Annotated in this window: 123 protein-coding genes, 1 CRISPR repeat array and 1 riboswitch (1 of these 125 running past the window's edge); of the genes, 81 read left to right on the top strand and 42 right to left on the bottom strand. The window is 28.6% G+C overall.

All coding sequences use genetic code 11. The features are described from left to right. From V2W16_RS08795 to V2W16_RS08670, 26 genes are all read left to right on the top strand, one after another. Positions 1-210, top strand: partial view of a thioredoxin family protein gene (locus tag V2W16_RS08795; protein WP_329384544.1) — the 3' portion only. It extends 48 nt beyond the left edge of the window; the window shows 210 of its 258 coding nt (coding positions 49-258); its start codon lies off the left edge, out of view; its stop codon occupies positions 208-210. After that, positions 191-409: a ribosomal-processing cysteine protease Prp gene (locus tag V2W16_RS08790; protein ID WP_329384541.1), complete on the top strand. Its 219-nt coding sequence runs from the start codon at positions 191-193 to the stop codon at positions 407-409. The genes V2W16_RS08795 and V2W16_RS08790 overlap by 20 nt, the downstream gene beginning before the upstream one ends. A 121-nt stretch (positions 410-530) precedes the next feature. Further along, a complete protein-coding gene (locus V2W16_RS08785) occupies positions 531-1,127 on the top strand; it encodes a DUF4355 domain-containing protein (protein ID WP_329384576.1) in 597 nt (198 codons plus the stop codon). Positions 1,128-1,131: 4 nt separating this feature from the next. Then, on the top strand, positions 1,132-2,031 hold the full coding sequence (locus V2W16_RS08780) for a hypothetical protein (protein WP_329384538.1): 900 nt from the start codon (positions 1,132-1,134) through the stop codon (positions 2,029-2,031). Positions 2,032-2,040: 9 nt separating this feature from the next. Continuing rightward, positions 2,041-2,379, top strand: a complete 339-nt coding sequence (locus V2W16_RS08775; protein ID WP_329384534.1) for a phage head-tail connector protein — start codon at positions 2,041-2,043, stop codon at positions 2,377-2,379. Continuing rightward, positions 2,376-2,690 (top strand): hypothetical protein, encoded by a 315-nt coding sequence (locus tag V2W16_RS08770; protein WP_329384531.1) that lies wholly within the window; start codon positions 2,376-2,378, stop codon positions 2,688-2,690. The genes V2W16_RS08775 and V2W16_RS08770 overlap by 4 nt, the downstream gene beginning before the upstream one ends. Then, complete coding sequence (locus tag V2W16_RS08765; RefSeq protein WP_329384528.1) at positions 2,677-2,889, top strand: hypothetical protein; 213 nt, start codon at positions 2,677-2,679, stop codon at positions 2,887-2,889. The genes V2W16_RS08770 and V2W16_RS08765 overlap by 14 nt, the downstream gene beginning before the upstream one ends. A gap of 287 nt (positions 2,890-3,176) precedes the next feature. Further along, complete coding sequence (locus tag V2W16_RS08760) at positions 3,177-3,329, top strand: hypothetical protein (RefSeq protein ID WP_253230127.1); 153 nt, start codon at positions 3,177-3,179, stop codon at positions 3,327-3,329. Between the two features lies 1 nt (position 3,330). After that, positions 3,331-3,738 (top strand): DUF5072 family protein, encoded by a 408-nt coding sequence (locus tag V2W16_RS08755; protein WP_329384524.1) that lies wholly within the window; start codon positions 3,331-3,333, stop codon positions 3,736-3,738. A gap of 11 nt (positions 3,739-3,749) precedes the next feature. Beyond that, positions 3,750-4,550, top strand: a complete 801-nt coding sequence (locus tag V2W16_RS08750; RefSeq protein WP_329384520.1) for a phage major tail protein, TP901-1 family — start codon at positions 3,750-3,752, stop codon at positions 4,548-4,550. 4 nt (positions 4,551-4,554) lie between these two features. Next, positions 4,555-4,863: a hypothetical protein gene (locus tag V2W16_RS08745; RefSeq protein WP_329384516.1), complete on the top strand. Its 309-nt coding sequence runs from the start codon at positions 4,555-4,557 to the stop codon at positions 4,861-4,863. Positions 4,864-5,075: 212 nt separating this feature from the next. Then, positions 5,076-5,276 (top strand): hypothetical protein, encoded by a 201-nt coding sequence (locus V2W16_RS08740; protein ID WP_329384512.1) that lies wholly within the window; start codon positions 5,076-5,078, stop codon positions 5,274-5,276. Between the two features lies 1 nt (position 5,277). Then, the gene (locus tag V2W16_RS08735) at positions 5,278-7,242 is read left to right on the top strand and encodes a tape measure protein (protein WP_329384509.1); all 1,965 of its coding nucleotides are present in this window, start codon (positions 5,278-5,280) and stop codon (positions 7,240-7,242) included. Between the two features lie 145 nt (positions 7,243-7,387). Beyond that, a complete protein-coding gene (locus V2W16_RS08730) occupies positions 7,388-7,915 on the top strand; it encodes a hypothetical protein (RefSeq protein WP_329384506.1) in 528 nt (175 codons plus the stop codon). 1 nt (position 7,916) lies between these two features. Further along, complete coding sequence (locus V2W16_RS08725; protein ID WP_329384503.1) at positions 7,917-8,774, top strand: hypothetical protein; 858 nt, start codon at positions 7,917-7,919, stop codon at positions 8,772-8,774. Next, a complete protein-coding gene (locus tag V2W16_RS08720; RefSeq protein ID WP_329384500.1) occupies positions 8,768-9,757 on the top strand; it encodes a Gp37-like protein in 990 nt (329 codons plus the stop codon). The genes V2W16_RS08725 and V2W16_RS08720 overlap by 7 nt, the downstream gene beginning before the upstream one ends. Next, on the top strand, positions 9,758-10,591 hold the full coding sequence (locus V2W16_RS08715) for a hypothetical protein (protein ID WP_329384498.1): 834 nt from the start codon (positions 9,758-9,760) through the stop codon (positions 10,589-10,591). A 9-nt stretch (positions 10,592-10,600) separates the two neighbouring features. Further along, positions 10,601-10,882 (top strand): DUF2977 domain-containing protein, encoded by a 282-nt coding sequence (locus V2W16_RS08710; RefSeq protein WP_329384495.1) that lies wholly within the window; start codon positions 10,601-10,603, stop codon positions 10,880-10,882. Continuing rightward, positions 10,872-11,324 (top strand): hypothetical protein, encoded by a 453-nt coding sequence (locus tag V2W16_RS08705; RefSeq protein WP_329384492.1) that lies wholly within the window; start codon positions 10,872-10,874, stop codon positions 11,322-11,324. The genes V2W16_RS08710 and V2W16_RS08705 overlap by 11 nt, the downstream gene beginning before the upstream one ends. 457 nt (positions 11,325-11,781) lie before the next feature. Then, complete coding sequence (locus tag V2W16_RS08700; RefSeq protein ID WP_329384489.1) at positions 11,782-12,081, top strand: hypothetical protein; 300 nt, start codon at positions 11,782-11,784, stop codon at positions 12,079-12,081. Next, the gene (locus V2W16_RS08695; RefSeq protein WP_329384486.1) at positions 12,068-12,793 is read left to right on the top strand and encodes a peptidoglycan-binding protein; all 726 of its coding nucleotides are present in this window, start codon (positions 12,068-12,070) and stop codon (positions 12,791-12,793) included. Before V2W16_RS08700 ends, V2W16_RS08695 begins: the two co-directional genes overlap by 14 nt. A gap of 38 nt (positions 12,794-12,831) precedes the next feature. Next, positions 12,832-13,101, top strand: a complete 270-nt coding sequence (locus tag V2W16_RS08690) for a phage holin (protein ID WP_329384483.1) — start codon at positions 12,832-12,834, stop codon at positions 13,099-13,101. A gap of 172 nt (positions 13,102-13,273) precedes the next feature. Then, positions 13,274-14,689 carry an AAA family ATPase gene (locus tag V2W16_RS08685; protein WP_329384480.1) on the top strand — a complete coding sequence of 472 codons (1,416 nt, stop codon included), beginning with the start codon at positions 13,274-13,276 and terminating at the stop codon, positions 14,687-14,689. Positions 14,690-14,693: 4 nt separating this feature from the next. Beyond that, positions 14,694-15,629 (top strand): RloB family protein, encoded by a 936-nt coding sequence (locus V2W16_RS08680; protein WP_329384477.1) that lies wholly within the window; start codon positions 14,694-14,696, stop codon positions 15,627-15,629. Between the two features lie 810 nt (positions 15,630-16,439). Beyond that, on the top strand, positions 16,440-17,183 hold the full coding sequence (locus V2W16_RS08675; RefSeq protein WP_329384474.1) for an SDR family NAD(P)-dependent oxidoreductase: 744 nt from the start codon (positions 16,440-16,442) through the stop codon (positions 17,181-17,183). A gap of 42 nt (positions 17,184-17,225) precedes the next feature. Next, entirely contained in the window at positions 17,226-17,867 is a 642-nt protein-coding gene (locus tag V2W16_RS08670) for a flavin reductase (protein ID WP_329384471.1), read from the top strand. A gap of 27 nt (positions 17,868-17,894) precedes the next feature. Here the strand turns inward: V2W16_RS08670 and V2W16_RS08665 are convergent, their stop codons facing one another. Beyond that, positions 17,895-18,479 carry a hypothetical protein gene (locus V2W16_RS08665; RefSeq protein ID WP_329384468.1) on the bottom strand — a complete coding sequence of 195 codons (585 nt, stop codon included), beginning with the start codon at positions 18,477-18,479 and terminating at the stop codon, positions 17,895-17,897. Between the two features lie 136 nt (positions 18,480-18,615). On the opposite strand from V2W16_RS08665, the gene V2W16_RS08660 reads away from it, so the two are divergent. Beyond that, on the top strand, positions 18,616-19,662 hold the full coding sequence (locus V2W16_RS08660; protein ID WP_329384465.1) for a glucosaminidase domain-containing protein: 1,047 nt from the start codon (positions 18,616-18,618) through the stop codon (positions 19,660-19,662). Between the two features lie 27 nt (positions 19,663-19,689). Here V2W16_RS08660 and prfA read toward each other — a convergent pair whose 3' ends face one another. Next, entirely contained in the window at positions 19,690-20,757 is a 1,068-nt protein-coding gene (prfA, locus tag V2W16_RS08655) for a peptide chain release factor 1 (RefSeq protein WP_329384462.1), read from the bottom strand. A 220-nt stretch (positions 20,758-20,977) separates the two neighbouring features. On the opposite strand from prfA, the gene V2W16_RS08650 reads away from it, so the two are divergent. The 7 genes from V2W16_RS08650 (at position 20,978) to V2W16_RS08620 (ending at position 26,311) form a co-directional block, all read left to right on the top strand. Next, positions 20,978-21,727, top strand: a complete 750-nt coding sequence (locus V2W16_RS08650) for a M23 family metallopeptidase (RefSeq protein WP_329384459.1) — start codon at positions 20,978-20,980, stop codon at positions 21,725-21,727. Positions 21,728-21,787: 60 nt separating this feature from the next. Continuing rightward, complete coding sequence (locus V2W16_RS08645; RefSeq protein ID WP_329384455.1) at positions 21,788-22,240, top strand: COG2426 family protein; 453 nt, start codon at positions 21,788-21,790, stop codon at positions 22,238-22,240. A gap of 263 nt (positions 22,241-22,503) precedes the next feature. Next, a complete protein-coding gene (locus V2W16_RS08640; RefSeq protein ID WP_329384452.1) occupies positions 22,504-22,902 on the top strand; it encodes a Fur family transcriptional regulator in 399 nt (132 codons plus the stop codon). A 73-nt stretch (positions 22,903-22,975) separates the two neighbouring features. Then, the gene (locus V2W16_RS08635; protein WP_329384449.1) at positions 22,976-23,518 is read left to right on the top strand and encodes an NADH peroxidase; all 543 of its coding nucleotides are present in this window, start codon (positions 22,976-22,978) and stop codon (positions 23,516-23,518) included. 138 nt (positions 23,519-23,656) lie between these two features. Beyond that, positions 23,657-24,484 (top strand): ABC transporter permease, encoded by an 828-nt coding sequence (locus V2W16_RS08630; RefSeq protein WP_329384446.1) that lies wholly within the window; start codon positions 23,657-23,659, stop codon positions 24,482-24,484. A 9-nt stretch (positions 24,485-24,493) separates the two neighbouring features. Continuing rightward, positions 24,494-25,876 (top strand): ABC transporter ATP-binding protein, encoded by a 1,383-nt coding sequence (locus V2W16_RS08625; RefSeq protein WP_329384441.1) that lies wholly within the window; start codon positions 24,494-24,496, stop codon positions 25,874-25,876. A 96-nt stretch (positions 25,877-25,972) separates the two neighbouring features. Beyond that, the gene (locus V2W16_RS08620; protein WP_329384438.1) at positions 25,973-26,311 is read left to right on the top strand and encodes a histidine triad nucleotide-binding protein; all 339 of its coding nucleotides are present in this window, start codon (positions 25,973-25,975) and stop codon (positions 26,309-26,311) included. Between the two features lie 22 nt (positions 26,312-26,333). On the opposite strand, the gene V2W16_RS08615 is transcribed toward V2W16_RS08620, so the two are convergent. The 6 genes from V2W16_RS08615 to V2W16_RS08590 form a co-directional block, all read right to left on the bottom strand. Next, positions 26,334-26,669, bottom strand: a complete 336-nt coding sequence (locus V2W16_RS08615; RefSeq protein WP_329384436.1) for a DUF134 domain-containing protein — start codon at positions 26,667-26,669, stop codon at positions 26,334-26,336. 109 nt (positions 26,670-26,778) lie between these two features. Further along, positions 26,779-26,985 carry a DUF378 domain-containing protein gene (locus tag V2W16_RS08610; protein WP_329384434.1) on the bottom strand — a complete coding sequence of 69 codons (207 nt, stop codon included), beginning with the start codon at positions 26,983-26,985 and terminating at the stop codon, positions 26,779-26,781. Positions 26,986-27,073: 88 nt separating this feature from the next. Next, entirely contained in the window at positions 27,074-27,994 is a 921-nt protein-coding gene (epsC, locus tag V2W16_RS08605; protein WP_329384431.1) for a serine O-acetyltransferase EpsC, read from the bottom strand. 14 nt (positions 27,995-28,008) lie between these two features. After that, on the bottom strand, positions 28,009-29,424 hold the full coding sequence (locus V2W16_RS08600; RefSeq protein WP_329384428.1) for a sensor histidine kinase: 1,416 nt from the start codon (positions 29,422-29,424) through the stop codon (positions 28,009-28,011). Continuing rightward, positions 29,414-30,112 carry a response regulator transcription factor gene (locus V2W16_RS08595; RefSeq protein ID WP_329384425.1) on the bottom strand — a complete coding sequence of 233 codons (699 nt, stop codon included), beginning with the start codon at positions 30,110-30,112 and terminating at the stop codon, positions 29,414-29,416. The genes V2W16_RS08600 and V2W16_RS08595 overlap by 11 nt, the downstream gene beginning before the upstream one ends. 13 nt (positions 30,113-30,125) lie before the next feature. After that, positions 30,126-30,620 (bottom strand): UBA domain-containing protein, encoded by a 495-nt coding sequence (locus tag V2W16_RS08590; RefSeq protein WP_329384422.1) that lies wholly within the window; start codon positions 30,618-30,620, stop codon positions 30,126-30,128. 182 nt (positions 30,621-30,802) lie between these two features. On the opposite strand from V2W16_RS08590, the gene V2W16_RS08585 reads away from it, so the two are divergent. Next, the gene (locus V2W16_RS08585; protein ID WP_329384419.1) at positions 30,803-31,585 is read left to right on the top strand and encodes an MBL fold metallo-hydrolase; all 783 of its coding nucleotides are present in this window, start codon (positions 30,803-30,805) and stop codon (positions 31,583-31,585) included. Positions 31,586-31,612: 27 nt separating this feature from the next. Here the strand turns inward: V2W16_RS08585 and lepB are convergent, their stop codons facing one another. The 8 genes from lepB to recD2 form a co-directional block, all read right to left on the bottom strand. Beyond that, a complete protein-coding gene (gene lepB / locus V2W16_RS08580; RefSeq protein WP_138269211.1) occupies positions 31,613-32,131 on the bottom strand; it encodes a signal peptidase I in 519 nt (172 codons plus the stop codon). Positions 32,132-32,200: 69 nt separating this feature from the next. Further along, positions 32,201-32,872, bottom strand: a complete 672-nt coding sequence (locus V2W16_RS08575; protein WP_329384415.1) for a uracil-DNA glycosylase — start codon at positions 32,870-32,872, stop codon at positions 32,201-32,203. 2 nt (positions 32,873-32,874) lie between these two features. Continuing rightward, on the bottom strand, positions 32,875-33,564 hold the full coding sequence (locus V2W16_RS08570; RefSeq protein WP_329384412.1) for a tRNA threonylcarbamoyladenosine dehydratase: 690 nt from the start codon (positions 33,562-33,564) through the stop codon (positions 32,875-32,877). A 46-nt stretch (positions 33,565-33,610) separates the two neighbouring features. Beyond that, positions 33,611-35,926, bottom strand: a complete 2,316-nt coding sequence (locus V2W16_RS08565; RefSeq protein ID WP_329384409.1) for a DUF5317 domain-containing protein — start codon at positions 35,924-35,926, stop codon at positions 33,611-33,613. Between the two features lie 166 nt (positions 35,927-36,092). Next, positions 36,093-36,614, bottom strand: a complete 522-nt coding sequence (locus V2W16_RS08560; RefSeq protein ID WP_329384406.1) for a ribosome hibernation promotion factor — start codon at positions 36,612-36,614, stop codon at positions 36,093-36,095. Between the two features lie 18 nt (positions 36,615-36,632). Beyond that, the gene (locus V2W16_RS08555; RefSeq protein WP_329384405.1) at positions 36,633-37,379 is read right to left on the bottom strand and encodes a ComFC family protein; all 747 of its coding nucleotides are present in this window, start codon (positions 37,377-37,379) and stop codon (positions 36,633-36,635) included. A 23-nt stretch (positions 37,380-37,402) separates the two neighbouring features. Then, a complete protein-coding gene (locus V2W16_RS08550) occupies positions 37,403-38,143 on the bottom strand; it encodes a ComF family protein (protein WP_329384402.1) in 741 nt (246 codons plus the stop codon). Between the two features lie 12 nt (positions 38,144-38,155). Then, the gene (gene recD2 / locus V2W16_RS08545; RefSeq protein WP_329384399.1) at positions 38,156-40,369 is read right to left on the bottom strand and encodes an SF1B family DNA helicase RecD2; all 2,214 of its coding nucleotides are present in this window, start codon (positions 40,367-40,369) and stop codon (positions 38,156-38,158) included. Between the two features lie 112 nt (positions 40,370-40,481). On the opposite strand from recD2, the gene V2W16_RS08540 reads away from it, so the two are divergent. After that, positions 40,482-40,913, top strand: a complete 432-nt coding sequence (locus V2W16_RS08540) for a hypothetical protein (protein ID WP_329384395.1) — start codon at positions 40,482-40,484, stop codon at positions 40,911-40,913. A 24-nt stretch (positions 40,914-40,937) separates the two neighbouring features. On the opposite strand, the gene V2W16_RS08535 is transcribed toward V2W16_RS08540, so the two are convergent. From V2W16_RS08535 to pyrR, 5 genes are all read right to left on the bottom strand, one after another. Further along, positions 40,938-42,638 carry a B12-binding domain-containing radical SAM protein gene (locus V2W16_RS08535; protein WP_329384392.1) on the bottom strand — a complete coding sequence of 567 codons (1,701 nt, stop codon included), beginning with the start codon at positions 42,636-42,638 and terminating at the stop codon, positions 40,938-40,940. 104 nt (positions 42,639-42,742) lie between these two features. Then, positions 42,743-43,837 carry a redox-regulated ATPase YchF gene (gene ychF / locus V2W16_RS08530; RefSeq protein ID WP_329384389.1) on the bottom strand — a complete coding sequence of 365 codons (1,095 nt, stop codon included), beginning with the start codon at positions 43,835-43,837 and terminating at the stop codon, positions 42,743-42,745. Between the two features lie 168 nt (positions 43,838-44,005). Continuing rightward, positions 44,006-45,178, bottom strand: coding sequence for an HD domain-containing protein (locus V2W16_RS08525; RefSeq protein ID WP_329384386.1), 1,173 nt, complete (start codon positions 45,176-45,178; stop codon positions 44,006-44,008). Positions 45,179-45,193: 15 nt separating this feature from the next. Next, on the bottom strand, positions 45,194-46,132 hold the full coding sequence (gene whiA / locus V2W16_RS08520) for a DNA-binding protein WhiA (RefSeq protein WP_329384382.1): 939 nt from the start codon (positions 46,130-46,132) through the stop codon (positions 45,194-45,196). A gap of 9 nt (positions 46,133-46,141) precedes the next feature. Further along, a complete protein-coding gene (gene pyrR / locus V2W16_RS08515) occupies positions 46,142-46,645 on the bottom strand; it encodes a bifunctional pyr operon transcriptional regulator/uracil phosphoribosyltransferase PyrR (protein ID WP_329384379.1) in 504 nt (167 codons plus the stop codon). A 93-nt stretch (positions 46,646-46,738) separates the two neighbouring features. On the opposite strand from pyrR, the gene V2W16_RS08510 reads away from it, so the two are divergent. Continuing rightward, on the top strand, positions 46,739-47,572 hold the full coding sequence (locus V2W16_RS08510) for a peptidoglycan-binding domain-containing protein (protein ID WP_329384377.1): 834 nt from the start codon (positions 46,739-46,741) through the stop codon (positions 47,570-47,572). Positions 47,573-47,607: 35 nt separating this feature from the next. Here V2W16_RS08510 and V2W16_RS08505 read toward each other — a convergent pair whose 3' ends face one another. Both V2W16_RS08505 and V2W16_RS08500 read right to left on the bottom strand, forming a co-directional pair. Further along, a complete protein-coding gene (locus V2W16_RS08505) occupies positions 47,608-48,459 on the bottom strand; it encodes an aldo/keto reductase (protein ID WP_329384374.1) in 852 nt (283 codons plus the stop codon). A 34-nt stretch (positions 48,460-48,493) separates the two neighbouring features. Further along, positions 48,494-49,261: a DeoR/GlpR family DNA-binding transcription regulator gene (locus tag V2W16_RS08500; RefSeq protein WP_329384371.1), complete on the bottom strand. Its 768-nt coding sequence runs from the start codon at positions 49,259-49,261 to the stop codon at positions 48,494-48,496. A 270-nt stretch (positions 49,262-49,531) separates the two neighbouring features. Here V2W16_RS08500 and V2W16_RS08495 point away from each other — a divergent pair, with 270 nt between their 5' ends. From V2W16_RS08495 to V2W16_RS08485, 3 genes are all read left to right on the top strand, one after another. Continuing rightward, positions 49,532-50,836 (top strand): PTS galactitol transporter subunit IIC, encoded by a 1,305-nt coding sequence (locus tag V2W16_RS08495; protein WP_329384367.1) that lies wholly within the window; start codon positions 49,532-49,534, stop codon positions 50,834-50,836. Between the two features lie 24 nt (positions 50,837-50,860). After that, complete coding sequence (locus V2W16_RS08490) at positions 50,861-51,832, top strand: acetylxylan esterase (RefSeq protein ID WP_329384364.1); 972 nt, start codon at positions 50,861-50,863, stop codon at positions 51,830-51,832. Positions 51,833-51,978: 146 nt separating this feature from the next. Continuing rightward, on the top strand, positions 51,979-52,980 hold the full coding sequence (locus V2W16_RS08485; RefSeq protein ID WP_329384361.1) for a C45 family peptidase: 1,002 nt from the start codon (positions 51,979-51,981) through the stop codon (positions 52,978-52,980). Positions 52,981-52,986: 6 nt separating this feature from the next. Here the strand turns inward: V2W16_RS08485 and V2W16_RS08480 are convergent, their stop codons facing one another. Beyond that, a complete protein-coding gene (locus V2W16_RS08480; RefSeq protein WP_329384358.1) occupies positions 52,987-53,271 on the bottom strand; it encodes a hypothetical protein in 285 nt (94 codons plus the stop codon). Positions 53,272-53,482: 211 nt separating this feature from the next. On the opposite strand from V2W16_RS08480, the gene ylqF reads away from it, so the two are divergent. The 3 genes from ylqF (at position 53,483) to codY (ending at position 56,337) form a co-directional block, all read left to right on the top strand. Continuing rightward, a complete protein-coding gene (ylqF, locus tag V2W16_RS08475; RefSeq protein ID WP_329384355.1) occupies positions 53,483-54,310 on the top strand; it encodes a ribosome biogenesis GTPase YlqF in 828 nt (275 codons plus the stop codon). 9 nt (positions 54,311-54,319) lie between these two features. Next, positions 54,320-55,456, top strand: coding sequence for a ribonuclease HII (locus V2W16_RS08470; protein WP_329384352.1), 1,137 nt, complete (start codon positions 54,320-54,322; stop codon positions 55,454-55,456). A 110-nt stretch (positions 55,457-55,566) separates the two neighbouring features. Then, positions 55,567-56,337 carry a GTP-sensing pleiotropic transcriptional regulator CodY gene (gene codY, locus V2W16_RS08465; RefSeq protein ID WP_329384349.1) on the top strand — a complete coding sequence of 257 codons (771 nt, stop codon included), beginning with the start codon at positions 55,567-55,569 and terminating at the stop codon, positions 56,335-56,337. 22 nt (positions 56,338-56,359) lie between these two features. On the opposite strand, the gene V2W16_RS08460 is transcribed toward codY, so the two are convergent. Continuing rightward, the gene (locus V2W16_RS08460) at positions 56,360-56,815 is read right to left on the bottom strand and encodes a PTS sugar transporter subunit IIA (RefSeq protein WP_329384345.1); all 456 of its coding nucleotides are present in this window, start codon (positions 56,813-56,815) and stop codon (positions 56,360-56,362) included. Between the two features lie 291 nt (positions 56,816-57,106). Here V2W16_RS08460 and V2W16_RS08455 point away from each other — a divergent pair, with 291 nt between their 5' ends. The 14 genes from V2W16_RS08455 to rpmB all read left to right on the top strand — a co-directional run bounded on the left by V2W16_RS08455 (position 57,107) and on the right by rpmB (position 71,479). After that, entirely contained in the window at positions 57,107-58,141 is a 1,035-nt protein-coding gene (locus V2W16_RS08455; RefSeq protein ID WP_329384342.1) for a zinc-binding dehydrogenase, read from the top strand. Between the two features lie 259 nt (positions 58,142-58,400). After that, entirely contained in the window at positions 58,401-59,546 is a 1,146-nt protein-coding gene (locus V2W16_RS08450) for an AI-2E family transporter (RefSeq protein WP_329384338.1), read from the top strand. 69 nt (positions 59,547-59,615) lie between these two features. Next, complete coding sequence (rpoZ, locus tag V2W16_RS08445; protein ID WP_243112222.1) at positions 59,616-59,885, top strand: DNA-directed RNA polymerase subunit omega; 270 nt, start codon at positions 59,616-59,618, stop codon at positions 59,883-59,885. Between the two features lie 18 nt (positions 59,886-59,903). Then, positions 59,904-62,333 carry a replication restart helicase PriA gene (priA, locus tag V2W16_RS08440; protein WP_329384332.1) on the top strand — a complete coding sequence of 810 codons (2,430 nt, stop codon included), beginning with the start codon at positions 59,904-59,906 and terminating at the stop codon, positions 62,331-62,333. A gap of 9 nt (positions 62,334-62,342) precedes the next feature. After that, the gene (gene def, locus V2W16_RS08435; RefSeq protein ID WP_329384329.1) at positions 62,343-62,852 is read left to right on the top strand and encodes a peptide deformylase; all 510 of its coding nucleotides are present in this window, start codon (positions 62,343-62,345) and stop codon (positions 62,850-62,852) included. Next, positions 62,852-63,790 carry a methionyl-tRNA formyltransferase gene (fmt, locus tag V2W16_RS08430; RefSeq protein WP_329384326.1) on the top strand — a complete coding sequence of 313 codons (939 nt, stop codon included), beginning with the start codon at positions 62,852-62,854 and terminating at the stop codon, positions 63,788-63,790. The genes def and fmt overlap by 1 nt, the downstream gene beginning before the upstream one ends. Positions 63,791-63,810: 20 nt before the next feature. Next, complete coding sequence (locus V2W16_RS08425; protein ID WP_329384324.1) at positions 63,811-64,503, top strand: zinc metallopeptidase; 693 nt, start codon at positions 63,811-63,813, stop codon at positions 64,501-64,503. Between the two features lie 26 nt (positions 64,504-64,529). Then, positions 64,530-65,882 carry a 16S rRNA (cytosine(967)-C(5))-methyltransferase RsmB gene (rsmB, locus tag V2W16_RS08420; RefSeq protein WP_329384321.1) on the top strand — a complete coding sequence of 451 codons (1,353 nt, stop codon included), beginning with the start codon at positions 64,530-64,532 and terminating at the stop codon, positions 65,880-65,882. Positions 65,883-65,897: 15 nt separating this feature from the next. After that, positions 65,898-66,926, top strand: coding sequence for a dual-specificity RNA methyltransferase RlmN (gene rlmN, locus V2W16_RS08415; protein WP_329384319.1), 1,029 nt, complete (start codon positions 65,898-65,900; stop codon positions 66,924-66,926). A gap of 2 nt (positions 66,927-66,928) precedes the next feature. Beyond that, on the top strand, positions 66,929-67,660 hold the full coding sequence (locus tag V2W16_RS08410; protein WP_329384316.1) for a Stp1/IreP family PP2C-type Ser/Thr phosphatase: 732 nt from the start codon (positions 66,929-66,931) through the stop codon (positions 67,658-67,660). Next, positions 67,660-69,636 (top strand): Stk1 family PASTA domain-containing Ser/Thr kinase, encoded by a 1,977-nt coding sequence (pknB, locus tag V2W16_RS08405; RefSeq protein ID WP_329384313.1) that lies wholly within the window; start codon positions 67,660-67,662, stop codon positions 69,634-69,636. Before V2W16_RS08410 ends, pknB begins: the two co-directional genes overlap by 1 nt. Before the next feature lies 1 nt (position 69,637). Beyond that, positions 69,638-70,516: a ribosome small subunit-dependent GTPase A gene (rsgA, locus tag V2W16_RS08400; protein ID WP_329384311.1), complete on the top strand. Its 879-nt coding sequence runs from the start codon at positions 69,638-69,640 to the stop codon at positions 70,514-70,516. Then, entirely contained in the window at positions 70,516-71,148 is a 633-nt protein-coding gene (locus tag V2W16_RS08395) for a thiamine diphosphokinase (RefSeq protein ID WP_329384309.1), read from the top strand. Before rsgA ends, V2W16_RS08395 begins: the two co-directional genes overlap by 1 nt. Positions 71,149-71,290: 142 nt before the next feature. Next, on the top strand, positions 71,291-71,479 hold the full coding sequence (rpmB, locus tag V2W16_RS08390; RefSeq protein ID WP_138268876.1) for a 50S ribosomal protein L28: 189 nt from the start codon (positions 71,291-71,293) through the stop codon (positions 71,477-71,479). Positions 71,480-71,532: 53 nt separating this feature from the next. Here rpmB and V2W16_RS08385 read toward each other — a convergent pair whose 3' ends face one another. Together V2W16_RS08385 and V2W16_RS08380 are read right to left on the bottom strand one after the other, a co-directional pair. Beyond that, positions 71,533-71,703, bottom strand: coding sequence for a hypothetical protein (locus V2W16_RS08385; RefSeq protein WP_171020603.1), 171 nt, complete (start codon positions 71,701-71,703; stop codon positions 71,533-71,535). 95 nt (positions 71,704-71,798) lie between these two features. Then, positions 71,799-72,710: a ketopantoate reductase family protein gene (locus V2W16_RS08380; RefSeq protein ID WP_329384303.1), complete on the bottom strand. Its 912-nt coding sequence runs from the start codon at positions 72,708-72,710 to the stop codon at positions 71,799-71,801. Between the two features lie 122 nt (positions 72,711-72,832). Here V2W16_RS08380 and V2W16_RS08375 point away from each other — a divergent pair, with 122 nt between their 5' ends. From V2W16_RS08375 to mgtE (V2W16_RS08340), 8 genes are all read left to right on the top strand, one after another. Next, positions 72,833-73,870, top strand: a complete 1,038-nt coding sequence (locus V2W16_RS08375; protein WP_329384300.1) for a DUF4430 domain-containing protein — start codon at positions 72,833-72,835, stop codon at positions 73,868-73,870. Positions 73,871-73,873: 3 nt separating this feature from the next. Continuing rightward, a complete protein-coding gene (locus V2W16_RS08370; protein WP_329384297.1) occupies positions 73,874-74,758 on the top strand; it encodes an energy-coupling factor transporter transmembrane component T in 885 nt (294 codons plus the stop codon). Beyond that, positions 74,740-76,317, top strand: coding sequence for an ABC transporter ATP-binding protein (locus V2W16_RS08365; RefSeq protein ID WP_329384294.1), 1,578 nt, complete (start codon positions 74,740-74,742; stop codon positions 76,315-76,317). Before V2W16_RS08370 ends, V2W16_RS08365 begins: the two co-directional genes overlap by 19 nt. A 127-nt stretch (positions 76,318-76,444) precedes the next feature. Next, complete coding sequence (locus tag V2W16_RS08360; RefSeq protein WP_329384290.1) at positions 76,445-77,005, top strand: ECF transporter S component; 561 nt, start codon at positions 76,445-76,447, stop codon at positions 77,003-77,005. A 12-nt stretch (positions 77,006-77,017) separates the two neighbouring features. Next, positions 77,018-77,176, top strand: a riboswitch (cobalamin riboswitch). Positions 77,177-77,278: 102 nt separating this feature from the next. Beyond that, positions 77,279-78,370, top strand: coding sequence for a prenyltransferase/squalene oxidase repeat-containing protein (locus V2W16_RS08355; RefSeq protein WP_329384287.1), 1,092 nt, complete (start codon positions 77,279-77,281; stop codon positions 78,368-78,370). Between the two features lie 256 nt (positions 78,371-78,626). Beyond that, complete coding sequence (gdhA, locus tag V2W16_RS08350; protein WP_329384284.1) at positions 78,627-79,970, top strand: NADP-specific glutamate dehydrogenase; 1,344 nt, start codon at positions 78,627-78,629, stop codon at positions 79,968-79,970. A 366-nt stretch (positions 79,971-80,336) separates the two neighbouring features. After that, positions 80,337-81,674: a magnesium transporter gene (gene mgtE, locus V2W16_RS08345; RefSeq protein WP_329384280.1), complete on the top strand. Its 1,338-nt coding sequence runs from the start codon at positions 80,337-80,339 to the stop codon at positions 81,672-81,674. 11 nt (positions 81,675-81,685) lie between these two features. Further along, on the top strand, positions 81,686-83,017 hold the full coding sequence (gene mgtE, locus V2W16_RS08340; protein WP_138268885.1) for a magnesium transporter: 1,332 nt from the start codon (positions 81,686-81,688) through the stop codon (positions 83,015-83,017). Between the two features lie 18 nt (positions 83,018-83,035). Here the strand turns inward: mgtE (V2W16_RS08340) and V2W16_RS08335 are convergent, their stop codons facing one another. Continuing rightward, the gene (locus V2W16_RS08335; protein WP_329384276.1) at positions 83,036-83,422 is read right to left on the bottom strand and encodes a hypothetical protein; all 387 of its coding nucleotides are present in this window, start codon (positions 83,420-83,422) and stop codon (positions 83,036-83,038) included. A 163-nt stretch (positions 83,423-83,585) separates the two neighbouring features. On the opposite strand from V2W16_RS08335, the gene V2W16_RS08330 reads away from it, so the two are divergent. Beyond that, entirely contained in the window at positions 83,586-84,866 is a 1,281-nt protein-coding gene (locus V2W16_RS08330; RefSeq protein ID WP_329384273.1) for a patatin-like phospholipase family protein, read from the top strand. Between the two features lie 282 nt (positions 84,867-85,148). Further along, entirely contained in the window at positions 85,149-86,807 is a 1,659-nt protein-coding gene (locus V2W16_RS08325; protein WP_138268888.1) for a glutamine--tRNA ligase/YqeY domain fusion protein, read from the top strand. A gap of 22 nt (positions 86,808-86,829) precedes the next feature. Here the strand turns inward: V2W16_RS08325 and V2W16_RS08320 are convergent, their stop codons facing one another. Beyond that, the gene (locus V2W16_RS08320) at positions 86,830-87,126 is read right to left on the bottom strand and encodes a sigma factor-like helix-turn-helix DNA-binding protein (protein WP_138268889.1); all 297 of its coding nucleotides are present in this window, start codon (positions 87,124-87,126) and stop codon (positions 86,830-86,832) included. Between the two features lie 197 nt (positions 87,127-87,323). Here V2W16_RS08320 and V2W16_RS08315 point away from each other — a divergent pair, with 197 nt between their 5' ends. The 3 genes from V2W16_RS08315 to V2W16_RS08305 all read left to right on the top strand — a co-directional run bounded on the left by V2W16_RS08315 (position 87,324) and on the right by V2W16_RS08305 (position 89,254). Next, positions 87,324-87,941 carry a LexA family protein gene (locus V2W16_RS08315; protein WP_329384266.1) on the top strand — a complete coding sequence of 206 codons (618 nt, stop codon included), beginning with the start codon at positions 87,324-87,326 and terminating at the stop codon, positions 87,939-87,941. 101 nt (positions 87,942-88,042) lie between these two features. Beyond that, complete coding sequence (locus V2W16_RS08310; protein ID WP_329384263.1) at positions 88,043-89,092, top strand: helix-turn-helix domain-containing protein; 1,050 nt, start codon at positions 88,043-88,045, stop codon at positions 89,090-89,092. Between the two features lie 15 nt (positions 89,093-89,107). Continuing rightward, positions 89,108-89,254, top strand: coding sequence for a hypothetical protein (locus V2W16_RS08305; RefSeq protein WP_171020606.1), 147 nt, complete (start codon positions 89,108-89,110; stop codon positions 89,252-89,254). Between the two features lie 15 nt (positions 89,255-89,269). Continuing rightward, positions 89,270-92,535: a CRISPR direct-repeat array (repeat unit 36 nt; unit sequence GTTTTACAATAACTCAATTTGTTCAGGTACTAAAAT). 101 nt (positions 92,536-92,636) lie between these two features. Here the strand turns inward: V2W16_RS08305 and csn2-St are convergent. From csn2-St to V2W16_RS08280, 5 genes are all read right to left on the bottom strand, one after another. After that, on the bottom strand, positions 92,637-93,614 hold the full coding sequence (csn2-St, locus tag V2W16_RS08300; protein ID WP_329384259.1) for a CRISPR-associated protein Csn2-St: 978 nt from the start codon (positions 93,612-93,614) through the stop codon (positions 92,637-92,639). Next, complete coding sequence (gene cas2, locus V2W16_RS08295) at positions 93,611-93,919, bottom strand: CRISPR-associated endonuclease Cas2 (RefSeq protein WP_243112237.1); 309 nt, start codon at positions 93,917-93,919, stop codon at positions 93,611-93,613. Before cas2 ends, csn2-St begins: the two co-directional genes overlap by 4 nt. A gap of 4 nt (positions 93,920-93,923) precedes the next feature. Then, a complete protein-coding gene (cas1, locus tag V2W16_RS08290) occupies positions 93,924-94,835 on the bottom strand; it encodes a type II CRISPR-associated endonuclease Cas1 (RefSeq protein ID WP_329384255.1) in 912 nt (303 codons plus the stop codon). 132 nt (positions 94,836-94,967) lie between these two features. Beyond that, a complete protein-coding gene (gene cas9, locus V2W16_RS08285; RefSeq protein WP_329384251.1) occupies positions 94,968-98,270 on the bottom strand; it encodes a type II CRISPR RNA-guided endonuclease Cas9 in 3,303 nt (1,100 codons plus the stop codon). A gap of 158 nt (positions 98,271-98,428) precedes the next feature. After that, on the bottom strand, positions 98,429-98,998 hold the full coding sequence (locus tag V2W16_RS08280) for a xanthine phosphoribosyltransferase (protein ID WP_329384248.1): 570 nt from the start codon (positions 98,996-98,998) through the stop codon (positions 98,429-98,431). Between the two features lie 165 nt (positions 98,999-99,163). Between V2W16_RS08280 and V2W16_RS08275 the strand changes: the two genes are divergently transcribed. The 4 genes from V2W16_RS08275 to V2W16_RS08260 all read left to right on the top strand — a co-directional run bounded on the left by V2W16_RS08275 (position 99,164) and on the right by V2W16_RS08260 (position 102,402). Continuing rightward, entirely contained in the window at positions 99,164-99,538 is a 375-nt protein-coding gene (locus V2W16_RS08275) for a GntR family transcriptional regulator (RefSeq protein ID WP_329384244.1), read from the top strand. A 3-nt stretch (positions 99,539-99,541) separates the two neighbouring features. Next, entirely contained in the window at positions 99,542-100,402 is an 861-nt protein-coding gene (locus tag V2W16_RS08270; RefSeq protein WP_329384241.1) for an ABC transporter ATP-binding protein, read from the top strand. Further along, positions 100,402-101,049 (top strand): ABC-2 transporter permease, encoded by a 648-nt coding sequence (locus tag V2W16_RS08265; protein ID WP_329384238.1) that lies wholly within the window; start codon positions 100,402-100,404, stop codon positions 101,047-101,049. Before V2W16_RS08270 ends, V2W16_RS08265 begins: the two co-directional genes overlap by 1 nt. Positions 101,050-101,244: 195 nt before the next feature. Continuing rightward, on the top strand, positions 101,245-102,402 hold the full coding sequence (locus V2W16_RS08260; RefSeq protein ID WP_329384236.1) for a DUF3048 domain-containing protein: 1,158 nt from the start codon (positions 101,245-101,247) through the stop codon (positions 102,400-102,402). A gap of 52 nt (positions 102,403-102,454) precedes the next feature. Here V2W16_RS08260 and catA read toward each other — a convergent pair whose 3' ends face one another. Both catA and mscL read right to left on the bottom strand, forming a co-directional pair. Beyond that, positions 102,455-103,078: a type A chloramphenicol O-acetyltransferase gene (gene catA / locus V2W16_RS08255; RefSeq protein WP_329384233.1), complete on the bottom strand. Its 624-nt coding sequence runs from the start codon at positions 103,076-103,078 to the stop codon at positions 102,455-102,457. Between the two features lie 54 nt (positions 103,079-103,132). Next, entirely contained in the window at positions 103,133-103,543 is a 411-nt protein-coding gene (mscL, locus tag V2W16_RS08250) for a large conductance mechanosensitive channel protein MscL (protein ID WP_329384230.1), read from the bottom strand. A 354-nt stretch (positions 103,544-103,897) separates the two neighbouring features. On the opposite strand from mscL, the gene rny reads away from it, so the two are divergent. Together rny and V2W16_RS08240 are read left to right on the top strand one after the other, a co-directional pair. Further along, on the top strand, positions 103,898-105,445 hold the full coding sequence (gene rny / locus V2W16_RS08245; protein ID WP_138269335.1) for a ribonuclease Y: 1,548 nt from the start codon (positions 103,898-103,900) through the stop codon (positions 105,443-105,445). Positions 105,446-105,460: 15 nt separating this feature from the next. Further along, positions 105,461-106,243, top strand: coding sequence for a TIGR00282 family metallophosphoesterase (locus V2W16_RS08240; protein ID WP_329384225.1), 783 nt, complete (start codon positions 105,461-105,463; stop codon positions 106,241-106,243). Between the two features lie 75 nt (positions 106,244-106,318). Here the strand turns inward: V2W16_RS08240 and V2W16_RS08235 are convergent, their stop codons facing one another. Genes V2W16_RS08235 through V2W16_RS08220 form a run of 4 tightly spaced genes read right to left on the bottom strand, consistent with a single transcriptional unit; the run spans position 106,319 to position 109,319 of the window. Continuing rightward, positions 106,319-107,254 carry a thiamine pyrophosphate-dependent enzyme gene (locus tag V2W16_RS08235; RefSeq protein ID WP_329384222.1) on the bottom strand — a complete coding sequence of 312 codons (936 nt, stop codon included), beginning with the start codon at positions 107,252-107,254 and terminating at the stop codon, positions 106,319-106,321. Between the two features lie 10 nt (positions 107,255-107,264). Continuing rightward, complete coding sequence (porA, locus tag V2W16_RS08230; RefSeq protein ID WP_329384219.1) at positions 107,265-108,446, bottom strand: pyruvate ferredoxin oxidoreductase; 1,182 nt, start codon at positions 108,444-108,446, stop codon at positions 107,265-107,267. Beyond that, on the bottom strand, positions 108,446-108,745 hold the full coding sequence (locus tag V2W16_RS08225) for a 4Fe-4S dicluster domain-containing protein (protein WP_329384216.1): 300 nt from the start codon (positions 108,743-108,745) through the stop codon (positions 108,446-108,448). Before V2W16_RS08225 ends, porA begins: the two co-directional genes overlap by 1 nt. A gap of 1 nt (position 108,746) precedes the next feature. After that, positions 108,747-109,319 carry a 2-oxoacid:acceptor oxidoreductase subunit gamma family protein gene (locus V2W16_RS08220; RefSeq protein WP_253229498.1) on the bottom strand — a complete coding sequence of 191 codons (573 nt, stop codon included), beginning with the start codon at positions 109,317-109,319 and terminating at the stop codon, positions 108,747-108,749. 324 nt (positions 109,320-109,643) lie between these two features. On the opposite strand from V2W16_RS08220, the gene V2W16_RS08215 reads away from it, so the two are divergent. Continuing rightward, positions 109,644-109,904: a stage V sporulation protein S gene (locus V2W16_RS08215; protein WP_007049799.1), complete on the top strand. Its 261-nt coding sequence runs from the start codon at positions 109,644-109,646 to the stop codon at positions 109,902-109,904. A gap of 70 nt (positions 109,905-109,974) precedes the next feature. After that, positions 109,975-110,700 carry a TraX family protein gene (locus tag V2W16_RS08210; protein ID WP_329384204.1) on the top strand — a complete coding sequence of 242 codons (726 nt, stop codon included), beginning with the start codon at positions 109,975-109,977 and terminating at the stop codon, positions 110,698-110,700. Positions 110,701-110,723: 23 nt separating this feature from the next. On the opposite strand, the gene V2W16_RS08205 is transcribed toward V2W16_RS08210, so the two are convergent. Next, on the bottom strand, positions 110,724-111,197 hold the full coding sequence (locus tag V2W16_RS08205; protein ID WP_329384201.1) for a hypothetical protein: 474 nt from the start codon (positions 111,195-111,197) through the stop codon (positions 110,724-110,726). Positions 111,198-111,218: 21 nt separating this feature from the next. Next, positions 111,219-112,487, bottom strand: a complete 1,269-nt coding sequence (locus V2W16_RS08200) for an ArsB/NhaD family transporter (RefSeq protein WP_329384199.1) — start codon at positions 112,485-112,487, stop codon at positions 111,219-111,221. A 270-nt stretch (positions 112,488-112,757) separates the two neighbouring features. Here V2W16_RS08200 and V2W16_RS08195 point away from each other — a divergent pair, with 270 nt between their 5' ends. From V2W16_RS08195 to V2W16_RS08185, 3 genes are all read left to right on the top strand, one after another. After that, entirely contained in the window at positions 112,758-114,020 is a 1,263-nt protein-coding gene (locus V2W16_RS08195; RefSeq protein ID WP_329384197.1) for an SPFH domain-containing protein, read from the top strand. Between the two features lie 15 nt (positions 114,021-114,035). After that, positions 114,036-114,737, top strand: coding sequence for a hypothetical protein (locus tag V2W16_RS08190; RefSeq protein ID WP_329384195.1), 702 nt, complete (start codon positions 114,036-114,038; stop codon positions 114,735-114,737). A gap of 82 nt (positions 114,738-114,819) precedes the next feature. Further along, positions 114,820-115,343: TFIIB-type zinc ribbon-containing protein (locus tag V2W16_RS08185; protein ID WP_329384192.1), on the top strand; the 524-nt coding region annotated here is incomplete at its 3' end.

The raw sequence follows: 115,343 nt of genomic DNA, 5'->3' as shown, positions 1-115,343 counted from the left end.
CACTGCAGGAAAATGGAAAGGGTGCTTGATAATTTAGGATTAAAATACAAAAACTATGACATATATAAAAACAGTGAAATAACAAATAAATATCCTTTGTTAAAACTGCCGACTACCTACTTTTTAAAAGGGAAAGAGGTAGTTTTTTTAATTAAAGGAACAAAGGAAGAAGAGGAGGTGAAAAGTCTTATTGATAAGTATTTTGTTTGATGATGAAAGTTTAGAAATAAAAGCAAAGGGACACGCTGGTTATTACATTAAAGGATATGATATTGTGTGTGCAGGGGTATCGAGTTTAATAGAAAATTATAAACTTTATGAAAAGAATAAAGAAGTATATGATTTTTTAAAGTTTTCTTTATGTAACTTAGAAGAGAGTTATCCAAATAATGTAGAAATTATTAGGTAGCTCTTTTTTATTGTCCAAGCATTTAAGACATAAAAAGGTATGGAAAGTCCAAGCATTTATGACTAAAAAAGATATGGGGTCCAAGCATTTAAGACTTTAAAAAGAATATGGAAAGGAGAAAATAATATGTTTTATTAATTTACAAAGATTTTCAGGAGAGGGCGAAAATTTAGAGCAAAACCAAAATGAAAGCACAAAAGAAGAAAAAAACGAGGAGGTAAAAGAAAGTAAGGCAAAATATACCGACGAAGATTTAGACAGGATTATAAACAAGAAATTTGAAAAATGGCAGAGGGGAAAGGACAAGGAGATTGACGAAGCAAAGAAACTTGCACAGATGAACGAAAGAGAAAAAGCCGAATATGAAAGGGATGAACTAAAAAAAGAACTTGAAGAATATAAAAACAAGGAAAAGTTATCTCAAATGAAAAAGACCGCAAGAGAAATCCTTGAACAAAAGAGTATAAACATATCTGATAATCTTCTTAGCATGTTTGTTTCAACCGATGCCGAAGGAACAAAAAAAGCCGTGGAAGATTTTTCAAAAATGTTTACATCTACGGTTGAAGAAGAAGTGACAAAAAGACTAAAAGGAAATACTCCAAAAGCAGGAAGTGTTCCCGGAATAACAAAAGAGGACATTTTTAAGATTAAAGACAGAAATTTAAGACAGAAAAAAATTAGAGAAAATATAAATTTATTTGAAAAGGAGAGATAAAAATATGAATAAAATTGATTTACAAAAATATGCGGCAGAAACCAATACAACTTTAACAACTGATTTAGAGCCGGCTATTTCTATTGATTTTACATCGAGAATAGTATCTAACATTAAGGAATTACAGGAGGTTTTAGGTGTAAGCGAACTTACTCCAATGAGTGCGGGAACAGATATTAAAATCTATAAAATGACAAAAACAAATACACCTTCACAGGTTGGAGAAGGGGAAGACATCCCGCTTACTAAAATCGAAAGAAAGCTTGCAAATACAATTTCTTTAACACTTAACAAATACAGAAAAAATACTACTGCAGAAGCCATTCAAAAGGTCGGCAGAGATATGGCCATAAACAAAACAGATGAAAAAATGACATTTGAAATTCAAAAGGATATTAAAAAGTCCTTTTACGATACTTTAAAAACAGGAAGTGGAACTGCAAGCGGTACAAATTTACAAACAGCCCTTGCAGCTTTATGGGCAAAACTTCAAGAATACTATGAAGATATGGATATTGACCCTATTTATTTTGTAAACCCGACAGATGTTTCAGATTATTTGGGAACTTCTCAAATTACTATGCAAAACACATTCGGTTTTACTTATATTGAAAACTTCTTAGGACTTGGTACTGCCATGATTACACCTAAAGCGGAAAAATTAAAACCTATCGCAACGGCAAAACAAAACTTAAACGGTGCGTATGTTCCAATGTCTGGAGATCTTGGACAGACTTTCAATTTAACATCAGACGAAACAGGACTTGTTGGTATGACACATCAAAACGTATTAAAAAATGCGTCAGTTGATACTTTATTACTTTCAAGTGTTAAATTCTACCCTGAATTTGTTGACGGAGTATTTAAGGCAACTATTACTCCCGTAAGTGAAGCAAGTGAATAATAGATATTTATGGATGATATTTTAAATAGAGTAAAACTAAGGGTTAATAATGTTTCCCTTAGTGATGAAGTAATAAGTGAATATATTAAGACTGTTTACGACAGGCTTTGTTTAAGGTTAAAAGAAGATATTCTGCCTGATATTTTTTATTCTGTCTGCGTGGATGCAGTAGTTAAAATGTATAACCGTATTTACTATGAGGGAATAAGCTCTGAAAGTGGGGGAAATATTTCCACTTCCTTTGTTGAAGATATATTAAACGAATATAACGGTGAGATAGAAAGTTATATAAGTTTAAAGAAAAACAATAACGAAGACGGAACGAGAAAGGTAGTAAGATTTTTATGAAATGGGAAGAAATAGAAGTCTTGGAAAAAGTACAAACAGGAGAAGATAAACTTTTAAATCCTATTTTTAAGCTTGATATAAAAGGTAAAACAAAAGGAAGATTATCTGACTGGACATTGGAAGAGACTAATACCTATGGATATGATTACACTAAAAAGACTTTAAAAGCCTTAATAATTCCAAGCATAAGTATAAATTTAGATAATTTAATAAGATTTGATAATAAGAAACATGAAATCTTGTATATCATAAATTCTTCCCCTCGCTTTAATATTCTTCATTTAAAAAGGTTGAAAGATGATACATATTAAGTTTGAAGGAATAGAAGAGCTTGAAAGAGAGCTTAAAAGGTTAAATGAAGTTAGGTTTGAGGGAATTGTTACAAAAAATCTTACTCAGATGTTTAACAGAGCCAAAAGCCTTACTCCCGTAAAAAGCGGTGAACTTAGGCAGTCGGTTTCAAAAGACAAGGAAGAAGTAGGGTATACAAAGGATTATGCGCTTCAGTAAATGTGACGCATGTAAAATCGGGCAAAAACGGTGGACACTAAACTTATAATGTATAAAGAGAGAAGATTTATAAGCATGTCAACACCGTGGTAAATCAGTAGATTGCGAAAGGCTATTGATCACCGTAGAGCGTACCGAATGAATAAATATAATTTCGGCAAGAGTGCCCGAAACAAAGGAAGAATCTTATACAGATTCTTTTTTTGTTATGATGTACGCCGAACCGAGAATGAATTGACATTCTGTAATGCGAGGAAACTCCCGGAAATAAAGGATAAAAAGCCTTTATGATAACACAAGCACATGTTGAATACGGACACAGAGTAGTAATACACGGTAAACAGGTTGGATATGTGAACGGGCAATATTTTTTAAAAAAGAATGTAGATATTCAAAGGGATATTTATAAAAAGGATTTGATAAAAGGTTTAGGAAAATAAAATGTTAAAACAATTAAACTATACGGATTTAATATCTGCTATTCAAAAGAGAATAGAAGAGAATACAGGGATAAGGTGTTACGATATGGTCCCCATAAATGCACCGAGTCCCTTTTACTATGTTGAAATAATTGGAAAAAGAAAAAGCGACACGAAGACTATGTTTTGCGAAACTTATAATGTGATGATTCATGCACTTAGTAAGGCTTCATCTTCAAGTATCGGTATATTTGATTTAATAAACAAACTTGAAGAGGCAATGACGGAAGATATAGCTTTACCTGAAGGGTTTAACCTTATTATGCAGACACAAATTTCAATGAATAACTTAATAACAGAAGAAACAAAAGAAAAACACGCAATATTTCAGTATGATTTTAAAATTTCATACGGTTTTAAGTGTAAATAATAGGAGGTAGTATGAAAAAAATAAATTTACAAAAATACGCTTTAGAGTTTGACGGCGGGGAATACTGTAACTTTTCTGCTGCAGCATCAAGAGCCATTGCAGGTAAAGACATTTTACTTGCAATTTTTAATTTAGACGGTTCAAAGTTACTGGCAATCAGCGGACAACAAAATTTAACAATAAACAGAACAAAAGACAGCATTGAAATAACTTCAAAGGATACCGTGGGAGGTTGGAAGTCAAAGATTGCAGGAATGAAAGAGTGGAGTATTGATAATGACGGGATTTATATTGCCGATGATGAAAGCCATAAAATCCTATCAAACGCATTTGAAGACGATACACCTCTTTGTATTAAAATTGTTAATTTAAAAACACAAAAAGGTTTATTCGGTGGACTTGCAACCCTTACGGATTATTCACTGGAAGCACCATACGATGATTCAATGACTTATTCCATTTCTCTTGAAGGTATGGGAGCTTTGGTTGATTTAAGCGAAAACCCTCCTGTTCCCGATACTATGCCAAGCGGTGAAAATTCTCTTGAAGGCTTAACTGTTGTATCCGTTGCGGGAACAAGCGGTAAAACAAAAGTATATGTTAATCCGATAAAAGAGGGTAGCAATGCTTATAAATATCAAATAGGACAAAGCGTTACTTTACCAAAGTATGATGATGATTTATCTACGCTTACTGACTGGAACGGGGAAGATGAGATTGAAGCTGTAAGCGGAAATAAGATATTAATTGTAGAATGTGAAAATAATAAAGCAAGAAAGGCAGGAACTGCCACCGTAACGGCAGGAGAATAATTATATGTTAGAGATAAACGGAAAAACTTACGAACTTAAATATACTGTTGGAAGAGTAAGAATGATAGAGGATACTCTTGGAATTTCTTTAATGGAAACAATGGTTAATTCAAAGGGAATGCTCAGTATTTCAAAACTTTGTAACTTTATCGCTTTTGGGCTTAAAGAAAAGGGTAAAGACGGATATGTTGATTTTAACAAAGGCATGAAAATTGCCGATGAACTTTTAGAGAAAAAGGGATATGCCAATATTACTACAACAGTAATTGAAACAATTCAGAGAGACTGTCCTTTTTTCTTCCAAGCCGATTAGTCGATTTTGAATATCTTGTAAATGATGAAGAAGATAAAGAGTATGAAAAAGAAGCAAAGCCTTATCAAAGAGATATAGACTTTGCTTTTTTTGCTGTCAATTTAGGTTATTCAAAGGAAGAATACGAAAGCCTTACATATAAAGAAATTGCCTTTATAAAAAAAGAATGGGAAAACAAAGTCATTACCGATAACTTCCTATTATATAAGGCTGTGCTTACTGCTTTTTACAATGTAAACAGACCAAAAGGGAAAAATCCGTTAAAACTTTGGAAAAAGAAACCTAAAAAAGTAAAAAAAGAAGAATATCAAAACAATATAAAAATTATAGAAGATATGGAAAAAAGAGAGGGTAAAAGCTGGGTTTACAAGATATATAAGGCTAACGGTATAAAAAATAAGAAAGGAGGATAATATGGCTGATTATACACTTAGTGCAAAAATTACGGCAGATAGTAGTAATTTTCAAAAGGCAATATCAAAAGTTCAAGCATCTTCTGAAGCATTTGAAAAGAAAATTCCATCATCTTTAAAAAATGTAAATCAACAATTTGGAAAAAGCTTATCTCAAATTGCTGAAGAAAGTGGAAAGACAGTTAATGAGTTAAGAAGTGATGTAATGAAATCTGCAGCAGAATATCAAAAAGCGGGTATGACTAAATCAGAAGCAATGAAGAAAGCTTATGCTGATATTGGATATTCTTCAAAACAATCTTCAAATCAGCAAGTGGAGGATCTTAATAAAGTTTCTACAAAATTAGATAATATATCAAAGAAGTTTTCAAATATTGGTTCAACTCTTGATAAGGTAGGAGGAAAACTTACAAGTTCGATTACTAAACCAGCAATGTTAGCTATAAGTGCGTTGTCGGGAATCGCTCTTGTAAAAGGTTTTGACAGGCTTGTTGGGATTGATAATGCTAAGGCAAAGTTAAAAGGATTAGGGCATGATGCTAAAACAGTTGAAGAGATTATGAACTCTGCTACCATATCGGTAAAAGGAACTGCATTTGGACTTGATGAAGCTGCAACTACTGCGGCAAATGCTGTGGCAGCAGGTATAAAACCAGGTAAAGAACTTACCAAATATTTAAGTATGACTGCAGATGCGGCTGCTATTGCAGGTGTTTCAATGTCTGAAATGGGCTCTATTTTAAACAAAGTACAGACAGGGCAGACTGTTTATACTGAAGATTTAGAACAGCTTGCAGATAGAGGACTGCCTGTATATCAATGGCTTGCAGATGAGGCAGGAATTGCTGCATCAGAAGTAAAACAGCTGGCAAGTGAAGGTGGAATATCTTCTAAAATGCTATATTCCGCTATTGAAAAAAATATAGGCGGAGCAGCAAAGATAATGGGAGAGACTTCTTTTTCTGCTTCTCTTGCAAATATAGGAGCATCTCTTTCCAGGATAGGTGCAAACTTTTTAGATGCAGGCGGCAAAGGTGGAGGTTTTTTCTCTCAGTTAAAACCACTAATGAGTGAGTTTACTTCTTATCTTTCTACATTGGAAGTTAAGGCAAGTGAACTTGGTGTAAAATTTGGAGAAAGCTTTTCAAATGTAGTAAATAAAGTAAAGGGTATAATAACATGGTTTAACTCTTTAACTCCTGTAATGCAGGCTGTTGTAGGAAAAGCTGCAGCTTTTGGGACTGTCTTTATAGTATCTATTGGTCCCATTCTATCAATATTAGGAAAAGTATTTTCTTTTATTGGTTCTGCTACTGGTGCATTTGGAGCTTTAAGTGCAAAAATAGCTGAAATCGGAGGTCGTAGTGCGGTTTTAAAAGCCGTATTCACCGCCTTAACGGGACCTGTGGCAATAGCTATTGCTTCAATAACGGCAATTATCGGTGTTATTACGTATTTAATGAAGACAAACGAAAGCTTTAGAGCTAGTGTTATGAGTGTTATAAATTCCGTTATGACTTCCGTTCAGTCTGTTTTATCTGCTTTAATGCCGATACTTTCAAATATTGCAAATACTATAGGTTCTGTTATAGGCTCGACTCTTCAAAAACTTGCTCCTGTTATATCAAATATAATAAGCATGATTGGTGGATTTATTACAAGTGCGGCACCTATTATTACAAACTTTTTAAATACCATTGCTCCTAAAATTCAAACTATTATAAGTGCCATAGCAAAAGTCGCTATGACTGTGACAAGTGCACTTATGCCTATTATTCAAACAATAATAAGTATTATAGGTTCAACTGTTATTCCTATTATTTTAAAAATTTTAACGATTGCTACATCGGTTATAGGGGGAATAATAAGTGTTGTAACTCCTATAATTTCCTTTATTGCAACGGTTATAACAAACATAATAACGGTTTGTTTCATCTATAATATCAGCCGTAAGCACTATATTTAATACGGTTAAAAGCATTATTACAACAGTATGGAATGGTATAAAAACGGTAATAGGCGGAGCAATTAGTCTTATTATAAGCGTAATTAAAAAAGTTATTTCTCCTGTCACAAGCACATTTAATAAAGTAAAAACAATTATTACCAATGTGTTTGACAAAATAAAAAGTAAATGGAATGGGCTTACAGGTGTTGTAAGAGGTATTTTTGATTCCATATCGGGGGCTGTATCGGATGTTGTTGGAAAAATAAAAGGAGTTATAAATTCCGTTATAGGAAAGGTAAATACGGTCATTGGAGTTATTAATGACATAGGGGGTATTGTAGGAATAAGCATAAGCACTATCCCTTATTTGAAACGAGGGACTGATAACTGGCAGGGCGGCTTTGCTTATATGAATGAAGCAGGAAGAGGAGAGCTTACTTATCTTCCAAACGGTTCTCAGGTAATCCCTCACGACTTAAGCGTTAAATATGCCAAAGAATCTGCAAGGCTTAATAACAACACTTCTTCTTTTGATGTTTATGCTTTAGGGGAATATATAGTAAGTGCAGTATCAAATCAGGGAAGTCAGATTGCAAGTTCCCTTGAAAGAGGAGTAGGTAATATAAGAATGGTAACAGATAACAGAGAAGTGGCAAGAATGGTCTCTAATCTTGGATTTAGGAGGGGATAAGATGAATTTTTATTATGTAAATTCTAATAATGAAAAGATAGATTTTACCGATTATCCTTATGTTTTTCAGGAAGGAGACCTGCTTGATTATTCCTGGAATTATGAAACACAGGAAAATACCGACATAAACAAAATAACTTCCTTTAAAAAAGGCATAACACAAAAAAGCATAAAAATAGCCGTTATTCCTCCCTTTGATATGACAAAAAAGGAAAGAGAAGAAAAAATAAAAGAATACTTTAACCATATATTTGAAGTGTTTGAGTATGACATTATAAATGACAGTGACGGTAAGTTATACACTGACACGGGATATTATCTGCCTTGCAGAATATATGAATCAACAAAGTCCGACTGGAACATGGGACTCCCTTTTATGTTTAATGACTTTAAGGTGGTAAGTGCAAATCCATACTGGATAAGAAAGCAGCAAAGAGATTTTACAGGGGCAGAAAGTTCAAGTGTTAAGGGACTAAACTATCCTTATAATTACCTATATAATTATACCCCTGTAAAAAGAGGTATAAGTTATTGGCAGACAGATAACTTTTCATATAGTGATTTCGAGCTTATTATATATGGTCCTTGCATCAATCCGAGAATACTTATAAATAATTATCCTTATGAAGTATTTGATACCCTTGAAAATTATGAATATTTAATAATAAAAAGCGTAAACGAAGAAAAAAGCGTAATAAAATACAGAAACAACGGAACAACACTTAATATCTTTGATTTAAGGGGAAAAGAAAACAGCGTATTTAACAAAATACCTCCAGGAAGACTTACTTTTAACTGGAGAGGAGATTTTAAGTTTACTCTAAAATTATACGAAAAAAGGAGCGAGCCGAAGTGGTAATAATAGCAGACAGCAATGGAAGGGAAATAAAATATCTTAAGTATTCAAAATTTGATTTTGACCTTGGGGATACGATGGATTTTACTATTACCATTTCTCCCATAGATTATGATGAAAGTATTAAATACGGTAATATTATTTTTATTCCAAACAGCGAATATGCGGGAATAATCGGAGGTATTGAAACTAACACAAGTGATAACACCGTTATAATAAAGGGATATTGTCTTAGGGGAATATTAAATAAAAAAGTTATAGTTCCACCCAAAAATCAAGCATATAAACAGGTAAGCGGAGAGATTAATTCCATAATAAAATCACTTATTGATGAAGAGGGCATAGGCTCTTTTTTTAGTGTCTCTGAAGTTGATACGGGTATAAACATAAGTAATTTTAAGTTTGACCGATACTGTACTTTGCTTAAGGGAATTGAAAAGATGCTAAAAAGCGTAAATTATAAATTAAGCATTAAATACATTCAAGGACAAAAGGGAGAAAGGGGGTATGCTCTTCTTTCTTCTACTCCCATTATAGATTATTCTGATACTTTGGAACTTTCACAGGATAATTTGCTGGACTTTATATTTAAAGAAAATAACAACGGAGTAAACCACCTTGTATGTTTAGGTAAGGGAGAACTTACTGACAGGGTGGTAATAGATTTATATGTAGGGAAAAACGGAGAGATAACTGAAAATAAATACTACAAAGGGCTTGAAGAGATAGCAGAAGTTTATGAAGATACAAACTCGGAAAGTGATGAACTAAGGGAAAGAGGAATTGAAAAACTTAACGAGCTAAAAAACACCAAGACTTTTAGTATGGATATAAACAGTTTAAATATAGATATTGAAATCGGGGACATAATCGGCGGAAGAGACTATATAACGGGAAACAGTTTAAAAAGCCCGGTAGTAAACAAGATATATACAGTGGATAACGGACAGAAAAGCATAGAATATAAAATAGAAGGAGATGATTAAATGGAATTAATAACAGGTTATCAGTTAGAAGATCATGTTACCTCTCTTCAAGATGCAATGTGGCATAGAGGAATTTGGAAAGATGACTGCATTATTTCTGTTGGAGAGAATTTAAAAGCAGAGATTACAACTAACAACGAAATAAGAGTAAGAAGCGGAATATTAAATATGCAGGGCAAGTTCTGTTCTATTGATATGAACACCTACGACAGTCTAACCATAAACAACGGAACTGCAGGGGAAAATAGAATAGATTTAATCGTTGCAAGGTATGAAAAGAATAACGAAACACAGGTTGAAGATGTACGTTTAAAGGTAATACAAGGTACACCCTCATTAGATACACCGTCTGTTCCAAGTTATACAGAAGGTAATATTGATAACGGAGATTTAATCGCAGAACTGCCTTTATATGAAGTACATATTGAAGGGATAAATATAACTAAGGTTGAATGTGTAATAGAAGTGCAGCCTCCTGTAAGCTTAGCAAGAAATAAATTATTTGAAGGCGCAATTAAAACGGGAGATATAACTTTAAACGATAATATAAGTAATTATAGATTTTTAATTATAGGATGTTCAGCTGTTAGCGGAACTTCGACATATACTTTCGGGCTATATTTTGTTATATCAGACACTCCAAAAGTTCAAGTGGTTGCTTTTTTTGGAAATCCAGATCCACAACACCATGTTACATATTTTGGAAAATTTATAAATTCAACTCCTAATACATTAACTGTATCACAGGCAGTAACTAATGTTATTCATAAGGCAGGTGAAAATCATAGTGGTTCTGGGGAATGTTTTATTACAGAAGTTATAGGTATAAGGTAGGTGAAAAAAATGAAAATAAGTTTAGATGAGAATAAATATATTGTTGCTTATGCAACTGTAGGTGACGTGGAAAACAGTATTGAAGCTAATTTGAGTGTTGAAGATTTTAATAATTTACCATGTTTTTTATATAAATTTGAAAATGGAATATTAACACTTGATGAAGAAAAGAAAAAACAATGGGAAGAAGAACAAAATGAGCCTGAACCTGAACCAAGCGGAAACGATTATGTAACATACGATGAACTGGCAAAGGCTATTAAAGAGGGGGTAAACAGTTATGGAATCTAAAGAATATGTGCTAAATAAAATGAGAGAAGTAGGGCTTAATGCTGCTGCTTCTTTTCAAGAACAAGCACCTGAAATGGACGGAACGCAAATAATTGACAAAGAGGAAAGTATTCCAGATTTTAATCCTGAATTACATCAATATTTAAATTGGAACAAGGGTGAATGTGTAAGGGATAATGATCAAGTATGGCAGTTATTACAGCCATATGACAGCAATACATACAAAGAACATCCCGAAAATTTAAGAGCACAGTGGAGTTTATGTCATACTAAAAATCCTCTTAAAGCAAAACCTTATGTTGAACCTATGGGGCAAAGCGGTATGTATATGATTGATGAGTGTTGTATTGCATCAGACGGAAAAGTTTATAAGTCAAAAGTTGATAATAATGTTTGGGAGCCGACAGGGTACCCAACAGGTTGGGAAGAGGTAACACTTTAAGGGATTCTCCCTTAACAACCCTTATTTAAGGGGTGTTACCCCTTAAGAACCCCACCATATTTTTGCCAAAGCCCAAAAATATGGGAAAAAGGCTTTCACTCAAACGCCGTGAAGGCTTATAACGCATTCCGAAGCTTTCTAAAAATATTACCCATATTTTTAGAGCTGGAATGCTACCACCGCCCTAAATTATTATTGGAGAGGGTAGTATTTAACCATATTTTCATTCATTTGGGCTTGGGGTAGCTTTTCTGCCAGCAAAACTCGGGTAGAGTTTTACGCAGGTATCGAAAAGCGTTGTAAGGCACTTCGCCGAGAAGTGTCCTTTTTACCTCTTTTTTTGGACAAGCAAAAAAAGAGAGGTTTTCGGTTTAAAAATAAAAAACCGCTTAGAAAGGCTTACATAAAGCCTTTTTTTAGTGGTTTTAATAAAAATTTAAAGGAGTGATTTTATGAGATGACAGAGGGGCAAATTACAATAATTATTGCTCTTATAGGTTTAATTTTAACAGTTGTTATTAATATAACAAAGTTTGCGGGAGCGGTAAGCAAGATAGAATCTTCTCTGAATCACCTTAATGATGTTTTAAAAGAGTTAAAAGAAGAGTTTAAGGAAAGCAGAGAAGAATTAGCAATGAAAAGAAAAAGACTTTGGGAGCATAACGAGAAGCAGGATAAAATTTTGGACAGCCATGAAATAAGATTAGTTCAACTTGAACATAAATGTGAGGAGGTAAAAGATATTGTTAAGCATTAAGAATTATCAATCTAATTTAAAATATTATTATGGATTTTATACAGGAGAAATTGACGGAAAGAATGGACCTAAAACAAAGTCAGGTGTAGAAAGTTATCAAAAATTTAAAGGATTAAAAGTAGACGGGATATATGGTCCTGATACTGACAAAGCACTTGTAAATGATGTTAAAGAATTACAACAATTGTTAAATAAACATGGTTTTAATTTGGCAGTAGATGGAATAATTGGAAATGCGACCGTTTCGGCAATTAAGTCATTCCAAAAGAAGAAAGGTTTATCTCAGGACGGTATTGCGGGAAGTAATACCATTAAGGCTTTGAAGAATACATCTTCTTCAAGTTCCTCATCTTCAAAAGTAAATTGGAATAAAGTTAAGTATTTTAAAAAATCAGAGTTTAAATGTCGGTGCGGGGGTAAGTATTGTAATGGATACCCCGCTGAGATGAGTTCAAAACTTATTAATATTTTAGAAGCTTTAAGAGAGTATTTTGGTAAGCCTATAACAATTACATCGGGTCTTAGATGTAGTAAACATAATGCTGCAGTAGGGGGAGTGTCAAATTCACAACATCAATATGGTAAAGCAGCAGATATTTATATTGCAGGAGTAGACAAATCAAAAATTAAGGCTAAAGCTTACGAACTTGGTGCCGCATATTCTTACTATGGCACTGCAGGAATGGGTGAAGCCGTACATATAAATGTTTAACAACACGCAAAAAATGCACATTGAAAGGAGATATTAAAATGAAAAAAATAGATTGGAGTAACATTTCGGCAGGAACAATAGCAAGGACGCTTTTTTTATTTGTAAGTTTGGTAAACAGTGCTCTTGGTATGTTTGGTTTTACATCTTTGGATATTGATGAAAACACAATTTACACAGTTGTAACAGGTTTAACTACCATTGTTTCGGCGGTTCTTGCTTTTTGGAAGAATAACTCTTTTACAAAGGAGGCAATTGAGGCTGATAAGTTTAGAGAGAATTTACTTACTGATGAGAAGATAGGGGGATGATAAAAGGGGCTTAAAGCCCCTTGATTAAAAAAAAGTTCAAAAAAGTGAAAAAAACGTACTAATTTTTTATTAACAATACATTATTTTATAAAATAAATTAAAGTTATATTGATAAAAGTGATTTAATCACATATAATATTATAAGAATTTGTTTTATTAAAAGGAGAATGACATGTTAATTAGATTTAAAGTTAAAAATTTTTTATCATTTAATGATCTTCAAGAATTTGATATGTTAGCGGGTAAAGTTAGAAGTAAAAATGAACATTTATTAATAGATAAAAATATAAAGTTACGTAAATTTGCAGCTATATATGGTGCTAATGCTTCTGGTAAAACAAATTTAATTAAATCAATACAATATGCTCAAAATATTTTAAAAGAAAAAAATTTTAATGTTAATGGGGGAAAATATTGTAAAACAAATAAAAAAAATAAAGAAAACCCAAGCTATTTTGAATTTGAAATAAAACTAAAAGATAAATATTATACTTATGGGTTTGAATTGTTATTGAAAGATTCTAAATTGGTATCAGAATGGTTATATGAACTATTACCTAATGGTGAAGAAAAAAAGATATTTGAATATGATGCAAGTAGTAAAGTTACTGATAAATTAACTTTTGGGAAATATTTTAAATCATCTAAATTAATAGATTTACTAAATGTATATGCTAGGCCTTATAATGATATTGATATTGAAGCCAATGAAATAGATTCTGATTTAGATTCAAATTTGAATGTTTTATTTTTATGTGAAATGAATAATAATAAAGTTTTTTTGTATAAAGAAGAAAAAGAGGCTTTTGTGTTTAGAGATGTATATAACTGGTTATGTAAAAATATAAAGATTGTTTACCCCAATACTAAAATCTTAGATTATTCAAAATGGTATTTTACAAAATCTAATAAAGATAATATATGTGAATTATTAAAAAGCTTTGGGACAGGTATAGAAAGTTTTCATATAGAAGATGTTGATATTAATGAGTTAAATCCTTCAGAAAAAGAAATAATAACACAAATAATATTTAGAGCAAAAAAAACAAGAGAAAAAGCAAAAAATGTAGGATTCCAGGGTGTATTAAGAGGTTCAGATAAAATGTTTATTATAACATTTATAAAGGAAAGTGATAAATATAACATAAATACAATAAAATTTAAGCATATAAATAATGATGATACACTTTATGGTTTAGATGAAGAATCTGATGGAACAATAAGGTTAATGGATTTAATAGATATTTTAATTGATGATAATAAAGAAGATGTTGTATATATAATAGATGAATTAGACAGATCATTACATCCACAATTGACATATAAATTTGTAGAACAGTTTTTTAAACTAACTAAAGGTAATAATATACAGCTTATAACATCTACACATGAATCTCATATTATGAACTTTGATTTACTTAGAAGAGATGAAATATGGTTCGTAAATAAAAATAATAAAGGTGAAAGTAATATATATTCTTTAGATGAGTTTAATGAAAGGTTTGATAGAAAAATTGATAAGGCTTATTTAGAAGGAAGATATAAAGGTATTCCAATATTTGATACTTATTTTCCTGTTAAGGAGTAGTAAATTGAGAATAAAAAGTAATTTTGGAGAGAAAAAGGCTCTATCACAAACAAGGGAAACAGAGAAATTTTATTTTTTAGTATTTGAAGGAGAAGAAACTGAAGTCCAATATTTTGAAGGATTAAAAGATAATCGTGAAGAGCTTAATCTAAATTCATCTATAAAAATTGTTCATTTATTAAGAAGTTTTAAAAATAAATCAGTATCAAATCCTGAAAAAATATTAATGGATATTTCAAAAAAAGTAGAACAAAATAATAATGATACAATATCTTCTTCTGATTTAGCTGAACAAATAATTAATTTTTTAGGAGAAAAAAAATTTATTAATACTACTAATGAAGCGGTATTAGAGGCTAAAGAAAAAGATATTGCTACTATTATTGAAAATCATTTTTCAACAGAACTAAAAAAAAATAATTTGGATAATATTATAAAAAGTATTGGAAATGAATTATTAAATATGCTTGAAATAGAAACTTCTATTAATGAAATATGTAATTATATTGAATCGCAAAATCTTACTTACGATGAAAATGTAGATAAAATATGTTTCATTTTTGATAGAGATCCCCAAAGCTTTAAAGGGAAGCAATATGATAATGTACTTGATATTTGTAATAGAAAAAAATTTAAACTTTTTATTACAAATCCATGCTTTGAATTTTGGTTACTATTACATTATACTGATTGTGAAGAATATAATGTATGTGATTTACTTCAAAATAATAGAGTTTCTAGAAGAAAACATTTTTTAGAAAAAGAATTGTCAATCATATCTCCTAATGGATATAAAAAAAATAATATTCATTTTGATAACTTTAAAGATAAAATTGATATTGCAATAGAGAATGAAAAAAAATATTGTGAAAACTTAAATTTTTTAAAGGATAAATTAGGAAGTAATATAGGAAAGCTTATATCTGAATTAAAAAATTAATTATAATGAGAATATTAAAATTAAGTTTGTTTTTAGCACACGTTTAAGACCACTTTATATATGTTCTTTGAAAGATTATATTTTTTCTTATTTGGAAATGCTATCCCACAAAGTTCTTTATTTATGCGTATTTTGGTTATTTTTATTTTTTATTAAAATTATTATGTTGGTGCCTTCTCCGCCATTTGCTTTTAATCTGAAAACACTTTGTTATAAAGAGTTTTCAGTTTTTTTTGTTTACATAAATTTTTAAAATATCTAAAATATCTATTCAAATATTTAAAAGTGTGGTTAAATGTCTGGTTAAAAGTGCGGTCAAAAGTGCGGTATTTTAATTAAACTTATTTTCTAATATTTCAGTAAATTTGTTATTTATAATTTGATTTGTTTTTTCCATTTCTACGTCTAATGTATGGCTAAAAGTTTTAACTGTGTTCATTGTCTTACTATGTCTTACAATATCTTTAAGAGTTTTTAAAGGTAAATCGATGTCAGTTAAACTTATAAATGTATGTCTTAGTTTTATGGATAATATGTTTTAAAAGTTTATTTTATTTAAGTAATATCTCAGCTTAATAATAGGGTATTATTAAATAAGTGTTTGTTTTGTGTGTATTTAGCTGTTTATAAAAAAATGTTTATTTTTTATTTAATTAAAAAATGTAAACATAATTAGAATATATATAATTTAAATTAGAATTATTCTAATTTGCTTGACTTTTTGTCTTAAAGGGAGTATACTTATGTAAACCATTAAATTAAATGCAAATATACATTAATATAAAGTTGTTATTATGGAGGTGAATAGATATGTTAAAAAATAAAGTTGCAGTAGTTACAGGGGGAACAAGAGGAATAGGTTTTGCTACTGTAAAAACATTTTTGAAAAATGGAGCTAAAGTTGTGTTATTTGGTTCAAGAGAAGAAACGGTTAATAAAGCATTAGCAAAACTAAATGAGGAAAATAAAAGTTATGATGTTATTGGAATGTATCCAAATTTAACAAGTGAAAAAGAAATTAGAGAAGCTTTTTTAGAAATCAAGAGTAAATTTGGCAAAATTGATATTTTAGTAAATAATGCAGGAATGTCTGCAAGAAATAGTATTTATGACTACAGTTTGGAAGATTTTGAGAAAATTATTAATTTGAATCTTACAGCAGCATTTAATGCATCTAAAGAAGTTGCTAAAATCATGAAAGAACAAGGAGGTGGCGTTATATTAAATACAAGTTCTATGGTAAGTATATATGGTCAACCATCTGGTGTTGGTTATCCTGCATCAAAATCTGCTATTAATGGACTTACAAAATCTTTGGCTAGAGAGCTTGGTAAAGATAATATCAGAGTAAATGCAGTTGCTCCAGGTATTATCAATACTGATATGGTAGCAGCATTACCAGAAGAACTTATAAAACCTTTGATTGCAACTATTCCTTTAAGAAGGGTTGGCGAGGCTGAAGATATCGCAAATGCATTCCTATTTTTAGCAAGTGATATGGCCAGCTATATAAATGGAGCTGTTCTATCAGTTGACGGTGCTGCAATGACTTAAAAAATGTATATAAAATATAATAAAGGAAATAAGGTGAAAAAAATGAACGTAAATATTTTTAGAAAAATGTCTTATGGAGTATATATTGCTTCAACAATGGATGGTGAAAGACCAACTGGATGTACTGTAAACAGTATTATGCAAATTACTTCTGAGCCTGCAACAATAGCTTTGAGCGTAAATCATAATAACTATACGAATGGTTGTATAGAAAAAACAGGAAAATTTGCATTTTCAATTTTAAGTGAAGATTCAAATCCTGATTTGATTGGAAATTTTGGATTTAAAAGTGGTAAAGACAATGATAAGTTTGAAAATGTTGATTATGAAATGGTTGAAGGTGTTCCTGTTGTAAAAGATAGTGCCGGTTATGTTGTATGTGAAGTAATTGATAAAATGGAAACAAGCACTCATACTGTATTTTTAGGAAAAGTTATCGCAGGTGAGGTTTATGATGAAGCTAAGAGACAAATGACATATGCATATTATCATGAAGTTATAAGAGGTAAAACAGCAAAAAATGCACCTACTTATATACCTGAAAAAGAAGAAGAAAAAAAATATGATGGTGTAAAATACGTATGTACTATTTGTGGATATGTTTATGAAGGAGATCCTCTTCCAGAAGATTATAAATGTCCTATTTGCGGAGCAGGACCGGATAAATTTAAAAAAGTAGAATAATAAAAAAGACACTTTAAAAAGTGTCTTTTATTTTTTTATGCTGCTTATTAAGCCTCCTGTCAATGCATCCATTAATGTATCGTCAATCGTTAGATCATAACTGTAATTTTCATTTTTTGTAAGTTTTATTTCCACAGTTTGTGTAGTTGTTTTGGTTGATTTTGCTGCATCTTCTATTTCATTTGCTAGAATTTTTAGGCATTGATTGTTTAAATTTGATTTTTTTGTTTTTGATGAAGAATATAAATTGTCTACAATATAATCATAAGATTCTTTTTCATAATTTTTTAGTACATTTTTAAAATTTACATTTGTTATTTCTACTTTAATAATTGCATTTTCTGTTTTTTCATCTATTGTACTGGAAATAATTTTATAACTAAAATTTTTGAAAAGATTCGTATATATTTTATTTAATGTTTCTTCATCTCCCGAAGAGTTTACGAGCATATTTATATATTCATTATCTGCATATCCCATCAAAATATCTTTATTCCCTGATTTTATTGCAGATAAAAATTCTTCTGTTTTTTCTTCCGGTTTTACAAAAGTACATCCGAAAAGACTTAAAATAATTGATAATGTTAATAAAAGAGATACTACTTTTTTCATGTTTTTACCTCACTTTAATAGTTATATTGTATATATAAAATTTGTATCTTTCAATAAAATAATTAAATTTTTGACATTTATTTATAAAAGAAGTAAAATATCTTCAAATAGTTCTAATTATATAAAGGAAATATAAATGAAAAATAAAAAAGTTAAAGTGAAAAAAACGATGAGGCTGAATAAGAGAGAAAAAGAATTTTTAATGCGTCATCGTATAATAAAATATACTTTAAAAGATGAAAAAAAAGAAGTTAAAGATGAAGTTAATGAAATTACAAATAAAAATATAGCTTCTTTTGATAGTGAAGACATATCTTTTGAAAGTGCACTTTTAGACCTTGAAAATGCCGAAAAGCTAATAGAAGAAACTATCGAAGAATTTTCTCATGAAAATGAGGATAAAAAGGAAGTAGAAAATAATAATGATGTAATAATAAGTGATGTAAAAAAGATAAAAGAAGAACTGGAACATGTTGAAAAAGAATTAAAGACAGCAATTCCAAAGGAAAAACAAAAAAAGAAAATTTTAAAAATTACAGCTATAGTATTATGTGGTTGTATTTTAACGACTGGTATAGGTGTATATAAATATAATGATATAAAATATAATGCAATTGAACTTGAAAAACAAAAAGCTGTTAATGTTGCTGCTAATGCCAAAGAAGCAAATATTGCAGATAGTTTACGTGAATATACAGTAAGTAAAGTGAAAAAAGAAGAAAAACTGAAAAGTTATTCTTTAAGTGAAATTTACAATATGGATGTAAGTAAACCAAGCGGTGTAACCGCTAAAGAATTAAGTTATATTACAAAACAAAATCTTGTGGGACTTGAAGAAGCTTTTGTAAAGGCCGAAGAAGATTATGGTGTTAACTGTTTATTTCTTGTAGCCATTGCTTCAATGGAAAGTGCAAATGGAACAATATGCTTTAAACCCAATAATATGTTTGGTTATGGCTCAAGTGGATATTCATCAAAAGAAGAGTGTATTGATGATGTTGCAAATGGGCTTGCGAATAACTATTTAAAAGAAGGTGCATCTTTATATAACGGTAAAACCATAAGTGATGTAAATAAACGATATGCTTCAAGTTCAACATGGGATGATAAGGTCGCAAGAAATATGTATAACTATTATAGTATTATAAGTGAAAAAAGAAATTCAGCATTAAATAAGCTATAAAAAAGAGGACTGTTACCAGTCCTCTTTTTATTCTTCTATTCCCATTTGTTCTGATTGATCTTTAACAATTAAGTTGTCGATGAATTCATCTATATCTCCATCAAGTACATCATTTAATTTATATAATGTTAATCCTATTCTATGATCTGTAACTCTACCTTGAGGGAAATTGTATGTTCTGATTCTTTCAGATCTGTCTCCGCTTCCTATTTGGCTTTTTCTGTCACTTGCAATTGCTTCTTGTTGCTTTCTTTGTTCAATTTCAAATAATCTTGCTTTTAATATTTTTAAAGCCTTATCTTTGTTTTTAAGTTGTGATTTTTCATCTTGACATGCAACAACGATACCTGATGGAATATGTGTAATTCTAACTGCAGAGTCAGTAGTATTTACACTTTGTCCGCCGTTACCGCTTGAACGGTAAACGTCAATTCTTAAATCATTTTGATCAATGTTTACTTCAACGTCTTCTGCTTCAGGTAAAACTGCAACTGTTATTGCTGAAGTGTGAATTCTTCCGCTTGATTCAGTATCAGGTATTCTTTGAACTCTATGTGTTCCGCTTTCATATTTAAGTCTTGAGTAAGCACCTTTACCTTGAATTGAAAATACTGCTTCTTTATATCCACCAATACCAATTTCGTTAGTTGATAGCATTTCAACTTTCCAATTCTTTCTTTCTGCATATCTTGTATACATTCTAAGAAGATCACCTGCAAATAGCGCAGCTTCATCTCCTCCAACCCCTGCTCTAATTTCAACTATAACGTTCTTTTCATCATTAGGGTCTTTGGGAATTAATAATATTTTTATTTCTTTTTCAAGTTCGTCTTTTTGATTGTTTAAATCTGAAATATCTTCCAAAATCATTTCTTTGAAATCATCATCATCGCTTTCGTTAAGCATTTCTTTATTTTCGCTTAATTGCTCCATAACACTTGCATATTTTTTATATGCATTAACGATTGGTTCCAAATGAGAGTGTTCTTTTAATAGTTGTGTATATAACTCATGGTTATTCATTATTTCAGGATTAATGATATCTTTATTAACTTCATTAAATCTGTTTTCTATAGATTTTAATTTTTCTAACATATATACCCCTCCATATTCTCTTATGGAATTATACACCAAAAAACCTTATTTTAAAAGTACTTTTTCTTATTTGAGGTATTTGAATTATAAAAGATATTGTTGAATAAAATTATATTAATATATTTTTATAAATGAATGTATAAATAATGTTTAAAGGGTTCTTCTTTGGTAATAATAAAAAATATATAAAAAAAGAAATTTATTTAGGAGGCCCTGTAAGGTGAAAAAAAGAATAAAGAAAAGAATCAAGATGGGGAAAAAAGAAAAACTACTTTCAAAGATATGTGTTGCTTTTTCTGTTTTGCTTATTGTTGGCGTTATGTTTGGGGGAATTATTAATAGGAGTAATTTGAATGTTGCAGATATAAACGATGATAGAGTTGAAGAAAAATCTGTTATGAATGAAAAATTAAATAAAGAAAATAACGAAAATAGTGAAAATAAAGAAGTGTTAAATGATGAAGAAGAATCAGAGAAAAAAGAAGAAACACAAAAAGGTGATAAAATAGAAAAAGAAGAAACAAAAGATGTAATAAATACAAATGATATAGATTTATCAAATATTTCTCGTCCCGTAAAAAGTGCAGAGATAATAATGGATTATAGCTATAATACAACTCCGGTATATTCAAAAACTTTGCAGGAGTATATATCTGATCATAAGGGGATTGACTTAAAGTCATATAAAAATGAAAATGTAAAAAGCATTTTAGATGGGAAGGTAAATAGAGTATATTATGACGAAAAATTTGGATATACTGTTGAAATAGATCATGGAAATGGTTTGTGTAGTATTTATGCAAATTTAAATAAGAAGTTGAATGTAGAAAAAGGTGATAATGTGAAAAAAGATGAAGTAATAGGAAGTGTTGGTAAAAGCGCTCCATTTGAAATATCAGATGATTATCATTTGCATTTTGAAGTAAAACGTAACTTAGATATTATTAATCCTACAACATTATTTAATTGACATTATTATTTATATAATATATTATTATTATTATATAAATTTTAATTAGGTGGGAATATTTTGAGAAGTTTTTTTTATACATTATTTATATCTATGATACCAATTATTGAGCTTAGAGGAGGGTTGCCAATAGGGGTTGCATCAGGACTTTCTTTACCTGAAGCATATGTTGCAGCCGTTATAGGTAATCTTATACCGGTTCCTTTCATTATATTATTTATAAGAAGAATTTTTGCTTTTATAAGAGAATATATGCCTAAGCTAAATGATATGGTTGATAAGCTTGAAAATAAAGCACATTTAAAAGGTGAAAAGGTAAGAAAATATCAAAAATTAGGACTTTTTATTTTTGTTGCGATTCCTCTTCCTGGAACAGGAGCATGGACAGGAGCATTAGTTGCCGCATTTTTAGATATAAGATTAAAAGATGCCATTTTACCTATTTTTGCAGGAGTATTAACTGCGGGACTTATTATAATGATGCTTACTTATGGTGTTACAACAATAGTATAAATAAATTATCTTATATAAGTACTTATAAAACAGATGTTTAAATATTGTTAAATATCTGTTTTTTGCATACTTTATAAGTTTTAATTAAATGATTTTGTATAATATAAATAATAAAAGATTTATTATGTAAAAAGAATTTTAATAATTAATATATTTATAAAAAATTTTATAAAAAATAAAAAAAGTATTGACAAATTAAGTTTTATATATATAATTAAATTATAATCATTCTAATTTAAAAGAAAGGAGAGAATATTAAGAGAATGGATTTAAAAGAAATCATAAGAAGTCATGGTTTAAAGGCAACTCCAAATAGAATTGCAGTTTTAGAATATCTTATGTCAAGTAAAGAACATCCTAGTGCTGACATGGTAAAAGATTATTTAAATTCTATGGGGAACAAATTCTCTCTTGCAACAGTATACAATATTTTAGATGCATTTGTTGAAAATGGTGTTATAATAAAAGTTAGAGATGATGAAAATAATATGATGCGTTTCGATGCAAATACAAAGTTTCATATTCATGTTTATAATACAAAAACAAATGAAATTATTGATTACTTTGATGAAGAGCATTGTAGCGATATAGAAAGAAATTTGAAAGAAATAAAAAAGAACAATGGATTTGATGATAATCAAAAGCTTGTTGTTGAGATGTAATAGCTTATAATAGTTAAAATAACTATTTAAATAAAAATAAAATAAAATATATATAAAAAGGAGATAATTAATTATGAAAAAATGGGTATGTACAGTATGTGGTTATGTTCATGAAGGAGAAAATCCACCAGCAGAATGTCCTCAATGCCACGTTCCAGCTGAAAAATTCAATGAAATGAGCGGAGAAAGAGAATGGGCTGCTGAACACGTTGTTGGTGTTGCTAAAGGTGTAAGCGAAGATATTATTGCTGATTTAAGAGCAAACTTTGAAGGAGAATGTTCAGAAGTAGGTATGTATCTTGCAATGGCAAGAGTTGCTCACAGAGAAGGATATCCTGAAATTGGTCTTTACTGGGAAAAAGCAGCTTACGAAGAAGCTGAACATGCTGCAAAATTTGCAGAATTATTAGGTGAAGTTGTAACAGACAGCACAAAGAAAAATCTTGAAATGAGAGTTGAAGCTGAAAATGGTGCAACAGCTGGTAAATTTGACCTTGCTAAGAGAGCTAAAGAAGCAAATCTTGATGCAATTCATGATACAGTTCATGAAATGGCTAGAGATGAAGCTAGACATGGTAAAGCTTTCGAAGGATTACTTCAAAGATATTTTGGTTAATAAATATGTAAAAAAAGCCTTTTTATAAGGCTTTTTTTTATGCATAAAATTACGGTTATTTGACTTTTTTTTGTAGTTATAGTATTATATTTAGATAAATTATGGTAAAAAATATTTATCGTGAGGAATTAAAAAATAATGATTAAAGAAGCATTTAATAGTTTTATTGATATTTGTAAATCTAATATTAAGAATAGAAAAAAATCCTTGGCAATGGCTAAAATGACTCTTAAGAAAAGATATTCCGGTTCTGCTCTTGGTGTTGGATGGTCACTTGTTAAACCAACATTATTTATTTTTGTATATTGGTTTGGTATTCAAATTGGAATAAGAGGAGGAAAGCCTATGGATGGTAATATTCCTTTTATTTTTTGGTTAATGTCTGGTATTATTGCTTGGTTTTTTATTAACGATATTATGCATATAGGAATTTCTTCTATTAGAAGAGATAGTTATTTGGTTACAAAAGTTGTTTTTCCTGTAGAAACAATACCTATATTTAATGTAATGTCGTTATTTTTTACACATTTAATATTATTGGTTCTTGTATTTATAGTACTTTTTATTTGTGGATATTATCCTAATATATATTATTTTCAAATTATATATTATACAGGATTTTTATTTTTCTTTGGTTGTGTACTTTGTACTTTTTTATCAACATTATCAGTTATAAGTAGAGATTTTGAACAACTTGTAAAATCAACTACAATGATATTTTTCTGGTTGTCTCCTGTTGTTTGGGCTCCATCTAAATTGGCAGAAGGGTCTTTGTTATTTAAAATTTTGAAACTTAATCCTTTCTATTATTTTATACAAGGATATAGAGATACATTTTTAAATAAAATATGGTTTTTTGAAAGGCCTGCATATACTATATATATGATAGTATTTACTTTATTATTTACATTGTTAACTGCATATCTTTATAAAAAACTCCATAATGAGTTTTCGGATGTATTATAGGAGGGTATTATGGCAAAAAAATTTACAAGAAATTCAGTTGATGTCAATATAGAAATTACAGATGAAATGAAAGCAACAATGCTTGAAGATTGGCCTGATAATATCCCTGACGAGGATGTTGCTGTTAGTGTTAATAATGTTACAAAGATGTATAAAATATATAAAAAAGCTTGGCATAGAGTTGTTAATGCTTTTTCAAGCAAAGTTAAGTATGGAGAATTTTATGCTTTAAAAGATATTAATGTTAAGTTTCCTAAAGGTGAAACTATTGGGATTCTTGGAGTTAATGGTTCTGGTAAATCAACTTTATTAAAAATGATTACAGGGGTATCAACTCCAACTGAAGGTTCTATTGAAGTTAAAGGGAGAATTTCTGCTTTATTAGAACTTACTTCTGGTTTTGACAAAGAACTTACAGGATACGAAAATATTTTTTTGAAGGCTACAACTATTGGTATACCTGCAGAAGAAATGGAAAAACGAGTTCCTGCTATTATTGACTTTGCAGATATTGGAGATCATTTATATCAACCTGTAAGAACTTATTCTTCAGGGATGAAATCAAGGCTTGGGTTTGCAATAAGTGTAAATGTTGAGCCTGATATATTAATTGTTGATGAAGTTCTTGCTGTAGGAGATGAAACATTTAAGTTAAAATGCTTATCAAAGATTGAAGAGTTTAGAAAAGCTGGTAAAACAATTCTTTTTGTAAGTCATAGTTTATTTACTATTCGAGGATTTTGTACAAAAGCTATGTGGATAAAAGATGGTGAACTTATGGCTAAAGGTGATACTGATATGGTTACTAAGCTTTATGAGGATTATTTAAAAGAGGTAAGAACTATAAAAAGAATACAAGAACGTGAAAGTCAAGAAAAAGAAGATGCAATTTTTGAAAAAAAAGATATATTACAGTTAATTAAAACTAGATTTCTTGATATAAATTCTGAATTAAAAAATAAAATAAAATTTAACTATGGGGCATCTTTTATCATTGAAGTAGAATATGAGGTGAAAAAGCCTATTGAAAATAATTTAATAGCTTGTTTTTCTATTAGAGATATTGAAGATAGAGTTGTTTTTGCAACCAGCAAACAAAATGAAAATAATATTGTAGATTCTTCAATTGGTAGGCATGTATATAGATTTATATTACCAAACTTAAGACTTTTGCCTGGTAACTATAAAGTTGCAGGTGAATTTTGGAATAATGAATCTGGTCTTCATTTTAAATTTGCATCAATAAGAAGATTAATTATAACTAGTAGTGAATATTGTGGGGATGGTGTGTATTCTATTCCTTATAAAACAATGAAAGATGACTATTTGCTTGAAGAAAGAAATGAGAATGGAACTTTGAATGAGGAATTTATTTCTGAGATGTTTAAATAAAATTTTAATGTATGTATAAACCATGTGTCATTATTTTGATATGTGTTATTTTACATATAAATATAATATATAGTTGATAAAACAGGAGGTAATAAAATGAGTGATTGTCTTTTTTGTAAAATAATAGCAGGTGAAATTCCTTCAACTAAAGTTTATGAAGATGAACTTGTATATGTATTTAAAGATATTGAACCTATTGCGCCTTTTCATGCCTTAGTAGTTCCTAAAAAACATTATTCATCTATTTTAGATGTTGATGAGGATGATAAGATAATTAATCATATTTTTGCAGTATGTAAAAAAATTGCGAAAGATCAAGGCTTTGATGAAAAAGGATTTAGAATTATAAATAACTGTGGTGAAGATGGAGGACAAAGTGTTCATCACTTACATTTCCATTTATTAGCAGGAAAAAAATTATCTTGGGAAGCTTAAAAAGAGCATTTTATATGCTCTTTTATTTTTTATGGCAGTTACAATTTGTACAGTTGCATTCTTTGCTGTTACAATCACATATTTTATAATTACCGCCATCAATAATTAGTTTTCCACCTTTTGTTAAAAAGTTGGCAATTTTTTTTCTGGCATTTGTATATAATATTTGAATAGTTGCTCTTGAAACATTCATCCATTTTGCACATTGTTCTTGTGAAAAATTTTCGTTATCCATGAGCCTTATTACTTCATACTCTTCTACTGTTAGAGTTGTTGTTTCGTCATTATTGTTTTTTGATATAAAAGTATTTGATATAGGCATTTTGCAAACATGTTTACATTTTGTAGGTCTTGGCATTTTTTCACGTCCTTAATTTATTTATATATAATATTAAATAGGATTTATTTTTTTGTCAATATTTATGTAAAATAAAAGCTGACGTTATGTCAGCTTTAGATATAAATAATTAGTCCATGTTATTATCTACTTTATTAAAGAAACTTAGAGAATATAATCCGCTTATTCCAACTAAAGCAAAGATTATTCTGCTTACTATTGATGATTGACCACCAAATAATGCTCCAACCAAATCAAATTGGAAAAAGCCGATAAGTCCCCAGTTTATAGCACCAATGATAACTAATAATAAAAATAGCTTATTCATTACTTTCACTCCTTTTTAGAAATTTTCTATTTTATTTTTTCCAAAAAAGATAATTTTATGATTTTTTAAGAAAAAAGACTTGTATTATATACAAGTCTTATTTTGCAACTTCTATTAAATTATCTGGTGTATTATTATATACTCTTGAATTTTTAGGAACACTTGTTGTTAACCAAACATTACCTCCGATTATAGAGCCTTCGCCAACTGTTGTACTTCCTCCAAGGATAGTTGCTCCGGCATATATAATAACATTATCTTCAATATTTGGATGACGTTTAACTCCTTTTACAGGATTTCCATTTTCGTCAAGTTCAAAGCTTTTCGCTCCAAGGGTAACTCCTTGATAAAGTTTTACATTATTTCCTATAACACAAGTTTCACCTATAACAACTCCTGTTGCATGGTCTATAAAGAAATATTTTCCTATTTTTGCACCGGGATGAATATCAATTCCTGTTTTTGTATGTGCATATTCTGTCATTATTCTTGGAATTAAAGGAACTTTTAAATTAAAAAGTTCATGTGCTAGTCTTTGTATTGTAATTGCTTCAAGGTAAGGATAGCTTAAAAGGATTTCTTCTATACTCATTGCAGCGGGATCTCCGTTGTAGGCTGCTACTATATCAGTTGATAAATACTCTCTTACTCGTGGAATGCTTTCCATGAATTTGATAGTTGCTTCATCAGCTTTTTCTTTACATTTTGTGCAATTTTTATTTTTATTATCAAGATCACACATATTTATGTATACTTCTCTTATTATGCTGTTAAGCTCCATTGCTGCAGTATTTAATCTTTTTCTAACATATATGTTTATAAATTCATTATTATCCAAATCTTTTTCATATATGGTAGGGAAGAGTCCTGCTTCTAGATTCTTTATGATTTCGTTAACTTTTAATTTCATGCCAAAGCCGCTGATGCCTTCATCTGTAAGTTCTTTTTGATTAATTTCAACAACTTGGCTTGATATTTCCTTGCTTCTTGTTTCAAGCCATTGTTTCATGTTTATCATATTATGTCTCCTTTTTATTCTTCTAATAAAGGTAATGTTATTATAAATTCACTACCGACATTTTCTTTAGTCCTAACTCGTATCTTACCTTTATGATCTAGAATAATGGATTTTGCAATACTAAGTCCAAGTCCCATTCCGCCTGTTTCTTTATTTCTGGATTTATCAGTTCTATAAAATCTGTCAAAAATATTTTTTAAATCTTCTTCTTTTATGCCCATTCCATTATCCTTAATAGATAGTATAGCATTATTATCTTTACTTTGTAAATTGATTTTTAATGTAACATTATTATTTGAATATTTTATTGCATTATCTATTATTATTCTTATCACTTCAATTATTCTAAATTCATCAGCATTAATATATATATTTCCTTCAATATTATTTATGAATGTAATATCAGGATGTGTTACAGTAAAATCTTTTATAATTAAGTTGACACAATCTGTTAAATTGATTTTATCAAAATTATAATTTATTTTCTTTTTATCATATTTTGCCAAAAACAATAATCTGTTAACAAGATTTTTCATATTTTCTGCTTCAAAAATAATAGAATCAACGCTTTCGTCTAATATTTCTTCGTCTTTTTTGCCCCAGCGTTTTAACATGTTACCATATCCTGAAATAACGGAAATAGGAGTTCTTAGTTCATGAGAAACATCCGAAACAAATCTTTCTTGCTTTTCATATGCTTCTTGGAAAGAATCAATCATTTCGTTTGTTGTTTTTGCGAGTTCTTTAAGTTCATATTCTGCTCCTGATACATCAAGTCTTAAATCTAGATTTTCTGCGGTTATTTTTCTTGTTGTTCTATTCATTTGGTTTATTGGAGCCAGCGTTTTTCCAAGTTTCATTCTTCCAAGTATTAATATAATTAAAGCTCCAAAACAAAGTACTATGGTAACAGGAGGGATAATAGTCGTGAATCTTTCTATAAATGGAGCTGCAGAATAAAAAATAAGAAGTTTGTATATTCCATTATCTGTTTTAATATCTCTTGAACTAACTAAATACCCTTTATTTAATAATGATATCCTTGGCCATACTTCAAATAAATAATTATTTTTTAAATCTTTAATATATGTTTCTATATCATCATTTTTTTCTAATAAATAATAGTCTCCATTTGTATTAATGATAGAAAGTATTGATTGGTCGTATTTTTTTTCTATTTTTTCAATATTGGCTACAATGTAATTTTTGTCTTCAAATCTTCCGTTCTTTAGAATTGTTGTAATAGTATTATTAATTTTGCTGCTTTCCGTATATGCTTCTTTATATGTTGCTTGCAAAAGGCTGATAGACAGCACAATAACAGCTACTAAGGCAATTACCAAGTATAAGTATGTATACCATAGAGCTGTTTTTTGTTTAATACTTTGACTGTTTTTTCTTCTTGTTTTTTCTTTTTTACTATTCTTCATCGTCATCTTTAAATTGGTAGCCTATTCCTCTTACTGTTCTAATATAGTGAGTATTGTATTTTTGGTCAATTTTGCTTCTTAAATATCTAATATAAACATCTGTAACATTTGTTTCTGATTCATAATCATAGCCCCAAACATTACTAACGATTTGTTCTCTTGTTAGCACTATATTTTTATTTATCATAAGATATTCTAAAAGTTCAAATTCTTTTTTTGTAAGGGATATTTCTTCATTGTCAAAGTGTGCTGAATAAGTGTTCTTGTTTAAAACAATTTTACCGGCTTTAATGATTGCTTCTTTTTCCTTTTTTTCATTTTCTCTTTTTGATCTTGATAAAATTTTTCTTATTCTTGCAAGAAGTTCTTCTATTGCAAAAGGTTTAGTCATATAATCGTCTGCACCTATATCAAGCCCCATTACCTTGTCAGAAACATCTGATTTTGCCGTAAGCATTATTATAGGAGTTTGAATGTTATTAGATCTAAGTCTTCTGCAAATTTCTATTCCACTTAAATTAGGAAGCATTAAATCAAGTATGATTAGGTCGAATTTATCGTCCATAGCTTTAATAAGCCCGTCTCTTCCTTCTGTGGCTATTGTTAAACTATATCCTTCATGTGTTAGTTCTAATTGTAAGAAACGTGCAATTTTTAATTCGTCTTCTATAAGTAATATTTCGTTCATTTTTCCCTCCTGATTACATTATGTCAATAATATTAAATCCTTCTTCATCTTTTGAAATTTTTGTATGATTAACGTATGTATTTACGTTTTTTATATTTTTATTTACTTTCTTTTTTGTTTTATTTCGTCTGTAAGGTATTACAACATCTTCAATATTGACAACATCCATTGTAATTGATGAATTTGTTATCATTATAAATACCAAGAAAAGCCCTATAAAAATTGATGGTATGGGAACAATAATACAAATTAAGATAGGTAGTAATAATGGGATATCCATAATATTTTCATTCATATAGTTTATTTTGAATCTATAACTTTTTTCTCCAAAACTTATTGATACAATATGCTTATATAATCTTATTATATATCTTTCATCATAATTCATAATATATTCTAGAGCTTTTTCATAATTATTTCTTGAACGTATTAGAGCTTTTTCACAAAAACCATAATCTCTTCCTGTGGCATCTCGTAGCATTTCAATTTTATTTTCATCTAACTTCATATTGTTCCTCTTTAAATTAAAAATATATTTTAATTATAATATATATTCATATTTTATTAAATAATAATACAAATATATTAGATTAAAATTTGTTTATTATTAAAAACAAATTATATTAACTTGAGAATGAACAAAAAACAATGTATAATACAATTATTGAATAAATAATTAGGAGTGTATTAATGGCATTTAATAAGAAAAATGTAACCATAGAATATATAGCTAACGCGGGAGTATTGTTTGAAAATAAAGGTAAAAAGATTTTAATGGATGGAGTTCATATTAAACCTGTACCACCTTATTTTAGCGTTAAAAAAGAAACAATGCAAAAAATTATAGATGGAGTTGCTCCATATGATAAAATAGATATTTTAGTTTTTACTCATCATCATATTGAACATTTTGATGCTTCTTGTGTATGTGAGATTTTAAAAAATAACAGATTAACACAACTTATTTGTACTTGTACTGTTATGGAAAGATTAAAGGAAAGTGCAAATTTTGATCCTATTATTGTTTCTCAAGTGCACGAATTTGAAATTCCTTTTTTCAAATCAATTTTAGCAAGTATCAAGAATGTATCATTTGAAGTTATTTCTTTACCTCATGACGGTAAAAATTATGAAGATGTAGAAAACTTTGCTTATTATTTTGAATTTGGTGGAAAGACTTTTATGCATCTTGGGGATAGTGCACCTGTTGTTGAGAATTTTAAAGAAGCAGGGATTTTTGAAAAAGAGGTTGATGTTTTAATTGCGCCTTTCCCTTATATTGCTTTAAAATCAGGAAGAGAAATAATAAACAGACTTAATCCAAGAAGGGTAATAATTGTTCATTTGCCAGATAAAAATCTTGATAAAGGTAATTGGTTATATAATACATTTAGAGTATTTAAAAAATATGAAAGAGAACTTCCACCAACAGATTTCTTTACAAATCCTGGGGAAGATATGACAATAAAATAAAAAAGAGCTTAATAAAAGCTCTTTTTTTTATTCAACCTTTCCAAAGTCCGAGAAAGGTAAAATTCTAAATACTATTTTCGATTTAAAATTTTCTCTTGGAATAAAACCTATTTCTGCAGACCTGCTGTCCTTTGAGTTTGGTCTATTATCTCCAAGGACAAAATATTTTCCTTCAGGTACTGTTGTTAGAGGATAATCGTCATAAACCAAATCTTCTGAAATGTAAGGTTCATATATTTGTTCTCCGTTAACATAAACTTTAGAATTTTTAATTTCAACAGTATCTCCCGGAAGTCCTATAACTCTTTTTACATAATCATTGTTTTCATCAATTTTTACTACTGCTATATCTTGGAACTGAGGATCAGAAATAATATAAGAAATCTTGCTTGCAATAACTTTATCCGAATCGTTTAACGTTGGATACATGCTTGTTTGTTTAACCATTACAGGTTCAAATATAAATGTTCTTATTACAAGTGCAAGAATAATTGCAATTAATATTGTTAATCCCCAACTGAAAATTTCTTTTATACCTTTTACCATTTTTATCTCCCTAAAAATTAGTCTTAGTATAATATACTTCTAATAAATTAATTTGTAAAGGCTTTTTTGTTATTCTAATGAAAAATCTATAGGTGTTTGACCATGTTCCATAAGAAATTTATTTGCTTTTGAAAAAGGATGGCTTCCGAAAAATCCTCTTGAAGCAGATAAAGGACTTGGATGAGGGCTTGTTAGTATTAAATGATTAGGATTTGTTATAAGTTTCTTTTTGGAAATTGCAAAATTGCCCCAAAGAATAAATACAAGAGGTTTTTCTCTTTCGTTTAGTAAAGATATTATTTTATCTGTAAATTCTTCCCAGCCTAGATTTCTGTGGCTTGCTGCATGATTTGCTCGTACTGTTAATACTGAATTTAAAAGAAGAACACCTTGTTTTGCCCATGGTTCTAGGCATCCTGTTGTTGGGCGTTTTATCCCAAGATCATCTTCAAGTTCTTTAAATATGTTAAGTAGGGAAGGGGGAGGGGCTACACCTTTTCTTACGGAAAAAGATAGTCCATGTGCTTGTCCTACTCCATGGTATGGATCTTGTCCTATAATACATATTTTTGTATCTTCATATGATGTATAGTGAAGAGCATTGAATATGTCAAACATATCAGGATAAATTTTATAATGTTTGTACTCATAAACAAGTTTTTTTCTTATTTCTTTATAATAGTCTTTTTGAAATTCGTCTTTTAATAAATCCTGCCAGTCATTTTTAAATTCAATTGCCATTTTTATTCCTCCGCATTATTATCATTAATAAAATCATTTATAACTTTATAAGCCATTGTTATACCGCAAACACTTGGTGCAAACATCATACTTGATGGCGTTTGATATTTTTTATTAACTTCATTTTTTGAATAGCATACTGTAAGTTTTTTTATATTTCTTTTCCTTAGTTCTTTTCTTATTATTTTAGCCATTGGGCAATACTCAGTTTTAAAAATATCTGTAATTACAATATTTTCAGGGGAAAGTCTGTTTCCCATTCCCATTGAAGAGATAATTTTAATATTATTTTTATAACAATATTCTATTAAATCAATCTTACTTGTCATTGAATCAATTGCATCAATAACATAATCAAATTCATTGTTTACAATTTGAGGAATATTTTCTTTATTAATAAAAGTCTTTAATTTAATTACGTTTGCATTGGGGTTTATATCCATTATACGCTGTTTTAGTACATCAACTTTATATTTACCTATTGTAGATTCTAAAGCTATAATTTGCCTGTTTAAATTCGTTATATCTACTTCATCGTTATCAACTATTGTTATATTATATATACCACTTCTTATTAAGGCTTCTGCGCAGTAACCTCCAACGCCTCCGCATCCAATTAAAAGAACGTTTTTGCTCTTTAACATTTCGACGTTTTCTTTTCCTATAAGAAGTTCGTTTTTATAAAATCGCATTTTCTTCTCCTTATAAAAATAACCACGGGAATACCGTGGCTATTTTTTATTGATTATCTTTTTTCCAAAATTTTATTTCCACATCTCCAATTTTCATTTCTACTTTTTCATATGGATTTGGAACTTCTTTTCCATTTTCATCAATGACTGAGTCTTTATATGTTGGAAGAACTTCTTCTCTTGGATATCTTGAGTCTCTTTTTATTGTTCTTCCTGTTGAAGAGTCATTTATGATTGTCATATTAGGTTCTCTTTCCAATTGTTCTGATGTTGGAGCGTATCTTCTATATTGTCTTTTTGGTCTTGTTTGTTTTTCTTGTTTATTATCGTAAGGATTATCCATAGGTATTCTTGAAGAATAATCATTAGTAGGAATCTTTGAAGATTTTCTTTCTTCGTCTTTTTCCAGCTTTGTTGTTATAGGAGTATATTGTTCTTTTTGTGGTTTTTCTTCTTCTTTATCAAAGCCAGGAGTATAAGTCATGTTTGGGATATTAGTCTTTTTTACTTGTGTTTTTGTTTCGTCTTTTGGTGGAATTTTAGGTTGAACTTTTCCGCCTTTTACTTTTGCTAATTCTCCAGAACTCATAACGTAAATTCCGTTATCATCTATTTGAGGTGAAGACACTGCTTCTTCTCTTCTTGTAGTTGTTCCTTTTTTAAATTTATAATAAGGATTTTCAACTATTCTTCCATCTGTTATTATGAATGGACTGTCTACATCTACATCAGGCATTGGATTTACCGGATCAGCTGTTTTTTCTTGTTTTTGTTTTCCTACTTTATTTAAGAAGTCTTTTGCATCTTGAATATTATTTCTTGATGCAACGATAGGTTCTTCTGTAGATACTTCCTCATCTTCATCGCTTAACATGTCTTTTTGTTCTTCATCTTCTTCGTATTCAACAGTTTGAGAAAGATCTTCATTTGTTACTTCTTCTATTTCATTATCATTTTCATCTTCGTCTTTAAAGAAATCATAATCAATTTCTTCATTATTTTCTTCTTCGTTTTCATCTTCTGCGATATCTAACGATTCTTCGTTTTGTTTAATGTCATCTTCAGCTGTAGTATCATCTTCTGAAAGACTTCTAAGTTCATTTAATAATTCTTGAATTTCTTCATCTTCTTCATCATCGCCTAAGGCTTCTGTTAATAAGTCTTCAAGGTCAGAATCTTTATTGTCATTTGTATCTTCATTTGCTGCCAATGCTGCTCCAGCTGCCAATGCTGCGGCTTCAAGAGGAATATCTAAATCATTTTCATCATCATCAACTTCAATTTCTTCGGTTACTTCTTCAACTTCTTCAGGTTCTTCTTCTTGTTCATTATCAAGTTCATCTTCTGATAATGCATCATCTATAAGAGAATCTAAAGAGTCATCTTCAGCAAATAATTCTTCTTCACCAGCATTAAACTCGTCTTCAAGTTCTTTTAATAAATCTTCGTCTTCTAATTTTGCGCCTTCTTCTTCAATTTCTGATAAATCATCTTCATCATTTTCTTCTTCATCATCTCTTAAATCTTCTAAATCGAAGTCTGCAAAATAATCAGTTTCTTCTTCCGGTTCTTCATTTGATAATTCTTCTAATTCTTCATCTAAACTTACGTTTTCTGTAGTATCTTCAAAGTTATTATCATTAGATTCATTATCAAATATATCATCATTATCCATAGATGTATAATCTATTTCATTATCTGCTGATTTTTCATCATATTTTTCTTCTTTCTCTTCATCAAGCAATGGAACATCTTTTTTGTCTTCACTGCTTAACTCTTTCATGTATTGTTCATATTCGTCTTCATCCATATATTCTGTTGTCATAATACTTTGAATGAAACCAAATGACGAAATTGCCATGATAATTGTTCCAGGTGTTAATACTTCCGCAAAAATTGAAGGTAATGGTAACGGAATAATTGCACCTAAATATTTCCATAGAAAAATTGTTGAATCAGTTGCAACGGACATTGTTGCGGCAAAATTTGCAGTGTACGTTGCTGCGACATCTCCTAGGGCAATATTTAATGCTGATTCACTTACAGGCATTAAACCTCCGTTTAAAACTATAATTACAAAGTTCATTAATGCCCCAATTAAAAGTGCATAAACCCATATTCCTTCTAGATTCAAGAATAGCCCGATAAATAAAAGTATGTATGCTGCTATTGTTATCCAAAAAGCATAATCATTTAAAGCTGTAACTCCAGCCAATGCCAAAACTTTTTGTGACATGAATAAAATTATTGATACTAAAAAAATGTACCAACCTCTAAGTCCTCCAACAAAAAAGTTTTTTACACTACCTTTCCTTATCAGTCCCACTATTATGGATATAATCGCGATTTCAAGTAAAAACATAATTAATTCCTTTCTTAACTGTAAAAGCTAAAGTTTTTTCTTAAAAAAATATTTATAAAACGTTTATATTTCATACAATATTATAGTAGTGTCTAAGGGTAAAACCGTAGACACTACATTTTAACATTTTTTTTAATGAAAATTCAATAGTTTTTAACAATTTAGTCTAAAATTCAGGCTCTATTAAGCCATATTGACCGTCTTTTCTTTTATATATTACATTAACGGAATCAGTTGTTGCATTTAGGAATACAAAAAATACATGATCAAGTAATTCCATTTGCAATGCTGCTTCTTCTGGAAGCATAGGTTTTATTGCAAATTTTTTGCTTCTAACGATCTTTGAATTATCTTGTTCGATTTCTTCCTCTTCTTCTTCATATCTTATTGAGTCCGTTAATTTCTTTTTAAGTTTATCTTTGTTTTTCTTTATTTGAGCTTCAAGTTTTTCAATGGCTTTATCAATTCCGTTTCTAACGTCTCTGTCTGATACTTCAACTCTTAAAAATGTTGAATCAACTGTAAGTGTGATTTCAGTTGTAACAAGGCCTCTTACTTCGCTAATCATAATGCTTGCTTTAGGATCTTTAGGGAAATATTTGCTTAATCTGTCAAGCTTCTTTTCCGCTTCTTTTTCAATTAAAGCATAATCACCATTATAATTTTTAAATTTAATGTCAGTTCTCATGATCTTTACCTCGTTTCTTTAATTAATGCTTTCAGTGGTTGCAAGAGTTAAAAAATAAACTTCTTTTGCACCTGCTGATAATAATATTTCACTTAACAAATTTATGGTGCTTCCTGTTGTAAAAACGTCATCAACTATTAGAATTTTCTTGTTTTTTATTTCATTTTCTTTTTTTATTTTAAAAGCACCCCATAAATTTGTTTTGCGCTTGGTTTTACTTAGATTTTTTTGTTCTTTTGTAGATAATGTTTTTATAATTATATCGTCCCTTAACTCTTTATCTGTATTGTCTTTAAAGCCTTTTGCAATAAGATAAGCTTGATTAAAACCACGTTTTTTTAATTTTGATGTGTGGATTGGCACAGGTAGTATCAAATCTACTTCTTTTAAAAAATCTAAGTGCTTGGTTTTTTCATATAAAATATTACCAAGACTAATGCACAAACCTTTATGTTTTTCGTTCTTAATTTTACTTATTATTTTTTTTGAATATTTTCCGTAATTCCATAAACTATATCCTTTTTTAAAAGAATAATTTTCGTTTTTGCAATTACTACAAAGTCCTTTTTCATATATTTTTTTAGAGCATTTTTCGCATCTGTTGTTATCTTTAATCCACTCTAATTTATCATTACAGTCTATGCAATATATATTGTATTCTTTTAATAGTATTTTACCGCAAACACAACATTTTGTATTGTTTGGATAAAAAAACTTTTTTATTGTTTCTTTTATTAGTATATTAACATTATAACACGTTTTCATAAATTTTCTACTTTTTAATTGTTTTAATTGATATTTTTTTTGGAACAAATGGTTAGAAAATAAACGTTTTTTGCTTTGTTTTCTTTTAGTACTTTACTTATCTCGTTTATTGTAGATGAAGTTGTTAAAACATCATCAATTATTAATATGTTTTTATCTTTTATTTCATCTTTGTTTGTTACTTCAAAAGCTCCTTTTAAATTTTCTTTTCTTTGTTTTTCATTTAAACCAATTTGATCTTTTGTTGCTTTTGATTTAACTACAATATTTGATTTCATTGGAATATTTGAACTTTCTGAAAAGCCTTTTGCAATAAGTTTTGCTTGATTATATCCTCTTTGTTTAAATCGTTCTTTGTCTGATGGAGTTGGAATAATAAAGTCTATTTCATATAAAAAATCCACTTCATCTGTTTCTTCATATAATAGATTTCCAAGTTCCAAACAAAGTCCCTCGCATCCTCCATATTTAATTTTTTTTATTATTCTTTTTGAATATTTATCATAATTCCATATTGAAAAGCCTTGTGTAAAATAATTGTCTTCTTCTTCACAGCTTTTACATAAATTAGAATATGAAATAGGGGAGAGTTCTCTCGAACAAATTTCACATCTTTTTCCTTTTATCCATTCGATTTTATTATTACATTTATCACAGAATATTTTATTTTTGTTTATAAATATTCTATTGCATACGCTGCATTTTGGTGTTTTAGGATAAAAAAATCTATTATAAGATTCTTTTAAAATATTTAAAATATCCATTTAAAATTCCTTTTATAAATATTCGTTGAGTCTTTCTTTTAACATTGTTTTTCTTTTATTTTTATAAGCACTTTTAATCATGCTTTTAAGTGCATTTACTTCTCCGATTAATATCACCATTTCTTTTGCTCTTGTAATTGCCGTATAAAGTAAATTTCTGTTTAAAAATCCGCTGTATCCTCCGAAAATAGGAATTATTACCGCTTTAAATTCACTTCCTTGGCTTTTGTGTACCGTTATAGCATAAGATAGTGTTAGTTCATCTATTTGATCTTTTTGATATGTTACTCTCTTTTCTTCATCAAATACTATTTCAAGAGTTTGTTTCTCTTTATCTATTTTTTTGATTATTCCCATATCTCCGTTAAAGACACCTTCACCTTTTTTAAGAGTGTTAATATCTGTCCATTTCATTTGGTAATTGTTTTTTATCTGCATTACTCTGTCATTTTCTCTAAAAAGGGTAAGTCCAAAATTTAATTCGTTTTTTTCTTTATGTTCCGGATTTAATAATTGTTGGACGGATTTATTAAGTTCGTTAACTCCTGCAAGTCCCTTTTTTAGAGGGGATATGATTTGAAAATCTTTTAACAAATCATAATTTTTCAAAGGTGTGTTTTTATAGTTATAGATTATATTTAATATATTTCTTTTAATTTTTTCTTGAGATATTGTATTAATAAAATAAAAATCTTTTGCTTCTTTGTTTAATACAGGAAGCTGTCCTTTGTTTATTCTATGTGCATTGGTTACGATAAGACTTTCTTTATCTTGTCTATAAATTGTGTTTAATTTTATTACAGGGAATATATCGCAGTTTATCAAATCTGCAAGTACGTTTCCGGCGCCTACTGATGGAAGCTGGTCTATATCTCCCACAAAAAGCAAAGATGTCTTGGGTTTTACTGCTTTTAAGAAAGCATCAAAAACCGTTATGTCAACCATGCTCATTTCATCGATTATTATATAATCACTGTCTATTTGATTATCTTCGTTTTTACCAAAGGATAAAAAATGTTCTTCCTGTGGTGTGTATTCATATTCAAGAAGTCTATGTATTGTTTTTGCTTCGCTTTTGGTGGATTCACTCATTCTTTTTGCTGCTCTTCCAGTTGGGGCAGTTAAAGTATATTTTTTTCCAATACTTCCAAGTATATAAATAATAGCATTAATTATTGTTGTTTTTCCTGTTCCGGGTCCACCTGTAATGATTGAAATTTTTGAAGTTATAGAAGTTTTTACAGCTTCAATCTGGTTTTTATCTAATTTAATTTTATTGTTTTTTTCATATCCTTCGATTAATCTATCAAAGTCAATTTCTTGTTTATTTATATCTTCAAAGCTGTTTATGTACATAAGGTTTTTTGCACATTCGCATTCACTTTCATAAAGCTGCTTTATAAAACATCTTTCTTCGTTATCTACTGTTTCCATTATTACACTGTCATCGAGAAATAGTGTTTTTAAATGGTGATCTACTATATCTTTATCCACTCCGAGCATTCTGGCTGTTTTTTCTTCTAAATCATCTTTTAAAATATATGTATTCCCATCTTGATAACAATTGTTTAAAACATATTTTATTCCGCTTATAACTCTGTAAGGGCTTTCAAGTTCTATTCCTACACTCATTGCTATTTGATCTGCTCTTTTAAAACCTATTCCGTAAACATCGTCAATAAGTGCATACGGATTTGTTTGTATTATAGCTAAAGTATCTGATTTGTACTCACTATAAAGCTTTCTTGCATAGTTTGGTTTTATATTGTATTTTGCAAGCTTCATTATTACATCACGCATATTTGACTGATTTTTATACTCTATTCCTACAATTAATGCTGTTTTCTTTCCGATTCCTTTTACTTCGCATAATCGAATAGGGTCATTTTCCAATATATCCATGGTTTCTTCACCAAAATGTTCTACGATATCTTTTGCTTTTTTAGGTCCGATTCCATTTAACATTCCACTTGCAAGATAATTATATATTGAGTCTGTATCAGTTGGTATTATGATTTCTATACTTTCGACTTTAAATTGTTCTCCGTATTTAATATGGTTTGTATATTCTCCGCTTGCTTCAATATCAAGTCCTGTCTTTATATTTTCAAAATAACCTACGATGGTTACAAGTATACCGTTACAATCAACATCTGCTATTGTATATAAATTATCGGGATTATGATAAATTATCCTGTCTATTTTTCCTCTTATTTTATCGCTCATTTCTTACCTCATTATAAAAAATTATATCATATTAAAGCAAAAAAGAAATAAAGACTATTGAAAAAATTAATATTATGATATTATTTAAATATACATTGATAGAGGGAAAGATATGAAAAAAATAATTATTTTGTTATTTGTTTTGGTGTTTGGAATTATTCTTTTTTATTCCTTTAATGTTGATTCGCCAAATACAAATATAATTGATTATAAAGAAGTTCTTTATAGCATAAAAAATATTGATGTAATTGATATTAAGACAAATGATAATATACAAACATTATCTGATAAAAAAGATGTAATAGAATTTATAGATAAACTTGATATTGACGATTGGAAAGTTTACGAAAATGATGCAATGTATAAGGGAAAAGAAAACGAAAAAAATCATTTTTCTTATAATTATGTCTTAACCAATAAAAAATACAAAATAAATATTTTGGTTTCTGATGGTGATAATATTGTCAAATTTAAATCAGTAGATTGTGTAATGTGTTTTGAAGTTCCAAATGATGTAGTGGAATATTTAAATGATATAAATTAAAAAGATGACATTTTATGTCATCTTTTATATTATATAAAATTTATATCCCATTCTAACTTTATCTTCTTTTATGTTTTTAAATAAAATATAAGTTTCTTTTTTTCCTTTTGTTACTGGATTTATGAAGAATTTTAATATATTAATTTTCTTATATATTTCTTTTGTTGATAGGGTTGAATATTCTTTTAAGTATTTATTTTTAAATTCTTCTTTTTTAATAATTTCAAATATCTTTTCTTTATTTACTGTTTCAATATCTTCTATAAAATCTTTATTTGGTTTTCTGATTTTCATATAAGATAAATAGTCGAAGCTTACTAAATTTTTAGCCAAATCATCATCAAAAGGTTTTAAGAAATAATATAAATGTTCATATAAGTCTTCTTTTGAAAGACTTCTTTTATATAGTTCATTTTTTGAAAAGTATATTGATAATTTTTCAAAAAAATCATATGGTGTTTTAGCGATTTTATCTACAAAATATTCAAGAGTATTATAAAAGTTATTTGAATTATAGTATTTATCAACTAAAAACTCTATATCTTTCAATTTTGAAAGATCACTATAATCCATCCATTTATTTGATAATATTTCGTAAGGTGTAAAGTTATTATATTTTAAATCATATTTATCTTTTGATTTTTCCATCATTGTTCCGTGAAGAACTTTTAAAAATCCCAGTTGTAACATATGAGGTTTTAAATTATACGCATAATTAAAACTTTTTTTGAATGATTCAATATCTTCATAAGGAAGTCCTGAAATTAAGTCAAGGTGAATATGGACATTGTCGTTTTTTAAAAGTTTTGTTACGTTTTGACCTATTTTTTCTGTGTTTGTTGTTCTGTTGATTTCTTTTATTGTATTTTCATTTATGGATTGTAGTCCTACCTCTAACTGAAACATATCGTTTGGTGCACTTTGGAAAAGTTCTATTATTTCATCATCAAGTAAATTTGCACATACTTCAAAATGGAATTTAGTGTGTTTACTATTGTCTAAAATAAATCTAATTATTTCCTTAGCTCTTTTATTGTCAGCATTAAAAGTTCTGTCGATAAATTTAACTAAAGGTATATCGTTGTTTATAAAAAACATTATTTCTTCTTTTACTTTTTCTACATCACGAAATCTTAGCCTTTTATCGAGCTCAGAAAGACAGTAACTGCAGTTGTAAGGACATCCTCTTTGACTTTCATAATAAATTATTTTATTGTCAAATTCTTTCATATCCACATTTTTATATGGGAATATTACATCATTAAAATTTATATGTTGCTTTATATATGTATAATATTTTGAATTTTTATCAAATACGTTTTGAATGTTTACTTCTTCGTTTTTTTGTAATTTGCTTAACAGCTTTAAAGTTATTTCTTCTCCTTCTCCGGCAACAATATAGTCTATGAAATCATATTTGTCAAAATAATCTTTTGCATTAAAACTTACTTCACTTCCACCGAATATGATTATTGCATCTGTAATTTTTTTTAGGGAAGAGGCAATGTGTAAAATATATTCTATATTCCATATATAGCAGGAGAAAATATAAATATCGCTTTTTTGAGAGAATAAGTCATCCAAAACATTTTCTTTTGGCATGTTTATGTTGTACTGTTTTATATTAGCATCCATACCTTTTGGTATAGAGTTATTGAATAAATAATATATTGCAAGATTTGTATGCGTATATGCGCTGTTAATTCCAACCAAAGTTGTTTTCATATTTTTTCTCCTTTTTATGTAGATATATATAGTATATTATTTTGTTTTATTATTTCAAATATAAATATAAAAAAAGAACCGATAAGGTTCTTATTTAATTCTTTTTAAACGTTGAATCTAAAGAATATTACATCGCCGTCTTCAACAACATAATCTTTTCCTTCGATTCTTGTGTAAGCAAGTTCTTTTGCTTTAACATCGCTTCCTGCTTCCATAAGTTTATCATATTTTGTTACTTCAGCTCTAATGAATCCTCTTTCAAAATCTGAGTGGATTTTTCCTGCTGCGCCCGGTGCTTTTGTACCTTTTTTAATTTGCCATCCTTTTACTTCTTGTTTCCCTGCTGTTAAGAATGTTATTAAATCAAGAAGTTTATATCCTTCTTTTATGATTTGGTCAAGTCCTGATTCTTTAATTCCAAGTTCTTCAAGGAACATGTTTTTTTCATCATCTTCAAGCTCGCTAAGTTCTGCTTCGATTTTTGCACAAACTTTTATTACTTCTATATTTGGATTTACTTCTTTTACATATTCTTTTAATGCTTTTACATAATCATTATCTTCAAGTAAATCATCTTCACTTACGTTTGCCGCATACATAATAGGTTTTGTTGTAAGTAAATCTTGGCTTTTTAAATATTCGCTTTCATTTTCGTCAAAATCATCTAAATTAATAAATTTTCCTTCTTCTAAAAGCTTTTTTGCTTTATCAAGAGTTGCAAGCATGAATTTTTCTTCTTTTCTTCCGCTTTTTGCTGCTTTTTGTACTGTCGCAATTCTTTTATCAATTAGCTCAAGGTCAGAAAAGATTAGTTCGTAGTTGATTGTTTCTGCATCTCTTACAGGATCTATGCTTCCGTCTACATGAGTAATGTTGCCGTCATCAAAACATCTTACTACTTGAAGTATTGCATGTACGTTTCTGATATTTGATAAAAATTGGTTTCCAAGTCCTTCGCCTTTTCCGGCATTTTTTACAAGTCCGGCAATATCCACGAATTCAACTGTTGCATATACAGTTTTTAATGTGTCATAAAGTTTACTTAAATTATCTATTCTTTCATCAGGAACATTAACAACTCCTACATTTGGTTCTATTGTGCAAAAAGGATAGTTTTCTGCTCCTGCATTTGCTTTTGTAAGTGCATTGAATAATGTACTTTTACCTACATTTGGTAGTCCTACTAATCCTATTTTCATTTTTTTCTCCTTAATAATAATCTTTATAAAGTATATAATATAATTTTTGTTTAGTAAAGGGGAAGTTGTTTATCTTTTTGTTTATTTAGGAATAATAAATAGCTTTTGTATTGTATTTTATAGTGGGGTTTTATATTGTTTACAAAAAAGAAGGACTTTTTAGTCCTTCTAATTATATATGTTGGTTAAATTTTTATAAATGAGTTCCTTATATTCGTCATAAGCACCACTTAATCTTAAAGGATATAATCTTTCAAGAACCTCTTCGTGATACCATTTATGTTTATTTTTGTCAGGCTCGTTGAAATAACTCCATACCTTATCTTTATATGTTTCAAAATCTTTATCTATTTCACGAAGTTTTGAAAGTTCGTTTGATAAAACAAGTATTTTTATTTCTATATTTGCACTGTCGAGTTTATATAAAATATTTTTCTTTCCTTCGCTCCAGTCTTTTTCGTTGTTGAAATTTTCTTCCATATTCGTCATGAAAAGTATTTTTTCAGCTATATTCATTCCAAAATATTTTTTTATTTCTATTATATTTGAATCGGAATTTTTAACTACCCCATGAAGAAGAGCGGATATTAATACATTTTCATCACTTGTTAAAGATGAAGCAATAAGCATTGTTTCTAAAGCATGAGAAAGATAAGGCTTATCTAATATTTTTCTTTTCTTTCCCGTAAAATAGAAAATTGCATAATCAAGTGCTTTTTTTATGTTTTGTGAATAAATTAAATTTATGTCTTTCATGAAGAAGTCTTCCAATACTTCTGCTTCTGATTTAGAAATTTCAATATAATAATCGTCATTTTCTTTTAATTCGTATTCTTTTATTTCTACTCCGATTTCTTTTTTCCATGTAGTATCGTGTATGTTTATTGAAGATGTTCCAAGAATTGAATCTGCATAAATTTTATTTTCTTTTGTATAAAAGTAGAAGTTTACAAATAAATCAAAAAATTTATTATTGCATTTGTTAAATAAATCTTTTGTATTTATATTTTCATTTAATTCTTTAAGTTCTTCTAGAATTTTAGAATAAAACCATATTTGTTCAAATTTTTCTGTTTCATATTCTTTATATATATTTTCACCATAAACTTCATAATCTCTTTCAAATTGGCTTAATTGCTCAAGAAGTTGTTTTAAAATTAGTTCTTTATTGGAAAAATCACATTCTTTTATTTTATTAAGTCGTTGTCTATAACTTGCTTCTAAGTTATTTAAGTATTTTATGGCTTGTTGCTTTGAAAGAGGATTTGTTTTCTTTTTTGTAAAATGTTCAATAAGAAGTTCTTTATCAAAAAATTCCAATTCGTCTGTATATAAGTTCATTTTTCTCCTCCTATGTTAAATTGTATCGGCGATTTTTAGTATCTTTTTAAACCAATTATTAATTGTTGAGCGGCTTATCGGAGGGTCAAACATATTAGATAGTTCATTTAAAGATGCTTGAGGGTTGTTAAGTCTCATTTTTGCCAATGATATAAGTGGTTCATCAAGATAGTCCATGCCGTATTTTTCTTTAATTTTGTTTATTGCATTAATTTGTTTAAGTGCTGTATTTATTGTTTTATCCATATTTGCCGTTTCGCAGTTTAATCTTCTGTTTACGTTGTTTCTCATTTCTTTTATTACTTTTGTGCTTTCTATTTCCAAAACAGCGTTATGGGCCCCTATATTTCCAAGTAGTTCTGTAATGGTGTTGGAATCTTTTGTATATACTACATATGCTTCTTTTCTCTTTATAAATTTTAGATTAATGTTTATAGTTTTTAGTAACTCTATAAAGTTTTTTGCATATTGAAATTTATTAAATACAAATTCGATTTGATATCCCTTTTTCTTTGGATCGCTGACATAACCGCATGATAGAAAAACTGCACGCAGATAATGTCTTATTTCGCTTAAAGTTGGAAGTATATCTTTTTTTATTGTATTATTTACTTCAAATCCTGAGCTGAAATCAATAATATTAAAATAGTCCAGGATATTCATTGAGTCTTCGCTGTTTATTACAATTAAGTTGTATAAATAATGTCCTTTTCTAAGATTGCTTTTTTTTGCTGCTATTTCAAGGTTTATGGAAAAAACGTCTTTAATTAGAGTAAAAATCCTTCTTGTGACAGAAGGGTTTTCGGTTTCAAATATCAAATTGAATTGTCCTCTTCCTTTTAGGGAAAGGAAACTTATACAGTGTAAATATCCATATATTTCACATTCTTTTTCGTAAAGGTTGTTTAAATTGATATGGCTTAAGTTATTTTTTATATCGCTGCAAAAGCTCATTTTTTCTCCTTAGTTTATTTCTACAAATGAATTTTCGTTATCAATTACTACATTTACATTTTCTGATGTTGATGTAGGGATGTTTTTACCTACAAAATCGGCTCTTATTGGTATTTGTCTGTGACCTCTGTCAACCAAAATAGCAAGCTGTATTTTTTTTGGTCTTCCAAAATGAAATACATATTCAAGGGCTGCTCTGATTGTACGTCCGGTATATAAAACATCATCAACCAAAATAACCAATTTATCATTTATATCCGTACCTATATCTTCAATTTTACTATCTTCTTTTTTTACATCGTCTCTAAATGGAGTTATATCCGCAAAAGTAACCGGAACAATAGTATCTTCCATACTGCTTAAGTGATTGGCAATCATCTTTGCAAGAGATACTCCGCCTTGTTTTACACCTACTATTACAGTATCTTCAACGCCATGATTTCTTTCAATTATTTCATAAGATATTCTTTTTATGCTTCTGTTTATATCGTTATTGGTCATTAAAATTTTCATGTTTTTCTCCAATAAAATATTTTGTTTTAAGTCTACATTATGTTATAATTGTAGCATATTTATAAAAAATTGTCCAAATATAGAGGTAATTTAATGAAGAGAATAAAATCATTTTTTATATATTTAGTAGCATTTTTGTTTTTTATATTGCTAACAGCGTCATTTTTTAGTGATAGTTATTTAAAAGATTCTTTTTCTGTTGATATAAATACAAAAACAATGTATTATGCTTTCGCCGGAAATTTAGATGATTATCTTACAGGAAACATAACTGATGATAGTGACTTGATTAGTTCTCAAAAAGATTATTCAACTACATATAAAGAAGGGGATAGTGGAGAAGAAGTTTTAAGTTATAAATTAATTTTATATTACTTGGATTTTCTTTCTGATTCTCCAACTAATACTTTCGACGGAACAACGAAAAATGCCGTTATAGAATATCAAAACAGCAGAGGTCTAAAAGAAACTGGAGCGTTAGATAAAAATACCATGAAATCTCTTGATAGTGAAGTTGTTGAATACAAATCAGGAAAATCTAGTTCTGATATAGAAAAATATAATTATATTTTATATTATTTAGGATATTTGGAAAAACAACCTAATGCTAACTTCACTGCTGAAACAAAAGTTGCTTGTGAAGAATATCAAAAGGCAAAAGGGTTTTCTCAAACAGGAACAATGGATGCTCAAACGAGAAAGAGTTTGGATAGTGAGTCTTTAACTTATAAACAAGGACATAAAGGAGATATAATTAAATCTTATCAAGAAATTTTAATAAGACTTGGCTATTTGGATGGAACTGCAAGTGGTACTTATGATAAAAATACAACTGCTGCGGTAAAACAATATCAAACAGACAAAGGTCTTACAGTAAGTGGTAATATTGATGAAAAGACTGCTAAGTCTTTAGATACTGAAAATTAAAAAACAGACAGTTTAAACTGTCTGTTTTTTTTTATTTAAAAATCTACGTCATCAGGATTTGCGCATTGTCCTCCGCAACAAGGTATATTATCTATTGTTTTCATATCATCTTCGCTTATTTCAAAATCAAAAACTTGACTATTTTCAAGTATTCTGTTTGGTGTAACTGATTTTGGAAGAGGAAGAATATCATGTTGAAGAACCCATCTTATACAAATTTGAGCTGTTGATTTATTGTATTTTTTTGCAAGTTCTACAAGTGTTTCGTTTTCTAAAACTTCTTTTCTTCCAAGTGGTGACCAAGCTTCTACTACTATATCATTTTCTAAGCAGTATTTTGCTGTTTCAATTTGAGCAAAACCAGGATGGAATTCTATTTGGTTTACCATTGGTTTGATTTTTGCAGTTTTCATAAGTTTATCTATATGATGAGGTAGGAAGTTGCTAAGCCCTATAGCTTTAACTCTTCCTGTTTCATATATTTCTTCAAATGCTTTCCATGTTTCAGCATTTATTTCTTCAGCATTATCAAATTGTTTTTTTATTGCAGGCCAGTGGATTAAAAATAAATCAAGATATTCAAGTCCTAAATTATCCATTGTTTTTTCAAAAGCAGCTTTTGCACTTTCATATCCTCTGTCGCTGTTCCATAATTTGCTTGTTACAAAGATATCTTCTCTTTTAATTCCGCTTTCTCTTATGGCTTTTCCAACACCTTTTTCATTTTGATAAAAATAAGCCGTATCAATATGTCTGTATCCGATTTTTAAGGCTTCTTTTACTCCATCTTCCACGCTTTTCCCATCAGGAGTTTGAAATGTCCCGTATCCTATACACGGAATATCTATTCCATTGTTTAATTTGAATGTGTCGGTTAATTTGTTCATTTTAACACCTCTTTCTTTATATTATTAAAAATTTTTATTTGCCTATAATAACTTTCACACCTTTTTCTTCAATATTTTTTACGTGTTTTTCATCTATATTGTCGTCAGTTATTAATATGTCTATTTTTTCAATGCCGGGTACACAAAATTCGTTGCTCATACATATTTTTGAAGAATCCAATAATAGTATTTTTTGTCCGTTCATTTCAAGAAGTTTTCTTAAAATATAGTTATCATAATCAACTCTTCCAATTAAATTATAATTTGCATTAAGTCCCATACATGAAAATACTATTTTATTTGGGTCAATTCTGTTTAGATTTTCTAAAAGAGGGAATCCTCTTATTATAAGGTAAGGTCTTACGGCTTCTCCTTCAAGGCAATATAAATGTGCTACATTTTCATTTTCCGTTGTTAAAATTTGTATAGACGGAGTAAATATTGTTGTGTTTTTTCTTGTTAAATGTTGATATGCCATATAGCAAGAAGACCCTACATCAAAAAAGATAGAATCATTGTCATCTATTACTTCGTTAATCATTTTGGCTATTTTTATTTTTTTATTGGTATTTATGTTTGCATAAGAAACAATTGATGTTGGAGTATCTAATTCATTTCTTGTGATTGTTACTCCTCCGGATACTCTTTTTAATTTTCCTTCTTTATCTAAAATTTCCAAATCTCTTTTTATTGTTGAAATTGAAACTTGGAATATATCAGTAAGTTCATTTACCGATGCATAGCCTGCGTTTTTAACAAAAGAATATATTGAATTTAATCGTTCGATATTTTTTTTTGTCAAAATTTTTACCTCTTCCTGTTCATTAATTTATTACAATATAACATATTTTTGAGCTAAAAGATACCATTTTTTTTTGATTTATAGATAAGAAAACGATATTTATTAAAAAATATGAGCTAATTAGCTAATAAATATTGACAAAATGAACTTTTTAATATAAAATGCATTACATGGTTCACGTATATTGTCTAAATAGTTCAAAAATAAAGAAGGCCTTCCTTTTTAGACAATATATAATTTTAATTTGGAATAATTAAAGGAGATAAAAAAATGCAAATTATACAAAATATTTTTACCTATATAATTGATATGGGTGCTTCTGTAATGATGCCTATTATATTTACGATAATAGGACTTATTATGGGTATTAAGTTTGGTGAAGCTATAAGAGCCGGCATGACATTCGGTGTTGGCTTTATTGGTTTAAATGCTGTTATAGGACTTCTATCAAGTACAATTTCTCCTGTTGCTACAGCATTGGTTGAAAATTTGAATTTTAAACTAACTGCTGTGGATGTTGGATGGGCGACAGGTTCTGCTATTGCTTGGTCAACTTCTGTTGTTCCTTTTGTATTTTTGGCTATTATTATTACAAATATTGTAATGATAATGCTTGGATGGACAAAGACAATGGATATTGATATTTGGAATTACTGGCATGTATTGTTCTCAGCATCAGCTATATTATTAGTATGTGATTATTCACCTATGGCATGGGTAATTGCTATTGTTCAAGCAATGGTAATAATGGGAATTATGTTTATTATTGCTGACTGGACACAAGCAGATTGTGCTGAAGTGTTTGGGCTTGAAGGTATTTCACTACCTCACTGTCAATCAATGTGTAACTACTTATATACATACCCAATAGATTTATTACTTGGAAAAATTCCTGGCATAAAAGATATACATTGGACAAGTGAAGGAATTGCTGAAAAACTTGGATTACTTGGTGAACCAATGATGATGGGATTTATTATTGGTGGATTTTTATCAGCTCTTGCACAATTTACAGCTTCTGAAGTTAATGTAGGTACAGCTGTTCAACAAATTTTAATTGTTGGTATGAATGTTGCTGCAGTACTTGTTTTAATTCCTAGAATGGTTTCACTTTTAATGGAAGGTTTAATGCCTATTTCTGAAGGTACTCAGGAATTCCTTGAAAAAAGATTCCCTGGTAAAGAGTTATATATTGGTCTTGATTCTGCAGTTGCAACAGGACATCCTTTTGTAATATCTATAGGTTTATTGGCTATTCCGATAATCCTTGTTCTAGCTATCATCTTACCTTACAATACAGTCCTTCCTCTTGCGGACCTAGCGGCACTTCCTTTCTTTGCAGTACCTTGTGTAGTATCAAGCAAAGGAAACTTGTTTAGAGGTTTAATTGAAATGACTGTTTTATGTATTATAGTTTTAACTATTTCTACATTTGGAGCAGATGTTTTAACAGGTTTGGCAAGTGCGGCAAACGTAACAGTTCCTGAAGGCGCTGCTAAAATCACAAACCTTGCCATTGGTGGACAATGGATAACCTGGGTGCCATTTGTATTAGCTAAAATTATTTGCTTATAATTAAGAAAGAAAGGAAATATAACTATGCCATTATTATCTTCAATTGATAAATATAAAGACTATATGGGAGAAAGTCCAAGACCTGAAGATTTTGATCAGTTTTGGCAGGATTCTTTAAAAGACTTAAGGGAAAATACCAAACCGGGATATACCTTGAAAAAAAGAGAATTTTTGGAAAAGGGGATAGAGCAGTTTGATTTGTTTTTTGAAGGAACATTTGGTGCAAAAATCCATTGTCTTTATATAAGACCTAAAGAAATAAAAAATAAAATACCGGGGATTGTATTTTTTCACGGATATGGTTCAAGCACAAAAGGACCTTTTGAATATTTACCTTATGTATATAATGATATTGCTGTTTTGGCAATGGATGTAAGAGGGCAGGGAGGATATTCCACGGATCCTTGGTATGGAAACGGGCCTAGTTATTACGGACAGTACATACGTGGACTTGAAGATGACGATTTAACTAAACTTTTCGCGAGAAATATATATCTTGACGGTGTTAAAGCTGTGGAAACTTTAATGAGTATGGAAGAAGTAGATGAAACAAGAATAGGTATTAACGGTAAATCTCAAGGCGGTGCTTTAACAATTGCTTCTTCTGCTTTAGTAAAAGGTGTAAAAGTAATTACTCCTACATATCCTTTTATGAGCGATATAAAACATACAATAAAAGAAGATTTACTTGATATTTCTCAATTTAATGAATTTAATGAGTTCTTTAGAAGACATGATCCAAAACACGAAAAAGAAGATGAAGTGTTTAGAAAACTAAGCTATGTTGATATACAAAACTTTGCAGATAAAATAACAGCAAAAGTTCACTGGACACTGGCTTTTAAAGATGAGAATTGTCATCCAAGCACTCAATTTGCCACTTACAATAAGATTAAATCAGAAAAAGAAATGGTTATTTATCCTGATTATGGACATGAGCCTCAGCTTTTATTCCAGGATAACGATTTATTTCAGTTTTATTTAAAAAATCTATAATTTAGCCTTTAAAATTAAAATTAATAATTAATATATATAAAGACAGCTTTTGTTTAAAGTTGTCTTTTTTTATTTTATTGACATAAAATTTTTATTCGGTTATTCTGTTTTAAAGGCGCCTTTTAATAAAATATTAGGAGGTAAATATGTACCATTCAAGATTTGGTTCATCACATTATAATGCCGGATTAAAATATGGCTTAAAACTTAAAAATAACAGAAAATATATAGATGAAAAGTTAAAACTTATAAATGCTGAAATGATGGATTTTGGTATAAAATCTTCATTGATTTGTAAAAAAGAATACCCTGAATTTTTAGACGAGTTAAAGGGTATAAGTGATGGGTTAAAGGTAGATTTAAGTTATTTTTCTTCCTTTATATTTTGTATGTATAATTTTACGTTTAATAATTATTGCAGCTGCTTTGCTTTTAAAGATTGTGAAAATATTATTTATGGAAGAAATAGTGATTATCTTGTTGAATTTAAAAATGTATGTGATAGTTGTTACTATCATTTGGATAATTCTTATTCTTTTGTGGGTAACACAACTGCAATGTCTGAAATTGAAGATGGAGTTAATGAGTTCGGTTTTGCTGCAGGTTTAACTTTTGTTTATCCTTCTTTAATAAACCCTGGTTTGAACGGTGGGGTAATAGTTAGAAATTTACTTGAAAAGTGTAGGGATGTTAATGAAGGAATAGAAAAAATAAAAAATCTAACTATTTCATCTTCGCAAAATATTTTAATGGCTGATAAAAATGGAGATATGGCTTTAGTTGAATGTAACTGCGAAAAAATAAACATAATAAGACCAAAAAATAACTTTTTATGTTGTTCAAATGATTTTAATTCTATTAAGATGAAAAAATATAGTTGTAGCATTGAAGATGAAATACATTCAAGGGAAAGATACAGGACGATGTATAATTTTCTTTTAAAACAGAAGAAATGTTCATTCGAATATGCAAGTTCTCTTTTAAAAGGAAAATATGGTTTTATGTGCGACTATGATAAACATTCAAAAATGGATACTTTATGGTCAAGTGTATATGTTTTAAATAAAAATGAAGTATATATTTGTGATGGAAATCCAAAAAGAAAAATATATAAAATGGATAAAAGGTTAAAATATAAAGAGCTTTAAAGCTCTTTATATTCTGTATTTGTTTCTTAAATAGTATTCGTATTTTTCTATATGAGCTTCTATATGTAATAAAATAAAGTCGTTCTCTTTAGAAAAAAACTTAAGGTGTCTAACTGATTCTTTTAAATAATTTATTCTTTTATAAATGTTTAAAACGGCATTAAAATCTTTTTTATCTAAAGAAATAATATCCATCTCTATTTTGGACATTTTACTTATAATATCATTTTTTGAGCTTTGTAAATTGAATGTATAAATATGCTTTCGATTTTCTTTTCTTTTTGTAATCATTTCCCTGCCCCCTTTGTTTCTATGAACATATTGTTTTCTTTATTATATACAAAAACTTGAGATTTTTTTTGTCGAATAATTGATATATTTTTGACAAATGATTATCTTTCAAGAATAAAATCAATAAAAAGCTTGTTTTTGTTTTTATTTTTCCTTTATAATAAAATAATTCAATAAAAATATATGTAAAATTTAACATGAGAGGTTATTTATGAATATTCAATGGTATCCGGGGCATATGGCAAAAGCTACAAGACTAATAAAGGAAGATTTAAAGAATGTAGATATTGTTGTAAAATTACTGGATTCAAGAGCTGTTATAAGAAGTGAAAATAATGATTTTAATAAAATATTAAATCAGAAAAAATTTATAAGAATATATAATAAATGTGACTTGGCTGACGAAAAGGAAACTATAAAGTGGCAAAATTATTTTAAAGAAAAGGGTGAGGATGTTTTCTTTATAGATTCTATGAGTAAAAAAGGAATAAATGAAGTATTATCTTACTTAAATAATATTAAATCAACATTTAGAGCAAATAGAGAAGTAAGAGCTATGGTAGTAGGTATTCCAAATGTAGGTAAGTCAATGTTTATTAATTCAATAACGAAAAAATCCAACGCAAAGACAGGGAATAGACCTGGGGTGACACTTTCAAAACAATGGATAAAGGTAAAAGGAGAAGTTTATCTATTGGATACACCGGGAGTTCTTCCTCCAAAATTTGAAAATTTAGAAGATGGTGTGTGTCTTGCTTCTATTGGTTCTGTAAAAGATACAATTTTGGATAGAGAAGAATTATGTCTTAAACTTATTGAATTTTTAATTGAAAGATATCCTGATAAATTAAAAGAAAGATACAAGCTTGAAAATGTTGAAAAAATGCCTATAGAAGTTTATGAAGATATAGGAAGAAAAAGAGGATTTTTATTAAAAGGCGGAGAAATTGATTATTTGAGAACTGCCGTTACGGTTTTAGATGAGTTTAAAAACGGTCTTATTGGCAGAATTTCTTTTGACAGAGTTTGTGATTTATAGGAGTAAAAAATGATAGATGTTAAAAATACAAAAGTCAGTGAATTAAGAAAAATCATAAATGAGATAAAGTTTGAAGAATATGAAGAATATATTGAAGTATTTAAGTCTGATGGAAGAAGAGAGCTTGAGAAGTTTGCTTTAAGGCTTCAAAAAAAATTAGATCAATATAATAAAGAGTTACAAAGACTTGAGAATATTAAAGAGTACGAAAATAGTCTTTATGATAAAGGTTATAAGCTTATTGCCGGAATAGACGAAGTTGGTAGAGGTCCCTTAGCTGGTCCTGTTGTAACTGCTGCTGTTATTCTTCCAAAAGACAGTAAAATAATGTATATGAATGATTCAAAGGCTTTAAGCTCACAAAAAAGAGAAGATATAGCTTTAAAGATAAAAGAAGAAGCTATAAGTTATGCTTATGGAATAGTTGATAATAATGAAATAGATAGAATTAATATTTTAAATGCAACTAAAAAAGCTATGCTTGAAGCTGTAAATAAATTAAATGTAAAACCTGATATGATTTTAATAGATGCCGTTCATTTAGATACTAATATAAAGCAGAAGTCTTTTATAGAAGGGGATGCGAATATTTATTCGATATCAGCTGCAAGTATTATTGCAAAAGTTCATAGAGATCATATGATGGATGAATATGCAAAGGAATATCCGGAATATGGGTTTGAAAAGAATAAAGGGTATGGAACTTTTGACCATGTTGAAGCCATAAGAAATATTGGACTTTGCCCTATTCATAGAAAAACTTTTACCGAAAATATAATAGACAGCAGGGTAAAACAAGGCAGAAATTATGAAAATGTTGTTATGAATTATCTGGTTAAACATGGATACAGTATTTTAAATAAAAATTATAAATGTAAATATGGTGAAATTGATATAATAGTTAGAAAAGATAATTTAATTGCTTTTGTAGAAGTAAAAGGACGTCATAAAAATATTATAGCACCTAAAAGTTATGTGGATGAAGAAAAAAGAAAAAGAATAATAGACAGTGCAAAACAATATTTAAAAGAAAAGAGTTTAAATGATAAGTTTAAAATTCGTTTTGATGTAGTAGAAATAACTGATAAATCAAGAGGAACTTTTGATGTTAAAGTTATAGAAGATGCATTTAGAGAAAATAAATAGTATATTATTGTCTGAAAACTTAATACTTTTCAAAATATTTAGAATATTATTGAAAAGTATTTTTTTTTAGTGTAATATGGTAATAGTATATAATTTAGGAGGACATTTTTATGGAATCGATTTTGCTCGATAGAATAAGAAAGTTAAATGAGATATTAAAACTTACGGCCGTAGAAGTAGTATCTTTTGAAGAATTAACAAATGAGTTGAGTAAAATTTTGAAGGTAAATGTATACATATCAGAAAATGACGGAACAATTCTTGCTTATTCAACAAGTGACAGATTTAAATGTGATTTGACTTATTATCCTAATGAAGAAGCACATTTTCCTCAAAATTTCACAGAAAAATTACTTTCTTATACAGACACAGTAGAAAATATATATGAAGAAAGTCCGATTTGTACTTTTGGAAGTCAAGGGCCTTGTGTTTATAAAGACAGATATATGACTATCGTACCTATAAATGGTCTAGGTGAAAGAATAGGTACATTGTTATTTAGTAAATATGGCGGAAAATTTGATGACGATGAAATTATATTATGTGAATATTCTGCTGCCATAGTTGTTATGGAACTTTTAAGATATATTCAAGATCAAAGAAAGAAAAATACCGCAGATATAGCTGCAGCAAAAATGGCTCTTTCAACTTTATCATACTCTGAAGTTGAAGCCGTAAAGATGATTTTTAAAGAAGTTGAAAATGAAGGACTCGTTGTTGCAAGCAAAATTGCCACAGAAGCTCAAATTACAAGATCTGTTGTTTCAAATGCACTTAGAAAGCTTGAAAGTGCAGGTATCATAGAAACAAGATCTCTTGGTATGAAAGGAACGTTTATAAAAATAGTTAATCAAGAATTAAGAGCTCAATTAAATCAATAAGACACTCCTTCGAGTGTCTTTTTTATATGTTATTTATATATTTTGTTGTTATCTTATAAATTTCATCTTCATCATTTGCATTAAGTAGATTTTCCATAGCTTCTTGATTTTTTGTCATGTTAATAATACTTGACAATAGAGGGATTTGTTTTTTACCATCTGTAAATACAAGACCAAAAATATATTTTACATTTACTGTTTTATCATTTGATGCCATTTCCCTAAATTCAATATCATTTTTTAGTTTTAAAATAATTATACATGGTTTTATTACATGTTCAGGATCTGTATGAGGAATTGCTATTGACCATGGATGTATAGGTAAACCTGTTGGGCTTATTTCTTCTCTTTTAAGTAAGGCGTTTGTGTATGTATCTTTTACATAATTTTTTTTGTATAGAAGTTCTCCTAATGTTTTAAGTGCATCCTTATAATCATTAACTTCAACGTTTAAGTAAATATTTTCGTGACTAATCATTTTAAATTATGTACTCCTTTTCGTGTTTTTATATAATTTATAATAAATGCTATTATTTTTAATTCAAATTATTGTTTTCCGTTTTTTAAGGAAAATAATAAAATATATTCTTTTTTTGTTTTTCTAATTGCATAAGAATTAATAATATATTGGCAAATAAGTTATTTTTTTTCCTAATTTTAATAATTTCATATATATATTTAAAGTTTCCTATGTTGAATGGAAGAATTATGTTTGTTTCTTTTTTTTCTTAAAAATATAATATCCATAACAACATTATGGAGGTTATATATGAAAGCAGCAGTATTAAACGGAGTCGAAGATTTAAAAATAATGGAATTAGAAACTCCAAAAGCTAATGACGGTGAAATTATAATGAAAGTAAAAAGTGCACTGACTTGTGGAACCGATGTTAAGACTTTTAGAAGAGGTCATCCAAACTTGGCATTTGGACATAATGAAGTAGCATTTGGACATGAAGGAAGCGGTATTGTATATGAAGTTGGAAAAGGCGTAAGCGATTTTAAGGTAGGAGATAGAATTGCATCACATAATACAGCACCTTGTCATTCTTGCTATTCATGCAGAGTTGGAGATTATAGTATGTGTGATGATTTGAAATTAATGAAAGGTACATGGGCAGAATATGTAAGAATTCCTGCTGAAATCGTAAAAGAAAATGTGTTTAAGATACCTGATAATATGTCATATAAACAAGCCGCATTGTTAGAACCTCTTTCTTGCGCAGTGTATGGAGTGGATTTGTCTGATATAAAACTTGGTGATTTAGTCGTTGTAAACGGATGTGGACCGATAGGACTTATGATGCTTAAATGTGCAAAATTAAAAGGTGCTACTGTTATTGCTTGTGATTTTACTGATTTAAGACTTGAAACAGCTAAAAAACTCGGAGCTGACATGGTGGTGGATTTAAAGGAAGTTGATGATCAAGTTGAGGCTGTAAGAGAATTAACTCCTTATTCAAGAGGTGTTGATGTTGCAATAGAAGCGACTGGAGTTCCTGAAGTATGGGAAAAAAATATGCTAATGGTCAGAAAAGGCGGAATGGTTATGGAGTTTGGAGGATGCAAGCCTGGTACAACCATAACAGTAGATACTAAATTACTTCATTATTCTCAGCTTACAATCAAAGGAGTTTATCATACCACACCTAAACATGTAGGAATGGCTTTTGAACTTATTAAAAGAGGAGAATTTCCTGAAGATTTAATGATAAACAAAAGCTTTAAACTGGATAATGCTTTGGATGCACTTCTTTCTCATGCTAATGGGGAAGTAATAAAAAATGAAATAGTAATAGACTAATAAATTTTATTTAAATAAAAGACACCTTAGGGTGTCTTTTATATTTGTAATATTATATATAATAAAGTTAATATTTTATTATTAAAGAATTATTTTAATAAGATATTAAGTAATATTAACATTTTATATGTATTTATTTTACTTTGTTATTTAAAGGAGGTTTAAATTTATTATATTTTGTAATAATACTATTTATAGCTTTGTTGACTTTTAAATATATATATATTAGTATTAGTTAATAAAGAAAAAGAGGTTTTAAATGTATAATTTAGGAAAAAACGAATGTAAAAAAATTATATTGTTAATAACTTATGCAATACTGTTTTATTATTTTGTAACAAATTTTAGCAGTGTATTAGGTGTGTTAAGTACAACTTTAGGAATTTTATCGCCTTTTATAATAGGTTTTGCTTTAGCATTTATACTAAATAAACCTTTTGTGTTTTTTAGGGATAAGGTTCTTGGGAAACTAGTAGATAAAAATAAGAAAAAAGAAAGACTGGGGCTTAGAGCCGGAATTGCAATATTATTGGTATATTTATTGGTTATCATATTTTTAGTGTTAATATTTTCTTTTGTTCTTCCTCAGCTTGTAAGAAGTATTTCAGGGCTTATAAATTATATCCCTCAGTATTCAAAAGAGTTATTTGATACTATTGATAATATGGTAGATAAAGTAATAATAAATGAAACGATGCTAAAGACTATTGAGAAAACAAGTACTTCGATTGCTTCAACTATGAAAACTGTTCTTTCTAATGCGGTACCTGCAATTGTTTCTTTTATTTCAAATTTTGCATCTAACGTTATAAATATTGTTATTGCTGTTATAGTATCTATATATTTATTATTTGATAAAGATCATTTGAAATATCAATATAGAGTTATTGTAAGAGCCTTTTTAAATGAAAAAAATGCAAATAGGGTATTACGTGTTACAGAACTTACATCTAAAACTTTTTCCGATTTTATAGGCGGACAAATTATTGATGCAATAATAATTGGAGTTTTATGCTCAATAGGACTTGCTGTATTAAAGGTTCCTTATGCTTTATTAATCGGTACTATAGTTGGGTTTACCAATATAATTCCATATTTTGGACCTTGGATAGGTTCGATTCCAAGTGTGTTTATTTTGTTTATGGTAAAACCTATGTATGCGATTATATTTATAATATTTGTTGTTATATTGCAGCAAGTTGATGCAAATATTATTTATCCTAATGTTGTAGGAAGTTCTGTTGGGCTTGGAGCGTTATTTGTGACTTTTTCAATTATTGTAGGTGGAGGTTTGTTTGGGCTTGTTGGAATGATTTTAGGTGTTCCTACATTTGCTGTAATATATACATTGGTTAAAGAAAAGGCGTATAAAAATTTAAAGAAAAAGAATATTACAAAAGTATAGTAAACCTTGACAAATACAGGCTAAAAGATATAAAATAATATTTTAGAAAAGATAAAGGAGATGCATGATATGTTTACAATGATAAATCCCCCTATAAATGAACTTTTAGATAAAGTAGATAATAAATATGTTCTTGCAATGCTTGTTGCAAAAAGAGCTAGAGAGCTTTATGAAGGAGATGAACAACTTGTTGACGAACATTTTGTAAATCTTATTACAACAGCAGTTGAAGAAGTATATGAAGATAAGATTGGATACTACTTAATTGAAGAAGGAGACAGAAAATATAGAGTACACAAGAGTGTTGATTTAAACGAAATGTTAAACAATTCTTTATAATTAATACAGGAATAACTTATGATAGCAAATGTTTTGATTGATACCTTAGGTGTGGTAGGAGATAAAATATACGATTATAAAATACCAGATAATTTAATAAAAGATATTGAAATAGGCAAGAGGGTTCTTGTCTATTTTGGTAGAGGTAAGAATTTAATTCCTGCTTTGGTTATAGGTATAAATGAAAATAGTGAATATGAAGAAGACAAAATAAAAGATATAGTAGAAATTTTGGACGAAGAAGTAATTGTTCATCAGTATTTAATTGATTTAATTAAATATATGAGGGACAATTATTTTTGTACCTATATTGATGCATTAAGATGTGTTCTTCCGTCTTTGGAACAAGTTAAAAGAAAAGAAACATATTCGTTACTTGAAAATGACAAACAAATAGATGAAAAATATGAATTAATTGTAAATTTAATAAAAAAGAGAAACGCTCTTGCAAGTTTCGATTATTTAAAGTCGAAACTTAATTTATCCAAAAGTGAATTAAAAGAAGAAATATCATATTTGGTTAAAAAGGATATTATTTCAAAACAAGTATCATATTATATTCAAGAAGAAAAGAGACAAGAAGTTGTTTCTTTAAGCGGAAAATATGAAAATATTGAAGATTATTTGAAAAAAATAAGAGCAAACGCCATAAAGCAAATTAGTGTAATAAAAGCTCTTGAAAAAGGTGAGCTTTATTATGAGAAGTTAACTGAGCTTACAGGTGCAAACAGAAGCATTATAACAAAATTATCTGAGATGGAATTAATTAGGACTTATTTTATAGATAAAGATGATGAGTTTGATTTAAGTCTAAAGGAAGAACATAAAGATGTTATTTTAAATGAAGAACAACAAGGAGTATTAGACTTATATTTTAATGAAAATAATACAAATAAATTTCTTCTTCATGGAGTTACAGGAAGCGGTAAGACCGAAGTATATATAAAAATGTTTAAAGATCAGATAAATAAAGGGAAACAGTGTTTGTTCCTTGTTCCTGAAATTGCTCTTACTCCTCAAATGATGAGAAATATATATTATAGGTTTAATGGTGAAGTTGCAATTATGCATTCAAAACTTTCCATGTCAAAAAGGATTAAAGAGTGGGACAGGGTACGAAGCGGAAAAGCAAAAATTGTTTTAGGGGCTAGAAGCGCTTTGTTTATGCCTTTTAAAGACCTTGGTCTTATGGTTATTGATGAAGAACATGAAAATACTTATAAATCATCTCAAACTCCAAGGTATGATACGATAGATCTTGCAAATTTTATTTCTGATAAAACAGGTGCAAGACTTGTTCTTGGAAGTGCGACTCCAAGCATAGAAAGTTACTATAAGGCTTTTAGGGGAGAATATAGACTTCTTGAGATGAAGAAAAGAGCTAACGGAAAAGATTTCCCTAAAGTTCATATTGTAGATATGACCGATGAAATGAGAAACGGAAATAGATCTCCAATCAGCCGTTTATTAAAAAAAGAAATAGAATCAAGATTGAAAAAAGGAGAACAAAGTATTCTTTTTATGAATAGACGTGGATTTTCTACATATGTCTTTTGTAGAAAATGTGGTTATATAGAGCAGTGCCCAAACTGTGATGTATCACTTACCTATCATGCAAATACAAATTCTCTAAAATGTCATTACTGTGGATATGAAAAAAGTTCTCCAAATATTTGTCCTGAATGTGGGAGTGATAAAATAAAGAGAGCAGGAACAGGAACACAAAAGATTGAGTCACATGTAAGAAGCTTGTTTCCTAATGCAAGAATCTTAAGAATGGATTTTGATACAACAAGAAAAGCCGGAAGTATGGAAAAAATACTTTCGGACTTTAGAAATAATAAGGCAGATATACTAATAGGAACGCAAATGGTTGTTAAAGGTCATGATTTTGCAAATGTGACTTTGGTTGGTATACTTCTTGCTGATACTGCACTTAATTTCCCTGATATAAATTCACCTCAAAGGACATTTCAGCTTTGTACTCAAGCCTCAGGAAGAGCCGGAAGGGCAAGTAAAGAGGGAAGTGTTGTAATGCAGACTTACTCTCCAAAGAATAAAACACTTGTTTACTCTTCAATGCACGATTATAAAAAATTCTATGCATATGATATTGATTATAGGAAAAAGATGAATTACCCTCCTTTTTCTGAAATTCTGGGAATATTTATTGCAAATGAGTCGGAAGCAAAAAGTAATGAAGATATAAATTTCGTATATAATAAAATAAAAGAACTTTTAAAAGAAAAACAAAGAGAAGACGTAAAGCTTTATCAGCCTATGGAAGCTTTTATACATAAATTAAAAAATAAATATATTATGCATATACTTTTAAGGTATAATGTAGATGATGAAATAAAAAAAGATATTAGAAACATTTTTAGTGAAGTAAATAAGGAAATATCTTCAACAATATTTGCTGAGATAAATCCTGTTACTTTGTTATAGGAGGAATATATGGCACTTAGAACAATAAGAACAAAAGAAGATGAAATTTTAAGAAAGAAAAGTAAAGAAGTAAAAAAAATTACTCCAAGAACTCTTGAACTTATAGATGATATGCTTGAAACAATGTATGATGCAGAAGGTGTTGGTCTTGCTGCTGTTCAAGTAGGGGTTCTTAGAAGAGTTGTAGTTATAGATATTGGGGATGGTCCTGTTATACTTATAAATCCTGAAATTATAGATAAAAGCGAAAAAGAATACCTTGAAGTTGAAGGATGTTTAAGTGTTCCGGGAGAACAAGGTTTTGTATTTAGACCAGAAGAAGTTACCGTTAAAGCTTTAGATAGAGAGGGAAAAGAACAAATTATTGAAAGCAAAGAAAGATTTTTCTCTAAAGCAATTTGTCATGAACTTGAGCATTTAGATGGAATATTATATACAGATCATCTTGTTGAACCAAGTGAAGAACAAATGAAAGAAATAATAAGACAAAGAAAAATTGAGCAAGAGGACGAAGAATAATGAGAGTAGTATATATGGGAACTCCTGAGGTTGCTGTTAAACCTTTGGAAAAACTTATTGAAAGTAATCATGAAGTTTTACTTACAGTTACACAGCCTGATAAGAAAAATTCAAGAAGAGGAAATAAGGTTATATTTTCTCCTGTTAAACAATGTGCTATAGATAATGGTATAGAAGTATTTCAACCTCAAAGAGTAAGTGATGAAGAAAATTATGAATATATAAAATCATTTAATCCTGATGTTATTGTTGTTTGTGCTTATGGACAAATTGTAAAGAAAAATATGCTTACACTGGCAAAATATGGAGCAATAAATATTCATGCATCACTACTTCCACATTTAAGAGGTGCTGCTCCTCTTCATAGAGCTATTATGCAAGGGGATAAAGTAACAGGTGTTACAATTATGCAAATGGATGAAGGTCTTGATACAGGAGATATGCTTTTAAAAGGTGAAATAGAAATTGATGATAAAATGAATGTAGGAATTTTACATGATAAAGTTTCCATTCTCGGAAGTGAACTTATAGTTGAAGCTTTAGATAAAATAGAAAAAGGCGAAATTAATCCTGAAAAACAAGATGACAGTAAATCTAGTTATGCAAATAAAATTTTAAAAGAAGATTGTCACATAAATTTTGATAATAATGTAGAAGATATATATAATATGATAAGAGGATTGAATCCTTTCCCTCTTTCATATGTAAACTTAGATGAGAAAAACATTAAAATATATGAAAGTATCATTAAAAAAGAAGAAATAAACGAAAAATGTGGTACAATTCTCTCATATAGTAAAAAGGATAAAGCGATTTTGGTTGCTGCAAAAGATGGTATTGTCGGTATAAAAGAACTTAAAATGCAAGGTAAAAAGAAAATGGATGCAGCAAGTTTTTATAACGGCAACAGAGATATCATAGGCAAGATTTTTGAATAAAATAAAAAGGAGATAAATATATGTTTTATAGTTATTATTATGGAGGATATTTTATAATTTTACTTCCTGCTATTATTCTTTCACTTTATGCGAGTATAAAAGTAAATTCAACTTTTAGCAAATATGCAAAAGTTCGTAATAGCAGTGGACTTACAGGATATGACTGTGCAAGAAGAATTCTTGATATGAATGGTTTAAGTTATATTCCTATTGAAAGAGTTTCAGGAAGTTTAACTGACCATTATGATCCTGGTAAAAAAGTTTTAAGATTATCTGATAGTGTATATGATGCAGATACAATATCAGCAATAAGTGTTGCTGCTCACGAATGTGGTCATGCAATTCAACATCAACAAGAGTATGCACCTTTAAGCATGAGAAATGCTATATTCCCTGTTGTTAATATAGCTTCGTATGCTTCATGGGTACTTATTTTACTTGGAATAGTGCTTAGTTCGTTCTCATTCCTTGTTCCATTTGGTATAGTTTTATTTGCTGCAACTGTTGTATTCCAACTAATTACATTACCGGTTGAATTTGATGCAAGTAATAGAGCTGTGAAAATATTATCACAAACAGGAATGGTATATGATGGAGAAGCTAAGGCTGCAAAAAAAGTTTTAAGTGCTGCTGCTCTTACTTATGTAGCTGCTGCTTTATCTGCAGTTTTACAACTTCTTAGATTAGTTTTAATTTTTGGTGACAACAGATAAAAATAAAATAAAGGAAATAAAAATTTATGGCGAAGAACATTAAAATCTCACCTTCAAGGGTGAGTGCGTATAAAGTATTAAATGAAGTATTTTTAACGGGTGCATTTAGTAATATTTCTCTAACAAAACATTTAAGAGCGATAAATGTTGAAGCTGATAGAAGGCTTTGTACAAATATAGTTCATGGAGTAATAAAAAAATTTAATAAACTCGAATATATTTTATCAAAGCTTTCAAAAATGCCCGTAAATGAACTTGATGAAAGAGTTAAAATAAGCATTTATATAGGTTTATATCAAATAGTATACCTTGATAAAATCCCAGAATATGCACTTGTAAATGATAGCGTTAATTTAGTTAAAATGTTCGTAGGGAAAAAAGCTTCTGGGTTTGTAAACGGGGTTTTGAGAAATGCTTTAAGGAAAAAATATGAATTAAAAGAAATAACTTTTAGTGATTATTATGATATAATGAATTATGAATATGGATTTAAAAGAGCTTTGGTTGAAAAGCTCTTATTGTCATATAATAAAGAAGAACTTCTTGAATATGCAAAATTTTCTATGTTACCTCCAAGTCTATCTCTTAGAGTAAATAATTTAAAAACAACAAGAGACGAACTTATTGAAAGATTTAATATAAAAGGTTTTGAAACAAGAAAAACTTTTGTTCCTGAAGGGGTTGAAATTACATCTTCTCTTAATGTGACATTGACGGAAGAATATAGAAAAGGACTTTTTTCTATTCAAGATAGTGCAGGAATGCTTGTTTCATATGCACTAGATGCAAAAGAAGGTATGAGTGTTCTTGATATGTGTTCTGCTCCTGGCGGTAAAAGTATGCATACGGCAGAAAAAATGAACAATAAAGGAAGTATTATATCTTGTGACATATATAAAAAGAAACTTGAAATAATGGATTTTAGAGCAAAACAGCTTGGTATAGATATAATAAAAGTAAGAAAACAAGACGGAACAAATTTCTGTGATGAGTATGTTGATAGCTTTGATAGGATAATATGCGATGTGCCTTGTTCTGGGCTTGGAGTAATTAGAAGAAAGCCTGAAATTCTAAAATACTATTCAAATGAAAAAATAGATGAATTAAAAAATATACAATATTCAATTTTATCAAATGCGGTAAAATATTTAAAAAAAGACGGTATTTTGGTTTATTCGACTTGTACTATAAATAAAGAAGAAAATGAAGATATATTAAATAAAGTTTTATCGGAAAATAAAAACTTAGTTTTAGATTCCATTAATCTTCCTTTTGAGTTTGAATATGACAGAAAAATGGCAGAAAAAGGAATATTAAACGTACGAGGAGATAAAAATAATACAGATAGTTTCTTTATTTCAAAAATAAAAAGAATATAGATGTTTGAGGATATGATGGAAAATTTATTTGGACTAACGTTAGAAGACTTAGAAAAGATAGTCATAGATGAATTCAAGGAACCTAAATTTAGGGCTAAACAAATTTTTAAATGGCTTTATTCTTCTTATGTGAAAAATATCGATGAAATGACAAATTTATCCTTAAGTTTAAGAGATAAGTTAAAAAGTAAATATTATATTTCTCATTTACAACTTGAAAAGAAATTTGTTGAAAAAGGAAGTAATACGACAAAATTTTTATTAAAAACCGAAGATGATATTTTAATTGAAAGTGTACTTTTAACTTATGAGGCAGGTTCAACTCTTTGTGTTTCCACTCAGGCAGGTTGCAGAATGGGATGTGTTTTTTGTGAATCAGGTAAATGCGGATTACTTAGGAATCTTACAAAAGGTGAGATTTTAAATGAAATTTATCTTGTAAACGAGATTGAAGATATAAAGGTATCAAATATTGTTTTGATGGGAAGCGGAGAACCTCTCGATAATTATGATGAGGTTATTGGTTTTTTAAAACTTGTAATGGATAAAGATACACTTAACATGTCAAAAAGGAGTATTACGTTATCTACTTGCGGTTTAAAAGATAAAATTTATCTTTTAGCAGATAGTGGGTTAGATATTAATCTTGCCTTATCTCTTCATGCTCCTTTTCATGAAATGAGAGAGAGTATGATGCCTGTGGAAAGAGCAAATAACATAGATGATGTTTTACAGGCAACATTCTATTATAGATTTAAAACGGGAAGAAGAATAACATATGAATATTGCCTAATAGAGGGTAAAAATGATACAATAGAGTGTATCGAAAAACTTTATGAATTATTTAAAGATACTGATGGACTTATAAACGTAATAGGAGTAAATGATAATTCCAAAAAAACGGTAGATGATAAATACATTCACGTATTTGTAAATAAACTAAGAAAAAAGGGAATAAACGTTACGCTTAGAAGACGACTTGGAAGCAGTATAAATGCTGCTTGCGGACAGCTTAGAAGCAGATATTTAAATAAAGAGGTATAAAGATGAAATTAGTTGGAACCAGCGATGTTGGCATGCTTAGAGAAATTAATCAAGACAGTTTCTTAATGCTTGAAAATAAAGAAAAAGAAATAATTGCATTTGGTGTTGCTGATGGACTTGGAGGACATAATGCAGGAGAACTTGCAAGTGCTCTTTGTATGGATATATTAAGAGAATATTTTAATATATCTAATAAATTTTATGAAGAGATGAAGAAAGAAGTTAAGGGTATTATTGAATATGCAAATAAAAGAATTTTAGATTTTGCAAACGAAAATAAAGAAGCTGCAGGGATGGGCACAACCCTTACTTTATGTATATACCATGAGGGAGAATGTTTTATAGTACATGTGGGTGATTCAAGATGCTATAAAATAAATAAAGATGAAATAAAACAAATTACGGTTGATCATTCTTTGGTTTCACATATGGTTGCAAGTGGAGAAATAACAAAAGAAGAAGCAGAGCATCATCCAAATAGAAATATTATTACCAATGCTCTTGGCACTCAAGAAGAATTTTTTATTGATACTTATGTTGAGAAATTAAAAAAAGGTGATATTATTCTTGTTTGTTCCGATGGATTAAGTGAGCATGTTGAAAATGAAGAAATAAAAGAAATAGTAAATAGTAATGATTTGGATACAGCAAAACATTTACTTATAGATAGAGCAAACGAAAATGGCGGAAGTGACAATATAACGGTAGTATTGTTTGACGGAGGATTAGAATAATGATGATCGGAAGAGTGTTAAACGACAGATATGAAATAGTTCAATTTGTCGGTCAAGGGGGAATGGCTAAGGTTTACTTAGGCTTTGATAAAGTTTTAAACAGAGATGTAGCCATAAAGGTACTTCAAGAGGAGTTTACGGATAACGAACAATTCCTTAACAAATTTAAAAGAGAGGCACAGGCTGCAGGAAAACTATCTCATCCTCATATTGTAAATATTTACGATACGGGTATTGATAATAATATTTATTATATTGTTATGGAATATGTAGATGGTGGAACTTTAAAAGATTATATTAACGCAAAAGGTAAACTTAGCTACAGAGAAAGTATCAACTACGCATTGGCTATTGCATCAGCACTTAGTCAAGCACATAAAAATAACATCATTCACAGAGATGTTAAACCTCAAAATATTTTATTAACCAGAGCAAAAAGACTTCCAAAGGTTGCTGATTTTGGTATAGCACGTGCCATAACATCATCTACAATGACAATGGTAGATGAAACAATGGGAAGTGTTCATTATCTTTCTCCAGAACAGGCAAGAGGAGGATATCTTGATGCAAGATCAGATTTATATTCTCTTGGAATTTTATTATATGAAATGGTAACGGGTAAATTACCTTTTGATTCTGATTCTCCTGTTGCTGTTGCTTTAATGCAAATTCAAGAAGATATTGTACCTCTTAGAGATATAGACCCTGAGGCTCCAAAAGGTCTTGAGGTTATTATTCAAAATCTAACTGCAAAATCTCCAAATGATAGATATCAAGATGCTGCAAGTCTTATAGAAGATTTGAAAAAGGTAAGAAGCGATTTTAATGCTCATATAAACAGAATAGGAATTGATGATACATCTCCTACAGAGAGAATTCCTATTATTAGAGATGAAGAAATAGAGCAGGTTCCAAAGCGAGTTGCTCTTGAAAATACTGATGACTATGATAAATTAAGAGAAGATGAAGTAGAAAAGGATAAAAAAGATAAAAAGGATAAGAAAAAGAAGAAGGACAAAGAAGGAAAAACAAATTGGTTTACGAAACTTCCTTTAAAAATGAAAATCCTTACAGGGGTTTTAGCTGTTATTCTTATTGCTGGGATAGTATTTGCAGGAACAAGAATTTTTGCAAAGGAAATTACAGTACCAAGCGTTGTAAATATGACACAAGCAGAAGCTATTGCAACTCTTGAAAAAGCAGGACTAAAAGTAGATACTCCAAAAATGCAAAGTTCTACGGAAGTTGAAGCCGGAATGGTTATTTCTCAGTCTCCTACCGCAAATACTGTAATAAAATCTTATAAAAAAGTAACAATTGTAGTTTCAAGTGGTCCAAAAAATGTAGAAATTCCTAATGTTGTTGGAATGAAACAAGAAGAAGCTGAATCTGACATTACAACTCTAGACCTTAAAGTAAAAGTTGTAAGCGAATATAATGATAATGTTGAAAAAGGTGAGGTTTATAAACAAACACCAGCTGCAAAAGAGAGCATAAAACAAGGTGAAACCGTTACTATTTACGTAAGTAAAGGTGAAAGTAAAGTTACAATGGAAGATTTAAGCGGATTATCTTTAAGTGAGGCTAAAAGTAAAATAACTTCTCTTGGTTTGGTTGTTGGAGATATAGAATATGATTCAAGTGAAAAATATGGAAAAGATGTTGTTATCAGTTCCTCACCAAGTCAATATGAAGAAGTAACGAAAGGCTCAAGTGTTGATCTTGTTGTAAGTAAAGGTTTGATTCAATCTAAAACAATGGCTATAGACATAGGAGAATTCTGTAATAGTACAGGAGAAAAAGTTAAGGTTGATATTGTGTATGTAGATCCTGACGGGGATACATCAACAGCTTACAGCGGAACAGTAAAAGATACTGATATTATAAGAGTAACTTTTAGAGGATATGGTGTTGGATATTTTAAAGTATATATTAATGGAACCGAAAAAGGTAATGGAGGAATAGTTACTTTCTAATATGCTAAAAGGAAAAATTTTAAAAGGAGTAGGCAGTTTTTATACTGTCTACTCTTATAACGATAATAAGGAATATACACTTAAAGCCAGAGGAATATTTAGAAAACAAAAAATAACTCCGGTTGTTGGAGATGAAGTTTTGTTTTCTGCAATAAATACTGAAGATGGAAGTATAGAAAAAATAGAAAAAAGAAAAAATGAACTTGTTAGACCCAGTATTTCAAATGTAGATAATATTGTTATTGTGTGTGCATTGAAACAGCCTGATATAAGCTTTTTTTTATTGGATAAAATGCTTATTAATGCTTATAACGAAAATGTTGATATATATATTTGCTTTAATAAATGTGATCTTTGTACAAAAGAAGAAATAGAAGAAATAAAAAATATATATAAAAATTCAAGTTTTAATTTAATATTTACAAGTAATATTACAAAGGAAGGCATTGAAGAAATTAAACCCATACTTAAAGATAAAACTACTGTTTTTATGGGAGTATCGGGAGCAGGTAAATCTTCTATGATTAATTCCTTATATGATAATTATAAACTTGAAACATCACATGTTAGCAGGAAAATAAAAAGAGGTAGACATACAACAAGACATAGTGAACTTTTCATGGAAAATGAAAATACATTTGTAGCGGATACTCCCGGATTTTCATCTCTTGAAGTTTTTGATGTAAAAAAGGAAGATTTATATCATTATTATAGTGAATTCAACGAATATATAGATTGTAAATTTCCTAATTGTGTACATATAAACGAACCTGTGTGTGGTGTTAAAGATGCCATTAAAGCTGGGAAAATTAATATTACAAGATATAATACATATAAACAAATTTTTGAAGAAATTAAATCAAAGGAAAATAAATATTAATGAAATTTTTAATGGTCAGCGGCGGAGAAGTCAGCGATTATAATTTTTTGAAAAATGAAATAGATAAGTTTGTACCTGATTATATAGTTGCAATAGATAAAGGTGCAAATCATCTTAATAATATAGGCATTGATGCCGATATTTTAATAGGTGATCTTGATAGTATAGATATTAATTTAAAGGAAAAATATAAAGATAAGATATTAAAACTTCCTGTTGAAAAAGATGATACCGATACGGCTGTTGCTCTTGATTATGCTATGGATAATGGAGCAAAAGAAGTTAAAATATATGCATCGGTTGGTTCTAGATTTGATCATACATATGCCAATGTATTATTATTAAAAAGAGCACTTGACAATAATGTAAAATGTACTTTAATAAATGAACAAAATAAGATTAGTTTGCATAATAAAAGTTTTAGTATAAAAGAAATGGTTGGAAGTACAGCTTCATTTTTTGCATTTGATAAACCTGTTACAATAACTTTAAATGGATTTTATTATCCTTTGGATAAATATCTTATGAAAAAATATGATCCTTTAGGAGTAAGTAACAAGGTGATAAGTAATAATGCAGAAGTTATATTTGATAATGGAGAGCTTCTTAGTATTATTGCAAGTGATAAATAAGAAAAAATAAAAAAAATAAAAAAATATATAAAAATGTTTAAAAAATATACAAATAAGTTTGCATTTAGTTAAAATCTTTGATATAATACTATGTACTGTGAATAAGTAAGAAATTATGTTTTAGATATAGGAGGAAGAAGTTATGCCTAAAGAATGTTATGTATGCGGTAAAAAGATTACAAGCGGTAACCAAGTAAGTCACTCAAACATTCATACAAAAAGAACTTGGAAACCTAACTTAAAAAAAGTAAGAATCGTAGAAGATAATACAACAAAAAATGTACAAGTTTGTACAAGATGTTTACGTTCAGGTAAAGTAGAAAGAGCGTAAGTTTAATTTTTAATATACGATAAATAAAGATAGTTTTTAACTATCTTTTTTTATTACCTTCCTATATTATGAAAATTATCTTTGAACATATGGAAAAAACAATAAATTACACCTGCAATTATTAATGCATACCAAATCCATTTAGGGAAAACTAAAATAAGTAAAATAAATATGATACAGGCAAGAAGACAATCGATAATTAATCTGTCGTTGTGGCAATTCATTTTTACTCCTCCTTTGTTTATACTATATAGTATTAAAGGATTTAAAAATATGTGAATAATTAAATAAAAAAAGCCCTGGTGTAAGGGCTTATATTTTAATAGCTATTTTCTATTTCTTTTATTTTGTCATATAGATAGTCGTTAAGTGGTGTTTCTATATTATGTTTTTTACCTAATTTTTTTATAGTTCCAGCAAAAAGCTCGACTTCTGTTTTTCTTTTTGCTTTTGTATCTTGACGAAGGGATGGTGCATTGTCTGGGCTTAATGTATCCATTAAAGCCATCCAATCATTTATTTCTTTATTTGTAAGTTCTATTCCTTCCGCTTTTGCGACCTTTTGAACTTCTTTCATAACATTTATAACCATTTCTCTTGGTTTGCCTTGTTTTTGAATTCCTCCGTATGTTGTTTCATATACTGCAACTACTTGATTTACAGCATCGTTTAACATAAGTTTGCTCCAAAGGTTATGTAAAATGTTATCAGGTATTTCGTATGGAAGATTTGAATTTATAAACAGTTCCTCTACTTTTTTTACATCTTCTGTTATTATATTGTCTTTGTTTCCATAACATATTGTTCCAACTTTTGAAAAAGAAACATTGTTATTTTCTTTTTGAGCATCCATTCCGTGTACTTCACAGTATAAAAGATGTTTTTCTCCGTAATGTTCTTTTATAATATTTTCACTTTCTATTCCATTCATTACAGATAAGAAAATGGTATCATCTTTAACAAAATTTTTAACGGATTTTATGGATTCATCCATTCCGGTAAATTTAACTGCGAATATTATAAGATCCGCTTTTTGCTCATTTTCTTTATCACATACAAAGTTAAAATTATATTTTTCTCCATTAATAATAAAATCCATATTCTTATATTTTTTTATCCTGTCTTCATCAGCGATAAAATATACTTCATCTTTAAGATAATCTTGTAAATATGATGCATACATTAACCCTAAAGCACCTGCACCTATTATAAATACATTTTTTATTTGCATATAATTCACTCCTTATCTTTTATATTTTATCATAAAAGATGGATTTGTCTAAGATATATTAAAACTTTACAAGGTATAAAAACACAGGTATAATTAAATTAATTTAAAGTGACGGAGAAAATATGAAAAAAAGAAATTTTAAAAAGAATTTACCATACATTATACCCATATGTATTTTAGTATTATTTGTTGTATTTAAGCTTTTTACAATGGATATTTCCTTTGGAGAAATAAAATGTAATTTAAGTGATAATCCGAATATTGTAAGTTTATTAAAGGAAGCAAAAAGCAAAGAAAAAACGCTTCAAATAAATGGAGCAATAGGGGATACTTCTTACTGTTATGAATATGAAAGCAGTGATATTACAGGATATGAAAACAGTGACTTAAATTTAAAAAGTTTTGATGAATACAATAATAATTTAAAAGAAACTTTGGGATGTGAAAATATTGTATCATTTGAATACAGTGAAAATATAAAATTAAACGGAACTCCTAAGTTAGTATTTTATAATTTAAAAGAAGGCAATTATTCTTTATTTGAAATAAGAGAAGGTAATATTTATTATTTGAGCGATACAGTTACAAATAAAAATGAAGTATCTTTTGATGTATCCAATACTTCTTACGTTTATGTTTTGGCAAGTGGAGTAGATGATGATACTATTTCAAAATTAAAAAATGATAAACTTGAAATAAAAACTTCTTCAGATGAAGAAAAGACAAAACTTATTGCTGCAACAGAAAAAAAAGGCGAAGAAGAAAATAATCAAAATAAGAAAGCATATTATTTTAATTTAACTATTGAATGTAAGGAAGCAGTAGAAAATATTGATTCAATAAAAGAAGAAAAAAGAAAGTATATTCCATCAAACGGATATATATTTGGACCTAAAAAGGTTGTTTTTTATGAAGGAGAAAATCTCTATGAAGTTCTTTTTAGAGAGTTAAAAAAAGCAGGAATTCCTTTTGATGTGAGCGGGTATAGTGAGTATTCTACGGCATATGTAAAGGGAATAAATAATCTATATGAATTTGACCTTGGGGCATCTTCAGGTTGGGTTTATTATGTAAATGGTAAGCAGCCTAATTACGGTTGTTCTGATTATATTCTAAAAAGCGGTGATGAGGTCGTTTGGAAATATATTAAAGGAAGGTAAAATATGAATAACAGGGGGATGTTTGTAAGTTATAGCTCATATGTAAATATTCTATATTTTATAGGTGTAATGGTTATAAATATGTTTTTTATGCACCCTGTTATTTTATTTATTTCTTTTGTTTCTTCATTAACCTATAGCCTTTATTTAAACGGAATGAAAAGTTTAAAATTTGATTTGTTTGTTTTATTTCCTCTTTTATTATTTATCATTCTTGTAAATCCTTTGGTTAATCATCAAGGCACTACGATACTTTTTTATATAAATAATCAAATGATAACAAAAGAATCAATTTTATATGGAATATTTGCCGGAATGATGATAATAAATATGTTTTTGTATTTTTCATCTTTTAACAAAATTATGACAGGGGATAAAATAATGTCTGTCTTAAAGTTTGTTTCAAGAAAGTTATCTTTAATTTTTGTAATGACTTTAAGATTTGTTCCAAGATACAAAAACGAATTTAATAAAAATAAGGTGTCTCAACAGTGTTTAAATGAAGGGCTTAATGATGGTAATTTCTTTGACAGAATAAGACATGGCTCAAATATGATGTCTTCTCTTGTTACCTTTGCCCTTGAGGATGGAATTGATACTGCAGATACGATGATTGCAAGGGGATATGGACTAAAAAATAAGAGTAATTATAAAAGGGAAAAATTTACAAATGATGATAAAGTATTTTTTGTATTGATGATGATACTTCTTCTGATTGTAATAATTGGAATTATTAGAGGACAGTTTTATATTAACTTTTTCCCTGATTTTATTTTTACGGAATTATCTATACATAATGCTTTATATTTTGTAAGTTATTTTATTTTTGCAATGGTTCCTATGATAATTGAAATAAAGGAGGCTTTGGTTTGGAATTTATCAAAATAGATAATCTTAGTTTTTCTTATCCACATAAAAAGAATGTTTTAAAAAATATCTCTTTTAACATTGATAAGGGGGATTTTGTTTTGCTGTTTGGTAAATCAGGAAGCGGAAAGTCTACTTTATTAAAACATTTAAGCATAAGCCTTGCTCCTTACGGAGAGAAAGAAGGAAAAATATATTATAAGGGAATTGAAAGTGAAGATATTTCTTTAAAGGAAAGATGTGAAAAAATAGGGTATGTAATGCAGAATATTGATGCACAAATTGTAACCGATAAAGTATGGCATGAACTGGCTTTTACACTTGAAAACTTAGGATATGATAATGCAAAAATGCACAGCAGAATGGCAGAGATAACAAGTTTCTTTTCTATGTCATCTTGGCTTGATAAAGATACTTCGTCTCTTTCCGGAGGAGAAAAACAAAAATTAAATTTAGCTGTTAGTATGCTTACTTTTCCAGATGTTCTTCTTTTAGATGAACCTACTTCTCAACTTGACCCTGTAATGAGAGATGAGTTTATAAGGCTTTTAAAGAGAATAAATGAAGACTACGGTACGACAATTATTATAACGGAACACTCCTTTGAAGGTATTATTGAAAATGTGGATAAATGTGTACTTATTGATAATGGAAGAGTCGTATTTAACTCAGATAAGCTATTCTTAACTGATGAAATAATAGAAAATAAAAAGCAATATTATGAATTTCTTCCAGCTGTTACAAAATTTGGACATGAGATTTTAAATAAAAATAATATTTTAACGGTAAATGAAGCAAAGAAGAATTTAATAAAATCAAATATTAATTTAAAAGAAAAGATTGGAAAAATAAAACATAGAAGCAAAGAAATCATAATTGAAGTTAAAAACGTTTCTTTTAAATATAGTAAACTTGAAAGAAATATTTTAAAAGATGTGTCTTTAAAAATATATAAAGGGGATTTTTTATCTATTATAGGTCCAAATGGTGTTGGTAAAAGTACATTTTTAAATTTGCTTATTGGTTCTTTGAAGCCAAATAAAGGGAAAATTATCAAAAATGGAAAAATAGCAATGCTTCCACAAAATCCCGTAAGTTTATTTATTAAATCAAAAGTAAAAGATGATTTATATGATATTGATGAAAATTATATGGAGCTTGTAGATGAGTTTGATGTTTCTTCATTAATCGAATCTCATCCTTATGACTTATCCGGAGGAGAGATTGAACTAATGGCTCTTATTAAGGTGCTTTTGGTTAATCCGGATATAATCATTTTAGATGAACCAACAAAGGGAATGGATGTAATATATAAACAAAAGCTTGGTGAGTTTCTTAATAAGCTTAATGAAAAAGGTATTACGATAGTTATAATAAGCCATGATTTAGAGTTTATTGGAAAATATATTCCGTACTGCTCTATTATGTTTGATATGGATATTATGCCTTTTAAAGAAACCAGAGAGGTTTTTGGAGAAAGTTATTTTTATACTACAGATATAAATAGAATTACAAAGGATAATTTAAAAAATATAATAAATTTACATGAGGTTTTTATAGATGAAAACAAAACAGTATAAATCTTTTATAATTTCCTTTGTTGTACTTTTTATATTGGTTCCTATAATTATTTTTATATCTCAAAGTAACAATTCAAATTACCTTTTACCAAGTTTTATGATAATTTTTGTTACCTTTTTACCTTTTGTGTATATTTTTGAAAAGAAAAAGATAAGGGTGAGGGAAATTGTATTAATATCAAGCATGTCTGCAATTGCAGTACTTGGGAGAATTGTATTTTTCTTTGTTCCTCAAATAAAAGCCACTTCAGCAATTATAATTGTTTCAGCAGCTACTCTTGGAAGTGAAGCAGGATTTTTTATTGGCGTTGTTTCTGCTTTTGTTTCAAATTTCTTTTTTGGACAAGGAAGCTATACAATATGGCAGATGTTTGCTTTTGGTATGGTTGGTTTTTTAAGCGGAATAATTTTTAAGTCTGAAAGGATAAAAAACAATAGAATTTTAGTTTGTATAATAGGTTTTATTTTAACATTTTTAGTTTATGGAGGTGTTGTGAATTTTCATTCACTTGTTTTATATACTTCTAAAATTAACTTTGAAAGTTTTAAGGCGGTATACCTATTATCACTTCCTTTTGACTTTATTCATGCTTTATCAACAAGTGTGTTTTTATGGTTTATACAAAGACCTTTTTTTGAAAAAATTGATAGAATAAAAGAAAAATATGGTATCATATATCATAGATAGAATAAAGTTTTTTGTTTATATAACTTATTAAATGTTAAGGGAAGCAGGTTGGAATCCTGCACAGTCTGTGCTGCTGTATTAGTGTAGTAAATATCAATATGCCACTTAAAGGGAAGGCGGTATTTACGTTGAAACTTAAGTCAGAAGACCTATTTAATAAGACCTATAAACTCTACACAGGAAATAGAGTATGGTAAAAAATTATATGGTATTTTTTACTGCTCTAAGCCTGAAAAAAGGCTTATTTTTATTTAAAATTAGAGGAGGAAAAATATGAAACAATTAAGAAAAAGAATTATTTTTGCACTACTTTCTTTATTGATGGTTCTATCTTTTAGTATGCCTGCTTTTGCATCTAATGCACAAGAAACTTTAACAACTTCACAAAAAGCATTAAATGCCATAAATTCTGCAGCAACTTTTAGACTTTCAACTCTTGAAAATCCATCAACAGGAAACAATAACGAAGGAGATTGGTTTATCTTTGCACTTCAAAGAGGTGATGTAGAAATTGCAAACAAAGAAGAATATACAAATAAGTATATTTCTAATGTAAAAAGCAATATTTCATCTCTTCAATATCCGTCAGATTACGCAAGAGTGATAATAACTCTTACATCTCTTGGTGTTGATTGCAGCAAAGAATTTGAAGGGGTAAATTTAATTGAAAAAATGCTTGCAGATAAAGCAAGTTTTGAAGGTACATTTGCTTCAAATGCAATATATGCTCTTATTGCCCTAAATTGTAATGACTATGATATTCCAAGCACATGCGATATTACACAAGATGATTTGGTATCTGCTTTACTTTCTTATAAAGATGAAAAAACAAATCTTTTCTATTTTAGTACAGATAAAACATATGGAACGGATTTAGATACAACATTTATGGCAAATCAAGCTTTAAGTTTATGTAATGTAAGTGATGATAATTTAAAAACACAAATTCAAAATGCAAAAACAGCTTGTATTGAAACAATAAAATCTTCACAAAGCGCAAGCGGAGCAATTAGTTCTTATGGAATGGATAATGCTTGTACAACAGCTCAAGCAATTGTTGCATTAACACAAATGGGAGAAGATGTTAACAGTTATCAAAAAGACGGTAAAACATTAGTAGACGGCCTTCTTTCTATGCAAGATAGCAATACAAATGGTTTTATAGGATATACAGGTAAGGCGGATATTCAAACGACTGATCAAAGTTTATATGCTTTAGTTGCTTATTCAAGAAGTGAACAAGGCTTAAATACTTTATTTGATATGAACAGTACAGATACATTATCTTTCGATCCTGATTCATTCTCTGCTAAAGTAGATAAATTCTTTGATAATATAAAAGGATTTTTCCAAAGATTATTTTAATATTTAAATAAGAAAACAGAAGTTTTAAGGCTTCTGTTTTTCTTTGAAAATGTTACAAAAAAATAATTGAAAAAATTTTAATATAGATAAAATAATACTTGTATATATAAAAAAATTGTATTATAATATGTGAAAGTTTTGAAATTTCAGACATTTTAAAGCTAAAGGTGTTAAAACATAAAATATCTAATAATAATTAAATATTTTATGTCTTAATTTGCCTTAATATATAAAATATTTAATTTGGAGGAACAAAATGGATTATATTAATAAAGTTTTAGAACAAGTAAAAGCTAAAAATCCAAACGAACCGGAATTTAATCAAGCTGTTATGGAGGTACTTGAAAGTTTAAGACCTGTTATTGAAGCTCATCCTGAATATGAAGATATGGGTATTCTTGAAAGAATGACAGAACCTGAAAGAGCAATAATGTTTAAAGTTCCTTGGGTTGATGATAATGGTAAAGTACAAGTAAATAGAGGTTTTAGAGTACAATTTAATGGTGCTATCGGACCTTACAAAGGTGGTTTAAGATTCCATCCAAGTGTTAACTTAAGTGTAATTAAATTCTTAGGTTTTGAACAAGTATTCAAAAACTCACTTACAACACTTCCTATAGGTGGTGGTAAAGGTGGTTCTGATTTTGATCCTCAAGGAAAATCAGATGCTGAAATTATGAGATTTTGTCAAAGTTTCATGAGTGAATTATATCGTCATATCGGACCAGATGTTGACGTTCCTGCAGGGGATATTGGTGTAGGCGGAAGAGAAATCGGATACTTATACGGACAATACAGAAGAATCAGAGGCGCTTTTGAAAACGGAGTGCTTACAGGTAAAGGTATTCCTTACGGCGGAAGTTTAATCAGACCTGAAGCAACAGGTTATGGTGTAATGTACTATGCTGAAGAAGTATTAAAAGTTTTAAAAGATACATTTGAAGGAAAAACTTTAATCGTAAGTGGTTATGGTAATGTTGCTTGGGGTGTATGTAAAAAAGCTAAAGAATTAGGTGCAAAAGTTATTTCTATCTCAGGTAGAGATGGTTATGTATATGATAAAGACGGAATCAATACAGATGAAAAAATTGATTTCTTACTTCAAATTAGAGAACGTAACGATGTTAAATTAAAAGATTACGCTGAAAAATTTGGTGCTGAATTCCATGCAAAAGAAAAACCATGGGGACTTAAAGGTGATATAGCTATCCCATGTGCAACTCAAAATGAAATCGGTATTGAAGAAGCTAAACAATTAAAAGCAAACGGAGTAAAACTTGTTGTTGAAGGTGCAAACATGCCAACTACTCCAGAAGCAATGGAATATTTTAAAGAAAATGACGTAATTTTAGGACCTGCAAAAGCAGCAAATGCCGGTGGTGTTGCAGTATCAGCTTTAGAAATGGCTCAAAACTCAATGAGATATTCATGGAGTGCAGAAGAAGTAGATGCAAAATTAAAATCTATTATGCAAAGCATTCATGAAAACAGTAAAAATGCAAGTGAAAAATATGGACTTGGCTATGATTTAGTAGCAGGTGCAAACATTGCAGGATTTGAAAAAGTTGTAGAAGCTATGATTGCTCAAGGTATCTATTAATTAAATTATTTAATTATAAATGATATATCATCTATTTAAACTTTAAAGGACCTTTTAAGGTCCTTTTTAATTATAAAAATATTTTATTATGTAATTTTAATATAAATTTTTAATAAATTTTATATTAAATTTTGTTTATATAAAGATATGTAAGGTAATATTTATTGACAAAAAATTTTTTAAATAATATAATGAAATAATTAAGAAAACGAAAAGGTGGTGAAGAAAATGGATGCAGGAAGTAGTATTGGCATTGAACCCGGGGGGCGTATGAAATCGGTATTAAATGTACTGCTTTTTTTGTGCGTTCATTTTCTACCAACATTATAAGCTCTCGTTTGATGTTTTGTATCCAATTTTTACAAAATGAACAAAGGAGAATTAATTTTAGCGTATTTAGAAAATCGTGATTTTAGAAGTATAAAAAATACGATAAAAGACATGAATTTTGCGGATATTGCTCTTCTTTTTGATGAAATAGCTTTAGAGGATATACCGCTTATTTTTCGTGTTTTACCAAAAGATACGGCAAGTGATGTTTTTGTTGAACTTGATAATGAAAAAAAAGAATATTTAATAAGAAGTTTTACGGATGAAGAATTAAAAGAAGTTTTAGATTTAATGTTTGTTGACGATACTGTAGATATTATAGAAGAAATGCCGGCAAATGTTGCAAAAAGAATTTTAAAACATACTAAATCCGATACAAGAAAATTAGTTAATGAGATTTTAAAATATCCTGAAGATAGTGCCGGAAGCATTATGACAACTGAGTTTGTTTCTCTTAGAAAAGATATGGATGTTTATGAAGCTTTTTTAAAGATTAAGGCGACCGGTGTTGATAAGGAGACTATATATACTTGTTATGTAACAGATAATACAAAAAAGCTTATAGGTATTGTTTCCACTAAAGATTTACTTCTATCCGACATGGAAGAAAAAATAGAAGATATAATGGAAACAAATATAATATATGTAAATACCGTGGATGATAGAGAAGAAGTTGTAAAAGTATTCGATAAATATGATTTTTTGGCAGTTCCGGTAGTTGATAATGAAAGAAGACTTATAGGTATTGTAACAGTTGATGATGCTATTGACGTAATCGTACAGGAAGATACAGAAGACTTTCAAAAAATGGCTGCTATGGCTCCAAATGAAGATACTTATTTTAAAACTTCTGTCTTTACACATGCAAAAAAAAGATTTGGTTGGTTATTATTTTTGATGCTATCTGCAACTTTTACTCAAACTATAATAACCCATTATGAAGCCGCTTTTGCAACTATACCTCTTCTTGCTGCGTTTATTCCTATGATAAGTGATACAGGCGGAAATTGTGGGTCTCAAAGCGCTACAATGATAATAAGAGGTATGTCTTTAGATGAAATAAGACCAAGAGATATTTTAAAAGTAATATTAAAGGAAAGTGAAATATCTTTAATGGTCGGTATTGTCTTAAGTGTTGTAAATGGAATAAGAATAATTATTACATATCATAGTTTTGTTTTGGCATTGGTTCTTGGACTAACTTTAATGTGTACTGTATTTATGTCTAAACTTTTAGGCGGTATTCTGCCAATGATAGCAAAACAGGTGCATTTAGACCCTGCTGTTATGGCATCTCCGCTTATTACAACCATAGTTGATGCATGTTCTTTGATAATATATTTTAATATAGCAATGCATATACTAAAAATTTAAAGGAGAGTTATATGGAAGAGAAAATATTAGAATTACTTAAACAAAGAAATTTTTTTGAGTTAAAAAAATTATTGGAAACATTGAATCCAGCCGATATAGCTTCTCTTTTTGATGAAATATCCACAGAAGATGTATTGCTTGTTTTTAGATTATTACCAAAAGAAACAGCTGCGGATACTTTTGTTGAATTGGATAATGATAATCAAGAATATCTTATAAAAGCATTTAGTGACGAAGAACTTAAAGAAGTATTAGACTTATTATTTGTAGATGATACTGCGGATTTGGTTGAAGAAATGCCTGCAAACGTAGCAAAGAGAGTACTTAAACATACAGATATTGCTACAAGAAAAATGATTAATGAAATACTTAAATATCCCGAGGATAGTGCGGGAAGCATTATGACAACTGAGTTTGTATCTTTAAAAAAAGATATGACTGTTTTAGATGCTTTAAATAAAATAAAAGCAACAGGGGTAGATAAGGAAACGATATATACTTGTTATGTAACAGATAATACAAAAAAACTAATTGGTTTGGTTTCCACAAAAGATATTTTATTATCCGATATGGATAAATATATTGAAGATATAATGGAAACGAACATAATCTATACTCATACTCTTGCAGACCAAGAAGATGTAGTTAAAATGTTTGATAAGTATGACTTACTTGCAATTCCTGTTGTTGATAAAGAAGACAGGCTTATCGGTATTATCACGGTTGATGATGCTATCGACGTAATCAGAGAAGAAAATACCGAAGACTTTGAAAAAATGGCAGCTATGATGCCAAGTGAAGAAAGTTATTTTAAGACTTCTGCATTTAAACATGCAAAAAACAGGATAATGTGGCTTTTATTTTTGATGTTATCAGCAACAATGACTCAAGCTGTTATAACTCACTATGAGGCTGCTTTTGCAACTGTTCCTTTACTTGTAGCTTTTATTCCAATGATTACAGGAACAGGAGGAAACTGCGGTTCTCAAAGTTCTACAATGATAATCCGTGGGCTTGCTTTGGATGAAATAGAACCTAAAGATATATTTAAAGCTATGTTAAAAGAAGGAGAAATAGGTCTTTTGGTAGGTGTTGCTCTTGCTGTAGTAAACGGAATAAGAATAATGATTTTTTATCATGATTCCGTATTGGCTTTAGTGCTTGGAATAACACTTGTTGCAACCATTATTATGGCAAAATTAATGGGGTGTGTTCTTCCTATATGTGCAAAGAAATTAAAACTTGACCCTGCAATTATGGCTTCACCATTAATTACGACTCTTGTTGATACTTGTTCTATTTTAATTTATTTTAATGTTGCACTTCAAATTATGAATTTATAAAATAACCGGATAATCCGGTTATTTTTTTAATGCTTTTTTATACATATATTTTAATTCTTTTGTGATATTATCTTTTTTCCCATAATATTTTTCTCTTTCTTTTAAAGCTATATAAATGCTTAAGCTTTCGTGATATTTTTCGTTGATCTTTAACACTTGGTGCATAGATGTTATTTTTTCATTAAAATGACAATGATGGTTTTTTCTTTGTAAATCATAATAATTTCTTATATGGTTTGTAATGTTATATTTAAAGTGTTTAAAAATGTTTGTATTATATTTGTCTAGATTTTTTTTATTTGTTATTTCCCTTATTCCATTGTTTAGATAATTAAAAAAAAATTCTTTTTCTATTGATTTATTACAAAGAAGTTGTGCGTTTATCTTTATTTCTTTTATGTTCATTTTCTATCTCCTTTGAAATAAATATATCATGTTTTAAAGAAGAAAAATTAACGACTAATTGTAAGTTTTTTATTATTAAATTAAGATTAAATTAAAGTATATTTGTTAAAAATAAAAAAATAATGTGATAAAATATAAAATAAAACTTTTATGGAGTGTAGACATGAAATTTGATAAAGATAAAGAATATGCTCTTGCTCTAAGTGGGGGAGGAGTTCGTGGTGCATATCAAATAGGAGTATGGCGTGCTTTGATTGAAGAAGGAATAAAAATAAAAGCTGTTTGCGGAACTAGTATTGGTGCTATAAACGGAGCGTTGATTGCTCAAGGTGATTTTGACATGGCTTTGAAACTATGGAGTGAACTTACTCCTGATATTGTTTATAATAAAGACAGCAATGTTATAGACAGAATAAGAGATATTTCAAAGCTTGAAACTCTTTTAAGAGATAATCTTGATGAAGAAAAGATAAGAAACAGTGATATAGATTTTGGTATTGTAACTTTTAATTTAACAACAAAAGAGCCTGTTATAATTTTCAAAGATGAAATGCCAAAAGAAAAAATGATAGATTATATTTTGGCAAGTGCAAATTATCCTGTTTTTTACCGTAAAGAAATTGATGAAGAAATTTATGTTGATGGAGGAATATATGATAATCTTCCTAGAAAACCTCTTGCGGATAAAGGATATAAAGATATTATAGAAGTTGATATAAATCCGCCTTTAAGCGGTATAACAAAGAAAAGCGTATGTGATGATGTAAATATTTATAATATTACCAGTAAGCATAGTCTTCACGGACAATTTATATTTAACCAAAAACAAATAAATGATAATTTAAGTAAAGGCTATCTTGATGTAAAACTATATAACGATGAGTTTTTATCTTCTCATTTTTATGTTAAAAAACCGACAAATGATTATGACATATCTTTAAAACCAAAGGATATCGCAAGACTTATTTTAGATGAAAGATTTATAGGCATATTTTTAAATAACAAAATAATAAGAAATTGTATAATATACATCAATGATTATTATAAGTCAAAGAACGGTTATGATGGAGGAGATTTATCTATTAGAGATGAAAGGTTCTTTATGTCTGCAATGGAAATAACAGCAGAGGTTTTAGACGTTGAACCAATAATGCTCTATTCATATGAAGAGTTTAGAGTCCATGTTGTAAGAGAAATATATAAATTGATTTCTAAAGAAGAAGTAATAACTGATTTAATTAAAAATGGACCTTTTAATTCTAAAAATGATTTAAAAGATTATTTTGATAAAAAAACAATGTTAGCATTGCTTATCTTTTTAAGTTATAAAAATCAAACTTTGGAAAAAATCATATATAAAATTTCACCTAAAATATTGATATCATTTATTACATCTTTTATTGTTATGAACAGACTAAATTTTGATTTAGTTATAGAAGATTAGTCAATTATCAACAAATAAACACTGCATAATTAAGGGAAAAACGTGAATTTTACCAAAAGTTATCCACATACAAACAAGTTATCCACAGCTTCCCACAATAAAACATATAATTTTAAAAGAAAATGTTTTAATAAGATTTTTATTACATTTTAAAAAATATGTGAAATATTTGTGTAATATGGCTTTATATTTGTCATTTTGTTTAAAGAAATAAAAAAAACTTCAAATTTTTGTTGAATTGTATTATAATTATTAAGATATTTTGTTTAAGGAGTAAGTAACGTGGGGGATGTAAAAACAAATTTTATAACCAATGAAATAGATAAAGATATAGAAAACGGAGTTTATGCAAAAGACGAAATTTATACACGTTTTCCGCCTGAGCCTAATGGATTTTTGCATATTGGTCATGCAAAAGCAATATGTATAAATTTCCTAACAGCAAAGAAATACAACGGTAAGACAAATCTTCGTTTTGATGATACAAATCCTGCAAAGGAAGATACTTTATATGTTAATGCAATAAAGGAAGATATAAGCTGGCTTGGTTTTGAGTGGGCAAAAGAACTTCATGCATCTAATTATTTTGATAAGATGTATGATTATGCCGTTGAACTTATTAAAAAAGGTCTTGCTTATGTTGATGATCAAAGTTATGAAGAAATGAAGAAGAACAGGGGAAACTTAAATACTCCCGGAGTTGATTCACCATATAGAAACAGAAGTATCGATGAAAACTTAAAACTTTTTGAGGAAATGAAAGAAGGAAAATATGAAACAGGTTCAAAAGTTTTAAGAGCAAAAATAGATATGGCAAGTCCAAATATGAACATGAGGGATCCTGCCTTATACAGAGTTGTTCATGAAGAACATCATAATACTAAAGGTAAGTGGTGTGTTTATCCTATGTATGACTTTGCCCATCCTATTGAAGATGCAATTGAAGGAATAACACATTCTTTATGTTCTCTTGAATTTGAAGACCATAGACCTTTATATGACTGGGTGCTTGATAATCTTGATGATTACAAAGAAAAAAGACCAAGACAGATTGAATTTGCAAGACTTAATTTAACAAATCAAGTTATGAGCAAAAGATATCTTAGACAGCTTGTTGATGAAGGATATGTTGATGGATGGGATGATCCAAGAATGCCTACGATTTCAGGTTTTAGAAGAAGAGGGGTAACACCTGAAGCTATAGTTAATTTCTGTGAAGAAATCGGTGTCAGCAAGTCTAACTCAACTGTAGACAGCGGAATGTTAGAGCATTTTATAAGAGATGATTTGAAACTTAAAGCTGACAGAGTAAATGCTGTTTTAAATCCTCTAAAACTTACAATTACAAATTATCCTGAAGGCGAAATTGAAATGCTTGAAATGGAAAATAATCAAGATATAGAAAATGGAGAAAAAAGAGAAGTTCCTTTTGGCAGAGAGCTTTATATTGAAAGAGAAGACTTTATGGAAAATCCTCCTAAAAAATATTTTAGATTATTCCCAGGTAATGAAGTAAGACTTAGAGGTGCATATTTTGTAAAATGCAATGAAGTTGTTAAAGACGAAAATGGCGAAGTTGTTGAAATAAAATGTACTTATGACCCTGAAACAAAATCAGGAAGTGGATTTACAGGAAGAAAAGTAAAAGGTACGATTCACTGGGTAGAAAGAAGTACAGCAATTAAAGCAAAAGCAAGATTATTAGAACCTTTATTCAATACTGAAGTTTCAAGTGATAATTTCCTTGATATGGTAAATAAAGATTCGCTAAATGAAAAAGAAATTTACGTGGAACCATTCCTTAAAAATGCGAAAGCAGGGGATAGATTCCAGTTTGTAAGAAACGGATATTTTAGTGTAGATCCTAAATTATCTAAAGATGAATTAGTATTTAATAGAATAGTATCTCTAAAATCAAGTTGGAGACCACCTAAAAAATAAAAAGAGCCTTTAGGCTCTTTTTTTATGCTGCACCGCTTCCGAAAAGTACCTGCTCCATTTTTCTTATTGCTGCGGTTTTTATTCTTGAAGTATATTCTCTTGTAAGTTGTATTTCTCTTGATATTTGAAGCATATTTTTATTATTTATAAAAAACTCGGTTATAATTTTTCTTTCAAGATTTGTTAAGCAGTCCATTGCTTTATTAATTTTTTCTACTTTGTCTTCAATTTCTTTTTCTTCTCTAAGTTCTAAAATTTTATTGTAGATAATATATTCTTTTAAAAGATGTTCTGTCTTTTTATAATTTTTGCTCTTCATTTTTTTACTCCTTAATTTTAAATTCTTCTTTATTTTCAGTTTTGTTTTGTTTAATATGAATTATATTCATATTTTAATATGTATAACAACAAATGTCAATATTTTTATGAATAATATTCAATATTAATCAAAAATATCTTTACAATATGAATGAAATTCAATATAATATAAATATATTTTAAATATTAATAACAAAAATGACAATAAACGGAGAAATAAAAATGTTTGGTGAAAAACTTAGAGCGTTAAGGAAAAAAAATAATATGACTCAGGTTGATTTGGCAAAGGCACTTGACCTTGATAAATCTTCCATTGCAAAATATGAGAGTGCGGGGATAATACCTTCAGTTGACACTTTACAAAAAATTGCTTCTTTGTTTAAAGTTTCCATAGATTATCTATTAAATGCACAGCTTTATGATATAAACAATATAGTGAATGTTGAGATAATAGGAACTGTTGTTGCAGGAAGAGACGGTATCGCAACGTATGAATTCCTTGGTGTTTCTCAGGCTATAAACATAAATGACAAAGAAGAATATAAATATCTTAAGGTAAGGGGGGATAGTATGTCTCCTCAAATAATGGAAGGGGATTTGGCACTTGTAAGGCTTCAATCAGATGTGGACAGTGGAGATCTTGCTGTTGTGATAATCGACGGTGAAGAAGGTGTAATAAAAAAGATACAAAAGACTGAAAACTCTATTTCTCTTATTTCTTTTAATCCAATGTATGAAACAAGAGTTTTTGTAGGAAAGGATATGGCTAAAATAAGGATATTTGGTAAAGTTATTAAAGTGGAAAGAAGTTATTAACATGTGGTTAATAAAAATTTGATTTGGTTAAATTTCATTCAATAGTATTTCTTTAATGTTTTATGTAAAATATGATTAAGAAAATATTTTAGAGGTATGAAATGAAAATAGGGAATATTATTAAAGAAAAAAGAATTGAGAAAGGGCTTACCCAGGAGAAGGTTGCAAAGTATCTAAATGTAACTGCTCCTGCTGTAAACAAATGGGAGAAAGGATATTCTTATCCAGATATAACCCTTATACCAGCTCTTGCCAGACTTCTTGATACTGATGCAAATACTCTGCTTTCTTTTAAGGATGATTTAAGTAAAAATGAAATAGCATTAATCTTAAATGATATAACATCAAAAATGGAAAAGGAATCTTTTGTTGATGCTTATAACACTGCTATGGAAAAAATAAAAGAATATCCAAACAGTGAAGAGTTGATTTTTTATTCTGCTTTGGTTTTATCAGGAGGTATAGATCTTTATTATTCTTCAAATAAGGATTATTATAAAGAAGAACTTGATAATCTTTTTAAAAGGGTAATAGATGGGGATAATGATGAAATAAGAGAACAAGCATTAAAAATAGTTTGTTCAAAATATATACAAAATAATGAGTTTAACAAAGCTGAAGAAATTATTTTGAAGTTAGATGATAAAAGTTTTGATAATAAAATGCTAAAAAATTCTTTTTACCTTAAAAAAGGAGAGTTTGATAAATCTTTAAAACTACTTCAAGAAGAACTGTTTATAAAAATTACCGAAATACAAAATTTATTACTTTATATGATAAATAATATGCTTGAAACAAATAATGTTGAAGATAGTGAATATATAGCTGGGAAGATGGAAGAAGTTGCAGATGTTTTTAGTATGTGGGAATATAATAAATACATAGGCAAATGGCAGATTTTTGTGCATGAACAAAATGTAGATAAAACTATTGAATTTATGGAAAAGCTTATATCCGCTATGAAATTTGAATTAAAACATGACAGTATTTTATTTTCAAAAATTAACTATAAAAATAATATGGATATATCCAAACAATTATTAAGAGGTCTTATTCAAGAAGTTAAAACCGCTGAAGAGTTAAGTTACCTAAATAAAAGCGAAAAGTTTTGGAATTTTATAGAAAAGTATTATAATGAAATAAAGAAATAAAAGGAGATAAATATCATGAAAGACGAAAGACCTTGCAGCAACCAATATAAGGACGAATGCCCTTGTACATACCCTTGTGATAACCACGGAAGATGTTGCGATTGTGTTGCTCATCACAGAGAATGCGGAGGAATTGTAGCTTGTTTGAAACAAAATAAATAACACACTTTGGGGTGTGTTATTTTTTTTCTCAATTTGTTCAGGTACTAAAATCATAGATACTCACATCTAATCCTTTTTCTAGTTTTACAATAACTCAATTTGTTCAGGTACTAAAATCAGAAACCTTTACTTAAAACTACAAAAATGTTTTACAATAACTCAATTTGTTCAGGTACTAAAATCAGAAACCTTTACTTAAAACTACAAAAATGTTTTACAATAACTCAATTTGTTCAGGTACTAAAATGTATATGAGATAGATAGAATTGTATCAGAAGTTTTACAATAACTCAATTTGTTCAGGTACTAAAATTCTTCTGTTAAATAATGGTACTCTATTCTTGTTTTACAATAACTCAATTTGTTCAGGTACTAAAATGCATATAAACATTTTTTTTCACCTAGAGTTGTTTTACAATAACTCAATTTGTTCAGGTACTAAAATCTCTTGGAACACCGTCTACATATTTATTTTGTTTTACAATAACTCAATTTGTTCAGGTACTAAAATAAATAGTTTACTATTTGGACTATATATATAGTTTTACAATAACTCAATTTGTTCAGGTACTAAAATTCAAGTAAATCTTTAAGAATATCAATTTTAGTTTTACAATAACTCAATTTGTTCAGGTACTAAAATACCTGTGTCTATTAAGTCCGTATTCATTTTGTTTTACAATAACTCAATTTGTTCAGGTACTAAAATACTCTTGAGTGGTCTAATTTGTTGGTTTTGTTTTACAATAACTCAATTTGTTCAGGTACTAAAATTCTGTTCAATGCGGAATACCATATACAACAGTTTTACAATAACTCAATTTGTTCAGGTACTAAAATTTCTGTCGCGGAAGTAAGGTCATTTGTACAGTTTTACAATAACTCAATTTGTTCAGGTACTAAAATATAGGTAGTGAATATTATGAAGCAATTATAGTTTTACAATAACTCAATTTGTTCAGGTACTAAAATACTAAATTATCAAAAACATATGAATGTATAGTTTTACAATAACTCAATTTGTTCAGGTACTAAAATATTACATGAATGCAAAAGCTAAATATAGAAGTTTTACAATAACTCAATTTGTTCAGGTACTAAAATCTGATGAGTTCGTTAAATATATGAACGATAAGTTTTACAATAACTCAATTTGTTCAGGTACTAAAATCTAATCTTAGCCGTTAACTCGGCGTCTTCTGTTTTACAATAACTCAATTTGTTCAGGTACTAAAATACCAAAAAATCAAACTGTTACTGTTACAAAGTTTTACAATAACTCAATTTGTTCAGGTACTAAAATTTTATTGCAAATTTATACATAAGGTTTAATGTTTTACAATAACTCAATTTGTTCAGGTACTAAAATTGATAAATTAAGCAAATGTACGTTACTGACGTTTTACAATAACTCAATTTGTTCAGGTACTAAAATATAATAACAAACTTAAAAATCAAGCTATGAGTTTTACAATAACTCAATTTGTTCAGGTACTAAAATATAGCTTAAGTTATCCGCTTCTTCTTGTATGTTTTACAATAACTCAATTTGTTCAGGTACTAAAATGCATATAAACATTTTTTTTCACCTAGAGTTGTTTTACAATAACTCAATTTGTTCAGGTACTAAAATCTCTTGGAACACCGTCTACATATTTATTTTGTTTTACAATAACTCAATTTGTTCAGGTACTAAAATAAATAGTTTACTATTTGGACTATATATATAGTTTTACAATAACTCAATTTGTTCAGGTACTAAAATTCAAGTAAATCTTTAAGAATATCAATTTTAGTTTTACAATAACTCAATTTGTTCAGGTACTAAAATACCTGTGTCTATTAAGTCCGTATTCATTTTGTTTTACAATAACTCAATTTGTTCAGGTACTAAAATACTCTTGAGTGGTCTAATTTGTTGGTTTTGTTTTACAATAACTCAATTTGTTCAGGTACTAAAATTCTGTTCAATGCGGAATACCATATACAACAGTTTTACAATAACTCAATTTGTTCAGGTACTAAAATTTCTGTCGCGGAAGTAAGGTCATTTGTACAGTTTTACAATAACTCAATTTGTTCAGGTACTAAAATATAGGTAGTGAATATTATGAAGCAATTATAGTTTTACAATAACTCAATTTGTTCAGGTACTAAAATACTAAATTATCAAAAACATATGAATGTATAGTTTTACAATAACTCAATTTGTTCAGGTACTAAAATATTACATGAATGCAAAAGCTAAATATAGAAGTTTTACAATAACTCAATTTGTTCAGGTACTAAAATCCATTTGATATGTTAAAATCTCCCATAAATGTTTTACAATAACTCAATTTGTTCAGGTACTAAAATATTAGTCAACATTAATCTTTCTTGCCATTCGTTTTACAATAACTCAATTTGTTCAGGTACTAAAATAGCAAAAAAGCTATGGAAGAGGCATACACAGTTTTACAATAACTCAATTTGTTCAGGTACTAAAATAGGGTTGTATGAGGGACTTTATATAATAGGGTTTTACAATAACTCAATTTGTTCAGGTACTAAAATGTAAATATAACACGGTGTTATCTCCTGCCGGTTTTACAATAACTCAATTTGTTCAGGTACTAAAATTGGATTTACTCACCTGAAAAGCCGATAAGTGTTTTACAATAACTCAATTTGTTCAGGTACTAAAATATATATACAGATTTTAAAATTTGGTTAAAAGTTTTACAATAACTCAATTTGTTCAGGTACTAAAATAAGCCCATGAAACTAAACTTTGAATACCTTGTTTTACAATAACTCAATTTGTTCAGGTACTAAAATATTTTTTTTAGCCTTAAATCTAATCCTTTGGTTTTACAATAACTCAATTTGTTCAGGTACTAAAATCAATAGTAGTGTAGCTTCCGTCTGAATTTTGTTTTACAATAACTCAATTTGTTCAGGTACTAAAATCAATAACAGTAGCTGTTAAATCTTTAATTGGTTTTACAATAACTCAATTTGTTCAGGTACTAAAATCTTAAACAGTTCAATATGTCCGAATAAAAGTTTTACAATAACTCAATTTGTTCAGGTACTAAAATCCTTTTGATGTTGCATCTACAAAGGCTTGTGTTTTACAATAACTCAATTTGTTCAGGTACTAAAATAATCTTTAGGAACATACATTCCCATTATTTGTTTTACAATAACTCAATTTGTTCAGGTACTAAAATTTCACTGTTGAAATTAAAGCCTCTGTATTTGTTTTACAATAACTCAATTTGTTCAGGTACTAAAATGTCAAATTGCAGAATTTATAAAAATTTTCATGAATTTATAAATTCCAGCATTCATAAAAGCACCCTCCTTTTACAATAACTCATATATATTATACCATAATTTATGATAAAAGGAAATTGTTTTCTAAGGTATTTAATGTTTCTAAATGCTTTGAATGAATAAACAGATTATCATTAAATATTTTTAATATAACATCACTTTTTATATTATAAATTTCTTCTTTTCCTATTTTATTTATTATCAATTTTAAGATGGTTATTAATTCTTTATCTTCCCAGTTTTTAAAATAAGGATAATTACTTTCAATAAAATATTTTATCGTTTCCATATTTGTAAGGGAATATATTATATCGTTTATAATATTTATACCGTTAATATATTCTTTATCCAAACATACATAATTTTCAATGCATATGGGGATTATGAACCATAAATCAAAATCATACGTAAGTTCTTTTATTTGTTCATAAAAATCTTCATATTCATCTCTACATATCATATGTTCAATATTTTCAATAATTATCATTTGTTTTGAAGGACTAATTTGTTGTATTTCTTTTATTAATATTAAAAAGTCTTTTAATAAATCTATATTTTTTAATCCTTCTAAATCTCTTTCATGTATATCTTTTATTGTTGAATGCTGTATTAAATTAAATAAATCTTCTCTTTTATATGTAAAGTTAATGTTTTTAAATTCGTTTTGGTTTAATTTTATATATATTTCTTCAAGGGCATTATCTATAATGTTTAACTGTCTTTGAAAATTTATATTTTGTATTTTATCATTTATATATTTATTAATTAGTCCGGTTTTAGTTATTTTTAGAATATTTATTAAGTCTTCTTTTCCTTTTATTTTTATTATGTCAAAGTAATTCCTTCCCAATTTTTCATCATTGATTTTAATGTTTTCTTCCATATTTTTTTCATATTCCATATATTTACCATTTGAAAAGTATTTATATATGGAATTTATTATAAAATCTTTAATATAAAAGTTTACTCCGCATAGCTGGGTTATTTGCGCTAAATTTATAATATATTCTTTTTCTCTATTATATATTTGAACTTTCAAAGTACTATCATCCTCTCACTTCCTATTACCTTTTCCGTTTCGTTTTTGCTTCCTATTAATATTTTCATGTCTTCATACTGTTTTTCGGTTATTGCTACAAGCCTGATATTGCCTTTTTTAGGTATTATTTTTTCTATTCTCTTTTCCATTCTTATTTTATAATCTCTGTCAGGACAGGTTCTCATGTATACAGAATACTGCAGCATTATAAAACCTTCTTTTATTAATTCTTTTCTAAATAATCTATAATCTTTTCTTTCTCTTGATGTTTGAGTTGGTAAATCAAACATACATAAAAGTTTCATTACTTTATACCTCATTTTCTTTTCCAATATAATCTTCAACATTTGGAAAGATTATTTCTTCCTTTCTTCCTTCAAAATATCCGGCTATATTGTATACATATTCTTCAAGCATGTTGCATATATACATTTTTTTGTTGTTATATAAAACTTTATGATTTAAAAAGTTTATTAGTTCTCTCCTATGGTTAGGGGTGAAATATTTTTCTTCTTTTAAAAGATTATATGCAAAAAAATCTATAAATGGTCTAATAGGCTCTATTATGTCGTCAACGAAATTAAATCTGTTATATTCGTTTTTATGATGTATTCCAAGCTGAGTATTAAGTCCGTATCCAACGCATACTCTTGCTAAAAAGGACCTTATTATGGTATATCCATAGTTAAGTCCCGAATTTAATAAGATATCATCATTTCTTCTTGAAAATGAACATTCCATAAGTTCATTAAAATATATTTTTGCGCTGTGGGCTTCTCTGTTGTTTTCATCGTTATGCTGCATTTGTTTTATAAATTCATTCATTTTATTTTGAATATCTTCGCTTTTATCTAATAGCTTTAAAACTCTTATTTGATTTTTTATCTTTTCTTTAACTATCTTTTCCCAAAGAAGAGCATAAAAATCTTCATCTTTTTCAGTTTGATATTTTATTGTTTTTGATATTCTGCTGTGATTGTCAAAGGAGGAATAAAATCCTATAGGTAGATGTTCTTGGTCGCATATTATTATTCCAACATTATTTTTCGCAAGAGCACATAACATCCTTGATGTTAGGTTTGTTTTTAAGTTATCTAATACTATCATTGATAAGTCTCTTATAGGAACCCATATGTCTTTTCCCTCTTTTGTTATTACGAGATTATCTAAGTTTAATTTTATATTTACTTCGTTTTCTATTAAAAGCACTCTAAATGCCATTGTTTTCTCCTTACAAATATAATAAAAAAGGGCATCCGAAGACGCCCTTGAGTTCGGCATAAAGCCTTATTTTAGTAGATCTGAATAAATTGAGTTATTGTAAAAATCTACAATAACATTATATATTCATTTTTAATAAATGTCAATATCCAAAGTGAAATCTTCGTCTTTTGCATAATATCTGTTTCCAAGAATATCCACTCTTATTTTTTTTATCATCTTTGTTTTATTTAATCCTATACGATTGCGATTTTCAAAATTTGGGGCAAATGTTGGTTTTGTTTCTATATAATTTTTTGCTTTTGGCATTGTTCTTGAAAGGAATCTTTCTGTAAAGATTTCTCCGTTTTTTTCATATTCTATAAAATCATTTTTATATAGTGAAAACTTATATTTCCATCCAATAGCTTTTAAATCTTCCATGTTTTGATTTTCTTTTATAATTTTTTCATTTCTCAAAGCAGTGTTATATTTTTCTTTATCTATAAAATATTTACCCTTTATACATCTGCAATCGGCATATTTTACTCCGATTAAATAATATTCTTTCTTTTCTTCGTTATAATAAACATCTGTTCTGTATGGATTTAAGCTTTCAAGGATAACTTTTTTGCTTCCTTTATTATGACCGTATTTATGGGAAACATCAATACATGAACCAACTTCTCCATCAAGATATTTTAAAATTTGTATTCTTGCTCCATTTCCTTTTTTTGAATATTTTCTTATATAATCTCCCGTTTCTTTTTCATATTCAACAAAAGGATTCTTACAGTCTTTATATTCGTTAAATATTTTTAATAAAATATCAAAAGTTTTTTTGTCATTTCTGTACATTAAGAAATCACTTTCTTTTCCTTTTGTAATTTTATTTTTGAATGTCTTAAATCCGTCATCTGTCAGGATATTGATTTTGTTTATTTTATATGTTTTTTTATCGTAGTTTCTTGTTCCTCTTATTGTTTGATTACATAAACCTCTGTTTGCTTTTTTATCCACTTTATGCCAGAATTTAACTTCTTTTTCTGCTTTTAAGATGTTATTTCTTATTATATTCCATTTCTTTTCATACATTATATCGTCTAATTTTTCATCTTTTATTCCGGTAATCCATTGCATTTTATCTTTTATTTCATTATGCTCAAAGTCAATAAAGTTTTCTTGGAATTTATGGTATGCATTATATCCCATTTTTGAATAACAAATAAGCATTGCATCCACTGCATGATGAGAATAACTCTCATCTCTGTCTTTTTTAAGTTTTAACTTATCTCTCATTTGATGAGTGAAGCTTCCTCTTATTACACTTATTTTTGTGTCTTTGTTTTTTGATTTGAAATAGTTTTGTAAAGAATTTAGAACTACTCTTGAAGCATATCTTGTATCATTGATATTTCTTTGTATAAATCCTTTTAAAACTTCAATTTTTGTAATATCTTCTGTAAATAAAAGATTTTTAAGTTTATTCTTATTTATAAGATTTCTATCTTTTAAATCGAGAGCATAACTCATGAATTCATCAAAATTCCATTTTCTGTCTATATCTTTTAAATACATATAAGGTGTAGTGTTTCCTTTTAGTTGATTCTCTCTTCTATATACTAATACTTTATTACTTCTGCTGTCGTCAAATGATATTGATTTTGGAATTATATGGTCAATTTCAAATTTAGAATAATCATATATTAAGTCTTCTATATTTATGTATTCGCCGCTGTACATACATCTTCCGTCTTGTTCATTCCAAAGCTTTAATTTTAATGCAAGGTTTTTATGTTTATGAAAATGTTTGTTTTGAAGATCAATATTATACTCTTTATTTAATCTTTCCTTAATCTTCTTCATTTCATTTTCATTTGCTTTTTGCATTTTTTGAATATTTTTCTTTTCTTCTTCGCTGTTTTTATCTCTTGGCATTTCGATTACTATTTCATCGGGATATCCATATTTTTTTATTACGGCATTTATAGCATCAATTGTTATTGATATAGATTTTTTTACTACAGGATTATATATTTCCTTTGTTATTTCTTCCTTAGGTATTTTGTTATATTCTTTAAATTTTTCACTGTTTTTTTTGAAAAATCCCATTTCAGTAAGAAGTTCCATTTGATTTTTAGGTTCTTCGTACATTTGCGGAATTAATTCTTTCATGATTTTTAAAGATAAAGATTGCCATTTTGAGAAAAGAGAAGAGTTTTTCTTTCTAAAAGCAATTAATATTTCTATTAATTCGTCACTAAAATTTAAATTAGAATTTTTTATTGCATTTAAAATTCCATCTTTTTCTGTATTTATTGTTAGAATTTCGGCTAATTTATCTAATGTTTCAATAGAAAAATCATTAATATCTATATCATGCTCTTCAAGTGTTCTTCTTAATTTGTTATATTGTTCAAATTTATGAAAATCAGGTTTTCCGTTTTTATCTTCTCTTGAACCAAACATGGTTTTAATATCTTCATTAGTAGCATTAGCTATTATTTTTAGCATATTCACTGTTTTTGATGTTTTGATAGTATTAATAATTTCGATTTTTTCTTCTTTTGTTAATTTTCTATTTCCTATTGTAATATTGTTTAGGTCATTTAATATGTTAAATTCTTGTGCTGTATAAGATGCCCCTGCTGCTCTTCTTTCATTTTCATATACACTACATTTTCCAATTAGTTTTTCAAATATATTTTCTTCCGTAATATAGTTTCCATTTTCATCTTTTTTTGTTGTGTATCTTCCGTAATCCGTTCTTGATTTTTCATTTCCGGGACCTACATAATATTCTCTTTTTCTGTCAAATATTGTTAAATAATCATCAATAAATTCTTTTGTAATAAAATTATGAAATTCACTTTGTTTATTTAGGAATTCTTCATTTTCTTTTCTATAAGATGATTTTGTAAAGATATTGCTAAATGTAATTGTTTCATCATTTTCTTTTACAATTGTTTCTCCTCTATATTTACCAAGAGTATTTAATCTTTCTAATTGAATTTGACAAGGGAATTTGTTTTTTAGCTCATTTTGATTTATTTCAATACCCTTTTGATAATCAGATTTACTTTTATTTGTTTCATCTATAGCATCATCTAGATAAGTAATACCTCTGTGTTTTAAAGAATTTAAAAGAACGTAATAAATTTCATTTTGTGTTAGTTTTTCATTTAATCCTTTATTTTTTAAAATAAGTTGATTGTTTATTTTTTCTTTTGGAATTTCAAGATTATATTTTTTCCATAATTCTTTAAAATCACTTATTCTATTTTGTCTTCTTCGTATGAGTCTTTTTGTTTGTCTAAAACCTCTTCTTTCAACATTCTTGCTTGCATCGGCTTCTGTAAAAATATCAGATACAGCTTCAAGTACATTATAATCATCATCAATAACTGCAACGCCCACAGATGATGTGCCGATATCTAAGCCCAATTTAATACCCATTTACATACCTCCCGTTTAATTTCCTTGTTTCTAGTATAGCATATATTTTATTTTATCGTAGAATATGACAATATTTTTTTATGCTATTTGGTAAGATAGGGAAATATTTCCCACCTAATAAAAATTTTTATAATAAAAAAACACGTTATTACGTGTTTTTATCTAAATACTATCTCACCGTTATCCATAGAATCGATTATTGCAAGAGATTCAAGGTTAATTCCTTTTTCTCTGATAATTTTTCCACCTTCTTGCATTCCTTTTTCAATTACTATTCCTGCACCTTCTATTGTTGCTCCTGCTTCTTTTACAATTTGAATAAGTCCAAGAAGTGCGCAGCCATTTGCAAGAAAATCGTCTATTATAAGTACATGGTCATCTTTATCTAAAAATTTCTTTGAAAGTATAACATCATAGATCTTATTGTGGGTAAATGATTTTACTTTTGAATGATATACTTCTCCGTCTATATTGATACTTTGGGCTTTTTTTGCAAATACCACATCTACTCCAAAATACTGTGCGGTTATACAGGCAATACCTATTCCTGATGCTTCTATTGTAAGTATTTTTGTTATTTTTTTGTCTTTAAATCTTCTTTTAAATTCTTTACCTATTTCGTTTATTAGATTTATGTCCATTTGGTGATTTAAGAAACTGTCTACTTTTAGTACGTTTCCTTCTTTAACTGTTGCGTCTTTTAATATTTTGTTTTTTAATAGCTCCATTTTCCGCCTCTCAGGATTTTTATGATTAAAATAATACATTAAGTTTATATATTTTTCAAGAATGTTATTAATAAAATAAAATTGTACTTATTATATATTGACAATATATATATTATTATATATAATGTACTCATAAGATAAGTACAATTTAAAGGAGATGATTTTGTGGAAATTATTTTAAGTAATAATAGTAATAAACCAATATATGAACAAATAACATCTCAGATAAAAGCAATGATTATTAAAGGAGAGTTAAAACCGGGAGATTCTCTTCCTTCTATGAGAAAACTTGCAAAAGAACTTCATATAAGCGTAATAACATCTCAAAGAGTATATGAGGATTTACAAAGAGATGGATTTATAGAATCAAGCGTTGGGAGAGGTACGTTTGTTTCAGCTCAAAATAATGATTTTATCAGAGAAGAAAATTTAAGAAAAGTTGAAAGCATTATTGAAGAAGTTGTAGATATATCAAAGGAAAATGATATTAAGAAAGAACAGCTTTTAAAACTTATTGATATGTTTTATGAGGAGGGTTAAGTTATGGAATATGTACTTGAGGTAAATAATCTTACAAAAGAATATAAGGATTTTAAACTTGATGATATTTCTTTAAAAATACCAAAAGGGAGTGTTGTTGGTTTAATAGGTGAAAACGGTGCAGGGAAGTCTACTTTTATAAATTCGATTTTAAATATTAATGAACCTGAAAAAGGTGAAGTAAAAATATTTAATAAAAATATTAATGAACATGAAAAAGATATAAAAGAAGATATTGCGGTTATTTTTGATAAAAGTCATTATAGCGAATATATGAATGCAAAAATAATAGGTAAGATGCTCTCAAAGATATATAAAAATTGGGATAATGAAAAATATTATTCTTTACTTGATAATTTTGGTCTGCCTGTTAATAAGAAAATAAAGAAATTTTCAAAAGGAATGAAAATGAAACTTGAATTTGCATTGGCATTTTCTCATAGTCCTAAATTTTTAATTCTTGATGAATCTACAAGCGGGCTTGACCCTGTATTTAGAGATGAAATTTTGGAGTTACTTAGAAGTTATACGGAAAATGAAGAAAACAGCATATTAATTTCTTCTCATATTACAAGTGATCTTGATAAAATATCAGATTACATAGCATTTATACATGAAGGGAAATTACAGTTTGTTAAAGAGTATGAAGATATACATGATAATTACGGTGTTCTTTCATGCAAAAAAGATTTCTTTGATAGTTTAAACCCTGATGATATTGTTTTTTATAGAAAAGAAGCCTTTTCATATAAAGTTTTGGTTAAAAATAGAATGGAGCTTATGAATGTTTATAAGGATTTAATTATAGAAAATGCAAGTGTTGAAGATGTTATGTTATTTTACATTAAAGGAGAAAAGGTATAATGAAAGGAATAATATTTAAAGATTTTTATTTGGGATTTGGAATAAAAAAGAATTTAATTAGTTTTATATTTGCTTTTTTATTTATTGTTGCGCTTATGCTTTTTATGAGGTCAAATTTTGGTTTTTTGCTTTTTTGTGGTATAACGCTTCCTATGCTTGGTTCTTCTTTGTTTCAAGTAACTGTTGAAGAAGATGAAAAAACTGATTTTGATAAAATACAGCTTACTTATCCAATGACCAAAAAAGAAATAATATTTTCAAAGTATTTAAGCGGATTTATAATGCTTGGTTTATGTTTTATTTTAAATTTAATTGTATGTTATGTATATGTAGATATTTATAAAAGCATTTCCTTATCTTCTGCTTTAAGTGTATTCTTATTTTCCATTGGGGTAGGACTTATATTTAATGCTATAAGTTTCTTTATATTTGTACTTCTTGGAAATAAGAAAGGTGTTGTTTTATATATACTTCTTATTATGATGATTGCAGGGATTTACGGTGCAACTTCTTGGAGAGTTGATTATATATCTTATATAATGAATAATGTAAATATGATTCTTTCAATAGGATTAATATCAGGTATTGTATTGATGATAATAAGTTATTTTGCTTCTTTGAAAGTATACAAAAAGAGACATGCTTAAGAACCTGTAATTTGACAGGTTCTTATTTATATATAAATATTTTTGTTTATTTTAAGAAAGTGTTGTGATAATAACATTTTATTATAAAATTATTTTTAATGTAAATTTTATGTTGTAATATAATTAAATAAATGTAAAAGTTTGCATAATAAAAAGATTTGTGATAAAATTTTTGGTGTATAGGGGGTGGATATTATGAATAAAAAACTCATTGCAATTATAACATGTATATTTTTAATTCTTGTAACATTTTATGGGTGTGGAAAAGAAGAAAAAACGGCTGAAGTAAAGGCAGATGTTAATCCTCTTACAGGACTTGAAGGAATATCAAAAGAAGCTGTAGGGAAAAGACCTATTGCTGTAATGGTAAACAATCATAAAGAAGCATTACCACAATATGGAATAGGGGATGCAGATATTATTTTTGAAATTCCGGTAGAGGGCAATATTACAAGGCTTATGGCAGTTTATGGAGATTATACAAAAGTGCCTGATGTATGTCCTATTAGAAGTTGTAGATATTATTTCCCTATATTTGCAAATAGTTTTGATAGTATATATATTCATTGGGGAGCAAATTATTATACATACGATTTGTTAGGAAAAATGAATATGGATACATTTGATGGTATGAGTTATGGAAGTGAACTGTTTTCTAGGGATGAAAGCAGATTAAATAGTGGTTATGCATTAGAGCATACCGGATATTTGAAAGGTGGCAATATTCCTGAAGTTTTAAATAAAGAAAACATAAGGACTGATTTAAAAGAAGAAAAAAATAAACCTATTTTTGCTTTTGAACCTATTGTCAAAGAGGAAGTTGTTGAGGAAGAACCCGGATTTTTTGAAAAATTATTTGGTGGAAAAGAAGAGGAAGAAGCTAAAGAAGTTATTGAAACAACTAAACTTACTGCTTGCAACAAAGCTACATTAAATTTCTCTAATGAATATTATTCTACTTTTACATTTGACAGTGAAAGTAAAACATATAAAAAGCAACATAGCGGAAAAGATCAAATTGATGGGAAAACAAATAAACAATTGGAATTTACAAATGTGTTTATATTAGAAACTGAAATTGGTATGCTTGGTGTTGCAGAATTAAAAGAAGTTGATTGGAAAGGTGGTAGCGGATATTATCTTTCAAACGGTAGAGTTCAAGAAATTAAGTGGTCAAAAGACAGTGAAGAGGGTGATTTAAAGATTACTACTCTTGAAGGAAATGAACTTCCAGTATATGAAGGGAAAAGTTATATAGGTGTTATACAAAAAGATAAAACTGATTTTGAATTAAATAAAGAAGATATACAAACAAGAGAAATATATTCACCTGAGACTCAAGCTGCAAAATAAAAAAAGAGCATTTAGCTCTTTTTTTATTGTTTGAAAGAATTTATGTATATTTTTATTTGTTTATTAAATCCTGTAATTCATTTAAAAATTGACATACATGAAATCCGTCACATATTGCATGGTGAACTTGTATAGATAATGGAATTAAGAATTTATCATCTTCTTTGTAGTATTTACCTAATGTAAAAATAGGGGATAAATATGTATAACCTTTTTGAAGGTTTAAATTAAAACTTTCAAAAGTTGTCCAAGGTATCATTGATACATTAAATGTGTTACTTGGAGTATTGGATTTTGCATTTAATTCTTTTTTGTTTCCATATTGTTTTAAGTCATTTTCATATTCAGCATAAAAATCATTAATATTTGATGTATACCTTGTCCAAATATTTGAAAAAGTTTTTGTATCTTTATGAAATATTGTATAGCAAGGTATCATTTCGTCATAAATGCCAAGCTCACCATTTTCATTAAATGCTGTTTTAAATTCATCATGTTTATTTACAATGTTTGTTATATAGTAAAGCATTGTTGGATATAATTTTATATTTTTTGACTTTATTTTTGTAATATCTAATTTTATAGTCATACTATATGTACAAGGTATATTAGAAAAATAATGTTCAAAATATTCTTTCCTATTCCAATTATTTATATTTATTTTTTTTAATTTCATTTTAACTCCTTGATTGTAATTTTAATAAACTTTTTTATTTTAAGTTAATTAAATTTATTCTGTTAAATCAGAAGTACAATGTGCGCATTTTGTGGCTTCTACCGGGATTTCACTTAAGCAATAAGGGCATTTTTTTGTTTTAGGTGCTTCATCTTCTTTTTGTTTTCTTCCGATTGATGCTAATTTGTTTAACATTTTCACCATAACAAAGATAATAAATGCCATTATTAAAAAGTTTATTACGGCAGTTATAAAAGAACCATATCTAATTTGAACATCAAGTACTGTTATAACCATGTCTGAAAAATCAGTTCTGGCAAATAAGCCAATAATAGGGGAGATTATATCTTTAACAAGAGAGTTTATTATTGATTGAAAAGCACCCCCGATTATAACACCGACTGCTAAATCCATTACATTCCCTCTTAAAGCAAACTCTTTAAATTCATTAAGGAATTGTTTCATAAAATTACCTCCTTTTTGTGCTAAACATTATACCGCATTTTGTGTTTTATTAAAATATAAAATCATAATAATATTTTAATAGTAAAAAATTGTAAAAAATATTATGAATTTTATAAAAACCTTTTTATTTTTTTGTTGACTTAATAGTGAAAAAACATTAAAATTAGTAGGTAGTATGTTTAAATTACGATAATAAACTAAACTTTTTTAGTATTTATATATATTTAAAATTTTATATTTTTATATATTTTTAACTCTAATACCAGAAACATAGTATTGTTTTGTTTGGTTCATTTTCGTTACATACTTAAAATTAAATATTTTTATTAATTAATTTAAAATAAGGAGGAGAAAATGGAATTATCACTTCCAGTAGTGCTAATTATAGCGGCTGTTATTGGGATAATTTGCTTTTTCATCGGTGGATATTATAAGCAGACATCTGGCGAAGGCAAACTTAGAAATGCCGAACAAACTGCCAATAAGATGGTCGAAGATGCTTTAAAAGAAGGCGAAAGAATAAAAAAAGAAAAGCTTATTGAAGCAAAAGACGAAGTGCTTAATTTAAAAACTGAATTTGACAAAGAAGCAAGAGCCAGAAGAGAAGAACTTCAACTTGTTGAAAAAAGAGTTCTTCAAAGAGAAGAAATGGCAGATAAAAGAAGCGATGCTTTAGATCATAAAGAAGCTTCTTTGATAAAGAAAAATGAAGAGCTTCTAAAAAAAGAAGATAAACTTGAAAAAACTCATCAAGAACAAATTAAAGAGCTTGAAAAGATTTCAAAACTAACATTTGAAGAAGCTAGACAATTACTTCTTTCTGATGTTGAAAAGCAAATTTCCAGAGAGACTGCATTACTTATTAAAAATAAGGAATTAGAAGCAAAGGAACAAGCTGATAAAAAAGCTATGGAAATTGTATCTTATGCAATTCAAAGATGTGCTGCCGATCATGTTGCAGAAACTACTGTTTCTGTCGTAAACTTACCTAACGATGAAATGAAAGGTAGAATAATCGGTAGAGAAGGAAGAAACATAAGAACAATTGAAACTTTAACGGGTATTGATTTAATTATTGATGATACTCCTGAAGCTGTTATTCTTTCAGGATTTGATCCTGTAAGAAGAGAAATTGCAAGAATTTCTCTTGAAAGACTTATTGTTGATGGAAGAATTCATCCTGCAAGAATTGAAGAAACAATTAAAAAAGCAGAAAAAGAAATTGATACAAAAATCAGAGAAATGGGTGAACAAGCGTTATTTGATACAAACGTTATGAAACTTCATCCTGATTTAACAAAACTTATAGGTAGACTTCATTATCGTACAAGTTACGGACAAAATGTATTAAAACATTCTATTGAAGTTGCAAACTTAGCGGGAATTATGGCAGATGAACTTGGTGCAAATGCAAAACTTGCAAGAAGAGCAGGTATGCTTCATGATATAGGTAAAGCAATTGACCATGAAGTTGAAGGAAGCCATGTTTCTATAGGTGTTGATTTATTAAAGAAATATAAAGAAAATAAAGAAGTTATTCATGCTGTTGAAGCTCACCATGGTGATGTTGAACCGGCAACTGTTGAAGCCGTATTGGTTCAAGCTGCCGATGCTATTTCTGCAGCAAGACCGGGAGCAAGAAGAGAAACACTTGAAAGCTATACAAAACGTCTTGAAAAATTAGAACAAATTGCAAATTCTTTTGAAGGCGTTGATAAATCTTATGCAATCCAAGCCGGAAGAGAAATCAGAGTTATGGTTAAACCAGAACAAGTAGATGATTTACAAATGGTTCATGTTGCAAAAGAAATAGCAAATATGGTTGAAAATGATCTTGAATATCCAGGTCATATCAAAGTAAGCATAATAAGAGAAACAAGAGCAACAGAATATGCAAAATAGTTAAAGAGGTAAAAATTGAAGATTTTAGTATTTGGTGATATATTCGCTAAATATGGAAGAAAGCTCATCGTTGATGAGCTTTCTGATATTAAAGCAGAATATAAAGCGGATTTTGTAATTGCAAACGGAGAAAATTCGGCTAACGGAAAAGGAATAACAAGAAAAGTATATAACGAACTTAGAAGTTGTGGTATTGATGTTATAACATCGGGAAATCACATTTGGGATAATAAAGATGTGTATAATTTTATTCAAGAAGAAGATAGAATGATAAGACCTGCAAATTATCCTTCTCCTTGTCCTGGAAGAGGATATGAAGTGTATAGAGTTGGAAAAGTAAGGGTAGGGGTTGTAAATTTATCTGGAACTACTTACTTAAATCCTCTTGATAATCCTTTTGATGTTGCAGATAAAATATATGAAGAAATAAAAAATATATGCGATATTATTATGTTAGACTTTCATGCAGAAGCAACAAGCGAAAAAATTGCTATGGGATATTTTGTTGATGGAAGATTTTCCGGTGTATATGGAACCCATACTCATGTTCAAACTGCAGACAACATGGTTTTGGAAAATGGGACAGGTTATATAACAGATGTTGGAATGTGCGGAAGTGTTGACGGGGTTATAGGCGTAGACAGAGAATTCATTGTAAAGAAATTTAGAGCACAAAGACCAACGGGTAAATATGCTCTTGCAATGGGAAGAAGACAGATAAATGGTGCTGTATTTACTTTTGATGATACGACTTTTAAATGCACAAATGTAGAAAGAATTTATAGGATATACGATTAAAACGGCAGTTTTGCCGTTTTTTTTATAAAAAATACAGACTGTATTATACAGTCCGTACTTTTATATTATGGCTACCTATTTACATTTTTTCAAAAGATTTTCCCAGCGTTTATCTACTTCTTTTTGGAATTGTTCAATTAAATCTTCGTTTCCTTTTTTGAATAGATGTTTAAATCTTCCTTGTGGTCTTAAAAAATCTTCAATAGGAAGTTTTTTCTTTGGTTCATAGTTAAGTTTCCATTCTCCGTCTATTACTTCAAATAGTGGCCAGTAACATGTTTCTACTGCCAAGTTACATATTTCAATAATATCAGAAGTATTATATCTCCAACCTCTTGGACAAGGAGACATTACATTTAGGAATGTTGCTCCCTTTGTATATATTGCTTTTTCAGCTTTCAAATGTAAATCTCTAAAGTTTTGAACAAATGTTGTTTGCGCAACGTATGGAGCATTATGTGCAACCATTATTTCAGTAAGGTCTTTTCTGTTTTGAAGTTTCCCGTTACTTTTTTTACCAACAGGTGTTGTTGTTGTATCAGCGTACATTGGAGTAGCTGAAGAACGTTGGATACCTGTGTTCATATAAGCACCGTTATCATAGCAAACGTAAGTAAAGTCATGGTTACGTTCAACTGCTCCTGATAGAGATTGAAGTCCTATATCGTATGTACCTCCATCTCCACCGAATACAATAAATTTAAAATTTGGATCTTTTTTAAGTTTTCCTTTTCTTTTTAATGCCTTATATGCACCTTCAACACCACTTATAGTTGCAGCTGCATTTTCAAAAGCATTATGTATATAACTGTCTTCCCAAGATGTATAAGGGTAAATAAATGTTGATACTTCCATACAGCTGGTGGCATTTCCTATTACAGCTTTATCTTCTGGTTTTAATCCTCTTAATACGTTTCTTACTGTAATTGTTCCTCCGCACCCTGCACACATTCTGTGTCCCGGTGCTAAACGTTCAGGTCTGCTTATTACTTCTTTAAAATTATAACTCATATTGCCACCTCTATTCTCTTACACCCATAAATCTGTAAGTATCGTATTTTTCATTAGATTTATGTATATTTTCAAGTTCGTTAAATACATTTTCCATATTGTCTACAGTAACGTCTCTTCCTCCAAGACCATAAATATAGTTCACTGCTTTGCAATTATTATTTGCTTTATAAAGAGAAGACATAACTTCGCTTCCAAGAGGACCTCCTTGAGAACTAAAGCTTTCAGCTCTATCCATTATTGCAACGGCTTTTACGTCTTTAAGAGCCTGTGCAATTTCTTCTCCAGGGAAAGGTCTGAATACTCTTACTTTTAAAAGTCCCACTTTTTTGCCTTCTTTTCTCATTTTATCTATTGTATCTTTTGTTGTTCCTGCTGCAGAACCAATGATTACTACTGCATAATCAGCATCGTCTAATTTGTATTCTTCAAAAAGTCCGTATTTCCTTCCTGAAATTTTTTCAAACTTTTCTGCAATGTCAAGTATAACTTGTTTTGCATTTTTCATTGCATTAGCTTGTGCAACTTTTGCTTCCATATAATAATCAGTTACTGAATAAGCTCCAATTGCAAAAGATTTTTTAGGATTTAAAAGATAATTTTCAGGTTCATATTCGCCTACAAAATCTTTAACATCTTTATCATCTAAAAGCTCTATATTTTCAACTGCATGAGATGTTATAAATCCGTCTTGACAAATCATTATAGGGAGTAATACATCTTTATTTTCTGCAATAGGGTAAGCTTGAATTATATTATCATATGCTTCTTGATTGTTTTCAGAATATATTTGAATCCAGCCTGAATCTCTTGCTCCCATACTGTCTGAGTGGTCACAGTTTATGTTTATAGGTCCTGATAGGGCTCTGTTTACAAGTGTAAGTAAAATAGGAAGTCTGTCTGATGCTGCAACGTATAGTTCTTCCCACATAAAAGCAAGTCCGCAAGATGATGTTGCCGTAACACTTCTTGCTCCTGCTGCTTCGGCACCTACTGCTGCACTCATTGAAGAATGTTCACTTTCAACTGTGATAAATTCTGTATTTACTTTTCCGTTAGATACAAAAGATGCGAAATATTGTGGTATTTCTGTAGATGGAGTAATTGGAAATGCAGGGAATACATCCGGATTAATTTGTTTTAGAGCGTATGCTGCCGCTTCGTTTCCTGATAATCTGTCTTTCTTTGTCATTATTTTACTCCTTCCATTTTTATTGCACCAAATGGGCAAATTTTTACGCATATTCCACAGCCTTTACAGTGGTTTACATCAACTGCTACTCTGTGATTATGGGCAATTGGTATTGCACTGTCGGGACAAGCTTGTGCACATAAAAGACATTGTCTACATTCTTCTCCGATTACTTTAGGTTTTACACTTGTCCATTCTCCTGTATTAAATAATTTAGAAGTACCGCCTTCATCTATTGTCATTGCTGTTGTAAGTTCGTGCCATGCGGGTTTTTTACTTAATTTTTTTATATCAGCCATATTATCTTACCTCCCTTAATGCCATTTTAAGAGCTTTCATGTTTCCGCTTACAACTTCATGTTTGTTTGCGAATTTATGTTCAAAAGATGCTTTCATTTCTTTTAAAAATAAATCTTCATCCATTATTTTCGATACTTTAACTATTGCTGCAAGCATTGGAGAGTTTGGAAAGTATTTTCCAAGACAAGCCATTGAAACTTTTTTTGCGTCTATTGTATAGATACCGCCTTTATAATCATTTAGAAGGTGTTTTATTTCTTCTTTATCTTTTGTTGTATTTATTACTATAGCACCGTCTTCTTTAAGTCCTTTTGTTACATCAACGCTGTCAAGTAAACTTTCGTCTACAACTACCACGAATTGTGGTGTATATATATTTGAATGCACTCTTACAGGAGTATCGCTTATACGGTTATATGCAGTTATTGGTGCTCCCATACGTTCTGGTCCGTATTCAGGGAAACCTTGTACATATTTTCCTGTTTGGAAGGCAACATCGGCAAGTAACAAAGCTGCAGTTTTTGCTCCTTGACCGCCTCTTCCGTGCCATCTTATTTCTACACAGTTATTCATATTTTATCTCCTTTATATATAGTAAATTAAAGTATAACCGCATATTATATCAGAATTTTCTGAAAATTACAAACAATAATTTCCAAAATAATAAAAATATTTAGAAAATTATTGAAATTTATTATTCTTTTTATATTAATTTCTTCGACAAAAAGCACAAAAGTTCTATAAATAGTTATGATATTATGATTTTAGATTTTCATAGTAATATTTAAAGAAAGTCATTATAAAATTCATTAATTATGGGAATAATACAAGTTTTATTACATATTAATTAATGAAGAAATTAACTTATTAATAACTTATATTTTAGGAGGAAACATTATGGAAGTATTGAAAGTATCATCCGGTTCAAACCCTAATTCTGTTGCGGGGGCGCTTGCGGGTGTAATTAGAGAAAGTGATCAGGCAGAGGTTCAGGCAATTGGAGCAGGAGCGTTAAATCAAGCGATAAAAGCCATAGCCATTGCTAGAGGATATGTTGCTCCGGGAGGGCATGATCTTGTTTGTATTCCCGCATTTACGGAAGTTGAAATAAATGGCAGTGACAGAACGGGAATTAAGTTAATAGTCAAAAGCAGATAAAGCACTACTCTGTAGTGCTTTTTTTATTGATATCTTTATTTTTGTGGTATTATTTATTAAGGTGATAACAATGAAAGATTGCTTGAATTCAAATCAGATTAAAATTATTGCTTTAATATTAATGCTTATAGATCATATTGGAGGGGGTTTAATAGAAAATGGCATATTAAATTTTAGTGTATTTTGGGGAAGAGATGCTCTATTTTGGTTTAATATTGATTATGCTTTAAGATTTATAGGAAGAATATCTTTCCCTTTGTTTTGTTATTTTATTGTTGAAGGGTTTTTACATACAAAGAGCATAAAGAGATACTTTATAAGAATATTAATATTTGCTTTTATTTCTGAAATTCCTTTTGATTTAGCATTTCATAATTCATTTTTTTATTTAGGATATCAAAATGTTTTGTTTGAATTTGCTCTTGCGGTATTGATGCTTGGAGCTTTAAGTAAAAACAGCGGAGCAATTTTCAAACAGGGGATAATAGTATTTGTTTTTTGTATTTTAAGTTATTATCTTCGTTTGGATTATGATTATATCGGTATTTTATTAATAGCAATATTTTATTTATTTAGAAATGATAAATCAATGATGTTTTTATTGTCAGGAGTTTTACTTATGTATAGTTCGAAAAGCTTTTTTTGCATAAGTGTATTTTCTCTTTTAATTATTAATATGTATAATGGATTAAAGGGAAAATTAAATATAAAATATCTTTTTTATTTGTTTTATCCTATTCATTTAACTTTGCTTGTATTTATTCGAATTTACATTTTGGGTATTTTTATAAATTAAAAAAAGACAGTATATACTGTCTTTTATTTAAGTTTTACTTTTATTTTTTCATATGCTTCTTCTGTATTATGCATTTGAATAACTTCCATTATTTCTTTTATTCCCACCTCAATATTATCAAGCATTTCTCTGTCAATATTGTAATTTAAAAACAGATTTTCTAAATATTGAGAGATAAAAACACTGCTTTGTGCAATTTCTATAAATTTATCGAAATTATTGCTGTTTGCTGCATTTTTAAATTTTGCGATATCTTTTTCTATAAATTTAACTATTTCATCAACGTTCGCATATTTTTCTTCCCATAGTGGATATGGTTTAAGTCTTTGTAGATAAAATTTGTCTTCTCTTGTAATTGTGAAGATATAAGAAACCATACATTTTTCATTTATATCAAATTCGACCAAATGCATTTGACTATTGAACTTGCTTATTTTTGCACCAAGTTGTTTTAGACTAAAGTCTATTATATCTCCGCTTACTGAATTCCTATTCATGCTAAATCTCCTTTCTTCTTATTAGAATCGTATTAATAAATATATAGATGATATTATTATTGATATAATCATTAACGGAAAACCTATTTTCATGTAATGTTTAAAAGTTATAGGATATCCGTTTTTGCTACTTATGCTTGATAGAACTACATTTGCAGATGCTCCAATTAATGTTCCGTTACCTCCAAGACAAGCACCTAAAGATAATGCCCACCATAGTGGTGTTACGTCAATATTTCCTGTTTGTTGCATTGTAAGGATTAGAGGTATTAAAGTTGCAACGAAAGGAATATTATCAAGGAATGAAGAAATAATTGCAGATGCCCAAAGTATTATAATCATTGTAAGTATCATATTACCGCTTGTGGCAGACACCAATAAATTAGCTAATTTATCGATTACTCCTGTTTCTTCAAGACCTCCTACTACTATAAATAGTCCTATAAAGAAAAGTATTGTTGACCATTCTACTCCAAGAATTATTTCTTCTGCATCTTGTTTTCCAATAAGTAACATAATTATAGCAGCAAGAAGTGCTATAACGCAAGATTCCATTTGTAGCTGAGAATGGAAAATAAATCCGATTACAACAAGAACAATAAGAACAATACTTTTTATCATTAAAGATTTATCTTTTATTGCTTTGTTTTCATCCATTTCCATTACTTTACTTATATTTTCTTCATCAACAACAAGTTGTTTTTTATAAATTAAAAGAAAATATATTATTGCTGTAATAATAATGAATATTACAGGTAGTCCTGTATTTAATATAAAATCTGTAAATCCTAAATTTGCAGCACTTCCAATCATTATGTTTGGCGGGTCCCCAATTAGTGTTGCAGTACCACCTATATTTGAAGCCATAATTTGAGTAATAAGGAATGGTATGGGATTAATATTTAATATTCTTGTTATTGCTATTGTCATTGGACCAATTAATAAAACTGTAGTAACATTATCAAGGAATGCTGACAAAATAGTAGTTATTAAAATGAATATAATCATTATATTAACCGGTTTTCCTTTTGCAATTTTAGCCGACTTGATTGCTATGTATTCAAATATACCTGAATTTTTTACTACAGCTACAAAAAGCATCATGCCAACCAATACGCCGACCGTATTTATATCTACATAAGCTATGCTTGTTTCTATTGTTAAAATATGTGTAACAATGAGAAGTATTGCACCTGTAATTGCTGCAACAGTACGATGTACTCTTTCTGTCATAATTGCTGTCATTGTAATTAAAAAGATTACTATTGAAATAATTTGCTCTGTTGTCATTTTTTACCTGCCTATAAATTATTTTGTATTTAATAAACTTGTATATTATATATTAAAAGTTTTTTTATAGCAATGATTTATTTTCATATTATATATAATAAAAAATGTTGTATTTGATAAATATAATTTATAATTAAAATAAATTATTTTATATTATCTTTTGGATATTTCGTTGATATGTTATGTAAAATCATTTATAATTTAAATTGAAAACGTACAATAAAATATAAAAAATTTAAATAAATATTTAATAAAAGGGGAGATGATTTTATGGCTAAAATAGCAGATGTTATTAAATATGAGGGAGATAATTCTACATTTATATGGAAACATCCTATGGAAGATTTTAACGGTTTGACCCAGCTTATTGTTCATGAATCTCAAGAAGCGGTATTTTTTATGAACGGTCAAGCCTTAGACTTATTTGGACCTGGACGATACACTCTTGAAACTCAAAATATACCTTTAATAGGTAAGATTTTGAATAGAGCAACGGATGATAAAACACCATTTCATTGTGAGGTTTATTTTATAAATAAAACAGAACAAATGGCAATAAAATGGGGAACAGACAGTAAAGTTCAATATATTGAACCTACATATGGTTTTCCTATCTATATAGGTGCTTCCGGAGAAATGAGTCTTAAGGTTAATGACAGCAGAAAACTTCTTGTAAAACTTGTGGGTACGGAAAATTATTTAAATAGAGATACTTTGGTTAGTTTTTTCCGTTCATTCCTTATGACAAGAGTAAAAACTTATATTGCTCAAGTAATGAAAAATAATGCAATAAATATTTTTGAAATTGATGAAAATATAACTCTTTTTTCTGAATCTATTAAGAAATTATTAGTTAATGATTTTAGTGATTACGGAATGAATCTTGAAAGATTTTTTGTAACAAATATTGTTAAACCGGACGGGGATAGACAATACGAAAAATTTAAAGAACTTCATTTCCGTCAATATGCAGATATTGCAGAAGCGAAAATTAAACAACAAACAGATATTATTCATGCTCAAACAGAAGCTCAAAAAACAGTTATAGAATCTAAGGCTTTAGCAACAAAAAGAAGTCAAGAAGGATATACATATCAACAAGAACGTGGATTTGATGTTGCGGAACAAGTTGCACAGAACGAAGCTGTTGGAGAGTTTACAAATATGGGAGTTGGTTTTGGAACAATGGCCGGTGTAGGCGGAGCCGTTGGTGGTATGGTTGGAGGCATGATGAGTGATGCAATGGATTCTTCAATTAACGCAAGTGAAACAGTGCAAAATGGTCAAAAAGTTAATGTATGCTCAAAATGTGGGGCTGTGCTTCCTTCATCTGCAAAATTCTGTTTAAATTGTGGTCAACAAGTTATTGATAAATCTATGGAAACAATTATATGTCCAAATTGTAATAAAACAGTTGCAAAAGGGAAATTCTGTCCTAAATGTGGTTTTAAATTGGAAAATACATGTTCAAAATGCGGTGCAAAAATTGTAACAGATGCAAAATTCTGTCCTGAATGTGGGGAAAAATTATAAAAAGGGGAAATAGAAATGAAAAGATATTTTAATTATTATGCTGTTTGTTGGGCAGTAGCTTTTATTGTCTTAAATTTAGTTATTTTTATTATGCCAAATATGGTAACAGGTATAAATAAAATTACGGGAAGTTTTTTTGTTGGTTATGCTTTAATTGATATAGCTTTCTTAGGACAATTACTTTGTAGTTATATTTTCTTTAAAGAAGATAAAAAAGAGAAAGTTTTTTTAAATCTACCTATTATTACCATAAGTTATTCTGCATTAATTATATCTTTAATTGTCGGAATAATTTGTATGGTTGTTCCAGGATTCCCATTTTGGTTAGGTGTTATTATTTGTTTACTTGTTCTAGGTTTTTATGCTATTTCAATAGTTAAGGCTAAAGCTGCAGGTCAAATGGTTGGTGACATTGATGATAAAATAAAAGAACAAACAATCTTTATAAAATCACTTACTGCAGATTCTCAAAGTTTAATTAACTATGCAAAAAATAATAAGTCAAAAGCTATGTGTGAAAAAGTATTTGAAGCGATCCGTTATAGTGATCCAATGTCATGTGATGCTATTTCATCTATTGAAACTGAAATTACATTAAGATTTAATGATTTTGCAAAAATGGTGAAAGAAGAAAAAGAAGAAGGTTTGGATAAGCTTTGTGATGAAATTCTTGTTTTAATTAATGATAGAAATCAAAAATGTAAACTTTTTAAATAATTATATTATAGAAGTAGAAATTATAATTTCTACTTCTATAAAGTTTTTATATTAAATTTTTTATAATTTGTTAGGGGAAAAGATGGCAGAGTATAAATGTAAAATGTGTGGCGGCACGTTAAGAATAGAAGAAAATCAAGAGGTAGGAGTATGTGAGTACTGCGGTACAAAGCAGACATTACCTCTATTAAATGACGAAAAAAGAGAAAATTTATATAATGCAGCCAGTGAACTAAGAAGGAATAATGAATACGATAGAGCATTAAAGGTATATGAAAATATCTTAGAAGATGACAGCACAGATGCAGAGGCATATTGGTGTTTAGTATTATGTAAATATGGAATAGAATATGTAGAAGATCCAATAACACAAAAAATAGTACCGACAATAAATAGAACACACTATACATCAGTATTTGCAGATGGAGACTATAAACTTGCAATAAAATATGCAAGTGAAGAACAAAAGAGAATATACGAAGAACAGGCAAGAGAAATAGACGAGATACAAAAGGGGATACTTGAAATATCAAAGAAAGAAGAACCTTTTGATGTATTCATATGTTATAAAGAAACGGATAAGAATGGAAGAAGAACAAGGGATTC

Source organism: Anaerofustis butyriciformans, from assembly GCF_036289385.1.
GTDB classification, from domain to species: Bacteria; Bacillota; Clostridia; order Eubacteriales; family Anaerofustaceae; genus Anaerofustis; species Anaerofustis butyriciformans.
The sequence above is the reverse complement of the archived record's forward strand: the minus strand, read 5'-3'. Positions and strand labels throughout refer to the sequence as shown.

What these genes read in the sequence shown, in the direction of transcription:
- V2W16_RS08615 (WP_329384436.1), bottom strand. Translation starts at nt 26,669, where the DNA reads ATGCCAAGACCTACAAAATGTAAACATGTTTGCAAAATGCCTATATCA.
- V2W16_RS08305 (WP_171020606.1), top strand. Translation starts at nt 89,108, where the DNA reads ATGAAAGACGAAAGACCTTGCAGCAACCAATATAAGGACGAATGCCCT.
- V2W16_RS08450 (WP_329384338.1), top strand. Translation starts at nt 58,401, where the DNA reads ATGTATAATTTAGGAAAAAACGAATGTAAAAAAATTATATTGTTAATA.
- V2W16_RS08490 (WP_329384364.1), top strand. Translation starts at nt 50,861, where the DNA reads ATGCCATTATTATCTTCAATTGATAAATATAAAGACTATATGGGAGAA.
- mgtE (WP_138268885.1), top strand. Translation starts at nt 81,686, where the DNA reads ATGGAAGAGAAAATATTAGAATTACTTAAACAAAGAAATTTTTTTGAG.
- V2W16_RS08780 (WP_329384538.1), top strand. Translation starts at nt 1,132, where the DNA reads ATGAATAAAATTGATTTACAAAAATATGCGGCAGAAACCAATACAACT.
- V2W16_RS08550 (WP_329384402.1), bottom strand. Translation starts at nt 38,143, where the DNA reads ATGGATATTTTAAATATTTTAAAAGAATCTTATAATAGATTTTTTTAT.
- V2W16_RS08260 (WP_329384236.1), top strand. Translation starts at nt 101,245, where the DNA reads ATGAATAAAAAACTCATTGCAATTATAACATGTATATTTTTAATTCTT.
- V2W16_RS08335 (WP_329384276.1), bottom strand. Translation starts at nt 83,422, where the DNA reads ATGAACATAAAAGAAATAAAGATAAACGCACAACTTCTTTGTAATAAA.
- V2W16_RS08675 (WP_329384474.1), top strand. Translation starts at nt 16,440, where the DNA reads ATGTTAAAAAATAAAGTTGCAGTAGTTACAGGGGGAACAAGAGGAATA.
- V2W16_RS08750 (WP_329384520.1), top strand. Translation starts at nt 3,750, where the DNA reads ATGAAAAAAATAAATTTACAAAAATACGCTTTAGAGTTTGACGGCGGG.
- priA (WP_329384332.1), top strand. Translation starts at nt 59,904, where the DNA reads ATGATAGCAAATGTTTTGATTGATACCTTAGGTGTGGTAGGAGATAAA.
- V2W16_RS08735 (WP_329384509.1), top strand. Translation starts at nt 5,278, where the DNA reads ATGGCTGATTATACACTTAGTGCAAAAATTACGGCAGATAGTAGTAAT.
- V2W16_RS08385 (WP_171020603.1), bottom strand. Translation starts at nt 71,703, where the DNA reads ATGAATTGCCACAACGACAGATTAATTATCGATTGTCTTCTTGCCTGT.
- V2W16_RS08535 (WP_329384392.1), bottom strand. Translation starts at nt 42,638, where the DNA reads ATGAAAACAACTTTGGTTGGAATTAACAGCGCATATACGCATACAAAT.
- V2W16_RS08265 (WP_329384238.1), top strand. Translation starts at nt 100,402, where the DNA reads ATGAAAGGAATAATATTTAAAGATTTTTATTTGGGATTTGGAATAAAA.
- catA (WP_329384233.1), bottom strand. Translation starts at nt 103,078, where the DNA reads ATGAAATTAAAAAAAATAAATATAAATAATTGGAATAGGAAAGAATAT.
- V2W16_RS08590 (WP_329384422.1), bottom strand. Translation starts at nt 30,620, where the DNA reads ATGAAGTTAGATGAAAATAAAATTGAAATGCTACGAGATGCCACAGGA.
- rny (WP_138269335.1), top strand. Translation starts at nt 103,898, where the DNA reads ATGGAATTATCACTTCCAGTAGTGCTAATTATAGCGGCTGTTATTGGG.
- V2W16_RS08585 (WP_329384419.1), top strand. Translation starts at nt 30,803, where the DNA reads ATGGCATTTAATAAGAAAAATGTAACCATAGAATATATAGCTAACGCG.
- V2W16_RS08395 (WP_329384309.1), top strand. Translation starts at nt 70,516, where the DNA reads ATGAAATTTTTAATGGTCAGCGGCGGAGAAGTCAGCGATTATAATTTT.
- rlmN (WP_329384319.1), top strand. Translation starts at nt 65,898, where the DNA reads ATGGAAAATTTATTTGGACTAACGTTAGAAGACTTAGAAAAGATAGTC.
- V2W16_RS08710 (WP_329384495.1), top strand. Translation starts at nt 10,601, where the DNA reads ATGAAAATAAGTTTAGATGAGAATAAATATATTGTTGCTTATGCAACT.
- V2W16_RS08380 (WP_329384303.1), bottom strand. Translation starts at nt 72,710, where the DNA reads ATGCAAATAAAAAATGTATTTATAATAGGTGCAGGTGCTTTAGGGTTA.
- V2W16_RS08630 (WP_329384446.1), top strand. Translation starts at nt 23,657, where the DNA reads ATGATTAAAGAAGCATTTAATAGTTTTATTGATATTTGTAAATCTAAT.
- V2W16_RS08200 (WP_329384199.1), bottom strand. Translation starts at nt 112,487, where the DNA reads ATGACAACAGAGCAAATTATTTCAATAGTAATCTTTTTAATTACAATG.
- V2W16_RS08570 (WP_329384412.1), bottom strand. Translation starts at nt 33,564, where the DNA reads ATGCGATTTTATAAAAACGAACTTCTTATAGGAAAAGAAAACGTCGAA.
- V2W16_RS08425 (WP_329384324.1), top strand. Translation starts at nt 63,811, where the DNA reads ATGTTTTATAGTTATTATTATGGAGGATATTTTATAATTTTACTTCCT.
- V2W16_RS08370 (WP_329384297.1), top strand. Translation starts at nt 73,874, where the DNA reads ATGAATAACAGGGGGATGTTTGTAAGTTATAGCTCATATGTAAATATT.
- V2W16_RS08485 (WP_329384361.1), top strand. Translation starts at nt 51,979, where the DNA reads ATGTACCATTCAAGATTTGGTTCATCACATTATAATGCCGGATTAAAA.
- V2W16_RS08225 (WP_329384216.1), bottom strand. Translation starts at nt 108,745, where the DNA reads ATGGCTGATATAAAAAAATTAAGTAAAAAACCCGCATGGCACGAACTT.
- V2W16_RS08705 (WP_329384492.1), top strand. Translation starts at nt 10,872, where the DNA reads ATGGAATCTAAAGAATATGTGCTAAATAAAATGAGAGAAGTAGGGCTT.
- V2W16_RS08765 (WP_329384528.1), top strand. Translation starts at nt 2,677, where the DNA reads ATGATACATATTAAGTTTGAAGGAATAGAAGAGCTTGAAAGAGAGCTT.
- recD2 (WP_329384399.1), bottom strand. Translation starts at nt 40,369, where the DNA reads ATGAGCGATAAAATAAGAGGAAAAATAGACAGGATAATTTATCATAAT.
- V2W16_RS08620 (WP_329384438.1), top strand. Translation starts at nt 25,973, where the DNA reads ATGAGTGATTGTCTTTTTTGTAAAATAATAGCAGGTGAAATTCCTTCA.
- V2W16_RS08315 (WP_329384266.1), top strand. Translation starts at nt 87,324, where the DNA reads ATGACAATAAACGGAGAAATAAAAATGTTTGGTGAAAAACTTAGAGCG.
- V2W16_RS08270 (WP_329384241.1), top strand. Translation starts at nt 99,542, where the DNA reads ATGGAATATGTACTTGAGGTAAATAATCTTACAAAAGAATATAAGGAT.
- V2W16_RS08560 (WP_329384406.1), bottom strand. Translation starts at nt 36,614, where the DNA reads ATGAGAACTGACATTAAATTTAAAAATTATAATGGTGATTATGCTTTA.
- epsC (WP_329384431.1), bottom strand. Translation starts at nt 27,994, where the DNA reads ATGATAAACATGAAACAATGGCTTGAAACAAGAAGCAAGGAAATATCA.
- V2W16_RS08460 (WP_329384345.1), bottom strand. Translation starts at nt 56,815, where the DNA reads ATGATTAGTCACGAAAATATTTACTTAAACGTTGAAGTTAATGATTAT.
- cas9 (WP_329384251.1), bottom strand. Translation starts at nt 98,270, where the DNA reads ATGGGTATTAAATTGGGCTTAGATATCGGCACATCATCTGTGGGCGTT.
- V2W16_RS08480 (WP_329384358.1), bottom strand. Translation starts at nt 53,271, where the DNA reads ATGATTACAAAAAGAAAAGAAAATCGAAAGCATATTTATACATTCAAT.
- rpoZ (WP_243112222.1), top strand. Translation starts at nt 59,616, where the DNA reads ATGTTTACAATGATAAATCCCCCTATAAATGAACTTTTAGATAAAGTA.
- rsgA (WP_329384311.1), top strand. Translation starts at nt 69,638, where the DNA reads ATGCTAAAAGGAAAAATTTTAAAAGGAGTAGGCAGTTTTTATACTGTC.
- V2W16_RS08725 (WP_329384503.1), top strand. Translation starts at nt 7,917, where the DNA reads ATGAATTTTTATTATGTAAATTCTAATAATGAAAAGATAGATTTTACC.
- V2W16_RS08410 (WP_329384316.1), top strand. Translation starts at nt 66,929, where the DNA reads ATGAAATTAGTTGGAACCAGCGATGTTGGCATGCTTAGAGAAATTAAT.
- V2W16_RS08210 (WP_329384204.1), top strand. Translation starts at nt 109,975, where the DNA reads ATGAAAGATTGCTTGAATTCAAATCAGATTAAAATTATTGCTTTAATA.
- V2W16_RS08690 (WP_329384483.1), top strand. Translation starts at nt 12,832, where the DNA reads ATGAAAAAAATAGATTGGAGTAACATTTCGGCAGGAACAATAGCAAGG.
- V2W16_RS08320 (WP_138268889.1), bottom strand. Translation starts at nt 87,126, where the DNA reads ATGAAGAGCAAAAATTATAAAAAGACAGAACATCTTTTAAAAGAATAT.
- V2W16_RS08280 (WP_329384248.1), bottom strand. Translation starts at nt 98,998, where the DNA reads ATGGAGCTATTAAAAAACAAAATATTAAAAGACGCAACAGTTAAAGAA.
- rpmB (WP_138268876.1), top strand. Translation starts at nt 71,291, where the DNA reads ATGCCTAAAGAATGTTATGTATGCGGTAAAAAGATTACAAGCGGTAAC.
- V2W16_RS08470 (WP_329384352.1), top strand. Translation starts at nt 54,320, where the DNA reads ATGATAGATGTTAAAAATACAAAAGTCAGTGAATTAAGAAAAATCATA.
- ylqF (WP_329384355.1), top strand. Translation starts at nt 53,483, where the DNA reads ATGAATATTCAATGGTATCCGGGGCATATGGCAAAAGCTACAAGACTA.
- V2W16_RS08775 (WP_329384534.1), top strand. Translation starts at nt 2,041, where the DNA reads ATGGATGATATTTTAAATAGAGTAAAACTAAGGGTTAATAATGTTTCC.
- V2W16_RS08495 (WP_329384367.1), top strand. Translation starts at nt 49,532, where the DNA reads ATGCAAATTATACAAAATATTTTTACCTATATAATTGATATGGGTGCT.
- V2W16_RS08665 (WP_329384468.1), bottom strand. Translation starts at nt 18,479, where the DNA reads ATGAAAAAAGTAGTATCTCTTTTATTAACATTATCAATTATTTTAAGT.
- V2W16_RS08195 (WP_329384197.1), top strand. Translation starts at nt 112,758, where the DNA reads ATGGCTAAAATAGCAGATGTTATTAAATATGAGGGAGATAATTCTACA.
- V2W16_RS08310 (WP_329384263.1), top strand. Translation starts at nt 88,043, where the DNA reads ATGAAAATAGGGAATATTATTAAAGAAAAAAGAATTGAGAAAGGGCTT.
- V2W16_RS08660 (WP_329384465.1), top strand. Translation starts at nt 18,616, where the DNA reads ATGAAAAATAAAAAAGTTAAAGTGAAAAAAACGATGAGGCTGAATAAG.
- whiA (WP_329384382.1), bottom strand. Translation starts at nt 46,132, where the DNA reads ATGAGCTTTTGCAGCGATATAAAAAATAACTTAAGCCATATCAATTTA.
- V2W16_RS08190 (WP_329384195.1), top strand. Translation starts at nt 114,036, where the DNA reads ATGAAAAGATATTTTAATTATTATGCTGTTTGTTGGGCAGTAGCTTTT.
- pknB (WP_329384313.1), top strand. Translation starts at nt 67,660, where the DNA reads ATGATGATCGGAAGAGTGTTAAACGACAGATATGAAATAGTTCAATTT.
- V2W16_RS08355 (WP_329384287.1), top strand. Translation starts at nt 77,279, where the DNA reads ATGAAACAATTAAGAAAAAGAATTATTTTTGCACTACTTTCTTTATTG.
- V2W16_RS08525 (WP_329384386.1), bottom strand. Translation starts at nt 45,178, where the DNA reads ATGAACTTATATACAGACGAATTGGAATTTTTTGATAAAGAACTTCTT.
- pyrR (WP_329384379.1), bottom strand. Translation starts at nt 46,645, where the DNA reads ATGAAAATTTTAATGACCAATAACGATATAAACAGAAGCATAAAAAGA.
- V2W16_RS08685 (WP_329384480.1), top strand. Translation starts at nt 13,274, where the DNA reads ATGTTAATTAGATTTAAAGTTAAAAATTTTTTATCATTTAATGATCTT.
- V2W16_RS08205 (WP_329384201.1), bottom strand. Translation starts at nt 111,197, where the DNA reads ATGAATAGGAATTCAGTAAGCGGAGATATAATAGACTTTAGTCTAAAA.
- V2W16_RS08600 (WP_329384428.1), bottom strand. Translation starts at nt 29,424, where the DNA reads ATGAAGAATAGTAAAAAAGAAAAAACAAGAAGAAAAAACAGTCAAAGT.
- V2W16_RS08625 (WP_329384441.1), top strand. Translation starts at nt 24,494, where the DNA reads ATGGCAAAAAAATTTACAAGAAATTCAGTTGATGTCAATATAGAAATT.
- fmt (WP_329384326.1), top strand. Translation starts at nt 62,852, where the DNA reads ATGAGAGTAGTATATATGGGAACTCCTGAGGTTGCTGTTAAACCTTTG.
- V2W16_RS08595 (WP_329384425.1), bottom strand. Translation starts at nt 30,112, where the DNA reads ATGAACGAAATATTACTTATAGAAGACGAATTAAAAATTGCACGTTTC.
- cas2 (WP_243112237.1), bottom strand. Translation starts at nt 93,919, where the DNA reads ATGAAACTTTTATGTATGTTTGATTTACCAACTCAAACATCAAGAGAA.
- V2W16_RS08635 (WP_329384449.1), top strand. Translation starts at nt 22,976, where the DNA reads ATGAAAAAATGGGTATGTACAGTATGTGGTTATGTTCATGAAGGAGAA.
- V2W16_RS08745 (WP_329384516.1), top strand. Translation starts at nt 4,555, where the DNA reads ATGTTAGAGATAAACGGAAAAACTTACGAACTTAAATATACTGTTGGA.
- codY (WP_329384349.1), top strand. Translation starts at nt 55,567, where the DNA reads ATGGAATCGATTTTGCTCGATAGAATAAGAAAGTTAAATGAGATATTA.
- V2W16_RS08505 (WP_329384374.1), bottom strand. Translation starts at nt 48,459, where the DNA reads ATGAACAAATTAACCGACACATTCAAATTAAACAATGGAATAGATATT.
- V2W16_RS08760 (WP_253230127.1), top strand. Translation starts at nt 3,177, where the DNA reads ATGATAACACAAGCACATGTTGAATACGGACACAGAGTAGTAATACAC.
- V2W16_RS08770 (WP_329384531.1), top strand. Translation starts at nt 2,376, where the DNA reads ATGAAATGGGAAGAAATAGAAGTCTTGGAAAAAGTACAAACAGGAGAA.
- V2W16_RS08700 (WP_329384489.1), top strand. Translation starts at nt 11,782, where the DNA reads ATGACAGAGGGGCAAATTACAATAATTATTGCTCTTATAGGTTTAATT.
- V2W16_RS08455 (WP_329384342.1), top strand. Translation starts at nt 57,107, where the DNA reads ATGAAAGCAGCAGTATTAAACGGAGTCGAAGATTTAAAAATAATGGAA.
- gdhA (WP_329384284.1), top strand. Translation starts at nt 78,627, where the DNA reads ATGGATTATATTAATAAAGTTTTAGAACAAGTAAAAGCTAAAAATCCA.
- V2W16_RS08375 (WP_329384300.1), top strand. Translation starts at nt 72,833, where the DNA reads ATGAAAAAAAGAAATTTTAAAAAGAATTTACCATACATTATACCCATA.
- V2W16_RS08575 (WP_329384415.1), bottom strand. Translation starts at nt 32,872, where the DNA reads ATGGCAATTGAATTTAAAAATGACTGGCAGGATTTATTAAAAGACGAA.
- V2W16_RS08670 (WP_329384471.1), top strand. Translation starts at nt 17,226, where the DNA reads ATGAACGTAAATATTTTTAGAAAAATGTCTTATGGAGTATATATTGCT.
- lepB (WP_138269211.1), bottom strand. Translation starts at nt 32,131, where the DNA reads ATGGTAAAAGGTATAAAAGAAATTTTCAGTTGGGGATTAACAATATTA.
- V2W16_RS08235 (WP_329384222.1), bottom strand. Translation starts at nt 107,254, where the DNA reads ATGAGTTATAATTTTAAAGAAGTAATAAGCAGACCTGAACGTTTAGCA.
- V2W16_RS08715 (WP_329384498.1), top strand. Translation starts at nt 9,758, where the DNA reads ATGGAATTAATAACAGGTTATCAGTTAGAAGATCATGTTACCTCTCTT.
- V2W16_RS08510 (WP_329384377.1), top strand. Translation starts at nt 46,739, where the DNA reads ATGAAGAGAATAAAATCATTTTTTATATATTTAGTAGCATTTTTGTTT.
- V2W16_RS08555 (WP_329384405.1), bottom strand. Translation starts at nt 37,379, where the DNA reads ATGAAAACGTGTTATAATGTTAATATACTAATAAAAGAAACAATAAAA.
- mscL (WP_329384230.1), bottom strand. Translation starts at nt 103,543, where the DNA reads ATGAAACAATTCCTTAATGAATTTAAAGAGTTTGCTTTAAGAGGGAAT.
- porA (WP_329384219.1), bottom strand. Translation starts at nt 108,446, where the DNA reads ATGACAAAGAAAGACAGATTATCAGGAAACGAAGCGGCAGCATACGCT.
- rsmB (WP_329384321.1), top strand. Translation starts at nt 64,530, where the DNA reads ATGGCGAAGAACATTAAAATCTCACCTTCAAGGGTGAGTGCGTATAAA.
- ychF (WP_329384389.1), bottom strand. Translation starts at nt 43,837, where the DNA reads ATGAAAATAGGATTAGTAGGACTACCAAATGTAGGTAAAAGTACATTA.
- mgtE (WP_329384280.1), top strand. Translation starts at nt 80,337, where the DNA reads ATGAACAAAGGAGAATTAATTTTAGCGTATTTAGAAAATCGTGATTTT.
- prfA (WP_329384462.1), bottom strand. Translation starts at nt 20,757, where the DNA reads ATGTTAGAAAAATTAAAATCTATAGAAAACAGATTTAATGAAGTTAAT.
- V2W16_RS08565 (WP_329384409.1), bottom strand. Translation starts at nt 35,926, where the DNA reads ATGTTTTTACTTGAAATCGCGATTATATCCATAATAGTGGGACTGATA.
- def (WP_329384329.1), top strand. Translation starts at nt 62,343, where the DNA reads ATGGCACTTAGAACAATAAGAACAAAAGAAGATGAAATTTTAAGAAAG.
- V2W16_RS08640 (WP_329384452.1), top strand. Translation starts at nt 22,504, where the DNA reads ATGGATTTAAAAGAAATCATAAGAAGTCATGGTTTAAAGGCAACTCCA.
- V2W16_RS08540 (WP_329384395.1), top strand. Translation starts at nt 40,482, where the DNA reads ATGAAAAAAATAATTATTTTGTTATTTGTTTTGGTGTTTGGAATTATT.
- V2W16_RS08330 (WP_329384273.1), top strand. Translation starts at nt 83,586, where the DNA reads ATGAAATTTGATAAAGATAAAGAATATGCTCTTGCTCTAAGTGGGGGA.
- V2W16_RS08755 (WP_329384524.1), top strand. Translation starts at nt 3,331, where the DNA reads ATGTTAAAACAATTAAACTATACGGATTTAATATCTGCTATTCAAAAG.
- V2W16_RS08215 (WP_007049799.1), top strand. Translation starts at nt 109,644, where the DNA reads ATGGAAGTATTGAAAGTATCATCCGGTTCAAACCCTAATTCTGTTGCG.
- V2W16_RS08220 (WP_253229498.1), bottom strand. Translation starts at nt 109,319, where the DNA reads ATGAATAACTGTGTAGAAATAAGATGGCACGGAAGAGGCGGTCAAGGA.
- cas1 (WP_329384255.1), bottom strand. Translation starts at nt 94,835, where the DNA reads ATGGCATTTAGAGTGCTTTTAATAGAAAACGAAGTAAATATAAAATTA.